Source organism: Streptomyces sp. CLCI03, assembly GCF_053615355.1.
Map to the genome: position 1 here is coordinate 3,036,984 of NZ_CM132132.1, position 110,927 is coordinate 3,147,910.

Sequence of the window (110,927 nt, forward strand, 5' to 3'; positions counted from 1 at the left end):
TGCTCGCCCTGGGCGCCTGGTGCATTTTCCGGCCCGGACAGCCGGCACGCGTCCTCCCGGACCTGCGCACGGCCGAGGGGCGGCTGTTCTTCGCGGTCTGAGGTGCCCTGCCGCTGCCGGCCTGCGGGCAGTCCCCTTCCACACCGACTCCCACGCCTGCCCGCACCCAAGATCGGGCAGGTGCGCGAAGACGGTTCCCCACTCGGCGTGCACGGCACGGAACGCCATCGGCCCCCCTCTGAACAGACATCCCTGCTCAGAGTGTTGCGACTGCCACTGACAGTCGATACCCCCGAGTTCGGACCAGCGGCCGGAAGTCGCTCGCACCTTCACCCCGGATCGGAGGATGGCCATGGCCGCGCCCCCGTTGGGTCCATTGGGTCCAACGGGCCCAACCGGGAGGGTGGCCGCGTCGTAGCCGTACGGGGCGCGGCCCCATCCTTCCCAGTCCAGGATGTGCGGGCCGCGGGTGACGTCGCCGTGGTGGAGGTCGCCGTGGGCGGTGGACCGGGTGACGTCGTCGACCTGGTGGCCGGTGAATTCCGGGATGACGCGGCGCAGGTACTCCTCGCGTACGGCCTCGCGGTCCCCCGGTGGCGGGACCTCGGCGAGGGCGTCCAGGGCGGCCTTCATCTCCTTCCACCACGTGTCGGGCAGGCCGGGGTCCTCGTCGAGGACGGGGCGCAGGGAGATCATCGGGGCGGGGGCGAGGGCGTACAGCTCGGCCCGGTAGGCGTAGCCCTCGGTGGTCCAGGCCCGGATGCGGAGCAGGTCGGGGCGCGGCACCGAGGTGGGGAGGGTGCGGGAGGTGTCAGCGCGGCCGCCCTGCACGAGCTCATCGGAAGGTGATGAGCTGAGAAGAACCGAGGAAGCCCCGGACCACACCCGGTCCGGGGCTTCCCGCTGTTCGTGGAAGCTCTTCCGCCTCGCGCGTCGCCCGCTTCCTGGTTCGGTCGGACGTCTGTGGCTGCTGCCCGCCACGAGCCGGGCCGTTCCCGCAGGCCGCCTCAGCGGTGCGGGCCCCGCCAGGTGAGGGGCCGGGAGGTCAGAGCCAGCCCTTGGCTCGGGCTGTGCTTGCCGCTTCGGCTCGGTTGCGGGCCGCCAGTTTCCGGATCGCCGTCGAGAGGTAGTTGCGGACCGTGCCCTGGGACAGGTGCAGCCGCGCCGCGAGTTCCGCGTTGGTCGCGCCGTTCTCCGCCTCCCGCAGGACCTCCCGTTCCCGGTCCGTCAGCGGGTTCGCGCCCTCCGCGAGGGCCGCCGCGGCCAGCGTCGGGTCGATGACGCGCTCCCCTTGGAGGACCTTGCGTACGGCCGCCGCCAGCTGCGCGGCCGGGGCGTCCTTGACCAGGAAGGCGGAGGCGCCCGCCTCCATCGCGCCGCGGAGGTAGCCGGGGCGGCCGAAGGTGGTCAGGATGACGATCCGCAGGGCGGGGAGCTCGGCGTGCAGGGCTGGACTTGCCGGCGCCGTTGGGGCCGAGGAGCGCGACGGTCTCGCCCGGGTGGAGCGCGAGGGAGAGGCCGTCGACCGCCCGGACCGGGCCGTAGCCCTTGGTCACGTTCTCGAAGCTGACCACGCTGTCGGTGGTGGGCTTCGCGGTGCGTGTCGCGGTGGTCGTCGTCATGCCTGAAGATTCGCCCGTACGGGGTCTCGCGCGGCAGTGTCGGGCGTCGTGTGTGCCGCATGACGGATGTCATGCGGCGGACATGACGGTGCCCCCGCCCTGGTGCGGGCGGGGGCACCGTTTCTGCCGTGCGCCCTAGTTGGGGTTGGTGTCGACGACGGCGGTTCGTTCGGCCGTGGTCTTGCCGCGCAGGGCCTTGCCGAGGGGGCCGGCGATGTCCTGCGGGGTGACGGCGGTCTTCTCGCCGTTGCCGCGGGTGATCAGGATCCCGTCGAAGGTGTTCCCGTAGGTCGCCTTGAGCGCCTCCAGGTCGAACTTCTCGACCAGGCGGCCGTCGACGGGCTGCATGCTCAGGATCTTGGGCAGGGACCTGGCGCCGAAGGCGATGGACTTGGTGCCGACCTTGACGGTGGCGTTCGCGGACATCGCGGGCTCCGCGAACTCCTTCATGGCCCGGTCCAGTTCGGGCTGGCCGATGGCCGGCGCCTTGGTGGTGGTCGGCAGTTCGGCCACGGCCGCCTTGCCGGTGGCGACCTGGTCCTTGAAGGCCTTGGCCACCAGCTGCACGGAGGCGTCCACGTCGAGGGTGGTGCCGGGGGTGCCGGGGACGGCGACGGCCTTGCCCGTGTCGAACTTGATGGTGCCCTCGGTGGCGGTGCCTGAGGTGCCGGCGAGCTCCTGGAGCGCGACCTGGAGCTTCTCCTCGTCGATCGGCATCACCGGGTCGGCGACGCGCTCGTTGCCGAGGAGCGAGCCGATGACCGTGATCGGGTTGTAGTCGCTGCCGGCCGCGTTGCGGACGGTGGTCTGGGCGTCGAGGGTGAGGCCGGCCTTCTCGGGCTTCAGCTCGACGGGCTTGCCGCCGACGGTGAGCTGGATCGGGGCGGTGGCGCGGGTACCGAAGGCCGTCTGGAGCTTGGAGACGGCCTCGTCGCGGCTGCCGCTGATGTCGACGCTGAGGACGGTGGTGCCCTTGGGGACGTCGGAGTGGTTCAGGAGCAGCCCGGCGCCGTAGGCCACGCCGATGAGGGCGATGACGCCACCGCCGAGCAGGACCAGCTTGGAGCGGCCCTTCTTGGCGGGCTTGTCGGTGGCCTTCGGCTGGGTGGCCGCGGGGCGGGGGGCGGCCGGGGCGGGGGCCGGTACCGGCGTGGGCAGCGGTCCGTCCAGGTCGGGGCCGGGCCACTGCGGGACCTCGTCGAAGGCGGCCGCGCCGGCCGGACCGCCGACGGGGCCGGTGCCGAAGCCGGGGCCGCCGGTGGGTCCGGCGGGGCCGCCGCCGTAGGCCGGGAACGCCTCGGTGACGGGGCCGGCGTCGGCCTGGTCGTCCCCGTACGCGGGGAAGCCCTGGGTCGTCCCGACTCCCGGGCCGCCGGGCATCGGGGCGCCGGGGCCGGGCGGGAAGCCCTGGCCGTAGTCCGCCACGGGCGGCGGCGGGGTGCGCGGCGGCGCGAAGGCGGCGTCCGGTCCGGGTCCGGGCGGGCCCTGGGTGCGCTGCGGCGGGGCGAAGCCCGCGCCCGGCATGGCCGGCGGCGTGGGGGCCGGGGTCGGCGTCGGGGACGGCGTCCGGGTGGGCAACGGCCGCTGCGGGGGCCGCGGGGCGGCGCCGGCCGGCGGCATCTGCGCCGGGGCGGGTGCGGGTGCCGGGGCCTGCGCGGCCGGCTTGCGGGGGGCGAACCAGTTGCTGGTCGGCTCCTCGGGTTCGGCCGCCGGGGCGGGCCCGGGCGCCTGGGCGGGGTCCGGCTCCGGCGCGGCCTCGATGCGGGTCGGCTGCGGTCCGCGCCGCTGCGCGAGCGGCGGCTGGGCCTGCTCGGACGTGGGCTCCGGAGCGGTCTGCTCGCCGGCACCGGCCGAACCGGAGGTGGTGCCCATCGCCTTGCGCACGACCACCGGTGGGATCGGCCGCGAACCCGGGATGTTGATCCGGATCCGGGTCGTCAGGGTGGTCTCGGTCTTGGGCCCGTCGGAGTCGGGCGTGGACGGCTTCGAGGTCACAGAGTTCTCCTCCGGAGCGGTCGCCGCAGCGTCCGTGGACGGGTACTGGCCGGTTCCGTACGGCGGTGTCCCCGAGGGGTAGGCGGCTCCACCGTGCCCCTTGGGCCCGGAGGACGAACTGTCGGTTTCACGACTCAAGGCAGGTTCTCCCGGTTGGCTCCGCCGCCCGTCATTCCGTGCGCGGGCAGCTCGGCGGCCCGTCCACCATACTGGCCGCCGCCCGCACGCAACTGACTGGTGGGAATCAGGGGTTCCTGATAGGGCCGGTCAAACCCCTCTGAAGCGCCCGGCGAGCACCCGCGCGCGTGGTCCGACGGGCCTCCCTACGAGGTCCGACACCACGTCACTTGGCAGACCGAGCGGCCGAAACCGGCCGATCCAGCGAACCGCGCATCGTGGCACACATCACAGCGAGAACGGTTCCACCCAAAAGGTAGACGTACACGCCGATTCCGGACGAACCGAGGAGGAAGTCCCCCTCGGGGCGCGGAAGGCTGAGCATCACGTAGGAGAGGAACCAGCCGGCCGCGGCACCGCCGACCCCGTAGCCGGTCCCGAGGGCGATCCGGCCGCCGAGGAACAGTCCGAGGACGGCCAGCAGGGCGAGCAGCAGACCGCCGGGGAACCAGAGGTCGATCACCAGCCAGCCGGCCGCGCCGGTCAGCGCGCCCGCGACCAGCATGCCGAGGCAGCCGGCGATCCGTCCGGCCGTCGCCGCTCCGCTCACGCCTCCACCCCCGCGAAGAGGTCGTGTTCGCGTTCGCCCGCCGGGGCGCCCGGCCGGCCCGCGACGAGTTCGTAGTACTCGCGGGTGAACAGCGGCTGCGCCAGGTCGTTGGAGAGGGCGAAGACGGTCCCGTCCACGGCGATCTGGGTGGCGTGGGCCCGCATGGCGGCCGCCTTCGCCGCCACGAAGGTGTCCTTGGCCTCGATCTCGGTGGTGATCCGTTCGTCGGCGACGACCCCCGGCACGTCCCCGGGTGAGGCCACCGCGGGGAAGGGCACCCCGCCCCCGGCGGCGCGCAGCCGGGCGAAGCCCTCCTCGACCACCGAGCGCGGGACGCGGTTCCAGTAGATCTTCCCGACCGTGTGGGGCGCGCCGAGGTCGCGCCGGTACGCGGTCTCCCCGGCCAGTTCGGCGGCGCGCATGGCGACCCGGTGGGCCTGGATGTGGTCGGGGTGGCCGTATCCGCCGTCCGGGTCGTAGGTGACGAGCACCTGCGGGCGCAGCTCCCGGATCACCTCCACGAGGTACGCGGCGGCCTCGTCCACGTCGGCGGACCAGAAGGCCTCCGCGCGGTGGTTCTGCGGGGCGCCCATCATCCCGGAGTCCCGGAAGCGGCCGGGGCCGCCGAGGAAGCGGTGGTCGTGGACGCCCAGTTCGGCCATGGCCGCGGCGAGCTCGCCGACGCGGTGGGCGCCGAGGGTGTCGTCGCGGTCGGCCGCCAGGTGGGCGAGCCCGGGCGGGATGACCTCACCCTCCTCGCCCAGGGTGCAGGTCACCAACGCGACGTGGGCGCCCTCGGCCGCGTACTTGGCCATGGTGACGCCGTTGTTGATCGACTCGTCGTCGGGGTGCGCGTGCACGAGGAGCAGACGACGGGCGGGAAGACCGTTCATGGGGCCCAGCCTACGAGGCCCGAGCTAGAACTTGAGGCCACTGATCATGCTCGCCACGTTCGAGGTGAGCTGGCTGAGCGTCGGGGCGATGGTGGAACTCGCCAGGTAGAAGCCGAGCAGTACGCAGACCACCGCATGTCCCGCCTTCAGGCCCGCCCTTCGGACCAGCAGGAAGACGATGATCGCCAGCAGCACCACGGCGGAGATCGAGAGTGCCACGGCGTTTCACCTCCACGTCGAGCGGACATCGGTACGCGCATTCGTGCTCGGCAGGAGTCATACCCACCGTGCGCTACGGATCATAACTATCCGTACCAGCGCATCGATCGAAATCCGGCAGCACGAGGGGCGCATGCCGCGCATGAGTGGGGGCACGGGGAGGCCGGCCGGCGAGGCCGTACGCCTCCCCGACCGGCTGTCGGCACCCGCACGGCCGCACGGCATCCAGGTTGCATGCCCCAGATCTCGGGGCAGAAACGGTCAAGTTGCCCCCACGTAAACGGAGTTGTCGGGGGTGTCCACCCTTCCCCACCCGTCGCACAGCGGTGGCCGGAAATCATCGGTATGCGGCTACTCCTTCCCCGGTGGATCCGCCGGTGGCAGGGGTGGCGGCGAGGGCGGGGGCGGCTGGTCCGACGGCGGGACCACCTGCTTCTCGGCCGCGAAGTGGCAGGCCGACGGGTGCGCCGCCGGGCCCGAGGGGAAGACCTGCGGGACCGCGAGCAGCGGGACCTCCGCCGTGCAGCGGGGCTCGGCCTTCCAGCAGCGGGTGCGGAAGGGGCAGCCCGAGGGCGGGTTGGCCGGGGAGGGCACGTCACCGGTGAGGATGATCCGCTCGCGGTGCGCGCGGGCCTCCGGGTCCGGTACCGGGACGGCCGAGAGCAGCGCCTGGGTGTACGGGTGGGTCGGGTGGTCGTAGATCTGGCTGTCGGTGCCGATCTCGACGATCCGGCCCAGGTACATGACGCCGACCCGGTCGGAGATGTGCCGGACGATCGAGAGGTCGTGCGCGATGAAGACGTAGGACAGGTCGAAGTCGCTCTGCAGCCGGTCCAGCAGGTTGATCACCTGGGCCTGGACGGAGACGTCCAGGGCCGAGACGGGCTCGTCGGCGACGATGATCTCGGGTTGCAGGGCGAGGCCGCGGGCGATGCCGATGCGCTGGCGCTGGCCGCCGGAGAACTGGTGCGGGTACCGGTTGATGTACTCCGGGTTCAGACCGACGACGTCGAGGAGTTCCTGGACCTTCTGCCGGCGGTTGCCCTTGGGGGCCACCTCGGGGTGGATCTCGTAGGGCTCCCCGATGATGTCGCCGACCGTCATGCGCGGGTTCAACGACGTGTACGGGTCCTGGAAGACCATCTGGATGTTGCGGCGCACGGCCTTCAGGGCGCGGCCGGACAGCTTGGTGATGTCCTCGCCCTTGTACGAGATCGCGCCCGCCGTCGGCCGCTCCAGGTTGACCAGCATCTTGGCCACGGTGGACTTCCCGCAGCCGGACTCGCCGACGATGCCGAGCGTCTCCCCGGCGCGCAGGTCGAAGGAGACCCCGTCGACGGCCTTGACCGCGCCGACCTGCTTGCGGAAGACGATGCCCCGGGTCAGCGGGTAGTGCTTGACCAGATCCTTCACCTCCAGCAGGGACTCAGCCATGGAGGCACTCCTTCCAGAAGTGGCAGGCGCTGGTCCGCTCCACCGGCGACTCGGTCACCCGGTACAGCGGCGGGACGTCGGTGCGGCACACCGACTGCGCCATCGGGCAGCGCGGGTTGAAGGCGCAACCGGGCGGGATGGCCACCAGGTTGGGCGGCAGTCCCTTGATGGCGTACAGCTCCTGGCCCTTCTGGTCCAGGCGCGGGATGGAGTCCAGCAGGCCGCGCGTGTACGGGTGCGCGGGCGCCTTGTAGATCTCGTGGACCGGGGCCGCCTCGACGATCCGGCCCGCGTACATGACCGCGATCTTGTCGGCGACGTCGGCGACCACGCCCAGGTCGTGGGTGATCAGGATGAGGCCCATGTTCAGCTCGCGCTGCAGCTCGGCCAGCAGGTCCATCACCTGGGCCTGGACGGTGACGTCCAGGGCCGTGGTCGGCTCGTCCGCGATGATCAGCGAGGGCTCCAGGGCCAGCGCCATCGCGATCATGATGCGCTGGCGCATGCCGCCGGAGAACTGGTGCGGGTAGTCACCCACCCGTTCCTTCGCCGCCGGGATCTTCACCCGGTCCATCAGCTCGACGGCCTTGCCCTTGGCGTCCTTGCGGGACATCCCGCGGTGCACCTCGTACATCTCGCCGAGCTGCGCGCCCACGCTCAGGACGGGGTTCAGGGAGGAGAGCGCGTCCTGGAAGATCATGGCCATCTCGGCCCCGCGGATCTTGCGGCGCTCCTCCTCCTTCATCGTGAGGAGGTCCTTGCCCTTGAAGAGGATCTCGCCGCCCGCGATGCGGCCCGGCGGCATGTCGAGGATGCCCATCACGGCCTGGGCGGTGACGGACTTGCCGGAGCCCGACTCGCCGAGCACGGCCAGCGTCTCGCCCTCGGCCACCGAGTAGTTGACGCCGTTGACGGCTTTGGCGACTCCGTCGCGCGTCTTGAATTCCACGTGCAGGTCGCGGACTTCGAGCAGCATGTGCGGGGCTCCTCAGCGCAGCTTGGGGTCGAGGGCGTCGCGCACCGCGTCGCCGAGCATGATGAAGGCGAGCACGGTCAGGCTCAGCGCGCCGGCCGGCCAGAGCAGCATGTGCGGGGCGTTGCGGATCTGCGAGGCCGCGTTGGAGATGTCGATGCCCCAGGAGACGGTGGGCGGGCGCAGGCCGACGCCGAGGAAGGACAGGGTGGCCTCCAGCGCGATGTACGTACCGAGGGCGATGGTGGCGACGACGATGACCGGGGCGATGGCATTGGGCGCCACGTGCCGCAGCATCATCCGGCCGTTGCCGGCGCCGAGGGCCCGGGCCGCCTGGACGTAGTCGTTCTGTTTGGCGGTGATGACGGAGCCGCGGCCGATGCGGGCGATCTGCGGCCAGCCGAGGAGCACGATGAAGCCGACCACCGGCCACACGGTGGTGCTGGTGACCACGGACAGGAAGACCAGGCCGCCGAGGACGACGGGGATGCCGAAGAAGATGTCGGCGACCCGGGAGAGCAGCGCGTCGCCCCAGCCGCCGAAGAACCCGGCGAGCCCGCCGAGCAGCGAGCCGAGCAGGGCCGCGCCCAGGGTGGCGCAGACGCCCACGGTGATGGAGGCGCGGGCCCCGTAGACGGTACGGGTGTACACGTCGCAGCCCTGGGTGTCGTAGCCGAAGGGGTGGCCCGGGGAGGAGCCCTGCTGCGACTTGGACAGGTCGCACTGCAGCGGGTCGCCGCTCGCGATGAGCTGCGGCCAGATCGAGATGATCACGAGGAAGAGGATCATCAGCGAGGAGATGACGAAGACGGGGTTGCGGCGCAGCTGGTGCCAGGCGTCGGACCACAGGGAGCGGGGCTTCTGGCCGGGGCCGGTCCCGCCCCGTGGGCCGGTCTTCTCGATGCCCTCGACGCTCTCGGCCTGCTCCAGGGCCAGATCCATGGGTCCGCCCAGGCCGGTCGGGGAGACCGCCTCGCGCGGGCGGGGCCCGACGGGATCGTAGCCGCCGGGCCCTTCGGGACGCTCGGGGTCAGGCATACCGGATCCTCGGGTCCAGGACCGCGTAGAGCAGGTCGACGAGCAGGTTCGCCAGCAGGAAGACGATGACGAGGATGGTCACGAAGCCGACCACCGTCGGGGAGTTGTTGCGCAGGATGCCCTGGTAGAGCTGGTATCCGACGCCGTGGATGTTGAAGATCCGCTCGGTGACGATGGCGCCGCCCATCAGGGCGCCGATGTCGGTGCCGATGAAGGTGATGACGGGGATGAGGGAGTTGCGCAGCAGGTGGCGGGTGACGACCCGGTGGCGCGGGAGCCCCTTGGCGACGGCGGTGCGCACGTAGTCGGCCTTGACGTTCTCGGCGATGGAGGTGCGCGAGAGCCGGGTGACGTAGGCGAGGGAGACCAGCGCGAGCACGATGCCGGGCAGGATCAGCTCGTTGAGCGGCGCGTCCGGGGAGACGGTGGGCCGCACCCAGCCCCATTTGACGCCGAAGAGGTACTGGAGCAGATAGCCCGTCACGAAGGTCGGCACGGAGATGACGACGAGGGTGAGCACGAGCACGGTGGTGTCGACGGACTTGCCGCGGCGCAGGCCGCTGATCACGCCGAGGGTGATGCCGATGACGATCTCGAAGAAGATCGCGACCAGGGTCAGGCGCAGGGTGACGGGGAAGGCCGAGGCCATCAGCTCGGTGACCGGCTGGCCGTTGAAGGCCGTGCCGAAGTCCCCTTTGAAGATCTGGCCCATGTAGTGGACGTACTGCTCCCACAGGGGGCGGTCGAGGTAGAGGTCCTTGCGGATGCGCGCGGCGGTGGCGGGGTCGGGCGCCTTGTCGCCGAAGAGGGCCGCGACCGGGTCACCGAGCGCGTACACCATGAAGAAGATCAGGAACGTGCTGCCGATGAACACCGGGATCATCTGGAGCAGCCGCCGGATCACATAACGTCCCATGGACTGCTCCAGGATCGATCCGAAAGGCGGGTCAGCCGACCTTGATCTGGTCGTACACCGGGACGCTGAACTGGTTGAGCGCCACGTCCGAGAGCCGCTCGGCGTAGCCGGCGCTGCCGTTCTGGTACCAGAGCGGGATGGCCGGCATCTGCGCGGCGAGGATCTTCTCGGATTCCTGGAACTTCGCGACGGCCTTGGCCTGGTCGCTCTCCTGGTTGGCCTCGTCGACGAGCTTGTCGAAGTCCGCGTTGCTGAACTTCCCGTAGTTGGAGGAGGCCCCGGTGTAGTAGAGGGGCTGGAGGAAGTTCTGGATCAGGGGGTAGTCGGCCTGCCAGCCGGAGCGGAAGGGACCGGTCAGCTTGAAACCGCTCTGCTGGTTGCGGAAGTCCGCGAAGGTGCCGATCGGGTTGACCGTGCAGACCGGGCCCTCGCCCAGCGCGTTGTTGATGCTGTTGCAGACGGCGTCCATCCAGTCGCGGTGCGAGCCGGTGTCCACGTTGGAGGTCAGCGTGACCTTGCCGCCGGGGAGCCCGCCGGCGTCCGTGATGAGCTTCTTGGCCGCGGCCGGGTCGTAGACGCAGGCGTCGCCGCAGACCGTGGAGGAGAAGCCGCCCTTCTCGCCGAGGGCCGGGGAGGTCCAGTCCTTGGCCGGGGTGCGGGTCTCGCGGAAGATCTGCTTGGTGATCTCGTCGCGGTTGATGGCTCGGGAGATGCCGATCCGGACGTTCTCCATGCCCTCCTTGCTCCACTGCGGGTCGTACAGCGGGAAGGTGAGGGTCTGGATGATGAGGGCGGGCTGGTTGATGTACCGGTCGCCGAGGTCGTTCTTGACGTTCTTCAGCTGCTGCGCCGGGATGTCGTCGACGAGGTCGAGGTTGCCGGAGATCAGGTCGGTGTAGGCGGTGTTGTTGTCGGTGTAGACCTTCAGGTCCACGCCGCCGTTCTGCGCCTTGTCCGGGCCGGGGTAGGTGTCCCACTTGCGCAGCTTCATGCCGGTGCCCTTGGTGTACGAGTCCACCGTGTACGGGCCGTTGCCGATCGGCTTGTCCAGCCAGCCGGCGTGGTCGGTGAAGAAGGCCTTGGGCAGGGGGGAGAAGGCCTGGTAGCCGAGGGTCTCGGGCCAGGTGGAGAACTTGTTCTTCAGGGCGACGGTGAAGGTCTTGTCGTTCTTGACGACCAGTCCGGACATCGTCTTGGCCTTGGGCTCGCCGGAGGTCGGGTGGACGTCCGCGTACCCGACGATGTCGGAGAAGAACGGCGAGTTGTTCTGCTTGTTGCGCACGTCGGCGCCGTAGTTCCAGGCGTCGACGAAGGACTGCGCGGTGACCGGCTCGTCGTTGCTGAACTTCCAGCCGTCCTTCAGCGTGATGGTGAAGTTCTGACTGTCCGTCGTCTCGATCTTCTCGGCGACCATGTCGAGGGCCTCGCCCGTCTTCGGGTCGTAGCGCTTGAGACCCCGGAAGAGCATGTCGAGGACCTTGCCGCCCTGCACCTCGTTGGTGTTGGCCGGCTCCAGCGGATTCTGCGGGTCACCCCATGAGGAGCTGATGATGCCCGCCTCGCCGCCTCCGCCGCTGTCGCTACCGCCGCCGCAGGCCGTCGCCGCGAGGGCGACGGCCACCGCACATGCGGCCCACTTGGCGTGGGTGGCTCCGCGCATGGAGTGCCTCCTAGGGATCCCAAGACTCGCTTAGGGGCCAATGTCACCCTATGTGGGGTCCTGCACACTCCTGGTTGGACCGATTGCACCCGCGCGTCTCGCCCCTGTCACCCCTGGGGGTGCAAGGAAAGCTCCCACGAGTCGACCGCGTAGTGCAGGCCCATGCCGTGCGCCTCGTACAGCGCGAGCGCGCCGGTCTCGTTGTGGGTGTCCACTCCGAGGCCCACGGAGTCCCGGCCGCGCTCCGCATGAACGGCGAAGCAGTGGCGCAGCAGGAAACCGCCGATGCCTCGGCCGCGTACCTCCTCGATCACGCCGATGTGGCTGACCCAGGCCATGCTCGTGCGGTCGTCCCGGGTGAGCAGGACGGCCGCGTCGCCGTGGCCGGGCAGGCTCGCGATCCACACCAGGGACCAGTCGATCTTGCGGCCGTCCATGTGGTCGAGCCACGTCTCGTACGGGCGGTCCACATGGCCGAAGTGCGCGGCGAAGGTGCGCTCGATCAGCGCATGGGCGCGGCGGCGGTCGGCCTCGTCGTCGGCGCAGTGCCGCAGGGTGAGTCCGGCCGGCGGGGTGGGCGCCGGGTCGGCGGCCGGGGACAGGGAGCGGGTCATCACCTGGTAGCGGCGGATGGTGCGGTAGCCGCGCCCGGAGAGGAGGGAGAGGTCGAGGGTGGGCTTCACGTTGAGCTGGAGCCGCAGCACGCCCTGACCTCCGGTCAGCTCCCGGGCCCGGGCCTCCATGCGCTCCAGCAGCAGGAGGGCGGCATCGCGACGGCCGGGCAGCACGTAGTGGTCCGCGTCGACGCGGCCCGGGCCGGAGTCCGCCCACACGAGGGCGTAGGCGACGAGGCTCCCGTCCTCGAAGGCGAGCCAGGAGTCGGTGGCCAGGTCCACGTCGGGGGCGTTGAGGTCCGACTCGACGGTGCCCAGGTCGGTCTCCGGGCGGCCGATCTCGATCACGTCGACGGCATTGAGCAGGGCGCAGATGTCGGAGGCGTCCCCGGGCCCGGCGGGCCGTACGGTGAGGGTCATTCCGTCACTGTCCGGGGCGGGCTCCCGGGGACGCAACCCGTTTCGCCGGGCCCGCGCCCCGGCCGTTTCGGACGAACGCGTCGATCAGACGGCCAGGATGGCCTTCTCCTCGGCGAAGTGGCACGCGGACTCGTGCGCGGCCAGGGTGTTCACGCCCTTGAAGCGCTCCGGGATCGCCAGCAGCGGCTCCTCGGTGGAGCACTTGTCCTGGGCCTTCCAGCAGCGGGTGCGGAAGCGGCAGCCCGACGGCGGGTTGGCCGGGGACGGGACGTCACCGGTGAGGATGATCCGCTCGCGGCCCTCGCGCGCGTCCGGGTCCGGGACCGGGACGGCGGACAGCAGCGCCTGGGTGTACGGGTGGGTCGGGTGCTCGTAGATCTGGGCGTCGGTGCCGATCTCGGCCATCTTGCCCAGGTACATGACGCCCACGCGGTCCGAGATGTGCCGGACGATCGAGAGGTCGTGCGCGATGAAGAGGTAGGAGAGGTTGAACTCGTCCTGCAGCTTCTCCATCAGGTTGATGACCTGGGCCTGCACCGACACGTCGAGCGCGGAGACCGGCTCGTCGCAGATGATGATCTCCGGCTGCAGGGCGAGGCCGCGGGCGATGCCGATGCGCTGGCGCTGGCCGCCGGAGAACTGGTGCGGGTACCGGTTGATGTACTCCGGGTTCAGGCCCACGACGTCCAGGAGCTCCTGGACCTTGCGGCGCCGGTCGCCCTTCGGGGCCACCTCGGGGTGGATCTCGAAGGTCTCCCCGATGATGTCGCCGACCGTCATGCGCGGGTTCAACGACGTGTACGGGTCCTGGAAGACCATCTGGATGTTGCGGCGCACGGCCTTCAGGGCGCGGCCGGACAGCTTGGTGATGTCCTGGCCCTTGTAGAAGACCTCGCCCGCGGTGGCCCGCTCCAGGTTCATCAGGAGCTTGGCGACCGTGGACTTGCCACAGCCGGACTCGCCGACGATGCCGAGGGTCTCGCCGTGGTAGAGGTCGAAGGAGACCCCGTCGACGGCCTTGACCGCGCCGACCTGCTTCTTGAACAGGATGCCCTGGGTCAGCGGGAAGTGCTTGACCAGGTTACGGACCTGGAGGATCGGCTCGCGCTCGGTGGCGTTCTTGGTGAGCTCAGCCATGGATCTGGTCCTTCCAGAAGTGGCACGCGCTGCCGCGGCCGGGCAGTTCGGTGCCGTCCTGCTCGGTGACCGGGTGCAGCACCGGGATCTCGGTGCGGCAGATGTCCTGCGCCTTGGGGCAACGGGGGCTGAAGGCGCAACCCGTCGGAATGCGCAGCAGGTTGGGCGGCAGACCCTTGATCGCGTAGAGCTCCTGGCCCTTCTGGTCCAGGCGCGGGATCGAGTCGAGCAGGCCACGGGTGTACGGGTGGGACGGGCGCTTGTAGATCTCGTGGACCGGAGCGGTCTCGACGATCCGGCCCGCGTACATGACCGCGATCTTGTCCGCGACGTCGGCGACGACACCGAGGTCGTGGGTGATCAGGATCAGGCCCATGTTCATCTCGCGCTGGAGCTCCGCGAGCAGGTCCATGACCTGCGCCTGGACCGTCACGTCGAGGGCCGTGGTCGGCTCGTCGGCGATGATCAGGTCCGGCTCCAGGGCCAGCGCCATCGCGATCATGATGCGCTGGCGCATACCGCCGGAGAACTGGTGCGGGTAGTCACCCACGCGCGCCTTCGCGGCGGGGATCTTCACGCGGTCCATGAGCTCGATGGCCTTGAGCTTCGCGTCCTTCTTGGACGCGCCCCGGTGGACCCGGAACATCTCGCCGAGCTGGTCGCCCACCGAGTAGACCGGGTTCAGGGAGGACAGCGCGTCCTGGAAGATCATCGCCATCTTGTCGCCGCGGAGCTTGCGGCGCTCCTCGTCGGACATCTTGAGGATGTCCTTGCCGTGGAAGCGCACCTCGCCGCCGGACACGCGTCCGGGCGGGCTGTCGAGGATGCCCATGATCGCCTGAGCGGTGACGGACTTGCCGGAGCCGGACTCGCCGAGCACGGCGAGGGTCTCGCCGGCGCTGACGCTGTAGCTCACGCCGTTGACGGCCTTGGCGACCCCGTCACGGGTCTTGAACTCGACCTGGAGGTTGTCCACCTCCAGCAGCGGCACGGCGGATCCGCCGCCCGTCTCCGCAACGCTGAGAATCTCCGACGTGGTCACGCCGCCACCTTCGTCCTGCTTGCTGATGTTGTCTCGGGGCATCGGGCGGCCCTACCGGAGCTTCGGGTCGAGCGCGTCACGCAGGCCGTCGCCGACGAAGGCGAAGCCGAGCACGGTGACGACGACGAAGAGGCTGGGGAAGTACCACAGGTAGTCGCTGACGCCGATGAAGCCCTGGCCGGCCGCGAGCATGTTGCCCCACTCGGGGACGTCGACGGGGACGCCGGCGCCGAGGAAGGAGAGCGCCGCGACGCCGACGATCGTGGTGCCGACGTTGAAGGTCGCGTAGACCAGCACGGCGGTCAGCGAGTTGGGCAGGATGTGCGTGCGGACGATGCGCCAGCCGCTCGCGCCCAGTGCCTTGGCCGCGTGGACGTAGTCCATCTCACGCACGGACAGGATCGAGCTGCGCAGGAGCCTGGCCACGGTGGCCCACGAGAAGATCGCGAGCGAGATGATCACCGGGGTGATGCCACGGCCGGTGACCAGGATGATGACGATGGCACCGATCATCAGCGGGAACGCGAGGAAGACGTCCGCGACGCGCATGACGAGGGTGTCGGCGAAGCCGGGGAAGTAACCGGCGATGGCGCCGAGGATGACACCGATCAGCACCGCGAAGAAGATCGAGGCGAGACCGACGAACATGGCCACACGGGTACCGGCTATGAGACGCGAGAACATGTCGCGGCCCAGGGCGTCGGTACCCATCCAGTGGGTGCCGTTGGGCGCGGCCAGGGTGTTCTCCAGGTCCTGCGCACCGGGGTCGAACGGGGCGAGCATGTTCCCGAAGATGGCGGTCAGGAACAGCAGGGTGATGATCACGAGGCCGACGACGGCCAGCTTGTTCTGAACGAAGCGGTGGCGGATCTCGCCCCACTGGGTCAGTTGCTTGGGTGCGGGTTCGGCCTTGGCCGAAGCGGACGACACGGGGTTCTCGTCCCCGATCGCCGGGCTCGTTGCGAGCTCAGACATGAGGAAATCCTCCTTGGGGGCGGTCAGCTGAGGCGGATACGCGGGTCGAGGGCCGCGTACAGCAGGTCCACGATGAGGCTGAGGACGACGAAGATGGCGACGCTGTACGTCACGACGCCGACCACGATCGGGTTGTTCTGCTGCTGAATCGCCTGAACCAGTGCCAGACCGACACCGTCCCAGTTGAAGATCGCCTCAGTGATGAGCGCACCACCGAGGAGTCCGCCGAACGAGATGCCCAGGTAGGTGACCACGGGAATGGACGAGTTGCGGAGCACGTGCTTGAACAGCACGCGCCGGCGCGGAAGTCCCTTGGCCACGGCCGTCTTCACATAGTCCGCGCGCAGCACCTCGAGCATCGTGCCGCGGGTGAGGCGGGCCACGAAGGCGATGTCGGTGATGGCGAGGGTGACCGCGGGAAGGATCATGCCTTCGAGCTGATCACCGCTCATCGGTGGGAACCAGCCGAGTTCGACGGCAAAGTACTTCTTGAGCAGCATGCCGATGACGAAGGTTGGGAAACCGACCGCCATGGTCGTGAAAAACGTCGTGGTCATGTCCAGCATGCTGTATCTGTAGAGCGCGGAGATGATGCCCACGCCCATGCCGAACGCCGTGACGAGAACGATGGCCAGCAGGGCCAGCTTCGCGGTGTTCTGCAGCTTCGGGCCGAGGATCTCGGAAACCTCGCGCCGCTGGATGAAGTCCTCACCGAGGTCTCCGGTCGCGACCTTCGCGACGTAGTTCACGTACTGCTCGGGCAGCGACTTGTCGAGCCCGTAACGCTCCTTGAGTTCCGCGACCACTGCAGGGTCACGTGCCTTGTCGCTGCCCGCGATCGAACCCACGGGGTCACCGGGGAGAACGAACAGACACGCGAACAGAACCATGGTCGCGCCGATGAGGACTATGACCATCTGCCCGAGGCGACGGGCGACGTACCTTCCCATGTTTGTGCCTCTCTACCTGGCCGCTTCTGGGAGCAGCGGCCTCCGGCCCAAGGAACGGGCCGGCTCTCGGCCTGCGGGGATTGCCCGCGGATGTGAGGGGTGCCGAAGTGAAAACGGCCTGCCGAGCGAGGCCGCGGCCCACCGGTCACCCGGGGGCCGCGGCACGTTCGCTCCTGACGGATATACCGTCCGAACCGATTACTTCTTGAGCGAGATCTTCTCGAGGATCGGGTCCTCGTTGAAGTTGATGTCGTCCAGACCGTTGAACTTGTCCGTCGCCATCAGGCGGAACTGGGAACGGTTGAAGGTCGGGATGAGGGCCATGTCTTCCATGGCCATCTTCTCGGCCTGCTTGTACATCGCGGTGCGAGCGGCCTCGTCCTTGGTGGCGCGGGCCGTGTCGATCAGCTTGTCGAACTCGGGGTTGTTGTAACGGACGCGGTTGTCACCGACCACGTTGCCCTCGGCGTCCTTGTTCATCGACGTCGAGTGCAGCAGCGGGAACAGGAAGTTCTCCGGGGTCGGGTAGTCCGCGCCCCACGCGAAGCGGTAGATACCGGTGGCAGCGGTGCTCTGCTGCTCCTTGAGCATGCCCGGGAAGTCCTTGCCGTCCAGCTTGACCTTGACGCCGAGAACGTCCTCGAGCTGCTTCGCGATGGCCTGGACCCACTCTTCGTGGCCCGCACCGGTGTTGAAGCTGAACTTGATCTCGGTACCCGGCTTCAGGCCGCCCTTCTCGGCGTGCTCCTTGGCCTTGGCGACGTCCTGCTTGATGCAGGAGGTGCACAGGTCCTTCTGGTACGCCTTCGGGAACGACGGCGGCACGATGGTCGTCGACGGGGTCTGGAAGCCCTGGAAGACACCCTTGGCGATGGCCTGACGGTCGATCGCGTAGGAGATCGCCAGACGGGCGTCCTTGTTGTTCGTCGGACCGTTGTCACCGATCGGCAGAACGAAGTTCATGCCGCTGGTGTCCTTGGCGAACCACTTGTTCTGCGGCTTGTACTTCGCCTCGGCCGTCTTCAGCATCGGCGTCGGGATGTGCGCGTAGTCGAAGGTGCCGGCCTGGAAGCCGTCGTACTCGAGCTGCTGCGCGGTCTTGTCGTTGAGGAGGGTGACCTGGACCTTGCCCAGGGACGCCTTCTGCAGACCGTAGCTGTCGTTACGGACGAGGTTGATCGCCTTGTTGTGCTCCCACGTGCCGTCCATCTTGAACGGACCGTTACCGACGGGGGCCTCGCCGAACGCCTTGTCCTCTTCGCCGACCTTGGCGACCTTCGGGACCGGGCTGTAGGCGTTGTGCGCCGTCTTCAGGACGAACTCGCAGTCCGCCTTGGCCAGGTCGACCTTGATGGTGGTCGGGTCCGGCGTGGTGACACCGGAGAAGGTCTTGGCGGAGCCGTCCTGCAGCTGCTCGTAACCCTTGATGCCGGCGAAGTGGTACGCCACGTCGGACGCGGCGGCCTTGTGCGCGGCACGGGCCCAACCACGGGCGAACGACTCGGCGTCGACGACCTCGCCGTTGGAGAACTTGGTGTCGGGCTTGACCTTGAACGTCCAGGACGTGCAAGCCTCGTCCGAGGTCGCCGACTCGGCGAGCATGGGCTCGGCCATGCCGTCCGGCGTGTTCCCGTACAGGCCGGTGAACAGGGCGTTGGCAAGCAGGACACCGGTGGACTCGTGGGCACGCCCCGGGTCGATGGTGTCGGGCTCGGTGCTACCGAGCCGGAACACGCCACCGTCGGCGCTGCCCTTGTCCTTGCTGTCACCGTCACCGCCGCCACAGGCGGTAGCGGCCAGGGCGACGACAACCGCGCCCACGACCCACTTGGCGCTCTTGGCACCGCGCATGGGTTTCCTCCTCATGAGTCCACTGATCGACTTGAGGGGCAAAAAAACCTCGCCGACACCCCTGACGGCGAGCAATTTTCCTGCCCATAGTGTGCTCGTGAGTCGGCGCGATCCCCACATCGCGTGACCCATTGACCCGAGCTCAATGGAGCCATCCTCAGGGACTGCCAGGCCGTAAACCACACTTAAGTGGTCTCGTTTTCACAACATCGATCCGCGTCAGAAACCCGAAATCCGGACAAACGGATAGGAGACAGACACGTGCGAAACGGACGGTTAGCTCATCTTCCGGAGTGTCACGGTCGGTATGCGGACACCTGAACGCAAAAATCCGCTTGACAGAAGCGAACAGCCCCTCTCCTCACGGACTCCGTGAGGAGAGGGGCTGCTGCACTACCAGGGCCCTGCGGCCGGCTTCACCGGCCGTTGCCACCGCCCGAGCAAATCCGGGCGAACAGCCTTACGACTGTTGTTACTTGGCGGACTTGGCGCGCGACGCGGTGCGCGAGCGGTCCTTCTGGTCCAGGACGACCTTGCGGATGCGGACGGCCTCCGGGGTCACCTCGACGCACTCGTCGTCGCGGCAGAACTCCAGGGACTGCTCCAGGGAGAGCTTGCGGGGCGGCACCACGTTCTCGGTGTTGTCCGCGGAAGCCGCACGCATGTTGGTGAGCTTCTTCTCCTTGGTGATGTTCACGTCCATGTCGTCGGAGCGCGAGTTCTCGCCGACGATCATGCCCTCGTACACCTCGGTGCCGGGCTCGGTGAACAGGACACCGCGCTCCTGCAGGTTGATCATCGCGAACGGCGTCACGGAACCGGCGCGGTCGGCGACCAGGGAGCCGTTGTTACGGGTCACCAGCTGGCCGAACCACGGCTCGTGGCCCTCGTGGATCGAGTGGGCGATACCGGTACCGCGGGTGTTCGTCAGGAACTCCGTACGGAAGCCGATGAGGCCGCGCGACGGGACGACGAACTCCATGCGGACCCAACCGGAGCCGTGGTTCGACATGTTGTCCATGCGGCCCTTGCGGACGCCCATGAGCTGCGTGACCGCGCCCATGTGCTCCTCGGGGACGTCGACCGTCATGCGCTCGACCGGCTCGTGCACCTTGCCGTCGATCTCCTGCGTGACGACCTGGGGCTTGCCGATGGTCAGCTCGAAGCCCTCGCGGCGCATCTGCTCGACCAGGATGGCGAGCGCGAGCTCACCACGACCCTGGACCTCCCAGGCGTCGGGACGCTCGGTGTCGAGGACGCGGAGCGAGACGTTACCGATCAGCTCGCGGTCCAGACGGTCCTTCACCTGGCGCGCGGTGACCTTGCGGTCCTTGACCGCGGACTTGGCGTCCGCGCCCTTGCCGCTGCCGCCACGGCCGACCATCGGGGAGGTGTTCGTACCGATGGTCATGGAGATCGCCGGCTCGTCGACCGAGATCAGCGGCAGGGCGATCGGGTTCTCCGTGTCGGCCAGGGTCTCGCCGATCATGATGTCGGGGATACCGGCGACCGCGCAGATGTCGCCCGGGCCCGCCACCTCGGCCGGCTTGCGGGTGAGCGCCTCGGTCATCATCAGCTCGGTGATGCGGACGTTCGACTGGCTGCCGTCACGCTTGATCCACGTGACCGTCTGGCCCTTGCGCAGCTCGCCCTGCTCGACGCGCAGGAGCGCGATGCGACCGAGGAAGTTGTCGGCGTCCAGGTTGGTGACGTGGGCCTGGAGGGGGGCCTCCTCGTCGTACGTCGGGGCCGGGACGTGCTCCAGGATCGTGGAGAAGAACGGCTCCAGGCTGTCGCTGTCCGCGGGGACGGTGCCGTCCTCGGGCTTGGTCAGCGAGGCGATGCCGTCACGGCCGCACGCGTAGACGATCGGGAACTCGATCTGCTCCTCGGTGGCGTCCAGGTCCAGGAACAGGTCGTAGGTGTCGTTGACGACCTCGTCGATCCGGGAGTCCGGGCGGTCCGTCTTGTTGATGCAGAGGATGACCGGCATGTTCGCCTGCAGGGCCTTGCGCAGGACGAAGCGGGTCTGGGGCAGCGGACCCTCGGAGGCGTCCACCAGCAGAACGACGGCGTCCACCATCGACAGACCGCGCTCGACCTCACCACCGAAGTCGGCGTGGCCGGGGGTGTCGATGATGTTGATCGTGATCGGGGCCCCGCCGTCCTTGGGGTGATACTTCACCGCCGTGTTCTTGGCGAGGATCGTGATGCCCTTCTCACGCTCCAGGTCGTTCGAGTCCATCATGCGGTCGTCGAGCTGCTGGTGGGCGGCGAAGGCACCGGCCTGCTTGAGCATGGCATCGACGATGGTCGTCTTGCCATGGTCGACGTGGGCGACGATGGCGACGTTACGGATGTCGTGGCGCGTGGGCACTTCGGCGCTTCTCCCGGGATCGTGGATGGCGTCGCGTACGGTCCGGCACGCGCGCCTCGGCCGGGCGAAAACCTGCCACGGCCTTACCCCATGGTACGTCGAATGGCGGGAACCGCCTGCCGGGGGGTCTGTCAAGGGGCCGGATGCATGAGTGCGGCCGAGGGGTACGTGGGGTGCCCCGACCACCGTTCCGGCCGGTATTCACGCGGGTCAACGGGTATGCACGACCTTGCCCGCCGGGGGATCCGGCGGGCAAGGGACTTGAGTCACATCTGAGCTTGTGACCCTGCGGTCAACCGGACAGGCACCCCTTTGTCATCACTTCTTCTCCCCCGCTACTTCTTCTTGTCCTTGGCGGTGGGTGCCTTCTTCCAGCCGATGTCCTGGTAGCGGGGGGCACCGAGGCCGAAGGCGCCCGCGTTGGCCAGGCCCGGCTTGACCGCCACCAGCTCGGGGCGCTGGAAGAGGGGGATGGAGCCGGCCGCGGCCCAGATCCGGGCGTCGGCCTTGCGCATCAGCTCACGGGACTGCTCCTCGTCCAGCTCGGCGACCGCCTGGTCGAAGAGCTGGTCGATGTGGTCGGTGCCGACCCGCGTGTAGTTCTGTTCGACGAGGAGCGATCCGTCCGCGGCCGGCTCCGGCTTGGCGAAGATGGGTCGGGCGTCGGTGGCCGGGTAGGCCGTCGCGGGCCAGGAGTACAGGGCCAGGTCGTACTGCCCGGAGGCGATGTGGTCCTTGAAGAAGCTGTCGTCGGCCACCTTGATCGTCTCGGTGTTCACGCCGACCTTGCGGAGCATCCCGGCGATCCGCTCGCCGACCGTGCGCAGGGACTCCGAGCCGGGGCCCGCCGGGAGGACGAAGCGCAGCGAGAGCGCCTTGCCGTCCTTGGCGAGCATGGAGCCCGAGGTGCGGACGGGCTGCTTGGCCGGTGCCGGGGCCGGGGAGGCCTCGGCCGGGTCGGCCTCGTCGCGGGCCGGGACGCCCTTCGCGTCGTCGGTGGTCTCCGCCCGGGCGGCCCGGGCGACCCGGGCCGCCTGCGCGAGCAGGGACGCCTCCTGCTGGGCGCCGAAGGGGGCGGGGGCGAGCACCGGGGACGGCCCGTCCTGGGCGCCTTCCGGGGCGGTGTCGCTCTCGGCCCGGTCCTCGGTCGCCGAGCGGGGGTCGCCGTTGGCACCGTCGTCCTGGCCCACGATGTAGAGCCCGTCGTTGCCGGTGCCCGGGCCCGAGGGGGTCTTCGAGTCGTCCTGCTGCTCGCTCTCCGGGCCGGCGGCCTTCGCGCCCGCCGGTTCGGTGATCTTGCCGCCCTTGCGCCAGCCCGCGTCCGCGAACAGGGCCTGGGCGGCCTGGGTGTCCTGGCCGCCGAGCGCGTCGCTGTTGTCGGCGTACGCCCGCTGCCCGGACAGGGCCAGGTGGCTGCCGACCGGCTTCGCGGGCAGGCCGAGCGGCTTCAGTACGACCTCGGCCAGCGCTTGGCGGTCCAGGGCCCGGGCCACCGCCCGGCGCACCCGCTCGTCCCCGAGCGGGCCGGAGGCCCCGTTCATGGCGAGCTGGGTGTAGGCCGGCTCCAGGGACTTGCGCACGGTGAAGGCCTTCAGGGCCGTCTGCTCCTCGGCGTACCGCTTGACCGAGTCGAGGTGCTTCTGGCGGCTCTCCGTCTCCGCCGCGGCCTTCTCCTCGTCCGCCCCGAAGGCGGTCGCCCACGACAGGGTGGCGTCCGCCGGGGTCAGCGCGGCGCCGGGGCCGTGGGCCGGCGCGCCGCCCGCGCCCGGGCCGTTCTTGCCGGCCGCGTCGCGGCGGGCCAGTGCGATCCGGTCGGCCCCGGCCCGGTCGATCTCCGCCAGATCGAGCTTGCCGGCGGCCAGGGCCGCCGGGCGCTCGGCCCGCGGCACCGCCGTCAGGACCAGCGTGTCCAGCTTGGCCGGGCGGCCCCACCAGCGCGCGTTGCGGGTCAGGGCGGCGGTACCGGTCTTCTTGTCGATCGCACCCAGCCCGAAGGGCCCGGCGGTGATCTTCAGCGCGCCGCGTGCGCCCTCGTTGAAGGCGTCCGGGGTGCCGGTGACCTGCTTGGGGTAGAGCGGGGTGAAGAGCGAGCGCCAGTCGGCGTACGGCTTGTTGAAGGTGACCCTGACCTCCAGGTCGGTCTTGCCCTTCTCGATCTTCTCGATGCGGTCGTAGCCGGCGTTGCGCGCCGTCCAGTACGCGGAGTCCTTGCCGTTCAGGGCCCGCCACTGCGCCACGAAGTCGGCGGCGCCGATCTCGCGCCCGTCGCTCCACACCGCCTTCTGGTTCAGCTTGTACTGGACGACCTGCTTCGGCTCCCGCTCGATGACCTCGGCCTTCTCCAGGTAGTCCGGGTTGACCACCGGCCGGCCCTTGGCGTCCAGCACGAAGAGCTGGGGCAGCACGGCGCCGGCGATCCTGTTGGTGGTGGCGTCCGCGTCGGCCTGGAAGGTGTTGAGGGTGTCCGGCAGGGCGTCCACCGCCCAGCGCAGCACACCCCCGTCCGCGACCCTGTCGCGGGTGGTCGTCGCGATGTCCTGTCCTGCGGCGGCCTGACCGCCCTCGTCGTCACCCGCGCCGCAGCCCGTGAGCAGCGGCAGTGCGAGGACTCCCGAGGTCAGGAGCGCCAAGGACCTGCGCCTTCTCTGGGACATGGGTGGTACCTCCGGGGCGGGGCGTGGGGGAAGCATGATCACGTTCGGCGGTATATGGAGCTGATCACACCGGTTGCCGGAACCCACTGAAATAGACGCTCCGCCGCACCCCTCGCAGCCGCCTCTCGCCACGCCGCGAACCCCACCCGTGCGGACCAATCCCGCTTGCGCGGCGAGAGGCGTTCCCCCGGGAGAGGGATGAGAATGGGGGTCAGGGAGGGGCGCACGGTTCACGCCTGCGCGCCCGCAATCGCTGCACGTCCCTTCACACGGGGGACGGGAAGCGCGACACTCGCAGGCGCACATGAGCGTTGCCACCGCACCTGGCGGAAGTGAGGGCAAATCATGTCCCTGCAAGACGATCTGAGTGCCGTACGGCGCAACCTGGACGAGCTGACGCGCAAGGTCGAGCGGCTGGAACAGCAGGCCGCACGGCAGAAGCCGTCGACGACGGCCGCCGGTCCGGACCCGTCCCGGATGGTGACGGTCCCGGACACCCCGTACGACAGCTCCCTGTGGACGGACTCCGACGACGAGGGCCTGGGCGCCCGCGACCGCCGCGCCCCCTGAGGCAGCCCGTCACGGAGCCGCATCCACCCACGCCCCGTCCGGCCCGGCCGTCCACGGCCGGGCCGGACGGGGCACCCCTCATCACTCCACCCGGAGTCTTCTTTGGCCACAGGCACGGAACGACCCCAGCAGCGGCCCGGCGGCGTCCACGACGCCTCACGGGCCGCGATCGCGGCCCGGCACCTGCGGACCGACCGGTGGTGGCTGGCCCCCGCCGGCACCGCGGCCGGGCTGTTCGCCTTCATCGTCTACTCGACCTGGCGGGCCTTCGCGAACGCCGACTACTACGCGGCCCCGTACGTCTCCCCCTTCTACTCCCCGTGTCTCGCGGAGAACTGCGTCCCGATGAAGGGCGGACCCAACTGGGAGATCTTCGGCAGTTGGTGGGGCCTCTCCCCCGCCCTGCTGATCCTGATCTTCCCGCTCGGCTTCCGGCTGACCTGCTACTACTACCGCAAGGCCTACTACCGGGGGTTCTGGGCCTCACCGCCCGCCTGCGCCGTCGCCGAACCGCACGCGAGGTACACCGGCGAGACCCGATTCCCGCTGATCCTGCAGAACGCGCACCGGTACTTCTTCTACGCGGCGATCCCGGTCGCGGGCATCCTCACCTACGACACGGTGCTGACCTTCCGCGACCAGGACTACGCCTGGGGCCACATGGGCCTCGGAACCCTGCTGTTCCTGGTCAACATCACCCTGATCTGGGCCTACACCCTGTCCTGCCACTCCTGTCGGCACATCATGGGCGGCCGGCTCAAGCACTTCTCCAAGCATCCGGTGCGCTACCGGCTCTGGGGCTGGGTCAGCCGGCTCAACGCCCGCCACATGCAGCTGGCGTGGGCCTCCCTGATCAGCGTGGCCCTGTGCGACTTCTACGTGTACCTGCTGGCGAGCGGCGCCTTCACCGATCCGAGGTTCTTCTGACATGGCTCAAGTGGAACGGCAGCAGTGGGACGTGGTCGTGGTCGGCGCGGGCGGCGCCGGACTGCGCGCCGCGATCGAGGCCCGCGAGCGCGGCGCCCGTACGGCCGTGATCTGCAAGTCCCTGTTCGGCAAGGCCCATACGGTGATGGCGGAGGGCGGGATCGCCGCCTCGATGGGCAACGTCAACGAGGGCGACAACTGGCAGGTGCACTTCCGCGACACCATGCGCGGGGGCAAGTTCCTCAACCAGTGGCGGATGGCGGAGCTCCATGCCAAGGAGGCCCCGGACCGGGTCTGGGAGCTGGAGACCTGGGGCGCGCTCTTCGACCGCACGCCCGACGGGAAGATCTCCCAGCGCAACTTCGGCGGGCACGAGTATCCGCGCCTCGCGCACGTCGGCGACCGCACCGGCCTGGAGCTGATCCGCACCCTCCAGCAGAAGATCGTCCAGCTCCAGCAGGAGGACTTCAAGGAGTACGGGGACCACGAGGCCCGGCTCAAGGTCTTCCAGGAGTGCACGGTCACCCGGGTGTTGAAGGACCGCGGCGGTCCGACGGACGGAGCGAGGGTCTCGGGGACCTTCTGCTACGAGCGCGAGACCGGCCGCTTCTTCGTGCTGGAGGCCCCGGCGGTCGTCCTCGCCACGGGCGGGATCGGCAAGTCCTTCAAGACCACCTCCAACTCCTGGGAGTACACGGGCGACGGCCACGCGCTGGCCCTGCTCGCGGGCGCGCCCCTGCTCAACATGGAGTTCGTGCAGTTCCACCCGACCGGCATGGTCTGGCCGCCGTCGGTCAAGGGCATCCTCGTCACCGAGTCCGTACGCGGTGACGGCGGGGTGCTGCGCAACTCCGAGGGCAAGCGGTTCATGTTCGACTACGTCCCCGACGTCTTCAAGGAGAAGTACGCCGAGTCGGAGGCGGAGGGCGACCGCTGGTACGAGGATCCGGACAACAACCGGCGCCCGCCCGAGCTTCTGCCGCGCGACGAGGTGGCGCGGGCGATCAACTCCGAGGTGAAGGCGGGCCGCGGCTCACCGCACGGCGGGGTCTTCCTCGACGTGTCCACCCGGATGCCGGCCGAGCGGATCAAACGGCGGCTCCCGTCGATGTACCACCAGTTCAAGGAGCTGGCGGACGTGGACATCACGGCGGAGCCGATGGAGGTGGGCCCGACCTGCCACTACGTGATGGGCGGGATCGCGGTGGACTCGGAGTCCGCCGCCACCGTCGGGGTGCCGGGGCTGTTCGCGGCCGGGGAGGTCGCGGGCGGGATGCACGGCTCGAACCGGCTCGGCGGGAACTCGCTCTCCGACCTGCTGGTCTTCGGGCGGCGGGCGGGACTGCACGCGGCCGGGTACGCCACGTCGGTGCCGCGTCCGAGCGTCGCCCAGGCGGAGATCGACGCGGCGGCGGACGAGGCGCTGGCCCCCTTCCACGCCGCCGAGGGCGCGGAGAACCCGTACACGCTCCACCAGGAACTGCAGACGACCATGAACGACCTGGTCGGGATCATCCGGCGCGAGGGCGAGATGGCCGAGGCCCTGGAGAAGCTCGCGACCCTGCGCGTACGGGCCTCCCGGGCCGGCGTCGAGGGGCACCGGCAGTTCAACCCGGGCTGGCACCTCGCGCTGGACCTGCGGAACATGCTGCTGGTCAGCGAGTGCGTGGCCCGAGCGGCCCTGGAGCGCACCGAGAGCCGGGGCGGGCACACCCGCGAGGACTGCCCGTCGATGGAGCGCGCCTGGCGCCCGGTGAACCTGCTGTGCAGGCCGGTGGATCCGGCGCCGAAGGACCCGGCGGCCGACCGGATCACCCTGGTCCGCACCCGCACGGAGCCCATCCGCCCCGACCTGCTCGCGCTCTTCGAGAAGGAAGAGCTGGCCAAGTACCTCGCCGAAGAGGAGCTGTACGGATGAGTACGTACGACGCGAGCTTCCGGATCTGGCGGGGCGACGCGGAGGGCGGGGAACTGCGGGACTTCACCGTCGAGGTGCACGACGGGGAGGTGGTCCTGGACATCGTCCACCGGCTCCAGGCCACCCAGGCCTCGGACCTGGCGGTGCGCTGGAACTGCAAGGCCGGCAAGTGCGGCTCGTGCAGTGCGGAGGTCAACGGCCGGCCGCGGTTGATGTGCATGACGCGCATGTCGACCTTCGAGCGGTCCGAGACGATCACGGTCACCCCGCTGCGCGCCTTCCCGGTCGTCCGCGACCTGGTGACGGACGTGTCCTTCAACTACGCCAAGGCGCGGGAGGTGCCGGCCTTCGTTCCGCCGGAGGGGGTGGCGCCGGGCGAGTACCGGATGCAGCAGGTCGACGTGGAGCGCTCGCAGGAGTTCCGCAAGTGCATCGAGTGCTTCCTGTGCCAGGACACCTGCCATGTGGTGCGTGACCACGAGGAGAACAAGGGTGCCTTCGCCGGTCCGCGGTTCCTGATGCGGGTGGCGGAGCTGGACATGCACCCGCTGGACGCGGCGGCGGAGGCGGGCCTGGACCGCAAGCGCACCGCGCAGGAGGAGCACGGGCTCGGCTACTGCAACATCACCAAGTGCTGTACGGAGGTCTGCCCGGAGGGCATCAAGATCACCGACAACGCGCTGATCCCGCTGAAGGAGCGGGCGGTGGACCGTAAGTACGACCCCCTGGTCTGGCTGGGGAACAAGATCGGACGCCGGTCGGCCAGGCCCTAGGGCCCGTCCTTCGGGTCGGGCCGTCCTGCCGTCCGCGCCCCCGGCGATCGTGCCGCCGGGGGCGCGGGTGGCCGGGCCGGCGGGGTCAGCGTCCGGAGTGGTCGATGACGTTGCCGTTGGAGCAGTTGTTCGCGTGGAGCCCCACCCAGTCACCGAGGACCGGGACCACGGCCACCTCTTGGAGGCAGACGGCGGCCGCCGTGAAGTTCCAGTTGTTGGCCGCGTTCACCCCGCCGCCGAAATTGCTGTCGTTGTCGGCGTGGGCGGGCGTGGCGAGGGCGAGCGCGGCCACGGTGAGCGCGGCGGCCGAAACGATCTTCTTCATGGGCTGCCAACGAGCCGTCGGCGGGCCGGTCACGGACGATGACTCCGAATGCGGGGCCGCGAAAGCCCCCATACCCTCCCAATTGTGATTCCGCCGAGAAGCAGGCCGCGCCGCAGGATGTTCGTACGGGCCGGGCTCGCCCTGGCGGCCGGACTGCTCGCGGTCGGCGGCTGGAGCGCGGCCGGGGCGGCGCCCGCGTGGGCCGAGGATCCCGTCACCCTGTCCCAGCAGGGGCAGATCACCGACCGCGTGGGGGCGCTGGGCGACCGGCAGGCGTCCGTCACCGCGGCGCTCGACAAGCTGTACGCCGACCGGAGGATCCAGCTCTTCGTCGCCTACGTACGGGACTTCTCCGGGCGCTCCCCCCAGAGCTGGGCCGACGCCACCGCCCAGCGCAACGGCCTCGGCCAGAACGACGTCCTGCTGGCCGTGGCGACCGGGGCCCGCCAGTACGCCTATTCGGCCGATGTCGACTCCGGTTTCACCGAGCAACAACTGGCCGACGTCGCGCGGACCGCCATCGAGCCCGCCCTGAGGCAGAACGACTGGGCGGGTGCCGCCATCGGCGCGGCCAACGGCTACAACGCCGTCCTCGGCGGTCAGCCGATCCCCGCGCCCACCATCACCCCCGGACCGGCGAATCCCGGCGGCAAGGCGGACGGCGAGAGCGGGGCCGGGGACTTCGTGCTCCCGGTGGTCGCCGTCGGCGCGGCCGGGGCGCTCGCGGCGTACACGTACACCCGCCGCAAGCGCAAGGACGCCGCCGGTGGCGGGCGCGGTACGACGACCGGGCCGGGCTGGCCCGAAGGGGCGCCGGACCGGCTCCCGCTCCCGGAGCTGGACTCCCGGGCCAAGGCCCTGCTGGTGGAGACCGACGACGCGGTCCGCACGAGCACCGAGGAACTCGGTTTCGCCTCCGCCCAGTTCGGCGAAGAGGCGGCCCGCCCCTTCGTCGCGGCCGTGGAGTACGCCAAGAACGAGCTGACGCACGCCTTCCGGCTGCGTCAGCAGCTCGACGACGCCTACCCGGAGGACGACGCGACCCGGCGTCGGATGCTCGACGAGATCGTCGCCCGGTGCGCCGAGGCGAACCGGCGGCTGGACGCCGAGTCGGCGGACTTCGACCGGCTGCGGGACCTGGAGAAGAACGCCCCGCAGGCGTTGGCGAGCGTGGAACAGGAGTATCTGGAGCTGACGGGGCGCGCGAGCACCGCCGAGGCGACCCTGACCGCGCTGACCCGGCGGTACGCGGACTCGGCGTCCGCGCCCGTGGCCTCCAACGCCGAACAGGCCAAGGACCGGCTGCTGTTCGCGGCGACCAACCTGGGCCTGGCCCACGCGGCCCTCGACGCGGGCGAGAAGGGCCCGGGGGCCGTGCACGTACGGGCCGCCGAGGGCGCGGTGGACCAGGCGGCGACCCTGGTGGACGCGGTCGAGCGGCGGGCGCAGGAGCTGGCGGAGGCGGCCGGGAAGCTGCCGGGCGCGCTGACCGAGACGGACACCGACCTCGCGGACGCGCGCGGGCTGCTCACCGGAACGGCGGAGGGCACCTCGACGGCGGACCTGCGCGGACGGATCGGCCGGGCCGAGGCCGTACTGGCCGACGTACGGCGGGAGGAGGCGGCCGGCCGGTACGACCCGATCGACGCCCTGCGCCGGATCGAGGAGGCCGACGCGGCCCTCGACGAGGCCCTGGCCGGGGCGCGGGAGCGGGAGTCGGGACGGCAGCGTGCGGTGGCCCTGCTCGACCAGGCCATGCTCGCGGCGCGCAGCGCGATCGGCGCGGCGACGGACTACATCACCACCACCCGGGGTGCGGTGGGCAGCCAGGCCCGGACCCGGCTGGCGGAGGCGGGCCGGCACCTGGAACGGGCGGTGGCCCTGACCGAGGCCGACCCGGCGGGGGCGCTCGCGGAGACCCAGCGCGCGGACGCGCTGGCACGGGAGGCGCAGCAGCTGGCGGAGCAGGACGTCCGCGCGTACCAGGACCCGTACGCGGGCCGGCGGCACGGCGGCGGCCAGGGCGGTGCCGTACTGGGCGGGATCATCCTCGGCGAGATCCTGCGGGGCGGCCGGGGCGGCGGGGGCTTCGGCGGCGGCTTCGGGGGCGGGGGCGGAGGTTTCGGCGGCGGGGGCGGCAGCGGTCCCGGCTCCTTCGGCGGCGGCGGAACCCGTGGCCGCATGGGCGGCGGCGGCCGCTTCTGAACTGCACACACATCGGCCCTGACCAGGAGAGACCCACCATGAGCAAGCAGACCATCCTCGGCCGTGTCACCCAGCTCGCCAAGGCCAACATCAACGCGCTGCTGGACCAGGCGGAGGACCCGCAGAAGATGCTGGACCAGCTGATCCGGGACTACACGAACAACATCTCGGAGGCGGAACAGGCGGTCGCGACGACGATCGGCAACCTGCGGATGATGGAGGCGGACCACACGGAGGACGTGGACGCGGCCGCCGAGTGGGGCGGCAAGGCCCTGGCGGCGAGCAGGAAGGCGGACGAGCTGCGGGCGGCGGGCTCGGCGGCGGACGCCGACACGTTCGACAACCTCGCGAAGGTGGCACTGGGCCGGCAGATCCAGTCCGAGAAGGAGGCGAAGACGGCGGAGCCGACGATCGCCGCGCAGACGGAGGTCGTCGACAAGCTCAGGTCGGGTCTGGACGCGATGCGGAACAAGCTGACGGAGCTGCAGGGCAAGCGCGACGAGCTGGTGGCCCGGGCCAGGACGGCCCAGGCCCAGAACACCATGCTGGACGCGGTGAAGAACATCGACGTCATGGACCCGACGAGCGACCTGGCCCGCTTCGAGGAGAAGGTGCGGCGGGAGGAGGCGATGGCGCTCGGCAAGCAGGAACTGGCGGCATCCTCCCTGGACGCCCAGTTCGAGGCCCTGGACGACCTCGGCAAGTCCTCGGAGATCGAGGCCCGCCTCGCCGCCCTGAAGTCCGGCAAGGCCGCCTAGGCGGCCCAGGGCCCCGGGTCGCGAGGCCGCCCGGCCGGGGCAGGGGCCGACACGTGCTGTCGGCCCCTGCCCCGGCCGGGCGGGAGGTGATCAGCCGTACATGCTCAGGAGCTGCTCCGCCGAGAGTTCGGCGACGGCCTCCGACGCCGCTCCGGGCAGCGGGAGTTCGAACCAGACCGTCTTGCCGCGGTGGGTGCGGCGCGTGCCCCAGCCCGCCGACAGCAGGCCGACCAACTGGAGGCCGCGGCCGCCCTCGTCGGTGTCGCGGGCGCGGCGGCGGCGGGGCTGGACCAGGTTCGCGTCCCAGACCTCGCAGACCAGCGTGCGGTCCAGCAGGAGGCGCAGCCGGATCTCGCCCTCCCCGTACCGCAGGGCGTTGGTGACCAGCTCACTGACCAGGAGTTCGGTCGTGTCCAGCAGGCCCTCCAGGCCCCAGGCCGGGAGCTTGGCCCGGGCCAGTTCCCGGGCTCGGCCCACCGAGCGCGCCTCGCGCGGCAGTTGCCAGTCGCCGACCGCGTCCACCGGCAGGCCCTGCACCCGGGCCATGAGCAGGGCGATGTCGTCCTCGCCGTGCCGGGTGTCGAGGGTGTTCAGCACGTGGTCGCAGACGTCCTCCAGCGGCCGGACCGGATCCGCGAGGGCCGCGCGCAGTCCGCGCAGCCCCTCCTCCAGGGGATGGTCGCGGGATTCCACGAGCCCGTCCGTGTAGAGCGCCAGCAGAGCCCCCTCCGGCAGGTCGACCTCGACCTCCTCGAAGGGTTCGCCGCCCACGCCCAGCGGCATCCCGGGCGGTACCTCCAGGAGCAGTGCGGGCCGCGGGACGCCCGCCTCGTCCGGGGGTTCGACCAGCACGGGCGGCATGTGGCCCGCGTTGGCGATGGTGCAGCGCCGCGTCACCGGGTCGTAGACCGCGTAGACGCAGGTGGCGAGGTACACCTCGGAGCGGTCCGCGTCCCGCGAGTGCAGGGCCGCCCGGGAGGCCTGCTGGGAACCGCCGGGGGCGCCGAGGCCCCGGGCGATCTCGTCGAGCGCGGTCAGCACCTCCGCCGGTTCGAGGTCCAGCAGCGCGAGTGTGCGTACGGCGGTGCGCAGTTCGCCCATGGCGACGGCGGCCCGTAGGCCACGGCCCATGACGTCGCCGACGACCAGCGCGGTGCGGTGCCCGGGCAGCTCGATGACGTCGAACCAGTCGCCGCCGACCTCGGTGGCCGCGTTGCCGGGCAGGTACCGGCAGGCGATGTCGAGGCCGGCCGCCTCCGGGTCGCCGGGGGGCAGCAGGCTGCGTTGCAGGATCAGCGCCCGCTCGTGCTCGCGGCGGTAGAGCCGTGCGTTGTCGATGCACACGGCGGCCCGTGCGGCCAGTTCCACGGCCACCGCCCGGTCCCGTTCGCCGAAGGGTTCGCTGCCCTTGGTGCGGGAGAACTGGGCGAGTCCGACGACCGTGTCGTGGGCGACCATCGGCACGACCAGCGTGGACTGGACGAGGTCCTCCGGTCCGCCGCCCTCGATCAGCCGGGTCCGTGCCGTACGCAGGGCCAGCGCGCCCGGCGAGGCGGCCGGGTAGCGGTGGATGTCGCCCACGGAGACCGGCGCGCCGGCGCCCGTCAGAGGGGCGTCCGAGACGGCGGAGGCGAAAGCCACCCGGCGCAGGGCGGCCGAGGGCGTCCGGGCCGGGCCTTGGCCGGGCAGGCTGGGCACGCCCGGGCCCTGGGGTCGGGCGGGTCGGTCGTCGTCGCCGAGGAGCAGCCCCTGGTAGAGGTCGACGGCGGCCAGGTCGCAGAAGCCGGGGACGGTGACGTCGAGGAGTTCGCGTGCGGTGGTCTCCAGGTCGAGGGAGTTCCCGATGCGGTGCCCGGCCTCGTTGAGGAGGGCGAGGTTGCGCCGGACCCCGGCGGCCTCGCGGGCGGCGAGGTGGCGGCGGGTGACGTCGGTGCCGATGCCGGCGACGCCGATGGGGCGGCCGCTGCCGCCGTGTACGCGGTAGAGGTTGATGGACCAGTGGCGGTTCTCCCGGCTGCCGGGCGTGGCCCCCGTGATCCGCAGGTCGGTGACCGAGTCGCCGGTGTCCAGCACCCGGCGCAGGGCTTCGGACATCCGGTCGGCCTCGTGCGCGGGCAGGTAGTCGTGCACGGTCCGGCCGCGGTGCTCCTCGGCGGCGCCTCCGAAGACGGTGGCGAAGCGGCGGTTGGCCCGCTGCACGGTGAGGTCCGTACCGAAGAGCAGGAAGCCGAAGGGAGATTGGCCGAATATCGCTTGTGAGGCCGCCAGGTCGGATTCGATCCGGCGCAGCGCGCGTACGTCGACGACGACACACAGCGCGGCCCGTTCGGCGGTCTCCGTCTGGGTGGGCATCACATAGATCTCGGCCACGCCGTGCGCGCCGTTCCCGCCCGGGATCCGGAAGGGGATCAGGCCGGTCCACTCCTTGCCGTCGAGGATCTCGGCGACCTTGCGGTGCGCGTCGGGACGCAGCTCGGGCGGCATGAAGGCGTCGACCGGGTCGCGTCCCACGGCCTGGGAGGCGCTCAGCCCGAACAGTTCCTCGGCGCGCAGGCTCCACTGGTCGATGAACCCGTCGGGTCCGATCGAGAAGGAGGCGACCTTTATGTAGTCATATATCGAGCCAGGCGGACTGCTGTGCCACAGGGCGTCGTGCCATGTCTCTCGCGGCACGTCGGTCTGATGTGCCTGCGCAGGTATCTCGCTCACGCGACCGTCCCCTCCAGCTCACCGCAACCGGACCGGCCATGACCGAAGTATTCAGCACCACGGCCCCGGACGGCACGGCGTTCACGATCACAGCACGGTCTCGATGATTTCGAGCCATGTCGCGCGATCTCCTCCAAGATCTTCCCCCGACTGTCGTCGGGATGCGTTCCCCAGAGGTCACACGCCACCGTTCACCTTGTTACTCACCAGGAAGAGCCAACTCGAACCACACAGTCTTGCCCGATTTCCCGTGCCGGGTCCCCCAGCGCTGCGAGGAGACGGCGACCAGGTGCAGGCCACGGCCCCCCTCGTCGTCGTGGTTCGCGACCCGCTCACGTGGCGGATCCGGAAGCGGATCGGAAACCTCCACGAGCAGGGCGGGGCCGGCCGCGGGGCTGTCGGCGGCCGGATTGCGCCGTTCCAGGCGGACGCCGATGGGGCCGGAGGCGTACCGCAGGGAATTGGTGACGAGCTCGCTGACCAGCAGGACGGTCACATCACCGACGGCTTCCAGGCCCCAGTCGTGCAAGGTGCCTCGGACGGCGTGGCGGGCGGTACGGACGGCACCGGGCTCGGCGGGGAAAGCCCACTCGGCGCACTCACCGTCTGTGTCGATCACGCCGATCACTTCCCGGGCCAGCAGCGACCCCAGTCCGGTTCGTCGGGGACGAAAGGGGGACGAGATAGGGATTAATAGCGACATACCCGATATTCGGGGCGTCGTACCACTCGATCCCCCACCCACCGGCGCACTGTGGCGCAGACGGCCTAGACCGGGAGCGTCACGCGCCCCCGTCGCCGTCCTGGCGCAGCCGGCGCCCGGCCTCGGCGACCGCGGGCCGGTCCTGGTCCAGCCAGTCCACCGACTCCAGCTCCTCCGGCCCGAGCCAGCGCAGCTCGTCGTGGTCCTCCAACGGGGCGGGCACTCCGGACAGCAGCCGGGCCGTCCACACGTGCAGGACGAGGCCGGGCCGCAGCGGCCACTCCCCCGGGATCCGCTCCAGCGGCTCGGCCTCGACGCCGAGCTCCTCGCGCAGTTCGCGCACCAGCGCGTCGGGGACGGACTCGCCCGGTTCGGCCTTGCCGCCCGGCAGCTCCCAGCGTCCGGCGAGTTCGGGCGGTGCGCTGCGGCGGGCGGCCAGCAGGCGCCCCTCATGACAAAGGGCTCCGCCCACGACCACTCGTACCGTCATGGGCGGAGCCTATGTCAGCGTCGCGGGGCGCTGCGACGCTCAGTTCATCGTGGCGGTCTGACCGATCCGCTCGACCCAGTAGAGCTGCTTGTGTCCTCGGTCCTCGAGGCTGTCGGCGACCTTCTGGGCCTCGGCCCGGGTGGCGTACCTGCCCACCCGGTAGCGGTTGCCGTTGTCGTCCTCGCGTATGACCAGCCACGGAAGCAGGGCACCGCTGTCGTTCATTGCGTTTCACCCTCCGCCGACGTACGTGTCCGGGAAACCGCATTGCGCATATGCCCGAGCTTACGCCCGACCTTTACGGAGCGGATACGGTTTTTCACGAAGAGATACCTCACAGGCGTACGCATCCGGCCATGCGTACGAGTGGGCCGTGCGCGCCGGTTCGAACGGGGCGCACCGGCGGCCGGAGCGGGATCGCCGCGCCACCGGGCGAGAGGCATCCGCGCAGGTGGCGCGGGGGAAGCGGCGGGGCATCCGGAGCGGTCCCGGCCGCGGCGCACGGGAAGGGGGTCCCGGCATCCGGACCGAACGGTCCGAGGACGCCCGGGGCCGCGAGGGCGCGGGCGACCACCATCGCGCCGAAACCCGCCGGGTCGCCGGTGCCCGGTCGGGCGTGCGTGAACCCCCGGGCGGCGCCAGGGGGTTGATGTCGCGCAGAAGGGAACGGAGGGGAACGGAGGGGAACGGAGGGGAGCAGAAGGAGGCGGCTACCTCACCGGGAGGTGGTACGCCAGGCGGTAGCGGTCCGCCGGGACCACCACGTCGGCGGTCTCCACGGCCCGGCCGGAGGCGTAGTAGGTGCGGCCGATCACCAGCACCACATGCCCCGGCACCCCACCGAGGAGCAGGATCTCCTCCGCCAGACCGGGCCGTGCGCCGACCTCCTCGACGACGTTGTCCACGACGACGTCGATCGCGGCCATCCGGTCGACCACCCCGGAGCCGCCCAGCGGTCCTTCCTCGGGCAGCATCACGGGGGTCCGGCCGGTCACGGACAGCGGCTCCCAGGAGGTCGACAGCATCATCGCCTCCCCCGCGTCGCGGAAGACGTACCGCGTCCGCATCACGCGCTCGCCCGGTTCGATGCCGAGCCGCTTCGCGATCTCGGCGGGCGCGGCCGCCTGCTCGCTGCTCGACTCCCATGTGCCGCGCGCGCCCGCGTCGGCCTGTTCCTGGCGGAACGGCGTCGAGGCGCCGCCCGTGCGGTAGCCGGCGCGCGCCACCCGCCGCGGGACCGGCTGTTCCCGTACGTACGTGCCGGATCCGGACCGGCCCTCGACCAGACCCTCCGCCATGAGGACCTTGCGCGCCTCCAGGGCCACGGTGTCGGAGACCCCGTACTCCTCGCGGATGCGTGCCTGAGAGGGAAGCCGGGCGTGCGGGGGCAGAGAACCGTCGACGATCTTCCGTCGCAGATCCCCGGCCACGCGCAGATAGGCCGGCTGCTCACCGAAAGTCACTGGCCACTCCCATCAGGTTGACAGACAGCTACACCCTGGCAACCGACGGTTGAAGACCGCAAGCAAGGGCCAGAGTTTCACTCGAAGTGATGAAGCCAGGTCCTCAAACCCGTGACCCTGCGTCACCCCGAAGTCGTCACACCGACTCGGACGAGGGCCCCCCGTCCTCCAGGTCGTACCCGTCCTCCATGTCGTCCTCGATCTCCTGCAGCCACTGCGGAATCACCGTCGAAAGCCCGTACGCACCGCGCAGCGCCTGTGCCGTCTCCAAGGACATGGCGAGCTCCGCCCCGCGCCACAGCCGGTTGAAATCCTCCGGCGTCCTGGCCTGCGACGCGCGCTGCCACTGCGCGCGCGCCGCCTCGATCTCCTTCAGCTGCGCCGCCACGGCCTTCTCCGTCCCCGGCCGGGCCGCGTCCCCCTGGAGGAGCTTCGCCTCGGCACCCAGCGCCGTGTTCACCTCACGTGCCCACGCCTGGTACTCCTCCAGCACGTCCTCCACGTCGCTGTCGGGAGGTCGGCTCATGACGAACTCGACGGAGTTGGCGGCCTGCAGGAAGGCCGCCTGCTCGGGCCTGAGCATCGGCGCGTCCTTGCGCAGGCTGCCCCGCCACTCCTCCTCGGTCGTCCCGATCACGCAGACCAGCGTCCGGTTCCCCTGGCGCCAGGACGCGCGGGAGGGCGCGTAGTAGAACATCTCCGCGTACTCGGGCAGTGCCCACGTGTCCATCGCGTACGCGTCCTGGGCCTTCCAGCACGTGTCCTCGGCCGCGCGGTCGGCCGCCCGGGACTCGGGGTCGTCCGGCACCTCCAGCACCTGGGCGGCGGTGACCTCGCCGTGGTGCACCCGTGCGCAGTCGATCCGGTACGTCACGGGCCGCTCGTCGATCAGGTCCCCGCCGGGAACGTTGAAGCAGTCGCCCGCCCGCAGGTCGTCGAGGTCCGTGAGCTCGCCCTCGACGTCGCTGTACTCGCGCAGCGAGTCGAACCGCTCGTCGACGGAGTTCAGGAGCCGCTGGCCGGCGAACACCAACGCGCCGGTCATCAGCACGGACACCACCAGGCCCACGATCGCCAGGATCTTGCCCCGGTCGCCCCGCTTCGCGATCTGCACGAGGGCCGCGATGCCGAAGGCCACGCCCAGCGGCGGGAAGCACAGCAGCCCGGACAACAGCGAGGCGAGTGCGAATCCGTTGAGCGCTGGCGGCTGCTGTCCGTAACCGGGCGGCGGGGCCCACCACAGGGGCGGCGGGGGCCCGGAGGGGCCCGATCCGGGAGGAGGACTCGGCGGGTTGCTCACGGGGGTGGACTCCATCGCAGGGCGGCATCGCGGGGCGCCGCGCCGCAGCGGGCGCGAACGAATGCGCGAAATAGTACGCAGCTCAGGCGCCCGGCGGATCGGTCGCCCCCGCCGTCACGCACAGCCCGGTCGGCGCCCACCGCTCCCGCGCCCCGGTGCGTGACAGCACCCCGCCGACGATCATCGACGCGTAACATCCGTGCCGTACACCGGCCATGACCGAGCGAAGGTGTTCCACCCATGACGCACGCACTCCCCGGCTACATCTGTTCCGAGGACGGCACCCGCGCGGACGTCCGGACCGCCCCGTGGGCGTGCCCGGTCTGCGGCGGACCGTGGGACCTCGATTTCACCCCGGACCCGACCGCGGCCCTGGACCCGGCCGCGGGGCCGAACTCGCTGTGGCGGTACGGGTCCGTGCTGCCGCTGCCCGGGGCGTTCTCCGTGTCGCTGGCCGAGGGGCACACGCCACTGATCCCGCTGGCGGAGCGGATCCACGCCAAACTCGACTTCCTGATGCCCTCGCTGTCCTTCAAGGACCGGGGCGCGGTGATGCTCGTGGAGCTCGCCCGGCGGCTCGCGCCGCAGCGGGTCGTGGCGGACAGCAGCGGCAACGCCGGTACGGCGGTGGCCGCGTACTGCGCGCGCGCCGGGCTCGACTGCGAGATCTACGTCCCCGAGGGCACGTCGGAGAAGAAGACGGCCCGGATGCGGGCCCACGGCGCCGTCGTCCGGGTGGTCCCCGGCGGCCGGGAGGACGCCGCGCAGGCCGCCCGGGCGGCGGCGGACGCACCCGGCGTCTTCTACGCGAGCCACGTGTTCAACCCGTACTTCCTGCACGGGACCAAGACGTACGTGTACGAGGTGTGGGAGGAGTTGGGCGGCCGGCTCCCGGAGGCGCTGGTGGTCCCCGTGGGCAACGGCACCCTGCTGCTCGGGGCCGCCCTGGCCGTGGAGGAGCTGGCCCGGCGCGGGGTCCGGCCGCCGGCCCTGATCGCGGTCCAGGCGGAGGCGGTGGCCCCGCTGGCGCGGGCCTTCGCGGCGGGCGCGGAGGAGGCCGCTCCGGTGGAACAGCGGCCGACCCTGGCCGAGGGGATCGCGATCCCGGCGCCGCCGCGCGCCCGCCAGATCCTGGCGGCGGTCCGCAAGTCCGGCGGCACCGTCCTGACCGTCCCGGACGACCGGCTGCGCGAGGCCCAGCGGGACCTGGCCCGCCGCGGCCTGTCCGTGGAGGCGACGGCCGCCGCCTGCTGGGCCGCGGTGGGCCCCGCGGCTCCCGGGGATCCCTTGCAGGGCCGCACCGCCGTGCTCCCCCTGTGCGGCGCGGGGAAGTAGAGGGCGGCCCACCTGCGCCCCGCGCCGGCGTCCGCGCCCCGCACCGCCCCACGTCCATGTCGGAATTCCGCGAGCCCGGACGCGCCCGGTCTGATGAACTGGCCCCATGACCACCCATGTTGATCTCGCCGCCCGGGCCAAGGCGTTCACGGCCCTGCACACCCCGGCCGCCCCGCTCGCCCTCGCCAACGCCTGGGACGTGGCAAGCGCCCGCATCGTCGAAGCCGCCGGCGCCCCCGCCGTCGCCACCACCAGCGCCGGCGTGGCCTGGTCCCTCGGGTCCCCCGACGGCGACGCGCTCGCGCGGGACCGGGCCCTCGACCTCGTCGCCCGCGTGGTCGACGCCGTCTCCGTGCCCGTCACCGCCGACATCGAGGGCGGCTTCGGCGCCGACCCGGCCGCCGTGGGCGAGACCGTCACCGGGGTCCTCGCCGCCGGGGCGGTCGGCATCAACATCGAGGACGGCCACCGCGACCCCGCCGAGCAGGTCGAGCGCCTGGCCGCGGCCCGCGCCGCGGCCGACGCCGCCGGGGTCCCGCTCTACATCAACGCCCGCGTCGACACCTACCTCCGGGGCTTCGGCGAGGACGCCACCCGCCTGGACGACACCCTGGCCCGCGCCGCCGCGTACCTGCGGGCCGGAGCCACCGGCGTCTTCGTGCCGGGCGTCCTGGACCCGACCACCGTCGCCGAGCTGGCCAAGGGCATCGACGCGCCCCTCAACATCCTGCTCGGCCCGGACGCCCCGACCGTGGCCGCCTTCGGCGCCCTCGGCGTCTCCCGCGTCAGCCTCGGCTCCTGGGTGGCCGAAGCCGCGTACGCCCTGGTGCGCCGCGCCACCGAGGAGCTGCTCTCGGAGGGCACCTACGGGGCGCTCGCGCACTCCCTGCCCTACGGCGAGCTGAACGACCTGCTCAAGGGCTGAGAAATCCGGAAGCGTGCATGGGCCAACGACCTTAGGATCCGGGCATGAGCACCTCAACTCCGGTCGACGGCAAGGCCGCCGGGTCCGCCACCGGCCCGCTCGGCGGGATCTCGGGGGCGGTCTGGGCCGCCCTCGCCCTCGTCTACGTGGTCTGGGGCTCGACCTACCTCGGCATCCGGATCGTCGTCGAGACCATGCCGCCCTTCCTCTCCGCCGGAGCCCGGTTCATCACCGCCGGTCTGCTGCTGGCCGGGGTCGTCGCCTGCCGGTACGGCACGGCCGCGCTGCGGGCCACCCGCGCGCAGGTCGGCTCGTCGGTCCTGGTCGGCCTGCTGCTGATCCTCGGCGGGAACGGCGGTGTGGTCCTCGCCGAGACCTCGGTGCCCTCGGGCCTCGCCGCGCTGCTGGTCGCGGCGGTGCCGATGTGGGTGGTGGTGCTCCGGGCGAGCACCGGGGACCGGCCGCCGCGGCGCACCCTGATCGGGGTGCTGGTGGGTCTCGCCGGGCTCGCGGTGCTGACCAGTCCCGGGCTCAGCGGCGCGGTGCGGCTGTCGGGGGTGCTGCTGGTCGTGGCGGCCTCGGTCCTGTGGTCGCTGGGATCGTTCACGGCGCCCCGGCTGTCGCTGCCGGCCAACCCCTTCACGGGCAGCGCCTACCAGATGTTCGCGGGCGGGATCGCCGCCGTGGTCGTCGGCCTGCTGCGCGGCGAGCACCGCGGTCTGGACCCGGCGGCGTTCTCCACCGCCTCCTGGGTGGCTCTGGGCTATCTGACGGTCGTCGGCTCGCTGGTCGGCTTCACGGCGTACGTGTGGCTGCTCCAGGCCGCTCCGCTGTCGCTGGTGTCCACGTACGCGTACGTCAATCCGGTGGTGGCCGTGGCGCTCGGCACGCTGATCCTCGACGAGGCGCTGACCTGGCCGATCGTGGTCGGCGGTGCGATCGTCGTCGCGGCGGTGGGTGTGATCGTCGGTACCGAGCGGAAGAAGTAGCGGAAGAGGACGCGGCGGCGGCGCGGGTGCGCGCTCAGCCCCGCGCGGCCTGTTCGTACAGGGCTTTGGCGTGCTCGTCGAAGAGCGCGGCCGTGGAGTCCACGTCCGTGTCGCCGCCGCTCAGCACCCCGATCAGGTGCCCGGCCCGGTCCGGGCCGCCCCGGTCGGCGATCCAGGGGCTGCCGCTGGTCCCCGTCCAGAACCCGGCGCAGCTCATGTAGAGCATGTCGGGGTCGTCCTCGTCGTGGTGGGTCTGGGTGGTGCAGGAGACGGGCTTGTTCTCGGGGTTGTGCTCGGACTCCGGGTAGCCGACGACGGTCACGTCCCGCTCGTACCCCGAGGTCCACTCGGGCTTCGGTGCCTCGGCGCCGCCACCGACCGCGTCCTGGACGCTGCGCCCGTCCTCGTCCGGCTCGATGGTGAGGAAGGCGAAATCGGCGGTGTCCTCGCCCCATTTCGTCCAGCGGTCGTCCACGTGGATCGACCTGACCTTCCACACGCCCAGCGGCTGGGTGCCGGCGCCCTCGCCGGAGAAGGCCGGGGCGAAGGAGAGCTCGCCGATGGCCAGGCCGTCGTGGGCCACCTCGCCCGGTTGTCCGTCCTCGCCCGCGGGGGCCACGCAGTGGGCTGCGGTGGCGACGACGTTGCCCTCGGGGCTGTCGACGACGCTCGCCGTGCACCAGTGCTCGCCGCCCGCCATGAGGACGCCGACGGTGGGGAAGGGGAGCACCGGCCGCTCGCCGGGCACCTTGAGGAACGCGACGGCGAACACCGCCACGATCCCCGCCGCGGCGGCCGCCGACGCCCCCTTCACCACCGTGCTCATCGCACGACGGGAGCGGGTGTCGGTGCCTTCATCACCTTGCTGATCCACTCCAGGGAGCCCTCCCTCATACCGCGCACGTACGACTTCCCGTTGTGCTCACCATCCTGGATCACCTGGAGCGAAGTGTGCACGGGGCCCTTGCCGAAGTCGTTCATGAACTTCTCCGCCTTGTCGCGACCGCTCTCCTTGGTGCCGATCTGGAAGTTGATGTAGACGTCCGGTCCGCCCGCGGCGATCAGCCGCGCGGCGAGCTTCTCCGGGTTGTCGGCGTCCATGGCCTGCTGGTTCCCCTGCCACAGCGGGGAGTCGGGGACGATGTCGACCCCGCTCGCGATGGCCGCCTTGAACCGGTCGGGGTGCTTGAGGACGTGCTTGAAGGCACCGAACCCGCCCGCGGAGGAGCCCATGAAGGCCCAGCCGTCGCGGGACGTGAAGGTCCGGAAATTGGCCTTCGTGAAATCCGGGATGTCTTCGACCATCCAGGTGCCCATCTTGGGCCGGCCGGGGATGTCCGAGGCGTCGAAGTGGTGCTTGGTGTCGGCGTTGTGCACCGGCATGATCAGGATGAAGGGCAGGCTGGTGCCGGCCTTGGCCCCGTCGCTCACGGCCTGCTGGAGGCCGAGGCCGGGACCCGTACCCCAGTAGTTGGTGGGGTAGCCGCGGCCGCCGGGCAGGGAGATCAGGACCGGGAAGCCGCTCTTGGCGTACCTCGGGTCGTCGTACTCCTTGGGTACCCACACCCACACGTCACCCGTGAAGCCGGACTTCTTGCCGGTGAGGGTGGTGCGGCCGATCTGGGTGCCGTCCGGCAGCCGGGAGGTGCGGACGAACGAGGCCTTCGGCCCGGTCGGCATCTGCACCTCCGGCGGCACGTCGGCGACCGCTCCGGCCTTCTCCTGGACCTTGCCGAAGGCGACCGGATCCCCTATGTCCGAGAAGAGGCCGTACCGGTACGCCGCCGTTCCGGCCCCGACGAGGGTGAGCGCGAGCCCACCGCTGATCAGAATCATGCGCAGTCGATGGGGGCGACGGCCGCCCTCGGTCACAGGGCCGCCGTCGCCTTGCTGGTCTTGCTGCACGGTTGTTGTCCCGTTCCTTCTCCGGCGCCCACGCGGGGCGCGGGTCGGACCGATCGGTCCCCCTTACACCCTTTACAGAGGTATGAACGACGGGATGGGTTGCCTGGGACGGGAGTGACGTGGCGAGCGCCACGCGGGCGGCCGGGACGGGCCGCCTGGAGGGGCCTCCGGGCCGGTCAGCCGACCTCGGGCTTCGGCCCCTTCAGGACCTTGCTGACCCACTCCAGGGAGCCTTCCTTCATGCCCCGGACGTAGTGCCAGCCGTTGTGCTCACCGTTCTGGATGTCGCGGATGGTCGTCTTGACCGGTCCCTTGCCGTACTGCTGCTGGAACTTCGTCATCCGGTCCTTCCCGCTCTCCTTGGTGCCGATCTGGAAGTTGATGTAGACCTCGGGACCCTTGGAGTCGATCAGCTTCTGGGCGAGCTTCTCCGGGTTGTTCGCGTCCATCTCCGCCTGGTGGCCCTTCCACAGCGGGGAGTCCGGAACGATCTCGCCGCCGCTGGCGATCACGGCCTTGAACCGGTCCGGGTGCTGCAGAACGGTCTTCATGCCGACGAAGGCGCCGGAGGAGGAGCCCATGAAGGCCCAGCCGTCACGGGACTTGTAGGTACGGAAGTTGGCCTTGACGAAGTCCGGGACGTCCTCGGCGATCCACGTGCCCATCTTGGCCTGGCCGGGGATGTCGGAGCCGTCGTAGTAGTACTTGGCGTCCGGGTTGAGCACCGGCATGATCACGACGAACGGCAGGCTGGTGCCGGCCTTGACGCCGTCGCTGACGGCCTTCTGCAGGCCGAGGCTGCGGTCGGCCCAGTAGTTGTCCGGGAAGCCGTTGCCGCCGGGGAGCGCGATGAGGACCGGGAAGCCGCTCTTCGCGTACTTCGGGTCGTCGTACTCCTTGGGCGCCCACACCCATACGTCGCCCTCGAAGCCGGACTTCGCGCCGGCGAGGCGGGTCTTGGCGATGATCGTGCCGTCGTCGAGCTTGGTGGTCTGCTTGAAGCCCGATCTGGGACCGGTCGGCAGAGCCACGTCCGGGTCACCGGAGGGGGTGGCGGCGGTCGCCGGGGCGCTCGGGTCCGCCTTGCCGGTGGCCGGGGGCGGGGTGTTCTTCCCGAAGCTCACCTCCTCGCCGTTGCCGGAGAACAGGTCGAGCTTCCAGGAGGCGAACCCGCCGCCGCCGAGCAGCAGCGCGAGGGCGACGCCCGCGCCGATCCACACGCGGCGCCGGGAGCGCTTCGGCTCCGGTATCCGGGCGGCGGCGGACCGCTCGCCGTCGGGCTGCCGGTAGGGGTACTGCGGCGGGCCCGGGTCCCCGGGGAAGTCCTGGTGGCCCTGGTACTGCTCCTGGGGCGGGTACCCCTGGTACGACGGCTGCTCATCAGGCCGCGGGCGCTGCGGGTACTGGTGCACGGACTTCGCTCCGAACGGTCATGACTGCCCCCCGAGGGCAGAACGGCTGTACTTCCCCTGGAGGCGATCCGGCCCGACCGACAGGACACCCCCTGGTTCTGATGTACGAAACCGTCACGTAGTTCCACGAGCGAGCGAAGTCACGCCGGGCGCCCCCGACCGGCCGGCCGCCTCGGCGCTGGGCGTCGAGCACCTCCGCGCACCGCCCGAGCAGCTGGATCAGCAGCTCCCGTTCCTCGCCGGTGAACGCGGCGGCGAGCGCCGACGCCGGCACGGACGGCCGTGTCGCACCTGTTTGGCGCTGCGGTCAACAGCCTTCCGTCGGGCCGATCTTGGCGTTCCGGCGGGCCCGCATGTCGACGTAGATGTACGGCAGTCCGGGCAGCAGCAGGAGCGGCGCGATCCACAGCGGGAGCGTGAACAGCACCTTCTCGCCGGCCAGCCACTTCACGAGGATCAGCACGGGCAGACCGACGACGAGGGAGAGCAGCCACTGGTGGCGCATGCGCAGGGTGCCCCGGCGCAGCTCCCAGGCGACGGTGACCGCGCCGATGGCCGTCCAGAAGGCGAGGTGGTCGGCCCGTACGTCCAGCGCGGTGGTCCGGCGGATCAGGAACGTGAGGAGCGGAAGCATTCCGAGGATGAAGCAGGCCATGGCCGTCGTGCGCAGGGCCCGGTGGGTGAAGGGGGCGCGTTCGCGCGCCCAGGCCGCGGCGAAGGCCCGTACGTCCGGGCCGACGACGTCCTGCGCGGTGCGCCCGGCGGCCTCCGCGTCCTCCAGGTGCGCGGAGAGCTCGTCGAGCATCTCCCGCATGTCCGCCTCGGCGACGCCGCGGTACCCCCAGTTGCTGCGGCAGGCCGCGAGTATCTGCTCGTTCGTCATGGTGTGTCTTCCCCCGTGGATGGCGTACCGGCGCGCAGGATCCGATCGACGGGCCCGACGAAGGACTGCCAGCCGGCCCGCCCCGCGGTCAGCTCGGCACGCCCGGCCTCGGTCGGTCGGTAGTACTTGCGCGGGGCGCCGCCGCTGGGGGACGGGGCACGGTAGGAGGAGATGAGCCCCGCCCGTTCCATCCGCGCGAGCAGCGGATAGATGCTGCCGTCACTGACGAGGTCGAGCCCACCCTCGGCGAGCGCCTGGGCGAACTCGAAGCCGTATCTGGGTCGTTCGGCGATCAGGGACAGGAGGCAGAGGTCGAGCACTCCGCGCAGGAGCTGGCTGCGCCGTTGGTCGGCGGTCGCGGTCGGCTCCATTGTCATGCGGTACAAGATAGTCACCTACTACCTTGCGCCGCAAGACAGTTGCGTCTCGCGCGGCAGCAGCAGCGGGGTGGCCAGGAGGAGGACTCCGGCGGCCGCGATCGCGGTGCGGGGGCCGGTGACGACGGCCAGCACGCCCCACCCGGCGGTCAGGACCGCGATGGTGATGCTGCTGCTGATCGCCCAGGCGGCCTGGGTGCGGGCGAGCCGGTCGGGGTCGACACGGGTGAGCCGGTAGGTGGCGAGCACCGGGTTGAACAGGCCGCAGCAGGCCACCAGACCGAACTGCACGGCGATGACGAGCGCCATCCCGGGGACGCCGGGCGGGACGAACGCCAGCCCGAGCGGCCAGCACGCGCGCAGCGCTCCGGCGGTGCGGAGCACCCGGTGCCGCCCGTACCGGGCCACGAACCGGGGTGCGAGGCGTGAGCCGACGAGGCCGCCGACACAGGGGAGCGCGAAGACGAGACCGTACTGCCACGGCGCGAACCCGAGACCGCGCAGCAGGAGCAGCGCGAGCAGCGGCTCGGAGGCCATGATCAGGCCGTTGACGACGATCGCGTTGAGGAACAGCGGGCGCAGCACGGGGTGGCGAAGGATGTGGCGCCACCCTTCGAGCAGATCGCCCGCGCGCAGCCGCGGCGCCCCGGCCACCCGTACCGGCTTCGGTTCCGTGCCGCCGACGGACCGGATGCCCAGCGCCGAGAGCAGGTAGCCGACCGCGTCGGCGACCACGGTCACCACCGGGCCGAACATCCCGATCAGAGCCCCGCCGAGCGGTGGTCCGACCATGGTCGCGGTCCATGTGGTCGATTCGAACCGGCTGTTCGCGACGAGCAGGTCGGCGGCCGGCACGAGCGTCTTCAGATACGCGCCGGCGGCCGCCTTGAAGGCGATGTCGGCCACGGCGACGACCACCGACACGAGCAGGAGCTGGGCGAAGCCGAGCCACCCGAACGCGAACGCGACGGGGACGCTGATCAGCGCGGCGAACCGGGTCAGGTCCGCCCCCACCATGACCGGCCGCTTGCGGCGCGGCTCCACCCAGGGACCGAGCGGCACCGCCAGTACGGCCCCCAGCACCCGCCCCGCCGCGGCCAGCGCCGCCACCTGGGCCGGCCCGGAGTCCAGTACGAGGATCGCCATCAGAGGGAAGGCGCCGAACCCGAGCGAGGTGCCGAACGCGCTGACGGCGTACGCGGCCCACAGCCGCCCGAAGCGTCGCCCGAGCCCCCGCGCCGGGCGCTCACCGCATTCCGCGGCCGCCTCCGTCAAGGCCGCCCCGAGCCCGCGGCCTCGTACGGCCCTGCACCCCGGGCGACCGCCTCCCGCTGCCTGTGCCCCATCCGGCCCCGGCCCCTCTCTCCGTGTCCCCGCATACTGCCACCGCGACCCCGGTGGCAGCGCCGCGAGGACCGGACCCCGACCGGGTCGATCCCGCGCCGACCTGCGCGTTCACGGGTGCGGCGGTCGGCTCGCCCCATGACCGGCCCCTGCCGAGTCCGCCGAACAGAAGCCCATCCGGCACGGTGACGACGAAGGGGTCGGACTCGACAGAGTCCGACCCCTTCTGAGCTGCGCGTTCGACTCAACACGCTAACGTGAAGTAGGCGAGCGACTACACGTTGAAGCGGAATGTCTGCGGGCCGATCCTGACCTGCGGCGGAGCCGCACGCGTCGCCCTGACCAGGCATTTCCCCGTTGGTGTGCGTTGGGTCCCGACGGTCGCTTACGGGTGTCCTGCGGACTGTCTGCGGACTGGCTACGGGGTCTCGACGGAGTCGAGGTGCCTGCGCAGTTCCGCGGCCATGTCTTCGTCGCCGCCCTCGGCCGGCAGCGGCCACGGGTCCTGCTCGCCGTTCGCCACAGCGAGGCTGCTCGCGAACCGGACGAGGTGAGGTGCAGGCACGGAAGGAGTCCCGGAGCCACCGCGCAACGTGGGCTCGGAAATGTCTCCACCAGAGCCCTCTCCAGGGACTCTGCCGTAGCGCGCCAGACTCAGCACCGTGAAGCGTCGCGGTCTCCTCGCCCCGCTGGACCGCGCACCGGCGCCCTTCAGGCGGGCCGAACGGCTGATGGATGATCAGATGCCCCAGCGCCATCCCAGCACGGGAAACAGCAGGGGCCAACAGCTTCCCTCTTCACCTGAATGCCCCTGCCGCGTTGCCCCCCATCCGCCCCGGTCATCGCATGGAGAGGGAGCACGAGCCCGCGCGGGGCCACCGGAAGGCAGGAAGGGCGCTATGTACGTTCGCAGCATCTATGCAACGGGTGATCCGGCCGAGCTCGACGGGGTCGCCGAGGCGCTCCGGACCGACGGGCGTGCGCTGCTGTCGGCGCAACCGGGCTTTCGCGGGATGGGGCTGTTCGCCGACCGCGAGCTCGGCAAGCTCCTGGTGGGATCGTGGTGGGAGGACGAGGCCTCCCGACAGGCCAGCTACGAGAACCTGAGCAAGCGGCGGGCCGAGATGATGGCGCCCTTCGCGCAGACCGTGACGGTCGACAACTGGGAAGCGGCGGTCGCCCGGCGCGCAGAGGAACTCGCGCCGGGCGCGGGGTTCCGGCTGGTCCACATGGACGTCGAGCCGGCCGACATCGACCTGCTGGTGGACACGTTCCGCGACACCTCACTGCCCAGGGTCCAGAAGGTTCCCGGACTGGCCGGCATCTCCCTGCTCATCGATCGCGACCGCGGCAGAGCCGCCGTCGGCGCGCTCTACGCCGACCGCGACGCACTCGTGGCATCCCGTGGCGCCGTCGCGGCGGTCCGCGGAGAGGCCACGGCGAAGGCTCGCGCAACCATCCGCAGCCTCGAGGAATTCGAGGTGGTCCTCGCCACGGCGGTACCCCACGCCTGACCCTGCCTCCGGTTCCGCGATCGCGAGTCAGCACCAAGTCGCCATGAGCATGCAGAAGGGGTCGAACTCGACGAGTCCGGCCCCTTCTGACGTGCATGCTTGCGAAATTAGTCCATCGGCCGGGGGCGTGGCTCGTACGCGGGGGCCCCTGCACGCCGCAGGGCCGCGGGATCTCGTCCCCGGAATCAGCCACCCAATCGGCGGCTCATCCCAACGGGTGCACGCAACCCACGTTGTGTACACATGGCACACTCGGTACCCTTGAGGCATGACTCAGCCGCTGCCCATAGAGTCCATCCGCGACGTACGCGCTCACTTGGCCGAAGTCGTCGAACGGGCCGACCGCGACGACGTGCCCACTGTCATCACCCGCCGCGGCAAGCAGGTCGCCGCCGTGGTGTCGATCGAGGTGCTGCGCAAGTACCAGGAGTGGGAAGAGCGCGAGATCAACCGCATCATCGACGAGCGCATGGCGAGCCCGGCCGCCGGCGTCCCGATCGAGGACGTGATGAGGGAGACACTGGCACGCAGTGAGTGACTACCGCACGGTGTTCCGGCCCGAGGCCCAGGCCGAGCTGCGCAAGATCCCGCGTGACATGGCGCTTCGCATCCTGGCCAAACTGACAGAGCTGGAGAGCGACCCCTTCGGCTTCAACACCACGGCACTCGTATCCCAGCCTGAGCGCCGCCGCCTCCGGGTCGGCGACTACCGTGTCGTGTACACGATCGACAACGGGGAGCTGGTGGTGTGGGTCGTACACGTCGGACACCGCTCCACGGTCTACGACACGTAGCTGCTCCAAGTTCTGCGGACTGCTGCGGACAGCAGAAGGGCCTGACCTGCATCCTCGCAGGTCAGGCCGCATCTGGATACGCGATCAGACGTTGAAGCGGAACTCGACCACGTCGCCGTCCTGCATGACGTAGTCCTTGCCCTCCATGCGGGCCTTGCCCTTGGCGCGGGCTTCGGCGACCGAGCCGCAGGCGACCAGGTCCGCGAAGGAGATGACCTCGGCCTTGATGAAGCCGCGCTGGAAGTCCGTGTGGATCACGCCGGCCGCCTCGGGGGCCGTGGCGCCCTTCTTGATGGTCCAGGCGCGGGTTTCCTTCGGGCCGGCCGTCAGGTAGGTCTGCAGGCCCAGGGTGTCGAAGCCGACGCGGCCGAGGGTGGCGAGGCCCGGCTCCTCCTGGCCGACCGACTGGAGGAGCTCAAGGGCCTCCTCGTCGTCCAGCTCGGAGAGGTCCTGCTCCAGCTTGGCGTTCAGGAAGATCGCCTCGGCCGGGGCGACCAGCGCCGACTGCTCCGCCTTGAAGGCGTCGTCCGTCAGCTCGTCCTCGTCCACGTTGAAGACGTAGAGGAAGGGCTTCGTGGTGAGCAGGTGGAGCTCGTGGAGCAGGTCGCCCTGCTCCGTGCCCTTGGTGATGCCCTTGGAGAAGAGGGTGTCGCCCGCTTCGAGGATCTTCTTGGCCTCGACGACGGCCGCGAGGACCGCGACCTTCTCCTTCTGGAGGCGGGACTCCTTCGTCAGGCGCGGCTCGGCCTTCTCGATGGACTGCAGGTCGGCGAGGATCAGCTCGGTGTTGATCGTCTCGATGTCGTCCTTCGGCGAGACCTTGCCGTCGACGTGGACGACGTTCTCGTCCTTGAAGGCGCGGATGACCTGGCAGATGGCGTCCGACTCGCGGATGTTCGCCAGGAACTTGTTGCCCAGGCCCTCACCCTCCGAGGCGCCGCGCACGATGCCCGCGATGTCGACGAAGTCGACGGTCGCCGGCAGGACGCGCTGCGATCCGAAGATGCCCGCGAGGACGGCCAGGCGCGGGTCCGGGACGCCGACGACGCCGACGTTCGGCTCGATCGTGGCGAACGGGTAGTTGGCCGCCAGCACGTCGTTCTTGGTCAGGGCGTTGAAAAGGGTCGACTTGCCGACATTCGGCAGGCCGACGATTCCGATCGTGAGCGACACGTTGGCGACTTCCCGTAGCTGGAGGGGGCGGCGGCCCAGGAGTGGGCCACCGGACAGTTTACTTTCCGATGAGTGGCGGTGGATGTACGCGTGTCCGGGGCCCGATCCGACCCGCTCCCCGCCTACTTTGGTGCCGTGGAGCAATACAGCACGCGATCGGCCCCTCACCGGCAGCGACCGCCCGCCCAGCGCCAGGCGCCCCGGTCCACCGCGGTGCCCGCCCAGGCCGGTGCCGGTCCGCGGCGGTCCGCGCTGGCGCGGCGGATGCCCCGGCCCCGGTTGACCGGGCTCGGCGGCGGGCTGTTCGCGTGTGCCGCCATGGTGCTGGTGGGCGGGATCTGCTGGCTGCTCTTCGGCTCCTCGCTCTTCGTCTACGGGCTGCTCTTCCTGCCCGTCGCCGCCGCCACCGCGCTCTGGGTACGGCCCGCCGACCTGATCACCGCGCCGATCGGCGTGCCCATCGCCTTCGCCGCCGGAGTGTGGCCCATCTCGGGCGGCTCCGGCGGCATCGGCGGGCATCTGATGGGGCTGGTCTCCGCGCTGTCCCTGCACGCCGGCTGGCTGTACGCCGGGACGCTGGTCGCCGCGCTCATCGCCGTCGTACGCAAGGCCGTACTGATCGGCAGGCGGCGGATGCCCCGGCGCATCGCCCGGTGAGCGCTCCCGCCGCTACTTCTTCGCCGCCTTCGCCGCCTTCGCGGCCGTCGTCGCCGTCGTCGCCTTGGCGGCCATCGCCGCTCCCACGATGCCCGCGTTGTTCTGCAGCTTCGCCGGGACGATCTCGGCCCGCACGCCCTCGATCAGCGGCAGGAACTTCTCCGGCTTGCGGCTGACGCCCCCGCCGATGATGAAGAGGTCGGGCGAGAACAGCATCTCCACGTGCTGGAGGTACTTCTGCACGCGGTGCGCCCAGCGCTCCCACGTGAGGTCGTGGTCCTCCTTGGCCTTCACCGATGCCCGCGTCTCCGCGTCGTGACCCTTCAGTTCCAGGTGACCGAGCTCCGAGTTCGCCACCAGGTGCCCGTCCGTGAACAGGGCGCTCCCGATGCCCGTCCCCAGGGTGAGCAGGAGGACGGTGCCGTCCCGCCCGCGCCCGGCGCCGTACGTCATCTCGGCGACGCCCGCCGCGTCCGCGTCGTTCAGGACGGTGACCGGCAGGCCGCCCAGCTCGCCGGAGATCAGCGCCGCCGCGTCGACGCCGATCCAGGACTTGTCCATGTTGGCCGCCGAACGGATGACGCCGCTCGTGACCACGCCCGGGAAGGTGACGCCGAGGGGCCCGCCCCAGTCGAAGTTGCGCACCACCTCGCCGACGCATCCGGCCACCCCCTCGGGGGTGGCCGGATGTGGTGTCAGTACTTTGTGGCGCTCCTGAGCCAGGTCGCCGCGCTCCAGGTCCACGGGAGCGCCCTTGATCCCGGTTCCGCCGATGTCCACGCCGAAGATCTGCATGGACATACCGTACGAAACGAGTTACTTGTCGGCGACCAGGTCGGCAGCCTCGGCGCGCAGGTCGCGGCGGAGTTCCTTCGGAAGCGAGAAGACGATGGACTCCTCGGCGGTCTTGACGATCTCCACGTCCGCGTAACCGCGCACCGTGAGCCACTCCAGGACCTCCTCGACCAGGACCTCCGGCACCGAGGCGCCCGAGGTGAGGCCGACGGTGGTGACGCCCTCCAGCCAGGCCTCGTCGATCTCGCTCGCGAAGTCGACCAGGTACGCGGCCTTGGCGCCGGCGTCCAGGGCGACCTCGACGAGCCGGATCGAGTTCGAGGAGTTCTTCGAGCCGACCACGATGACCAGGTCGGAGTCGGCGCCCATCACCTTGACGGCCGCCTGCCGGTTCGAGGTGGCGTAGCAGATGTCGTCGCTCGGCGGCGAGACGAGCAGCGGGAACTTCGTCTTCAGCGCGTCGACCGTCTCCATCGTCTCGTCGACCGAGAGGGTGGTCTGGGAGAGCCAGACGACCTTGGACTCGTCGCGGACGGTGACCTTCTCCACGTCGTGCGGGCCGTCGACGATGGTGATGTGGTCGGGGGCCTCGCCGGAGGTACCGATGACCTCCTCGTGGCCCTCGTGGCCGATGAGGAGGATGTCGAAGTCCTCGTTCGCGTACCGGATGGCTTCCTTGTGGACCTTGGTGACCAGCGGGCAGGTCGCGTCGATCGTCGCGAGCTTGCCGCGCGCCGCCTCCTCGTGCACCACCGGCGCCACACCGTGCGCGGAGAACATCACGATGGAGCCCTCGGGCACCTCCTCCGTCCGCTCGACGAAGATGGCGCCCTTCTTCTCCAGGGTCTGGACGACGTACTTGTTGTGCACGATCTCGTGGCGGACGTAGACCGGCGCACCGTACTGCTCAAGGGCTTTCTCGACGGCGATCACGGCTCGGTCCACGCCCGCGCAGTAGCCGCGGGGCGCGGCGAGCAGGACACGGCGGGAAGCGGGAGCGGGGGCGGGAGCAGTCATGTGCTCCATCGTACGGGGGTCTCCAGGAGGCCGGGCGTCGGCCGTACGGCACACACTTGCCCGAGAGCCCGCCCCTATCCCCCGGAGGACGGATGGCTTCCGTTACGGATTCCAGTGCGGCGGCGCCCTCGGCGCTGCGGCGGAGCCTCGGCTTCCGGGATCTGGTCGTCTACGGCCTGCTGTTCATCGCCCCGATGGCCCCCGTCGGGGTGTTCGGGGCGCTCGACGCCACCTCCCACGGCGCCGTGGCCCTCGTCTACCTCTGCGCGACCGTGGCGATGGCCTTCACGGCCTTCTCCTACGCTCAGATGGTGCGGGTCGCCCCGCAGGCCGGCTCGGTCTTCACGTACGCCCGAAAGGGTCTCGGCGAGGGCCCGGGGTTGATCGCCGGGTGGATGGCGATGCTCGACTACCTGCTGATCCCTGCGGTCGCCTACCTCTTCTCGGGAATCGCGATGAACGCCCTGGTCCCGGAGGTCTCGCGGTGGGTGTGGACGGCCCTGGCCGTCGTGGTGACCACCGCGCTCAACCTGTGGGGCGTCCGGGCGGCCGCACGTGTGGGTTTCGCCGTGCTGGCCATGGAGATCGTGGTCCTGCTCGTCTTCGTGGTGGCGGCGGTGACCGTACTGGTCCAGGGCGGGGCGCGACGCGGCTGGCTGTCCCCGCTGACCGGCGACGGTTCGCTCGGCTTCAGTACGGCGGCGGTGCTGGGCGCGGTGTCGATCGCGGTCCTGTCCTACCTCGGCTTCGACGCCATCGCCTCCTTCGCCGAGGAGGTGACGGGCGGTTCGGAGCGGGTGGCGCGGGCGGTGCTGTCCTGTCTGGCGCTGGCCGGGGTGCTGTTCATCGTCCAGAGCTATCTCGCGGCGCTGCTCATGCCGGTGTCCTCGGCGGAGCTGGCGGCGGAGCCGGCGCTGCAGGGCCCGGCCTTCTACGACGCGGTGGAGTCCGCGGTCGGCTCCTGGCTGCACGATCTGGTGGCGGTCAGCAAGGCGATCGGGGCGGCCTTCGCGGCGCTGGCCGGGCAGGCGGCGGCCGGGCGGCTGGTCTTCGCGATGGCCCGGGAGCGGCGGCTGCCCCGGGTGCTCGCCCGGACCTCGGACGGGACCCCGCGGCCCGCCCTGCTGGTGGCGGCCACCATCACGCTGGTCGCGGCCGTGTGGGCGGCCCGGCGCGACGACGGGCTCGACCAGCTGGTGTCGGTGGTGGACGTCGGGGCGCTGGTGGCCTTCACGCTGCTGCACGCCTCGGTGGTGGGCTGGTTCGTGGTCAAGCGGCGCGAGGGTCCGCCGAACTGGTGGAAGCACCTGGTGATGCCGGTGCTCGGCGCGGCGGTGACCGTCGCGGTGATCTTCGAGGCCTCGTGGACGGCGCAGCTGGTGGGGGCGGTGTGGCTGGCGGTGGGCCTGGCCGTGTTGTTCGTCCAGCGCGGCCGCCGCGAGCTGCCCGGCGACACCGGCGCCGGGGCCTGACGCACTGTCGGCGGCGCCGGATAGCCTGCGTGCATGGGTCTGAATACGTCGGCCGAGGCGCCGCTGCCGGTAGGCCAGGTGTCCCGGCTCATCGGGGGCTGGATCGAGCGGCTCGGCCAGGTGTGGGTGGAGGGGCAGATCACGCAGCTCTCGCGGCGGCCGGGAGCGGGGGTGGTCTTCCTGACGCTGCGCGACCCCTCGCACGACATCTCGGTCAGCGTGACCTGCTTCCGCCAGGTCTTCGACGAGGTCGCCGACGTGGTCTCCGAGGGCGCCCGGGTGGTGCTGCTGGCCAAGCCCGAGTGGTACGCCCCGCGCGGGCAGCTGTCCCTGCGGGCCACGGAGATACGGCCGGTCGGCATCGGGGAGCTCCTCGCCCGGCTGGAGCGCCTCAAGCGGTCCCTGGCCTCCGAGGGGCTCTTCGCACTGGACCGTAAGAAGCCGCTGCCCTTCCTGCCGCAGCTGATCGGGCTGGTGGTCGGGCGGGCCTCGGCGGCCGAGCGCGATGTCCTGGAGAACGCCCGGCGCCGCTGGCCGGCGGTCCGCTTCGAGGTGCGCAACGTCGCCGTCCAGGGGGTGCACGCGGTGCCCCAGGTGGTCCAGGCCGTCAAGGAGCTCGACGCCCTGGACGAGGTCGACGTGATCATCGTGGCACGTGGTGGGGGCAGCGTGGAGGACCTGCTGCCGTTCTCCGACGAGGAGGTGGTCCGGGCGGTCGCCGCGGCCCGCACCCCGGTGGTCTCGGCGATCGGCCACGAGCCGGACTCCCCGCTGCTGGACCTGGTCGCGGACGTCCGGGCCTCCACGCCCACGGACGCGGCGAAGAAGGTGGTGCCGGACGTCGGTGAGGAGTTGGAGCGCGTGCGCCAGCTGCAGGCGCGGGGGCTGCGCGCGGTGAGCGGGCTGCTCGACCGGGAGGAACGGGGCCTCGCGCACGCCCTGGCCCGGCCCGTCTTCGTCCACCCCCAGCGGATGGTGGAGATCCGCGAGGACGAGCTGGACGCCCTGCTGGCCCGGGCCCGGCGCACCCTGGGGCACCTCTTGGACCGGGCCGACTCGGAACTCGCGCACACCCTCGCCCGGGTGGTGGCGCTGTCCCCGGCGGCGACCCTGGAGCGGGGGTACGCCGTGCTGCAGCGGGCCGACGGCCATGTGGTGCGTTCGCCGCAGGAGGTGGCTCCGCACGATGTGCTGCGCGCGCGGGTGGCGGAGGGCACGTTCTGCGTGGAGGTCTCCCCGGCGGACCCGCCGGCCGCTTCGGAATAGCGACACACGGCCGCAATCACGTGGTCGCACGACACACAGAGGATGGATACGGGAATGACAGAGGCCGGAACGGCGCTGGGGTACGAGCAGGCCCGCGACGAGCTCATCGAGGTCGTCCGCAAGCTGGAGGCCGGGGGGACCTCGCTGGAGGACTCGCTCGCGCTCTGGGAGCGCGGCGAGGAGCTGGCGAAGGTGTGCCGGCACTGGCTGGAGGGGGCTCGGGCCCGGCTGGACTCGGCGCTCGCGGCACGCGAGCCGGCCGAGGAGGAGTGACCGGGAAGGGGTGACCGGGGCGGGGTGACCCGACCCGGGAGGAGGGGTCGAGGAGCGACCCGAGAAGTGATCCCGATCACCGCCAGGCCGATTTAGTTGAAAATTCATCTATCTCTGCCGTAGAGTCTGGGACATCGCTTCACCTCCGTATGGAAGAAGGCTTTCCGCATGTCTCTCGTTCTTGACTCCGCCGCGCAGGACCTGCTGTTCCGCGAGGCCCGCACGGCCAACGCGTTCACCGACGAGCCGGTCACCGAGGAGCAGGTCCAGGCGATATACGACCTGGTGAAGTTCGGTCCCACCGCCTTCAACCAGACCCCGCTGCGCATCACCCTGGTCCGCTCCCCCGAGGCCCGCGAGCGCCTCGTGCAGCACATGGCCAAGGGCAACGACGCCAAGACCGCCACCGCCCCGCTGGTCGCGATCCTCTCCGCGGACAACGAGTTCCACGAGGAGCTTCCGCAGCTGCTCCCGCACTTCCCGCAGGCCAAGGACGCGTTCTTCTCCGAGCGCCCGGTCCGCGAGCAGTCCGCGCTGCTGAACTCCGCGCTGCAGGCCGCGTACTTCATCATCGGTATCCGTGCCGCCGGCCTGGCCGCGGGCCCGATGACCGGTGCCGACTTCGCCGGCATCCAGAAGGAGTTCCTGGACGCCGACCACACCCCGCTCATGGTCATCAACATCGGCAAGCCGGCCGCCGAGGGTGCCTGGTTCGACCGCTCCCCGCGCCTGGGCTTCGACGAGGTCATCACGACCGTCTGATCGGCTCCGCCGCAGCAGCACACGCAGAAGGGCCGTGCGCCCCGGATCCCGGGGCGCACGGCCCTTCTCGCGTACACGTTCCCCGCGGGTGCGCGGGGCGCGTGCGGGGCGGGCCGGGCGCATCAGGTGCGACTCACCCCCCGCGCGCCCGGCCCGCGGCGCTCGCGCTACTTGCCCTGCTTGAACTCCAGCGCCGCCGCCAGCGCGCCGAGCTGGTCGAAGGAGGCCGTGCCGGTCACCACCGTGACGTAGCCCTGCTCCTGCCGCACGAGGGCGTCGTACTTCTCGCCGTCCCAGCGCTCCCAGGTCAGGTCGCCGACCTGCTGCGTCTGCCCGGTGGCCGTCGCGTGCTGGGTGACCTTGGCGAGGTACTTGGCCGAGGTGTCCGTGGACTGCTCCACCGCCACGTACTGCTGCTCCGGGTCGAGGAAGCCCAGGTGCCAGGCGTTGGCGTTCTTGCGCTCGTACGTCACCGAGGTCGCCCGCCACTGCTCCTGGAGCCCCACGGGGGCCGCCACCGGATACGGGGCCGCGCGCCGGGCCGTCAGGGTCTCCACCCGGTAGTCGACCGCGCGCGTCGGGTCGGCCTTCTCGTCATGCGGGACGAAGAGGTAGATCCCGGCGACGACGATGCCGATCACCCCCAGCGACCGGACCATGTCCCAGACCGTCTGCTTGCCTTTCATACCTGCCACGCGACCCATCGTCCCGCATCGCGGGGCGGCGATCACCGCCGGGGTCGCGGTGCGGCGCGTGTCGGCGGACCCTGGAGAGTCCTGGAGAAGTCCTGGAGAAGTCCTGGCCGGGATCCGGAGGAGTCCCGGAGGCGATCCGGACGGCCCGGGAGGGCCGCAAGACGTCCGCTCAGGACAATCGGCTGACCGATATGCCGCTCATACGTGACCCGCCCTGCTCAATATGTCGACGTACCGATAGAGTTCCAGCACCCTCACTTCCCGGCCGTCGCCGTACAGAAAGGTGCGCTCCGATGACCGAGCACAACCTGCCGCCCCAGCTCGAAGTCTCTCCGGAGGCCCCCGACCGCAACCTCGCACTGGAACTCGTACGGGTCACCGAGGCCGCCGCCATGGCCGCGGGCCGGTGGGTCGGACGCGGCGACAAGATCGGCGCGGACGGTGCCGCGGTCAACGCGATGCGCACCCTGATCTCCACCGTCTCGATGAACGGCGTCGTCGTCATCGGCGAGGGGGAGAAGGACGAGGCCCCCATGCTCTTCAACGGCGAGCGGGTCGGCGACGGCACGGGCGCCGAGGTCGACATCGCCGTGGACCCCATCGACGGCACCACCCTGAACGCCAAGGGCATGCCGAACGCCATCGCCGTCCTGGCGGCCGCCGACCGCGGCACCATGTTCGACCCGTCCGCGGTGTTCTACATGGAGAAGCTGGTCACCGGTCCCGAGGCCGCCGACTTCGTCGACATCAACGCTCCCGTCTCGGTGAACATCCGCCGGGTCGCCAAGGCCAAGAACATGGCCGTCGAGGACGTCACCGTGGTCATCCTGGACCGCCCCCGCCACGAGGGCATCGTCAAGGAGATCCGCGAGACCGGCGCCCGGATCAAGTTCATCTCCGACGGCGACGTCGCCGGCTCGGTCATGGCCGTTCGCGAGGGCACCGGCGTCGACCTGCTCCTGGGCATCGGCGGCACCCCCGAGGGCATCATCTCGGCGTGCGCCATAAAGTGCCTCGGCGGCACCATCCAGGGCAAGCTCTGGCCGAAGGACGAGGCCGAGCGTCAGCGCGCGCTCGACGCCGGTCACGACCTGGACCGCGTCCTGACCACGAACGACCTGGTGTCCGGCGAGAACGTCTTCTTCGTCGCCACCGGCATCACCGACGGTGAGCTGCTGCGCGGTGTCCACTACCGCTCGGAGACCGCGACGACGTCGTCGCTGGTCATGCGCTCGAAGTCGGGCACGATCCGGCAGATCGACTCCACGCACCGCCTGTCGAAGCTGCGCGCGTACAGCGCGATCGACTTCGACCGCGCGCACTAGTCACGGCGTGAGGAAACGAGAGGGGCGGTCACCGCGTGCGGCGGGACCGCCCCTCTCGTCACATCCACGTATGTCCGGTGTCGGGGTCCGGCCTCGACCGCCGGCCGCGATCCCCGGCGCCCCGGCGCCCCGACGGTCCGCCACGGGCGGCGGCCCGGGACCGGTTCAGCCCGCCGCGGCGATCGGCCCGGCCCCCGGGGCCTGGCGCAGCTCGGCGGCCCTGCGCCGCATCCGCGCCAGCACCACCCGGCGCTCGGCGGCCGTGAGCCCGCCCCACACCCCGTACGGCTCGGGCTGGAGCAGCGCGTGCTCCCGGCAGGCGACCATCACGGGGCAGCGGGCACAGACGCGCTTGGCGGCCTCCTCGCGGGAGAGCCGGGCCGCGGTCGGCTCCTTGGACGGCGCGAAGAAGAGCCCCGCCTCGTCCCGGCGGCACACCGCCTCCGCGTGCCATGGGCCGTCCTCCGCCCTCGCCGGCACCCGCGGCTTCGGCACGGCCGCCGCGCGCCCCGGAAAACTCTGGACGGCGGCTACCTGCAAGGACTGATGCGGCGGAAGCGGCACGGTCTACTCCTGACGACGTATACGTGAGCGAGAGACGACGCACCTGTCCCTACCCGCTGTACGCGCCCCTATGCACCGCGCGCCACGGGCCGCCGGGGGTTCGTCCGAAACGAGACCCCGCCGGACGGGCCGTCACACCGCGGGCGCGGCCCATCCGGGATCCCGCCCGAGGAAGGCCAGCAGGCGCGCCGCCGCACCGTCGCCCGCGCCGGGCGCGAGGGGAACGACCGGGCCGTACGCGAAGCCGCGCAGGGGCTCGGCGAGGGCGTCGGCGGCCGGGCGCAGGGCGGCGGCCAGCGCGTCGGTCAGGCCGGGCGGGCGGCCCGTGGCGACGGCGATGTCCCAGGCGTGCACGGCGGCGTCGAGGGCGGCCGCGCCGACGGCCGTCTCGGCCGGCACGGAGAAGGGCGGCAGCGGCACGGCCACCTCGCCTTCGCCCGGGGCGACCCCGGCGAAGGCCTCGGCCGCGGCCGCGAGCGCAGGTTCCAGCAGGTCCGCCGGGGGGCCGGCCAGGGTGCCGGAGGGTGCGAAGGGGTCCTCGGCGGGGCCGGGCCCACCGGTGAGGCGGGCGGCGTAGGCGAGCTGGTCGCCCGCGGCGTGCTGGAGGACCTGGGTGACGTTCCACTGCGTGCAGGGGGTCGGGCGGTCCCAGCCGTCGGCGGGTACCCCCGCGACGGCCTCGCGCAGGGTCGCGTACGCCTGGTCGAGCAGTTCCCACTTGGTTGTCGTCATGGCCTGGACCCTAGAACGCGTCCCGCCCGCCCGCGGCCGAATTTCGTTGCGACCGGGGCGTGTTGGGCTGTCGTGACCAGTGCGGTCGCAGCCGGTTTCAGCCTTCCGTGCGCTTGCGCAGCTTGCGGGCCAGGTCCACCAGGCGGGCGCCGAGCTTGGGCCGCGCCTCGATGTTGCCGAGCAGGGCGAAGCCCCGGACGATCACCACCGGTGCCTGCGGGTCGGTCTCACCGCGGCCCTCGCCGCGCACCTCGAAGTTGCCGAGGACCCCGCTGCCGTAACCGCGCAGGGTGACGTTCTCCGGGACCAGGACCTCGACGTTGCCGAGGACGCAGGTCACGTTGATCTCGGTGACCTGCTGCTCGAAGACCGCTTCGGTGAGATCGATGGTGATGTCGCCCATGACCGAGACGGCCCGCGTGTGCGGGCCCGGCCGCCAACGGCCCTTGCGGGCGGAGCTGCTGCACACGGCCACTATGGTCTCGGCGGGGCCGCCCGGGGTGGTGGAGGGGGTCGCGTACGCGGGCGAGGCATGGACGCCGCCGGGCGCGGGCAGATCCCGTACGAGCACTTCCAGCTCGCCGACGGTCTTGACCGCGTAGAGCGTGTCCAGGCGGTCGGAATGTTCCTCGGCCGTCAGCCGGCCCTCGGCGAGCGCGTCGCCGAGGATCTGCGCGATCCGGTCCCGGTCCGCGTCGGAGGCGCGCAGCTCGGCGGGGCCGGCGGGGGCGGGGGCGGCGGGGTGCTTTTCCAGGTCCACGACGCCCAGCATAGCCAGACACGATAGATCGCGATACTGCCGAGTGAGCCTTACCTCACAGACACGCCCCCGGGAAGAGGTCCTACGCTGGACAACCGCGCTGCCAATTGGTCGCCAGCGCCGTCTGCCGAGTGAGGAATGACTGCCGTCATGCCAGAGTTTGCGTACACCGACCTGCTGCCCCTGGGCGAGGACACCACCCCGTACCGGCTGGTGACCGCCGAGGGCGTGTCCACCTTCGAGGCGGACGGCCGTACGTTCCTCAAGGTGGAGCCGGAGGCGCTGCGCAAGCTCGCCGAAGAGGCCATCCACGACATCCAGCACTTCCTGCGCCCCGCGCACCTCGCGCAGCTGCGCCGGATCATCGACGACCCCGAGGCCTCCTCGAACGACAAGTTCGTGGCGCTCGACCTCCTCAAGAACGCGAACATCGCGGCGGCCGGCGTCCTGCCGATGTGCCAGGACACGGGCACGGCGATCGTCATGGGCAAGCGCGGCCAGAACGTGCTGACCGAGGGCGGGGACGAGGCGGCGCTCTCGCGCGGCATCTACGACGCCTACACGCGGCTGAACCTGCGCTACTCGCAGATGGCCCCGATCACCATGTGGGAGGAGAAGAACACCGGCTCGAACCTGCCCGCGCAGATCGAGCTGTACGCGACCGACGGCGGCGCGTACAAGTTCCTCTTCATGGCCAAGGGTGGCGGCTCGGCCAACAAGTCCTTCCTCTACCAGGAGACGAAGGCGGTCCTCAACGAGGCCTCCATGATGAAGTTCCTGGAGGAGAAGATCCGCTCGCTCGGTACGGCGGCCTGCCCGCCCTACCACCTGGCGATCGTGGTCGGCGGTACCTCCGCCGAGCACGCGCTGAAGACCGCCAAGTACGCCTCGGCGCACTACCTGGACGAGCTGCCCCGTGAGGGCTCCCCGCTGGGTCACGGCTTCCGCGACGAGGCCCTGGAGCAGCAGGTCTTCGAGCTGACGCAGAAGATCGGCATCGGCGCGCAGTTCGGCGGCAAGTACTTCTGCCACGACGTCCGCGTCGTGCGCCTGCCCCGGCACGGCGCCTCCCTGCCGGTCGCCATCGCCGTGTCCTGCTCGGCGGACCGCCAGGCCACCGCGAAGATCACCGCCGAGGGCGTCTTCCTGGAACAGCTGGAGACGGACCCGGCGCGCTTCCTGCCGGACACCACGGACGAGCACCTGAGCGAGGCCTCGGACGTCGTCTCCATCGACCTGAACCAGCCGATGGACGACATCCTGGCGACGCTCACCAAGCACCCGGTGAAGACCCGGCTGTCGCTGACCGGCCCGCTGGTCGTGGCGCGCGACATCGCGCACGCGAAGATCAAGGAGCTGCTGGACTCGGGCGCGCCGATGCCGCAGTACCTGAAGGACCACCCGGTCTACTACGCCGGCCCCGCGAAGACCCCCGAGGGCTACGCGTCGGGCTCCTTCGGCCCGACCACGGCCGGCCGCATGGACTCCTACGTCGAGCAGTTCCAGGCGGCGGGCGGCTCCAAGGTCATGCTGGCCAAGGGCAACCGCTCGCAGCAGGTGACGGACGCGTGCGGGACGCACGGCGGCTTCTACCTGGGCTCGATCGGCGGCCCGGCGGCGCGCCTGGCGCAGGACTGCATCAAGAAGGTCGAGGTCCTGGAGTACGAGGAGCTCGGCATGGAGGCGGTCTGGAAGATCGAGGTGGAGGACTTCCCGGCCTTCATCGTGGTAGACGACAAGGGCAACGACTTCTTCACTTCGCGTGAACCCGAGCAGCCGACGTTCACCAGCATCCCGGTACGCGGCCCGGGTCTGTAGCGCGAGGGCCTGAGGGCCTCTCCCCCGTTCGGGGGAGAGGCCCTCAGGCATGTCCGCCCATCGGCAGATGGCAGGCCGGCGAGCTCCCGGCGAGGCTGTTCCCGTACCCAAACAGCCCTTGGAACACCGGAGTTCGCCATGAAGAACCGCAAGCGCGCCCTCATCCTCGCCGGAACCGCCGCCGCACTCGCGGCCACCCTGATCGCGGCGGCCCCCGCCCCGGCCGCGCCGGCCGCCCCGAAGCTCGCCTCCGTGCACGGGGGCGGCGCGATCTTCTTCCTCTACTCCGCGAAGGACGACATCCGCTTCAGCGTCGACGCCGAGTCGACCCCGTGGACCAGGCCGTTCCCGGCCCCGGGAGGCGACAAGGGCCTGCCGACGGACGCACGCGGCAGGGTGACCATCTCCCACCGCTACACGGAGACCGGCTTCACGGCCACGGCCGAGGCGGAGGTGGACTGCCTGGTCACGGGTGGCAGGACCGCCACCCTCACCGCCGTGGTCAAGACCTCGAACGTCGCCGGCTGGGACGGCAAGCGGATCGGCATCAGCGTCCAGGAGGGCCGGCGCGGCGAGCCGGACCGCGTCGGGTTCTCCTGGGGCGTGGCCAACGTCGACGTGAGGCCGGACGGCACGGTCGCCGAGGGCACGGTGGGCAGCTGCATGGCCCCGGCCCCCTTCACCGAGGTCACCAAGGGCGGCTTCAAGGTCACCCCGGCACCGTTGTCCCCGCAGCCGAAGCCGTAGTCACGGCGTCGGAAGCGACAGGTACCGGGCCTCGACGGGGGTGGCCCGGTATCCCGTCCTCCGCGCGGCGGCCACCTCGGCGATGCTCAGCCCGTACACCCGGCGCAGCAGCGCCACCGGCACCCCGTCGGGCCCGCCGACCGGCAGGTGGACCGTGCCCTCCCGGGCCACGATCCGCTCACGGATCCACGGCGGCGGTACGCCCCGGCCGTCGTCGCAGGCGTAGACCTCGTACCGCGGACAGTGCCCGTACCCCTCCCAGAACAGCTCGCCGTCCCGGATCGACTGCCATTCCTCTTGGACGTAGTCCTCGCACGGCTCGCAGTGCGAGGTCAGGTACATCTGCTGTTCGGCCATCCGGGCAGGATGCGGTACCGGGGCGTTCCCCGCATCCGGATAACGTCTGTTCCATGAACCGGCAGTCCACCCTCCCCGCCACCGACCGCGCCGTCCGGGTCGTCGCCCACCGCGGGGCCTCCGACGAGCACCCCGAGCACACCCTCGCCGCCTACCGGCAGGCCATCGCCGACGGGGCCGACGCGCTCGAATGCGACGTACGGCTCACCGCCGACCACAAGCTGGTGTGCGTGCACGACCGGCGGGTGGAGCGGACCTCCGACGGGCGCGGGGTGGTCTCCGAGATGACCTACGAGCAGCTGTCCGCTCTCGACTTCGGCGGCTGGAAGGGCGAGGAGCACCGGGGAGCTCAGGTGCTGCTCTTCGAGGACCTGCTGAAGGAGGCGCTGGCCGCGGACCGGCCCGTCGGACTGGCCGTGGAGACCAAGCACCCCACCCGTACCGGCGGCCGTCTGGAGGTCGAGCTCGTACGGGTCCTGAAGGACCACGGGCTGGCAGACGGCCGGGCGGGCCTGGTCGAGGTGATGAGCTTCTCGCGCAACGCCCTGATCAGGCTGAACCGGCTTGCGCCCGGCCTGCCCGCCGTCTACCTGATCGAGCGGCGGCTGCGGCCGCTCCGGCCTCCGTTCGCGGGGCATGCCGGCCCGGGCATCGACCTCGTACGCCGGGACCCGGGCCTGGTGGCCCGGCTGAAGGCGAAGGGGCTGTCGGTGCGGGTGTGGACGGTGGACGAGCCGCGGGACGTGGAACTGTGCCTGCGGCTCGGCGTGGACACGATCATCACCAACCGGCCCCGGCAGGTCCGGGAGCAGCTGGAGGGCCGCTGAGCGCGCGGCGCGTCGGCGGGACCGCTCGGGCCCGCCCGTCATGGAAACACCCGGCCGGGGTGCGCCGGCCGGGCGTGGGGGGTCTTCGGGGGCGGGGGCGGTTGTTACGCGAAGCGCTGTTCGGCGGACCCGTTGCAGGTCTGCAGGCGCAGCGGCTCGTGGGCGGCGGCCACCGTCAGGCACATGTTCGGGGCGGCGGCGGGGCGCAGGGTGGCGCCGTCGCGGACGAACTGCTGGTTCGCGCCGCCGTGGCAGTTCCAGATGATCAGGCCGGTGCCGGAGCCGTAGCGGGAGCCGGGGGCGTCGAGGCAGCGGTCCTGGGTCAGTTCGATGTGGAGGGACCTGCGGGTGCTGTCGTACCACCAGCCCTGGTTGCGGCCGCCGTGGCAGTCCCATCCGACGATCTTGGTCTCGTTCGCGCTGGAGCCGCCGAAGGAGTCGAGGCAGTTGCCGGTCGCCTCGTTCTTCAGGGGCTTGTACTTGTCGTCCCAGGCCCCGGCCTGGAGTACGGGGGTGCCGGTGCTCGCGGGGTCGGCGCAGGAGGCCTCGCGCAGGCCCGAGTTGTAGAGCTGGGTCAGGCAGGACGCGAAGGCGCCGTGGCCGCGGTAGTTGGGGTGGAAGGACTGGCGGGCGGTGTTCTCGTCCCAGGGGAAGTGGTCCCCCAGGTCCAGGTAGAGGCCGCGGGCCCAGGCGTCCTCCATGCAGACCTCGTGGCCGTGGAAGAGCCGCGAGTTGTCGAGGTAGATCGCGCCGGAGGCGAGGGCCGCCGCGCGCATGCCCTTCTCGAAGGTGGGCACCGCGTAGTTGCGGCCCCAGGTGGCGTCGGAGTCGTAGCCGGCGCAGCCGCCGGGGAGCTTGCCGGGGAAGTTCGGGTTGTCGTAGAAGTCGGGGCCGATGGGGCTGGGGTAGCCCATCACGACGAGCTTGTAGTCGGAGTCGGCGTAACCGGCCTCGCGCATCACCGTCTTGAGGTCGGCGACCGTGGCCTCCACCTTGGGCTTCAGGCCGTCGACGCGCGCCTGCCAGCCGGGCCCGTACTTGGGCTCGCAGGTCCCCTGGCTGAGGACCCAGCGGGTCACGCAGTCGGTCATGACCGGACCGAACTGGAGGTCGTCGTTGGCGCCGGCGACCAGCAGCACCATCTTGATCTTCGTGTTGCGCGCCTTGATCGCCAGGTTGTCGCTCTGCACCAGCTCGTCGGCGTACTGCTTGCTGCCGCCGATCCTGATGTTGCCGGTGTAGCCGCCGGAGCAGGCGACGTTGAAGGTCAGGTCGGCCGGTATGCCGGTGCGGTGGATCGCCGAGTCCGGCGAACGGTGGCACTGGTTGTTCGGCGTGTTGGTCGCGGGGTCGTAGGTGCCGACGCCCTCGCCCGAAATCTCGCTGTCGCCCAGCGAGATCAGGCCTGTTCTCCGTTCGTTCAGCGGGCGGACGGCCGGGTCGCCGTAGATCTTGGTGGCCTCCGCGGCGCGGACGGCCTCCAGCTCGGGCGACAGCGGCACGGCGACGGCCCCGGAGGTGGGTGCCGCCTGGGCCATGGGGGTGATGGCGGTGACACCTCCCAGGGCGGCCGCGATCGCCGCGACGGCGGCGAAGGTAGATCTGAGCATGGGTCTCGTACGGACACGTGCCATGGAACGCCTCCCCGGATCTGGGTGTTACCCCCGGTATTTACTGGCCGGTAGGGGAGTTGGGAACACTCCGAACAAGACAATTGCTCAACTTTTTGAGGAGGCCATGAACATGACGGATGACCAGCAGGCCGAGACGTTCCGGATCGAGCACGACTCCATGGGCGACGTACGGGTGCCACGGCACGCCAAATGGCGCGCCCAGACCCAGCGCGCGGTGGAGAACTTCCCCATCTCCGGACAGCGGTTGGAGCGCGCCCACATCGAGGCACTCGCCCGGATCAAGGCCGCCGCCGCGGTGGTGAACGCGAAGCTCGGCGTGGTGGACCAGGACGTCGCCGACGCCATCCGCTCCGCCGCCGCCGAGGTCGCGGACGGCCGCTGGGACGACCACTTCCCCGTGGACGTCTTCCAGACCGGCTCGGGCACCTCGTCCAACATGAACACCAACGAGGTGATCGCCACCCTCGCCACCGAGCGCCTGGGCCGTGAGGTGCACCCCAACGACCACGTCAACGCCTCGCAGAGCTCCAACGACGTGTTCCCGTCGTCCATCCACATCGCCGCGACCGCCGCCGTGACCGGCGAGCTGATCCCGGCCCTGGAACACCTGGCGGCGGCCCTGGAGCTCAAGGCCGCCGAGTTCGCGCAGGTCGTCAAGGCCGGGCGCACCCACCTGATGGACGCCACCCCGGTCACCCTCGGCCAGGAGTTCGGCGGGTACGCCGCCCAGATCCGCTACGGCGTCGAGCGCCTACGGGCGGCCCTGCCGCGGCTGGCCGAGTTGCCGCTGGGCGGGACCGCGGTGGGCACCGGAATCAACACCCCGCCCGGGTTCTCCGCCGCGGTGATCGCCGAGGTCGCCGACGCGACCGGACTGCCGCTGACCGAGGCCCGCGACCACTTCGAGGCACAGGGGGCCCGGGACGCCCTCGTGGAAACCTCCGGAATGCTGCGCACGGTCGCCGTGTCCCTCACCAAGATCTCCAACGACCTTCGCTGGATGGCTTCGGGACCGCGCACCGGTTTGGCCGAAATCAATCTGCCGGATCTTCAGCCGGGCTCCTCCATCATGCCCGGGAAGGTCAATCCGGTGGTCCCCGAGGCCGTCCTGATGGTCGCCGCTCAGGTCATGGGGAACGACGCGACCGTCGCCGTGGCGGGCGCGGCCGGCAACTTCGAGCTCAATGTGATGCTCCCCGTGATGGCCAGGAACCTCCTCGAATCGATCCGGCTGCTCGGCAGCGCGAGCCGCCTGCTGGCCGACCGCACGATCGACGGAATCACCGCGAACGAAGCGCGGGCCAGGGAATACGCCGAGTCCTCGCCCTCCGTGGTCACCCCGCTCAACCGTTACATCGGTTACGAGGAGGCCGCCAAGGTCGCCAAGCGGTCCCTCGCCGAGCGCAGGACGATCAGGGAGGTGGTCCTGGAGTCCGGTTACGTGGAGCGCGGCGCCCTGACCCTGGAACAGCTCGACGAGGCCCTCGACGTGCTGCGCATGACGCATCCCTGACCGTCCCACCATCCCCTCGGGCGGGGGTCGGATCCGGTCGATTCTCCTCACCGAACCCGCCGGTGACCTGCGCCGCAGCGGGCGCGGCGACCCCCGCCCTAAGATCTGCGCATGACAGGTACTTTCAAGCCCGGGACCTCCGCGGCGCGGAGCGCGCCGCGGAGCCCCGCGCAGGGCCCGCGCTGGGCGCCCGGGGAGCAGATCCTGTGGCGCTACCGCGACCACGCCCCGGGGCTGAAGGGCCCGGTCCACATCTGCCGCCCGGTGACCGTCGTCCAGGACACGGACGAGCTGCTGGCGGTGTGGATGGCCCCCGGCACCGAATGCGTCAAGCCGGTGCTCGCCGACGGCACCTCCGTCCACGAGGAACCGCTCGCCACCCGCTACACGGCGCCGCGGACCACCGTACGGTCGCGCTGGTTCGGCGCCGGTGTCCTGAAACTGGCCCGGCCCGGGGACCCCTGGTCGGTGTGGCTGTTCTGGGGTCACGGCTGGGAGTTCAAGAACTGGTACGTGAACCTGGAGGAGCCGCGTTCGCGCTGGGCCGGCGGAGTGGACTCCGTGGACCACTTCCTGGACATCGCCGTCCACCCGGACCGCAGTTGGAAGTGGCTGGACGAGGACGAGTTCGCACAGGCGCAGCGGTGCGGCCTGATGGACCGTGAGCAGGCCGATCGGGTACGGGAGGCCGGTCGCGCGGCCGTCGAGGTGATCGAGGAGTGGGGCGTCCCGTTCTCCGGCGGCTGGGAGGACTGGCGGCCGGATCCGGCCTGGACGATTCCGGCGCTTCCGCACGACTGGGACGGCACCCCGGCGCATATGACCTCATGAGACCCTTGATGCGCCCCCAGGGTGCAAACGTAGGATCGTCCTCCGAGAGATCACGCGCGCGGAACGGTGCGGTCGCCGCATCCTTGTGCAAGTGTCCCTCATCACAAGGGATGTGACCGGAAGTCAAACGCACGACGAGAGACGGCGAGGGGGCGGGGGTCCGTCAGGGGCACCTCCCGACCGGAGGTCGGGAGAGAAGTTTGGGGCAGGAACCTCGGGGTGATGGTGCCCGGGCCGCTGAGCGGGTATACCGCGACTGACCGAGTTGAGTGCAGCGCACATCGAGCGCAAACGGACGGAAATCCACGCGTGACGGAGTACCCCACCTCCCAGGAGGGCCCGCAGCCCGTCGCCTCCGGCGGAGGTACGGACGAGGCCGGCCACGGCAAGGCGCCCATCGCCGCCACCGAGGCCGTACGCACGCATGCGCCGGGCACGGGCGCGGAGCCGGGCGGCAGCGCCGCCGCGGCCTCCGACACGCGTGCGGCCCGCTCGGCGGCCGGTCTCCCCCGGCCCCGCGGCGCCGCGGCCGGGGACGTTCCGGCCGGCGCGGACTGCCCCCAGGGCCAGGCGCAGGCGCAGGGACAGCCGCAGGACCCGGGCCACGACAACGCCCGCCCGCGCGACGGGGCGACCCACGGTGACGCCGGGGCGGTCGTCGGTCCCGGTGGCGCCGGCCGGCACGGTGGCGGCGGGACCGGAACACCGGGCGCGGTCACCGGAGAGGCGACCGCCGCGCGCCGTGAGGGGGACCGGCTGCGCTTCGTCGGCGCCGCCACCCGGCGGATCGCCCGCGGCATCGACCTCGACGAGATCGTGCTGGGCCTGTGCCGGGCCACCGTGCCGACCTTCTCGGACGCCATCCTCGTGTACCTGCGCGATCCGCTCCCGGTCGGCGACGAGCGGCCCGTCGGCCCGGTCGTTTTAAGGCTGCGACGCACCGATCGGCTCCGGCCGATCGACGACCTGACGGACTTGAGCAGCACGATCGGCGCGGGGATGGACCTCGCCGGGGCCGCGGGGGCCACCGGCGAGCTCGACTTCAGCCAGTTGCCGCTGGTCGGCCCGCAGGGTGACCTGCCCGCGGCGGAGCTGTGCGAGATCCGGCCCGGCGGCGCGCTCGCCGAGGTGCTGCGCGGCGTACGGCCCGTCTTCGCGTCCTCCGTCGCCGCCCGGGCCGCGCTGCCCGAGCTGCTCGGCGAGGACCACCCGCTGCCGCGCGGCAACCGGGCCGTCCTCGCGCCGCTGCGCGGCCGCCGCCGGGTGATCGGCGCCGCCGTCTTCCTGCGCAGCCCCGAGCGGCCCGCCTTCGAGCCGAACGACCTGCTGGTCGCCGCCCAGCTGGCCACCCACACCGCGCTCGGCATCGACAAGGCGGTCCTGTACGGCCGTGAGGCGTACATCGCCGACGAGCTGCAGCGCACCATGCTGCCCGACAGCCTGCCGCAGCCCACCGGGGTGCGGCTCGCCTCCCGCTATCTGCCCGCCGCCGAGACGGCACGGGTCGGCGGCGACTGGTACGACGCCATACCGCTGCCCGGCAGCCGCGTCGCGCTCGTCGTCGGCGACGTCATGGGCCACTCCATGACCTCCGCCGCGATCATGGGCCAGCTCCGCACCACCGCGCAGACCCTCGCCCAGCTGGACCTGCCGCCCGCCGAGGTCCTGCACCACCTGGACGAGCAGGCGCAGCGCCTGGGCTCCGACCGCATGGCCACCTGCCTGTACGCCGTCTACGATCCCGTCGCGCACCGGATCACCATCGCCAACGCGGGCCACCCGCCGCCCGTCCTGCTGCACCTGGGCGGCCGCGCCGAGGTGCTCCGCGTGCCTCCCGGCGCCCCCATCGGCGTCGGCGGCGTGGATTTCGAGGCCGTGGAGCTGGACGCTCCCGCCGGTGGCACCCTGCTGCTCTACACCGACGGCCTGGTGGAGTCGCGGCTGCGGGACGTGTGGACCGGCATCGAGCAGCTCCGCGAGCGGCTGGCGACCACCGCCCAGCTGACCGGCCTGGACCACCCGCCGCCGCTGGAGGCGCTCTGCGACGACGTGCTGGACATGCTCGGCCCCGGTGACCGGGACGACGACATCGCGCTGCTCGCGGCCCGGTTCGACGGGATCGCGCCCAGCGACGTCGCGTACTGGTTCCTGGACCCGGAGGAGACCGCCCCGGGCCGGGCCCGCCGGTTCGCCCGGCGCGCCCTGACCCGGTGGGGCCTGGAGGAGCTGAGCGACTCGCTGGAGCTGCTGGTCAGCGAGGTGGTCACCAATGCCGTGCGGTACGCGGAGCGGCCCGTGACCCTGCGCCTGCTGCGGACGGACGTACTGCGCTGCGAGGTCGGCGACGACTCGCCGCAGCTGCCGCGCCAGCGTCGGGCGCGGGACACCGACGAGGGCGGTCGCGGCCTGTTCCTGGTCAACCGGATGGCCCGCCGTTGGGGTGCGACACGGCTCAGCAGCGGAAAGGTCGTCTGGTTCGAGCTGTCGCTGCCCGCGCAGCCCGAACGGCGCTGATCGCGCGACGTACGAAAGACCGCCGCCCCGCAGCCTTCGAAGGCTGCGGGGCGGCGGTCTTTCGTACGTCGGTACTGCCTAGTGCTCGGGCAGCAGCGGCGGGTCCGGCGGCTTGGGACCGTTGGTCTTGGTCGCCGTGGGCGTCGGGGTCGGCGTCGGGGTCGGCGACGGCGACGTCTTGGTCGTGGTGGGCGTCGGGGTCGGCGTCGGGGACGCCGGCGGGCTGCTGCTGGCCGCGGGGGCGCTGGAGGACGGCGACGGCGACGGCGTCGGCGAGGTGCTGCGGGACGGCGTCTGTACGGCGCCCATCTCCGCCTCGCTCAGCTGGAACTTGCCCGCGGTGCCTCCCTTGAGGGCGGCGAGCGTGTACGCCTTCCAGATCGAGGCGGGGAAGCTGGAGCCGCCGAGTCGGCCCAGGCCGGCCGTACCGGTCAGGGTGACCTGCTTGGCGGTGACGGGCTCCTCACCGAAGATCGCGACGACGGTGACCAGCTCCGGGGTGAACCCGGAGAACCAGCCGGAGACGTTGTTCTCGGTGGTACCGGTCTTGCCGGCGGCCTCGTAGGCGCTGCTGCGGACCTTGTTGCCGGAGCCGCCGTCGTCGTTGACGACGCCCGTGAGCACCTTGGTGACGGTGTCGGCGGTCTGGCGGCTGATGGCCTGGGACCCGATGGGCTGGGCCGGCACGACCTCGCGGTCCTTGTGCTCGGCCTTCTTGACGATGGTCGGCGTGACCTTCTTGCCGTGGTTGTCGAAGGTGGCGTAGACGCCCGCCATCTCCACGGTGTTGGCGCTCATGGTGCCGAGCGACATGGCCGGCTTGTCCTCGGGCCAGCCCTCACGGTCCTTCATGCCGAGGGCCAGGGCCGTCTTCTTCACGTTGCGCGGCTCGACGTCCACGATCATCTGCGCGTAGACGGAGTTGACCGAGAAGTTGGTCGCCTCCTGGACCGTCATCATCGGGGTGCCGAAGTTGCGGTCCTCCTGGTTCTGCGGGGCGAACGGGATGTCGCTGCCGACGACCGGGCGCTTGCTGGTGCCGTCGTAGAGCGCGTTCGGCGTGATCGGCTTGCCGTCCTGGGTCTTCGCGCCGTTCTCCAGCGCGGAGGCCAGCACGATCGGCTTGAAGGTCGAGCCCGGCTGGTAGTCCTTGCGCAGGGCGTTGCTGGACCAGTGGTCCTTCAGGCTCGTACCGCCGTACATCGCGACGATCGCGCCGGTCTTCGGGTCCACGGAGGTGGCACCGGCCTGCACGCTCTGGTCCTGGGGCTTGCCCTTGGTGTCCTTGCGGTCGAGCTTGGACTCCAGCTCGTCCTGGACGGCCTTCTCCAGGGCTTCCTGCTTCTTCGGGTCGATGTTCAGCGTGAAGGTCCAGCCACCGGCGTCGATCAGCTTCCGCTCGACGCCCTGGGCGTTGAGCTCGGCCTCGGCCGCCTGGACCAGGTAGCCCTTCTGGCCGTCCATGCCGGCCGGCGGCTGCGGCGGGAGCGGGTCGACGAACTTCAGCGTCTGGCGCTTGGCCTCGTCCAGCTTGCCGTTCTCGACCATGTTCACGAAGGTGGCGTTGTAGCGGATCGTGATCCGCTTCTTGGTCTCCTCGCTCGCGGTCGACCAGTCGTACTGGCTGGGGGCCTGGACGAGGGTGGCGAGGTAGGCGCCCTGCTCCAGCGTCAACTGGCCCGCGTCGACGCCGTAATAGGCCTGGGCGGCCGCCTGGATGCCGTACGCGCCGCGTCCGAAGTAGCTGGTGTTCAGATAGCCCGCGAGGATCTCGGGCTTCTCCTTGCTCTGGTCGACCTTGAGGGAGATCACCAGCTCCTTGAGCTTGCGGGTGACCGTCTGATCCTGGGTCAGGTAGTAGTTCTTGACGTACTGCTGGGTGATCGTGGAGCCACCGGCCTTGCCGCGCCCGGTGGCCGTGTTCCACAGGCCACGGGCCAGTCCCTTGAAGTCCACGCCCTGGTCGCTGCGGAAGGACTTGTTCTCGATCGCGATGAACGCCTCCTGCACGTCCATCGGGATCTTGTCGATCGGCAGGATCTCGCGGTTGACCTTGCCCTTGCTGGCCATGATCGTGCCGTCTGCGTACTTGTAGACGTTGCTCTGCTGGAGCGCCTGGTTGTTCGGGTCCGGCTCTTCGACGTAGAAGTACAGGCCGACCAGTGCGGCCATGCCGAGCAGTATCAGCCCGAAGAACGTGCCCAGGATCTTCTTCCAGGTGAAGAAGCGACGTATACCCGTGCGTCTACCGGTACTTCCGCTTCCCTCGGTGCCCTGCGCGCGTCCGCTCGGCGCACGCCGCGCACCGCGCTGCTGCTGCGCCTTACGCACTTCTGCTCGGCCCATCGCTCCCGCTCCGCTCGATTACCCCCCCGACGTCAGCTCAGAAAGCTAACACCGCAGGCTGTGATAAAAGTTGGCCAACCATGACCAATTACGGTCATTTCGGACGTGAGAATCAGCACCCACATCAATGGAACCGACGCCCACCTAAGCCGAAGGGTTGCCGTAGCGCAAAAAAGTGATATCACTTTGCTAGACGGTCCGATCGACCGCGAGCTGAGAAACGGGGCAAACCATGACGAACGAAAACGCCACCCCAGACGGAGTACGGGAGTTCACCGCGCGCAGTGTCGGCGGCGGACTGGCCCTGCTGCTCGGACTGCTGGGTCTGCTGACGGGCGCCGGCCTGATCGTGGCCGGCGCGGTGCTCGCCGCCGTCGCGGCCAAGGTGACCCTGATAGCCCTCGGCGTACTCCTGTGCCTCGCCTCCGTGTTCGCCATGAGCGGGCTGAACACGGTGGCGCCGGGCGAGGCCCGGGTGGTCCAGCTGTTCGGCCGCTACAAGGGCACCATCCGCGCCGACGGACTGCGCTGGGTGAACCCGCTGACCTCTCGCGAGAAGATCTCCACCCGGGTGCGCAACCACGAGACGGCCGTCCTGAAGGTCAACGACGCCTACGGCAACCCGATCGAGCTGGCGGCGGTCGTGGTGTGGCGGGTCGAGGACACCGCCCGGGCCACCTTCGAGGTCGAGGACTTCACGGAGTTCGTCGAGACCCAGACCGAGGCGGCGGTCCGGCACATCGCCATCGAATACCCCTACGACGCGCACGAGGAAGGCGGCCTGTCGCTGCGCGGCAACGCCGAGGAGATCACCGAGAAGCTGGCGGTCGAACTGCGCGACCGCGTCGACGCGGCCGGTGTGCACATCATCGAGTCCCGCTTCACGCACCTCGCGTACGCTCCGGAGATCGCCTCCGCGATGCTCCAGCGCCAGCAGGCGGGCGCGGTCGTGGCGGCCCGCAAGCAGATCGTGGAGGGCGCGGTGGGCATGGTCGAGCTGGCACTGACCCGACTGGCGGAGCAGGACATCGTGGACCTGGACCCGGAGCGCAAGGCGGCCATGGTCTCGAACCTGATGGTCGTCCTGTGCGGCGACCGCGCCGCCCAGCCGGTGGTCAACACGGGAACCCTCTACCAGTGACCCCCGGCGGCGAGGAGAAACCGGCGGGCCGGCAGGCGCGCAAGCAGGTACTGCTGCGGCTCGACCCGCAGGTGTACGACGCGCTGGCCCGCTGGGCGGGCGAGGAACTGCGCAGCGCCAACGCGCAGATCGAGTTCCTGCTCCGCCGGGCCCTCGCCGAGGCCGGCCGCCTCCCGTCGGCCCCCGGCCCCATCCCCACGCCGGGGACGCCCCCCGAAGCCCACGGACTGACCCAGGTCGCCCGGTGGGGCCGCGCACCCGGCCCCACCGGGCGTCGCCGTGTCCCGGGGCCCGGCCCCGACCGAGGCCCCGCGTACCCCGCCACCGACCTCGCCCGACCCCCGATCCGCCCACGATCCACCCCCGCCCCCCTCTATACACTCCGCGTATACACACGGTGTAGAGTCGCGGCCATGTCCATCGGTCACACCCTCCTCGGCCTCCTGGAGGCCGGCCCGCGCCACGGCTACGACCTCAAGCGCGCCTTCGACGAGAAGTTCGGCCACGACCGCCCCCTCGCCTACGGGCAGGTCTACTCGACCATGTCCCGCCTCCTGAAGAACGGCCTCGTCGAGGTCGACGGGATAGAGAGCGGCGGCGGCCCCGACCGCAAGCGGTACGCCATCACCGACGCCGGCATCACCGACGTCGAGGCCTGGCTCTCCCAGCCCGAGAAGCCCGAGCCGTACCTCCACTCGACCCTCTACACGAAGGTCGTCCTCGCCCTGCTCACCGGCCGCCGCGCCGACGAACTGCTGGACACCCAGCGCGCCGAGCACCTGCGCCTCATGCGCATCCTCACCCAGCGCAAGCGCAAGGGGGACATCGCCGACCAGCTCGTGTGCGACCACGCCCTCTTCCACCTGGAGGCGGATCTGCGGTGGCTGGAGCTCACCGCGGCCCGCCTCGGCCAGCTCGCCCAGGAGGTAGGCCGATGACCCCGGCCGGCTCGCTGCTCGCCGCCACGGACCTGCGCAAGGCGTACGGGTCCACCACCGCGCTCGACGGCGCCGAGTTCTCCATCCACGCCGGCGAGGTCGTCGCCGTCATGGGCCCCTCCGGCTCCGGCAAGTCGACCCTGTTGCACTGCCTCGCCGGCATCGTCCCGCCCGACTCCGGCTCGATCACCTACGCGGGCCGCGAGCTCACCACGATGAGCGACGCCGAGCGCAGCGAGCTGCGGCGCACCGAGTTCGGGTTCGTCTTCCAGTTCGGCCAACTCGTACCGGAGTTGACCTGCGTGGAGAACGTCGCGCTCCCGCTGCGCCTGACCGGTGTCAAGCGCAAGGACGCCGAACGCACCGCCCTGCGGTGGATGGAGCAGCTCCAGGTGGAGGACCTCGGCGCCAAGCGGCCCGGCGAGATATCCGGCGGCCAGGGGCAGCGCGTGGCCGTCGCCCGCGCCCTCGTGACCGGCCCCCGGGTGATCTTCGCCGACGAGCCCACCGGAGCCCTCGACTCCCTCAACGGCGAACTCGTCATGCAGTTGCTCACCGAGGCCGCCCGGTCGGCGAACGCCGCCGTCGTGCTCGTGACGCACGAGACGCGCGTGGCCGCCTACTCCGACCGCGAGATCGTCGTACGCGACGGCAGGTCCCGCGACATGGAGCGCATCGTATGAGCCGACTCCAGGTCTGGACCCGCGATCTCGGCATGGGCGCCCGCTTCGCCTTCGGCGGCGGCCGCGAAGGGTGGATCCGCACGCTGTTCACCGGTGTCGGCGTCGGTCTCGGCGTCGCCCTGCTGCTGATCAGCACCGCCATCCCCGGCGCCCTCGCCCAACGCTACGAACGCGGCGACGCACGCTCGACGATGAGCTCCGAGACCGCCGACGCCCCCGGCCCCGACACCCTGTTGATCACGCGCGTCAACCAGACGTACCGCGACAAGGACATCGAGGGGCACATGCTGCGGGCCGAGGGCCCCCGAGCCCCGCTGCCGCCCGGTCTGAAGCGGATCCCGGGCCAGGGCGAGATGGCCGTCTCCCCCGCCCTGGACGAGATGCTGAAGTCCTCCGACGGCGCGCTGCTGCGCGAGCGGCTGGACGCCCGGATCAGCGAGATCATCGGTGACCCCGGTCTGGTCGGCCCCGGCGAGCTGTTCTTCTACCTGGGCAGCGACACGCTGGAGAAGCGCGGCCCCGAGGACTACCGCGTCGAGCGCGTCACCACCTTCGGCTACGACGCGGACCGCGAGGGCCTGGACCCCGTGCTCACGCTGATGGTCGTCCTGACGTTCGTCGCGCTGCTGATGCCCGTCGCCGTGTTCATCGCCACCGCCGTGCGTTTCGGCGGGGACCGGCGCGATCGGCGCCTGGCGGCGCTGCGGCTGGTCGGCGCCGACGCCCGGATGGTGCGCCGGATCGCGGCCGGCGAGGCGCTGGCCGGCTCGCTGGTCGGGCTGGTGCTGGGCAGCGGCTTCTTCGCCGTCGGCCGTTCCCTCGTCGGCAGCGTCAGCCTCCGGCAGCGCAGCGTCTTCCCCGCCGACCTCGACCCGGCGCTCTGGCTCGCGGTCCTGGTCGCCCTCGCGGTGCCCGCGGCGGCGGTGGCCGTGACCCTGTTCGCGCTGCGCGGTGTGGTCATCGAGCCGCTGGGCGTCGTCCGCACGGCCAAGCCCTCCCGGCGCCGCGTCTGGTGGCGGCTGCTGCTCCCGCTGATCGGGCTCGGCCTGCTCGTGCCCCTGGGCGGCCGCGGGAACGACCACGGCAGGTTCAACCAGTGGCAGGTCGGCGGCGGTGTGGTGCTGCTGCTGGTCGGGGTCACCGTGCTGCTCCCCTGGCTGCTGGAACGGTTCGTCGGGACGATGTCCGGCGGCCCTGTCTCCTGGCAGCTGGCCGTGCGCCGGCTCCAGGTCAACAGCGGCTCCGCCGCCCGCCTCGTCAACGGCATAGCCGTGGCCGTCGCGGGCGCCATCGCCCTGCAGATGCTCTTCGCGGGCGTCGAGGGCGACTACGTCAAGCCGACCGGCCAGGACCCCGCCAGGGCCGCCGTCCGGGTCATGGTGCGCCAGGATTCGACGGCGCGAGGGGACGACCTCGCCCGGCGGATCTCCGCCGAGCAGGGTGTCACCCGTACCGTCTCGCTGACCTCCGTGCAGGCCTCCCACCAGGTGCCCGCGACGGACAGGACGATCGAGCTGACCATCGGCACCTGCGACGCGCTCGGCGAGGTCGCCGTCCTCGACTCCTGCGCGGAGGGAGACGCCTTCGTCCTGACCGGCGCCGCCCCCACCCAGGAGGCACGGGGCATCTACGGGGCCACGGCGAAGCCCGGCGACGAGCTGTTCGTCGGCGACGTCCGCCAGTACGGGGCCGAGGAGGGCACCTCGTCCGCTCCGGTGAAGTGGACCCTCCCGGCGGCCGCCCGTACGGTGGCCGGCCGACCGGATCCCGGCGGGGAGCTGCGCACCGGCCTGCTGGTCACCCCGTCGGCCGCGCCGAAGGAACTCGGCGACTTCCAGAACCCGATGATCTACGTCCAGGTCGACGAGTCCGGGCCGGACGCCCTGGACCGGGCGCGCAACGCCGTCTTCAAGGCGGACCCACTCCTCACGGCGATGCGGCTGCAGGACACCCAGGAGGCCGCCGGCTTCTCCTCGATCCGCACGGGCCTGTTCTTCGGCGCCACCGCCGTACTGGTCCTGATCGGCGGCAGCCTGCTCGTCTCCCAGCTGGAGCAGTTGCGCGAGCGCCGGCGGCTGCTGTCCTCCCTGGTCGCCTTCGGCACCAAGCGCTCGACCCTGGGCCTGTCGGTGCTGTGGCAGACGGCCGTGCCGATCGCGCTCGGCCTGGTGCTGGCGGCAGGGGTCGGCGTGGCGCTGGGCGCCGTCCTGATGGGCATGGCCGCCCAGCCGGTCCGCGTCGACTGGGCGTCGGTGCTCGGGATGACGGCCGCCGGGGCGGGTGTGGTGGTCGTGGTGACCCTGCTCAGCCTGCCGCCGCTGCTGCGGCTGATGCGCCCGGACGGCCTCCGTACGGAGTGACCTCGGCGCCCTCCTGAACCCCGTACGCCCGTTCCCGGGACGGCCCCCGACCTTCCCCCTAGTCGGTGGGCCAGACCGGGAGCGGGCGCACGGCTTCGCGCAGCGCGGCGGCGATCGCCTTGAACTCCTCCTGGCGGGCGGTCCCGGTCCGCATGGCCAGGGCGATCCGCCGGGAGGGCGCGGGTTCGGCGAAGTATCCGGTGGACAGGTACTCGTTGCGGGCGGTCTCCAGGCGCAGCGCGGTGCGCGGCAACAGCGTCACCCCCAGTCCCCCGGCGACCAGTTGTACGAGGGTGGACAGCCCGGCGGCGGTCGTGGTGACGTCCGCGCCGGTCGTGCGACCCGCTTCCCGGCAGATGTCGAGGGCCTGGTCGCGCAGGCAGTGCCCCTCGTCGAGCAGCAGCAGCTGCAGTCCGCGCAGTTCCTCCAACGGGATGTCCCGGCGCCCGGCCAGCGCGTGCTCCCGGGGGGCGAGCAGGACGAAGTCCTCGTCGAAGACGGGTAGTTCGCTCACCCCGGGCACTCCGAGCGGGACCGCCAGGAGGAGCAGGTCCAGGCGTCCGCCGGCCAGCCCCTCCAGCAGCGAGGCGGTCTGCTCCTCGTGCACCTGGAGGTCCATCCGCGGGTAGCGCCGGTGGAAGAGCCCGAGCACGGTCGGCAGCAGGTACGGGGCCACCGTGGGGATCACCCCGAGGCGCAGCACCCCGGTGAAGGGCGCCCGCACGGCCTCGGCCTCCTCCAGCAGCCCGCCCATGGCGGCGAGGACCACCTGGGCCCGCGCCGCGATCCGCTCGCCCGCCGGGGAGAGCAGCACCTTGCGGGTGGTGCGCTCCAGCAGTTGCACGCCGAGGGCTTCCTCCAGCGCGGAGACGGCTCCGGAGAGCGCGGGCTGGCTCATCCCGATGGCCGCGGCGGCGTCCCGGAAGTGCAGGTGCTCGGCGACGGCCGCGAAGGCGCGTAGTTGCGCGAGCGTCGGTTGCTTCGTTCCCCTACTACTGACAGCCACTGATAGGTACCTCCGATCACCCGACACAAGAGTAGCTATTTCTGTAATCAATGCAGGTGTGTCAGCATGTGAGATACGTCCAACCCCACCGGAAAACCCCCAAAAGGGTTATTTTCCACTGCATAAGGAGAGCGCGTGCTCACTGTTGGTGACAAGTTCCCCACCTTCGACCTGACCGCCTGTGTCTCGCTCGAAGCCGGAGCCGAGTTCGCGCAGATCGACCACAAGACCCACGAGGGCAAGTGGAAGGTCGTCTTCGCGTGGCCGCTGGACTTCACCTTCGTGTGCCCGACCGAGATCGCCGCCTTCGGCAAGCTGAACGACGAGTTCGCCGACCGCGACGCGCAGATCCTCGGCTTCTCCCTCGACTCCGAGTACGTGCACCACGCCTGGCGCAAGGACCACGCCGACCTGCGTGACCTGCCCTTCCCGATGATGTCCGACATCAAGCGCGAGCTGTCGACCGAGCTGGGCATCCTCGGCGAGGACGGCCTGCCGATGCGCGCCGTCTTCATCGTGGACCCGAACAACGAGATCCAGTTCTCGATGGTGACCGCCGGTTCCGTGGGCCGTAACCCCAAGGAGGTCCTGCGGGTCCTCGACGCCCTGCAGACCGACGAGCTGTGCCCGTGCAACTGGAACAAGGGTGACAGCACCATCGACGCCGGCGCGCTGCTGGCCGGTGAGTGACGGATGTCCCTCGACTCCCTGAAGTCGGCCATACCGGACTTCGCCAAGGACCTGAAGCTGAACCTCGGTTCGGTCATCGGCAACAGCGACCTCCCGCAGCAGCAACTGTGGGGCACCGTCCTGTCCTGCGCGATCGCCGCCCGTTCGCCGCTCGTCCTGCGCGAGCTGGAGCCCGAGGCGAAGGCGAACCTCTCGCCGGAGGCGTACACCGCCGCCAAGTCCGCCGCGGCGATCATGGCGATGAACAACGTCTTCTACCGCACCCGGCACCTGCTCTCCGACCCGGAGTACGGCACGCTGCGCGCGGGCCTGCGGATGAACGTCATCGGCAACCCGGGCGTGGAGAAGGTCGACTTCGAGCTGTGGTCGCTCGCGGTCTCCGCGATCAACGGCTGCGGCCAGTGCCTGGACTCGCACGAGCAGGTCCTGCGCAAGGCGGGCGTCGACCGCGAGACGATCCAGGAGGCCTTCAAGATCGCCTCCGTGATCCAGGCCGTCGCCGTCACCCTCGCCGCCGAGGCCGCCCTCGCCGCCGAGTAACGGCACCCCGTACGAGGACGCAGGGCCCCGCGACCGGACACGGTCGCGGGGCCCTGCGTCGTCAGCTCGTGCGCAGGGCGGTCATCAGCGCCCGCACGTCCTCGACGGCCGCGGCCACCAGGGCATCCCGGTCCGGGCGCGGCAGGGAATCCGCCGGGAGGTCGGGGCCGTCCTCGCCCATCGACTCGTAGGCCGACACGTCGATCGTGAACACCGCGCCGCCGTCACGGACCCGCAGCCGCAAGCCGGTCCCGGTCTCTTCCCCGGGGCTGGTGACGAGGGCCTCCTCCCCGAGGCCGGGCACCGACTCCCACGCGCCGCCGCTGGGTGCGAACCACCGGCTGACGGGGGTGTCGAGCGCGAACTCGGCGGCCGGATCGGTCTTCTTGTGCAGTTCGACCAGAGCCGTCGTCTCGACGCTCCTGCTGGAGTCCGGCCGGCCGCTCCTGCGGGAGCACCTCGCCCAGTCCAGTGCCGGATGCCGGCTGCCTTCCTCCGACGCGGCGTTCGGGAGGCCGCCCAGCAGTCCGTCCAGGGCCGGGGCCTTGTACTGGCCGCAGAGGTCGTCCGTGACCCGGTAGCGGATCTCCGGCTCGGCCGTCCGGTCCCCGAAGGCGTACAGCCCGCCCGCCCACAGCGCGGAGGTGACCACCACCGCCGCCGCCACCCACCGCCACGGGCGGGCCGGCGCCCGGACCGGTAACCGTCCGGGCTCACCTGCCACGACCTCGGCCGGGGTCGAGGCCGCGGGCCCCCACTCCCCGTCGAGCTCGGGTTCCCCGATCATGTACGCCCCCCCTGGATGTCGAGTACTGCCGCCGTCGAGCCGGTCAGGTCGTGCTGTGGCCCTCGCCCTCGGGAGCCACGCTCAACGCCGTGGAACCGTGCGGGCCCGGGCCGATCATTCCGGATCCGAGGTGGTGCTGCTCCCGCGAGTACGCCTTCAGATAGCCCACCACCGTGTTGGTGACGGCCACCAGAGGCACCGCGACGACCGCCCCGCCGATGCCCGCGATCATGCCGCCGGCGGCCACCGAGAGCACCACCGCGAGCGGGTGCACCCGTACGGCCCGGCCGAGGATGAAGGGTTGGAGCACGTGGCCCTCGATCTGCTGCACCGCCAGCACCACCAGCAGCACCATCAGGGCGGTGAACACGCCCTGGGTCACGAGCGCCACGACCACCGCGAGGGCTCCCGACACCACGGCGCCGACCAGCGGGATGAAGGCGAACAGGAAGATGAAGACGGCCAGCGGCACCGCCATCGGCACGTCCAGGAAGTAGATGCCGAGGCCGATGAAGATGGCGTCGATGAGGGCGACGATGACCGTGCCGCGCACATAGGCGGTCAGCGTGCGCCAGGCGCGCGGACCGGCACCGGCGACACCGGCGCGGGCGGCGGACGGGACCAGGCCCAGCGCCCAGTTCCAGATGCGCTTGCCGTCGTAGAGCAGGAAGAGCGTGGAGAACATCGCGAGCAGAATGCCCGTCAGGACCTCGACGAGCACCGTCACGCCCTGCAGTCCGGCGGAGGTGATCTGCTCGGTGTTGGTGCCGATGGTCTCGCTGAGATTCTTCGCGATGTCGTTGATCTGCTTCTCGGTCACGTGGAACGGACTGTCCAGTGCCCAGAGCTTGAGCTCGTTGATGCCGTCGCGGACCCGGTCGGAGAGGTCGTCGAGGTTCTCCATCACCTGCCAGACCACGAACCAACCGACGAGCCCGATGACCACGAAGCCGAGGATCGCCGTGACGGCCGTGGCCAGACCACGCGGCAGACCCAGTCTGCGCAGCCGGACCACGAAGGGCTGGAGCATCGCGGTGACGAGCATGGCGGCGGCGAAGGCGAGGACGACCAGGCGGACTTCGCTGATCACCTTCATCAGCACCCAGAGCATCCCGGCGAGCAGCAGCAGCCGCCAGCTGGCCTCGGCGGCGACGCGCATCCCCCAGGGGACGACGCTCGCCGGGTCGGGGCGCACGGGCGCGGCCGGGGCGGCGAGGTGGGGCGCGGGGACCACGGGCGGGTAGGCGGGCGGCGCGGGAACGACTCCGACCGCCGCGGCGGCACCCGCTTCGGCGGCCCCGGCCTCCGGCGCCCGCCCGGAACCGGCGGGGTGCGGCAGGTCGCCGCTGGTCTCGGCCTCGACCTCGGCACGCCGCTCGTTGAGCCGCGCCTCCATCCGGTTCAGTTCGTTCCCGAGCCGGCCGAGCCAGCCTTCCCTCTTCGCCATGTCGCTTTCCTTCCCCCGCCCCCGGTCTACGGGCTCACCTCGAAGACCGTACACGCGAGGAGCCCCGCACCGTAGGACGGTGCGGGGCTCCCCCGGGTCGATCGGTGCCGGGCCGCTCGCGGCGGCCCGGGCTCCTAGTACCAGCCGTTGGCCTGGTGGAAGCTCCAGGCGCTGCAGGGGCTGCCGTAGCGGTCTTCCATGTAGTTCAGACCCCACTTGATCTGCGTGGCGGGGTTCGTGCGCCAGTCCGCACCGGCCGAGGCCATCTTCGAACCGGGCAGCGCCTGGACCAGACCGTAGGCTCCCGAGGAGGAGTTGACGGCCTTGTAGTTCCAGGTGGATTCCTGGTTGATGATGTTCGAGAAGCACTGGAACTGGCCGGCGGGGACCATCTGCTGAGCGATGGCCTTGACCTGAGCGACCGTGTAGGAGCTCTGGGGGGCGAAGTCGCCGGCGTCGCGAGCGGCGGAGCGGCTGGCGACCTGCTCCTTCTCCTCGCGTTCCTTCTTGAGCTTCGCCTCGGCCTCGGCCTTCTCCTTCTCGGCCTCCGCCTTCTTGGACTTGGCGTCCTCGGCGGCCTGGACGCGCGCGGCCTCCTCGGCGGAACGCTTGGCGTCGGCATCGGCGGCGTGGGCGATGGCATCGGCCTGCTGCGTCAGGGACGCGCTCTGGACCTGTGCCTGGTCGCCGACCGGGATTTCGGCGAGGAGCGTCGCGCCGGACGCGGTCGTCTCGAGATCGTTCGTGGGGTCGCCGGTGGCAACGCCTACGACTGCGCCGACGGTGGTGACCGCGGTGGCCGAAGCCACGGCGAACCCCCGGACCGAGATCCGGCTCACACGGTGTCCTTCCAGCAGCGTCCGCAGTGACCGCGCGGGCGCAAAAGTGCCCTCGACTCTGGCCTCCGTGGTTCTACGGTCACTGGAGGCGCGGGCCCGTGGGCAACCCCCTTGCGGGGACTGCCGCGTGTAGCTCCGGGCGGCATACGGCGAACGGCTGTGGAGTTGTGGTGCTGCGCGTACCTCACGGGAGATACAGGTGTGCCGTATGCGGGGCCTGACGGAAACCAGACTCTGCCGGAACGCCACACCGCAAGGCAATTCTCCACTGCGTGTGAAAGATCACACCTGGCATGTCGCCATCGATTCGAGCAAAGACCTGTGCAGCACGACGCCGCCCGGCTAGGCTCTGGGGCCTTTGCCGGGCGGCGCCAACTCACCTTCCCGCTATGGGGTTTTTGACCGATACGACCCTCAGAGGTTCTCCAGCATCTCGGTGACCAGTGCGGCGATCGGGGAGCGCTCCGAGCGCGTCAGCGTGATGTGGGCGAAGAGCGGGTGGCCCTTCAACTTCTCGACCACGGCGACCACTCCGTCGTACCGACCGACCCGAAGGTTGTCCCGCTGGGCGACATCGTGGGTCAGAACGACCCGCGAATTGGCCCCGATTCGGGACAGAACGGTCAGCAGGACATTGCGCTCCAGCGACTGCGCCTCGTCCACGATCACGAAGGCGTCGTGCAGCGAGCGGCCTCGGATGTGCGTGAGCGGCAGGACCTCCAGCATCCCGCGGTTCAGCACCTCCTCGATGACCTCGCGCCCGGCGACCGCCGAGAGGGTGTCGAAGACCGCCTGCGCCCAGGGGCTCATCTTCTCGGAGGCGTCCCCCGGCAGATAGCCGAGGTCCTGACCGCCCACCGCGTACAGCGGCCGGAAGACCATCACCTTCTGGTGCTGCCTGCGCTCCAGGACCGCTTCCAGCCCCGCGCAGAGCGCCAGCGCCGACTTTCCGGTGCCGGCCCGGCCGCCCATCGAGATGATCCCGATCTCGGGGTCGAGGAGGAGGTCGAGCGCGATGCGCTGCTCGGCGCTGCGGCCGTGCAGCCCGAAGGCCTCCCGGTCACCGCGTACGAGCTTCACGTTGCCGTCCGCCGTGACCCGGCCGAGGGCCTTGCCTCGCTCGGACTGCAGGACCAGTCCGGTGTGCACGGGCAGTTCCGCGGCCTCCGGCACGTAGAGGCGGTCCTCCGAGTAGAGGAGGTCCACCTGTTCCCCGGAGAGGGCGAGATCGCTCATGCCCGTCCAGCCGGCGTCGGTGATCGCGAGTTCCGCGCGGTACTCCTCGGCGATCAGCCCCACGGAGGAGGCCTTGATGCGCAGCGGGAGATCCTTCGAGACCACCGTGACGTCGTAGCCCTCGGCCTGGAGGTTGCGGGCGACCGCGAGGATCCGCGAGTCGTTGTCCCCCAACCTGAAGCCGGCGGGCAGGACGCTCGTGTCGGAGTGGTTGAGCTCGACGCGCAGGGTGCCGCCCAGATCGCCCAGCGGGATGGGGGCGTCCAGGCGACCGTTGCGAACCCGGAAGTCGTCGAGCAGGCGCAGGGCCTGGCGCGCGAAGTAGCCGAGTTCGGGATGGTGCCTCTTTGCCTCCAGCTCGGTGATCACCACGATCGGGAGCACGACCTCGTGCTCGTCGAAGCGGGAGATCGCGTTGGGGTCTGCCAGCAGGACGCTGGTGTCGAGGACGTAGGTCCGCCTGTCTTGCAGGCGGCTCTTTGTGCTGGTCACCACGGAAGGACGTACCCCCTCGGAAGAGGTCGGGCCATGAAGACCGGACCGGTCATCGGCACCCATGCCAGGGCCGATTTCCGGCCCTCCACTCCGTCCGTGCGAACCGCACGTGCGTCCTGGTGCAAAGGGCCTCCCGGGCGGACGACCCCATGTCGTCCGCTGAGACTCGACACCCGTGGATCGGGCATCGACCTGAAAGGGATATTCCCCGAACAAGCCAGGCCATGCCATGGCATATGACGGACGCTCGGTGAATCCCTGGTGAAGGCTTCGAGGGGAGGGGGTGCCGGGACCGAGGGGGCGGGAAACCCCCTCCGTGGAATCAGGTGCCGTAGCGCCGGTGGCGGGCCGCGTAGTCGCGCAGGGCCCGCAGGAAGTCGACCTTGCGGAAGGCCGGCCAGAAGACTTCGCAGAAGTAGTACTCGCTGTGCGCGCTCTGCCACAGCATGAATCCGGACAGCCGCTGCTCGCCGCTGGTGCGGATGACGAGGTCCGGGTCCGGCTGGCCGCGCGTGTAGAGGTGCTCGGCGATGTGGTCGATGTCGAGGATCTCGGCGAGCTCCTCGAAGGAGGTGCCCTTGCGCGCGTGCTCCAGCAGCAGCGAGCGGACCGCGTCGGCGATCTCCTGGCGGCCGCCGTAGCCGACGGCGACGTTGACGAGTATCCCGTCGACGTCGTGGGTGGCCTGCTCGGCCTCCTTGAGGACGTTCTGCGTCCGGGCGGGCAGGATGTCGAGGTTGCCGACGTGGTGGACCCGCCAGCGGCCGTCCGCGGCCAGGCCCCGGACGGTGTTCTCGATGATGTTGAGCAGCGGGCGGAGCTCGACCTCCGGCCGGTCCAGGTTGTCCGTGGAGAGCATCCACAGGGTGACGACCTCGACGTCCGTCTCGGTGCACCAGCCCAGCATCTCGGAGATCTTGTCGGCGCCGGCCTGGTGGCCCTGCTCCGTCGTCCCTCCGGACGCCTTCGCCCAGCGGCGGTTCCCGTCCAGGATGACGCCGATGTGCTTGGGCGCCGCGTCATGGTCGAGGCGGCCTTCCACCCGGCGTGCGTAAAGCCTGTACACCAGGTCGCGCAGCTTCACGATCTTCCAGCCCCTCCGTGCCTTGCCCCCGTGCGAAATGCGGTCCCACCCCCGAGTCCGCCACATTACTGCGCGCCGGGATGGGGTACCCAACTCGGTCTGTCACAACTCCGTGATAGGGAGGACAACGTGACTGATACCAATCCCTATCGGGCAGAGCCCTCGCGCTACGACTCCATGGAGTACCGCCGCACCGGCCACAGCGGCCTCAAGCTCCCCGCAATCTCCCTCGGCCTCTGGCACAACTTCGGTGACGACCGGTCCCTGGAGTCCCAGCGGGCGATCCTCCGTCGGGCCTTCGACCTCGGCATCACCCACTTCGACCTGGCGAACAACTACGGTCCGCCGCCCGGCTCGGCCGAGCTGAACTTCGGCAAGATCTTTTCGCAGGACTTCGCGGCCTACCGCGACGAGCTGATCCTTTCGACCAAGGCCGGCTACCTGATGCACCCCGGGCCGTACGGCGAGTGGGGCAGCCGCAAGTACCTGCTCAGCTCGCTCGACGCCTCGCTGAAGCGGATGGGCGTGGACTACGTCGACATCTTCTACTCGCACCGCTTCGACCCGGAGACCCCGCTGGAGGAGACCATGGGCGCCCTCGCGTCCGCGGTCCAGCAGGGCAAGGCCCTGTACGTGGGCGTCTCCTCCTACACGGCGGAGCAGACGGCCGAGGCCGTCCGGATCCTGCGCGGAATGGGCGTGCGCCCGCTCATCCACCAGCCGTCCTACTCCATGATCAACCGCTGGACGGAGGAGGACGGGCTGCTGGACACCCTGGAGGACGCCGGCATGGGCTGCATCTCCTTCGCGCCGCTCGCCCAGGGCATGCTGACCGGCAAGTACCTGAAGGGCATCCCGGCGGACTCACGCGCCGCGCAGGGCAAGTCCCTGAACCCGGATCTGCTCTCGGACGAGGTGCTCCGCCGGCTGACCGGTCTGAACGAGATCGCGGCCCGCCGCGGGCAGTCGCTCGCCCAGCTGGCGCTCAAGTGGGTGCTCCGCGACGACCGGATGACCTCGGCCCTGATCGGCGCGTCGAGCGTGCCGCAGCTGGAGGAGAACGTGGCCGCGCTGGCGTCCGCGCCGCTCACCGAGGCCGAGTTGAAGGAGATCGACGCCCTCGCCGTCTCCACCCCCGGCACCAACATCTGGGCCCAACGGGGCTGACCTGCGCGTTCGTCACGCAGCACGGTCGAAATGCCGGAAAACGAAAAACGGGCCGGTCCGTGGGGGGGATACGGACCGGCCCGAGGGGGGGGTTCCACCATAACCCTTCGTAAAGCATGCTGCGTGCATCGGCGCAGAATGATTACGCTCCGAAACCGCCCAGCAGCACTCCGGTGAGCGCTCCGGCCGCCATGAAGGGGCCGAACGCGTACCCCTGATTCCGCTCGTCGGGCCTGCGCAGGAGCACGTACAGGCCGTACAGGGCCCCGTAGAGCAGGCCGAGGAAGGCCCCCGCGGACCATACCCCCCACCCGTACCACCCAAGAGCGACCCCCAGCGAGAGCGCCAGCTTGACGTCGCCGAAGCCCATGCCGGCGGGGTTGATCAGATGGAGCATCAGGTACGCGGCTCCCAGCGCGCCGCCGCCCAGCAGCGCGAGCCGCCAGGACCCGGCGGAGCCGGGCGCGAGGGCGGCCGCACCGAGCAACGCGGCGACCGCGGCGGCGAGCGGCAGGGTCAGTACGTCGGGCAGCCGGTGCACGGCGCGGTCGACGAGGGCGAGCAGGACCAGCAGCGGGGCGAGGCCCACGTAGGCCACCAGCTCGGGGCGCGCGCCGACGGCCGCGGCGAGCCCGGCGCAGACCGCGGCGGTGAGCGCGGCCAGGGGTGCGGCCCGCCGCCCGTAGGCGTGCGGGGGCGCGGGCGCCACCGCCGAGGGCCGGCAGCGGGCCGGTCCGAGCCAGCCCCCCAGCCGGCCGGGCAGCCGGTGTCCCTGCGGGCAGCGGCCCTGCCAGGGGTCCCCCGGCTCGACGGAGAGGCGGTAGGCGGGGCGCGGCAGCAGGAGCCCGGCGGCCACGCCGTACCCGGCGGCGAGAACGATCACGAGCACACCCGTCATCCGGCGAAGGTAGAACACCCCCTAAGGTGGCCGCCATGGCGCACTGGCAAGACGGCCGGGCCGTGCTGCGGGTCGGCGCGGACCCTACGGAGATCCCGCTGGAGGTCGCCGCCTCGTACGGGGCGCGGACCCGCGGGCTGCTCGGGCGGGACGGGATCGACGGCGCGATGCTGTTGACCCCCGCGGCGAGCGTGCACACCTTCCGGATGCGGTTCGCGATCGATGTGGCGTACCTCGACCGCGCGTTCGGGGTGCTCGCGGTGGTCACCATGGCGCCGGGCCGGCTCGGACTGCCGCGGCTGCGCTCCCGGCACGTCCTGGAGTCGGCGGCCGGTGCCATGGCGGGCTGGGGACTGCGGGCGGGGATCACCATCGCGGTGGACACGGCCGGGCGTCTCGCCCCGTAAGGGGCGCGTCGCCGGCCACGCCGGTCCGACCGGCAAGACACCCGCTAGGCGAGGCCCCTCGCTGGCAGTAGGTTGGGGCGGTTGAGCTGGGGCATCAGGGGAGCGGCATGACGGAGAACGCGCGGATCAAGGCGCTGGAGCAGATCATGCCGGCGACGCACGGCGCCGACGAGGACATCGACTGGCCGGCGGTGGAGGCCGTCTGGGGGACCCGGTTCCCGGCCGATTTCGTCGCGTTCATGGGCCGCTTCGGCGCGGGTTCCATCAACGGCGAGGCCAGCATCCTGCTGCCGCTGCCCAAGCCCGGACTCCAGTGGGACCCGGCCGGGATGGCCGAGGAGACCGGCAACGCGCGGCAGGCCTGGGAGGCGGAGGGCGGCCGCGCCGCCTTCGACGTGGACCCGGAGTCGATCATCGCCTGGGGCGTCACCGGCGGGTCGGACATCCTGTGCTGGCTCACCTCGGACCCCGACCCGGACCGGTGGCCGGTCCTGGTCTGCGGGCGGCACACCGCCGACTCCTTCGCGGTGTATCCGTACGGCATGGCGGAGTTCCTCTACCGGCTGTGCTCCGACGAGTTCGACGTGAGCCCCGTCAGCATCACCTTCTGGGACGGCGGCCACCTCAGCTTCGTGCACTGGCGCAAGGCCCAGCGGCGCTGGCAGGAGGGCCGCAACCCGGAGACGGGCGAGCCCGATCCGTATGCGGGCGAGTTCGCCGACTAGGGCCTGCCTTTCGGATCAGGCCGGCGGCAGGTGGTGGGGTCCGAGCGACAGCAGCGGCACGCTGCCGCCGTCGAAGTACCACAGGGCACTCGTGTACCAGAGGACCACCACCACGACCACCAGCGCGCCCCCGGCCAGGGGCAGGGCCCAGCCCGGCAGGCGCCGGCTCCGCACCAGCAGGACCTTGGCGGCGAACGCCCCGTAGAAGAAGCAGCCCGCGATCGAGTGCACCGCCGCGCGCGAGCCGCTCAACTGGACGCCGTACGCCCGGACGCAGTGCACCGTGATCGGGACGGTGAGGGCGAACAGGACCACACCGACGATCCGGTGGGTGATCGGCACCGGCCCCGGCATCCGACGCACCCCGGGCAGCCGGCCGTACATCCACAGGGCCAACAGCAGTTGGAGAGCGGCCAACACCAGGACCCCGGTCGCGAGCTGCGCCTTCAGACGCACGGCGGCGGTGTCCGTCAGGCCGAACAGTGTCGCGGTGTAGTCCGGGGTGTTCACCCGGCCGACGAGGAAGACGGCGGCGAAGACCACGGCGGCGGCCACGAAGGCCAGCGCGAGGGCGAGTCCGGCTTCCGGGCGGCGTGGAGCGGGCCGGGTGTGCGACATGGTGCTCCTCGTCTCGCCACGCCGTGGGTCGGCGGTCCGCCTTCCCTTGTACTCGGCCGGCGCGGCCGACGGCGGCCGACGCGGCCGTGGCGATCCCGACGCGGACCCCGACGGGCGCGCGGAGCCCGTTCCGGGACCGGAACGGGCTTTTCGGCATGTCTACGCGCGTCCACTATTCGGATCACATATCGGAAAACACCATGAGGAAAAGCCCGGCTTGGAGCATTGAACACAAGTGGGGCCCCAATGGAATCAACCACCCCTCCCTCAGGAGAGAATTCCGGCCAACGGGCCATCGAGGGACACCTCCGTCCGGAGCAACTCATAAGTAATAACAGGATCCAAAAGAAAATCAGGGGAATACACCCGTGCGACGAAGAATTTCCGGCGCGACCGCCACCACGGCCGCGCTCGGTCTGTTGATACCGCTGGCCGGATGTGGTGGATCCGGCGACGATGCAGGTGACGCCACCACACTGCATCTGGTCGCCGCCGAATACGGCGACGGCCCGGCCACCAGTTCCAAGCCTTACTGGGAGAAGACGGCGAAGGATTTCAACGAGGCGCACCCCGGAATCAAGCTCGACGTCAAGCTCCTGCCGTGGGCCGACATCGACCGTGAGGTCTCCCGCATGGTCAAGGCCGACAAGGCCCCGGATGTGGCCCTGATGGGGTCCTACTCGGACTTCGCGGCCCAGGGGAAGCTGTATCCCGCGGACGAACTCCTCTCGGTCACCGCCGAGGCGAATTTCCTCCAGCCGCTCGCCGACGCCGGCTCCGTCGGCAACACCCTCTACGGCCTGCCCTTCGTGGCGAGCAGCCGGCTCCTCTTCTACAATGAGGCGCTCTTCACCAAGGCGGGCATCAAGGAGCCCCCGAAGACCTGGGGCGACCTCAAGGCCGACGCCAAGGTGCTCAAGGACAAGGGCGTGAAGTACCCCTACGCCCTGCCGCTCGGCCCGGAGGAGGCGCACGCCGAGGCGCTGATCTGGGAGCTGAGCAACGGCGGTGGCTACGCGGACAGCGCCGGCAACTACAGCCTGGCCTCGGAGCAGAACATCGAGACCTGGGACTGGGTCAAGCGCGAGATGGTCGCGCCCGGACTCACCGGCCCGACCCCGCCGTCGGAGCTGAACCGCGCCGACGCCTTCGCCGCCTTCCTGCGCGGCGAGGTCGGCATGGTCAACGGCTATCCCTCGCTCGCCCACGAGGCGCGCACCAAGGGCATCAGCGTCTCGACCACGTCCATGCCCGTCTCGGACAACCTCGGCACCGGGGTGCCGCCGCCCACCGTCGGTGTCGCCGACTGGATGATGGCCTTCAAGCAGAACGGCAAGCGCGCGGAGATCGGCAAGTTCCTGGAGTTCATCTACCAGGACAAGAACCTGTCGGACTTCGCCGACCGCTACCACCTGCTGCCGTCCACCGTCACCGCCTCGCGCACCCCGGCCGGCGGCGGCCTGGACAAGAACGACACGCAGTTCCTCAACGCGCTGCGCGGCGCCCAGCTCTACCCGGTCAACGACCCGGCCTGGCTGACGGTCAGCGACACCATCAAGCGCAACATCGGACGCGCGGTGGAACCGACCGGCAACCCGAAGGGTGTCCTGGAAGGCATCGCCCAGCAGGCCGCCCAGGCCTCCAAGAAGCACTGAGAATTTCCTCGACACGGGACTTCCGACCCATGCCGCCGACCACCCCGTGCGGCATCATGGCCACTACGGCACTTGATCCAAGGCCTCGGCCCAGTCGCCCGACGAGCACCCACAAGGTGCACGGGGCGGCCGGCCTCCACCCGGACCCCGCGGCCCTCAGCCCTGCGGCCCGTGGTTCGAGGCGAAGGCCGTCCGGTACTGCTCGCAGCTGGAGTTCCAGCGCAGCGTGCCCCCCAGCGTTCCGTAACCCGAGCGGGTGACCGACCACTCCACCGTGTACTCCCCGGTGTCGCAGGCGATCCGCTTGCCGCCCGCGATCTTCTCGCGCCCGGTCGGCGGCTTCCCCGCCAACTCCTTGCGCACTTCCCCGACCTTGACCCGGTGCGCGTCACGCAGCACCGCGTGCACGACGATCGGGTGCGTGCCCTCCTTGACCGTCACGGCCTTCTTCACCACCGTCGAGTCCGACACCGACCAGGCGAACTCGTACGAGGGCAGCCAGGCCAGGGTCTTGGGGTCGCCGGAGCGTCGCTCGTAGTCCGGCGCGGCCGCGGGCCCCGGGCGGGTGACGGTCTTGTACTGGACTCCCGGGTGGAAGCGGAGCTGCCCCTCCACCTTGTGCATCTCGTCCTTGGTCCACATCGACTTCATGGACTTCTCGCCGCCGGCCGGGTCCTGGAGGTACGCCCCGCCCTCCGCGGCGGTGGCGGCCTGGCCCAGGAGGGGCGCGAGGGCGGCGGAGGCGGTGGCGAGGGCGAGAGCGGCGATGCGGGTGCGCTTCATGCCCGGACCAACGGAGCCCCGTGGCGGGCCGGAACGACGGCGGGCGCGCTTTCACCCGTACGGGAGCGCCCGGTGCCCCGGGCCCGGCCACGAGGATCGCGTACGGCCGCCACGCGCCGCCGCGGGTCCGGTCAGGCCTGGCCGGTCTCGAAGCGGCTGATCCGGCCGCCGCCGGGGGCGATGACGAAGCGCCAGGTGGTGCGCATCTCGCCCCAGGTGTCGTTGCGGTAGTTGACCAGCAGGGTACGGCCGCCGTCGGACTCGGACTGGACGTCCATGTGGCCGCCGGATTCGAAGATCTCCCGGTCGATCCAGTCGTGCAGATCGCGGTCGGAGCCGTCGTCGGACATGGTCGCGTCGGCGGTCAGGACCGCGAGGAAGGCGTCCTTGTCGTGCGCGTTGACGGCGGTGACGAGGGCGCCGACCACCGGGTCGGACAGTTTGGCGGGGGCGATGGCCACGGGAGCCTCCTGGTCGGGCGTACGTGCGTACGTGTGTACGTGCCCGACCAGGGAACAACGCGGGCGGGTCCGCGTCGTCGACCGTCACCCGTTCGCCCGGCGGACGGCGTGTCAGGGGCCGTCAGTGCGCGTCGGAGGCGGTCCCGGCGTCGGAGGCCCCGGGAGCCTCGGGGGGCTCGGGAGCGGTGCGGACGGGGAAGCCGGTGGGCCGGCCCTGCTCCTTCAGCCAGGTGAGCACCTGGTCGAGGGCGTCGACGGTCTGGGCGCGGTTGCCGCCTCCGTCGTGGAAGAGCACGGTCGGGCCGTTGCCGATCTCGCGCTTGACGGCGTTCACGATGGCGGCCGTGCCCGGCTTGTCGAAGTCCTTGGTGTCGACGTTCCAGCCGAGCGGCCGCATGCCGTGCGCGGCGGCGATGCGCCGGCTGTCGGGGGTGAAGGCGCCGCCGGGGGCCCGGTAGTACTCGACCTTCGCGCCGCCGCCCGCGGCTTCCTCGATCAGCTTCTTCGCCTCCAGGATCTGCGCCTCCTGGTAGGCGACGGGCTTCTTGTCCATGGCCGTGTCGTGGTTCATGGTGTGGTCGCAGAGCCGGTGTCCGGCCGCGACCACCTTCTTGACCAGGTCGGGATGGGCCTTGGCCTGCGGTCCGACCATGCAGAAGGTCGCCTTGACCTCGTGCCGCCGAAGGACGTCCAGCACCTTCGGGGTCCAGCGGGGGTCGGGACCGTCGTCGATGGTGATGTTGACGGCGTCGCCGCCGCTCTCGGACGCGTGGGCTATGCCCTCGGGTATCTTCCCGGGCTGCTGCCCGGGCCGACCGTCGTCGCCGCCGCCCGGCCGGGCCACGTTCTGCTGGGAGGCAGCGCTTCCGCCAGGTCCGACCAGGACGGCCACACCCCACGCGGTCGCCGCCACGGCGGTGGCCGAGGCCACGACGACGGCACCGGCCCGGACGCCCTTCTTGTTCGCACGCGCCAAGAAACTCATGAACTGTCCTCCCCAACCGCTTTGCGAGCGTTCTGTGGATCAGGACGTTCATCGCAGGCGAGGAGTTCCAGCCGAATAGCCCATAAATTCGGCGCTATGGGACTGTTGGGACCGATGGGACTTTAGTCCTCCAGGGAGTTGCCTACCTGCCCACGCGAACACGCCCGAAACAGGCATACCTTCCGGCGCGGCGCGACCCGGATCCCAAGTCGACCGCGATGAGCGGAGGTTCACCGGTCGACACCCGATCAGAATGAAGCCATGGACTCGTCCCAGGACTCGACGCATGACGGATCCGACTGGCCCGTGGACAAGCTGACCACGCTGCGCCTCGGTCGGAAACTGGTGACGGAGGTCCCGGCGTCCCGTCCGGGCCGCCGCGCCTTCGTGGACATCACCCCGGTCCGCGACCGGTCCGACGACCGGGCGCGGGACGAGGGTTGGGTGCGCCAGGACAAGGGCCGCCGCTTCCACCTCCGGCACCGGGAGTACGACGGCCACCGCCTCGACGGCTTCGACTACGACATCGGCGCGGTCCTCGTCGCGTCCGCGGACGCGGCGGACGAGGCCGCCCTGCGCGCCGCGCTCACCGCATGGGGCCTGCGCCCCGACAGCTTCGCGCACCCCTGGCAGACCGACGACCCGGTCCAGGGCCTGTACGCCCGCCCGGACGTGCCGGAAGGCGGCACCACCGGTCGTCCCGGTGGTGCCGCCTTCCTGGTGGTGCGAGCGCCGGTGCGGGCGCGGTGCGTGTCCGGTCAGTGCGCGAGCGACTCCTGCGCCGCCGGGGCCGCCTTGCCGCCGTCCGCGGAGCCGGCCGGGGCAGCCGGTCCCGCCCCGCGGAGCGGGACCTCCTTGACGAACCAGGCCGCCGCGAAGCCCAGTACGGCGATGGCCGCGCCGAGCAGGAACGCCGAGTGCGTACCGGCGGCCACCGCGTGCTGGTAGGCGTCGCGTACCGCTTCGGGCAGCTTCGCCAGGCTCGCGGCGTCCAGCTGGGCGGAGCCCGCGGCGTCGGCCGCCTCCGGGCCCAGGCGCTCGGACATGGTGTCCGTGACCCGGGCGGTGAAGAGGGAGCCCATCAGGGCCACGCCGAAGGAGCCGCCGAGCGTACGGAAGAGGGTCGCCGAGGAGGAGGCGACGCCCATGTCCTTCATCTCGACGCTGTTCTGCGCGACCAGCATGGTGATCTGCATCAGGAAGCCGAGACCGGCGCCGAGGACGGCCATGTAGAGGCCCGACACGAGGCGGGTGGTGCCGGTGTCCATGGTCGCGAGCAGGAACATCCCGACGACCATGAGCGCGCCACCGGCGATCGGGAACATCTTGTACTTGCCGCTGCTGGTGGTGACACGGCCCGCGATCAGCGAGACGACCATCATCGACAGCAGCATGGGCAGGAGCAGCAGGCCCGAGTTGGTGGCGGAGGCGCCCTGCACCGACTGCTGGAACAGCGGGAGGTAGAGCACGCCGCCGAACATCGCGAAGCCGACGAGGAACCCGATCACCGACATCAGGGTGAAGTTGCGGCTGCGGAAGATGTGCAGCGGCATGACCGGCTCGGCGGCCTTGGTCTCCGCGTAGAGGAACGCGGCGGTCGACAGGACGCCGACGGCGATGAGGCCGAGGATCTCGACGGAGCCCCACGCGTACTCGTTGCCGCCCCAGGTCGTCACGAGGACGGTGGAGGTGATGGCGATGGTCAGCAGCGCGGCGCCGAGGTAGTCGATCTTGCCCTGCGCCCGCTTCTTGGGCAGGTGCAGCACGGCGGTGACCATGGCCAGCGCGACCACGCCGAGCGGCAGGTTGATGTAGAAGGACCAGCGCCAGCCCCAGTGGTCGGTGATGGTGCCGCCGACCAGCGGGCCGCCGATCATGGCGAGGGCCATCACGCCGGCCATCATGCCCTGGTACTTGCCGCGCTCACGGGGCGGGATCAGGTCGCCGATGATCGCCATGACGCCGACCATCAGACCACCGGCGCCGAGGCCCTGGACCGCACGGAAGCCGATCAGCTGGATCATGTCCTGGGCCATGCCGCTGAGCGCGGAGCCGATCAGGAAGATGACGATCGAGGTGAGGAAGGAGCCCTTCCGCCCGTACATGTCGCCGAGCTTGCCCCAGATGGGGGTGGAGGCCGCGGTGGCCAGCGTGTAGGCGGTGACCACCCACGAGAGGTGCTCCAGGCCGCCGAGCTCGCCGACGATCGTCGGCATCGCGGTGCCGATGATCATGTTGTCGAGCATCGCCAGCAGCATCGCGATCATGAGCGCCATGAGGACGACGCGTACGCTGCGCGGCTTCACCTCCTCCGAGGTTCCCGCAGGCTTGACTGTGTCCACCATGTCCACTCCCCTGTGCCCTACTTCTCGCACTACGTCCCGCACCGGCACTTACTTGCCGCCCGGCTAGTTCACTACAATGGGGACGGTAGACCCGCAACTAGCCGGGCGTCAAGTAAGTAATTGGGGAGAGCCATGTCCAGCAGCAGTCCGCAGCGACGCCGTGGCGACACGCGTCAGCGCATCCAGGACGTCGCACTGGAGCTCTTCGCCGAGCAGGGGTACGAGAAGACGTCGCTGCGCGAGATCGCGGAGCGGCTGGAGGTCACGAAGGCGGCGCTGTACTACCACTTCAAGACCAAGGAAGACATCATCATCAGCATCTTCGAGGACCTGACCCGGCCCATCGACGAGCTGATCACCTGGGCGGAGGGCCAGCCGCGCACGCTGGAGACCAAGCGCGAGGTGCTGCGCCGCTACAGCGAGGCGATGGCGGGCGGCGCCGTGCTGTACCGCTTCATGCAGGAGAACCAGGCGACGACGCGCGAGCTCAGCATCGGCGAGACGGTGAAGAAGCGGCTCTTCACCCTGGTGGAACTGCTCCGCACGCAGGACGGCCCGCTGACGGACCAGGTCCGCTGCGTCAGCGCGCTCTTCACCCTGCACGCCGGGATGATGTTCCTCCAGCATGTGGAGGGGAACCCCGAGGAGACCCGCCTGGCGGCCTTGGAGGTCGCCACGGACCTCATCACCCAGGCCCACCACGAGCAGCCCTGACCCATCGACCCGGTCCGCACGCCGAACGAAGGGCGTCGGGCGGAGGGGGGCGGATGGAGGGGGCCCGGGTGGAGGGGGCCCGGATGAAGGGGGCCGGGCAGAGCGGGCCGGACTCAGACCAGCCGGCGGTCCTCGGCGGTGATCGGGACGTCGTTGACGCTCGCCTCGCGGCGCCTCATCAGGCCGTTGCCGTCGAACTCCCACTGCTCGTTGCCGTGGCTGCGCCACCACTGACCGGTGGCGTCGTGCCACTCGTACTCGAAGCGGACGGAGATGCGGTTGCCCGTGAACGCCCACAGCTCCTTGCGGAGTCGGTAGTCGAGCTCGCGCTCCCACTTGTCGGCCAGGAACGCGCGGATCTCGGCGCGGCCGGTGAGGAAGCGGTCGCGGTTCCGCCAGACCGAGTCCTCGGTGTAGGCGAGGGCGACGCGCTCGGGATCGCGGCTGTTCCAGGCGTCCTCGGCGGCCTGGACCTTGATGCGCGCCGACTCCTCGGTGAAGGGCGGTAGGGGCGGTCGTACGGCGGGGGCGTCGGTCATGACGGTCACCTCTCGACATGGAGAACGATCGTTCTCGATGAGAGGGACGATAGAGAACGAGCGTTCTCCGCGCAAGGTCGATCTGGACTACGCTGCCCGCATGGACGACGAAGAGGCCCGCACCCGACTCCTGGACGCGGCGGAGGAGCTGTTCTACCGGCACGGCATCCAGGCCGTCGGCATGGACCGGATCCGCACCGCGTCCGGAGTCCCCCTCAAGCGCCTGTACCGGCTCTTCCCGGCGAAGGAATCCCTGGTCACCGCCTACCTGGAACGCCGCGACCGACGCTGGCTGACCTCCCTGCGCGCGGCCGCCCTGGCCCCGGCGGAGCCGCGGGCGCGGGTGCTCGCGGTCTTCGACTGGCTGGCGGACTGGTTCACCGAGCCCGACTTCCGGGGCTGCGCGTTCCTCAACGCTTACGGAGAGCTGGGCGCGGCGGCCCCGGACGTCGTCCGCGTCCACAAGGCGGAGCTCCGCACCCTGCTGGCCGAACTGACCCCTGACGCCGACCCGGCCCTCGCCGACCGGCTCCTGATCCTGACCGAGGGGGCCACGACGGTCGCCACCCTCACCCCCGGCCCGGAGCCGGCTCGCTGCGCCCGCGAGATCGCCGAACTCCTCCTGATGGAGTGACGCAGGTCACATTCATTCGCTTCGGTCGGCTGTCACATCCGGGCCGCGATTTCCGTCAGAGCTGTGTAACCGTCGGCACGGCAAGGAGATCACCATGGAAGCCCGTCTCAACTTCTTCGGCAACGCGGTCGCGAACAAGTTCGGCCGGTACATCAACTCCGCGGGCAAGGTCATCTCGGACTCGACCCTGCCGCACGCCACACAGGAGCTGGTGAAGCTCAGGGCCAGCCAGATCAACGGGTGCGGATTCTGCACCGACATGCACTTCAAGGACGCCTCGCACGCCGGGGAGGACCCGATCCGGCTCAACCTGGTCGCGGCGTGGCGCGAGGCGAAGGTGTTCACCGACGCCGAGCGGGCGGCCCTGGAGCTGACCGAGCAGGGCACGCGCATCGCCGACGCGGCCGGCGGCGTCACGGACGAGGCCTGGGCGGAGGCCGCCAAGCACTACGACGAGGACCAGCTGGCCGCACTGGTGTCGCTGATCGCCCTGATCAACGCCTACAACCGGATGAACGTGATCGTCCAGCAGCCGGCGGGCGACTACCAGCCGGGCCAGTTCGGCTGAGCGGGGGCACGGATCCGGCCCCGACAGGGGAGGGGCCGGATCCCTCGCGCCCCGGAACACTCCCGATCATGGAGGGAGTCCGCACACCCCGGGGGAACCGATGACCGCACGCACACTCGCCCGCCTGACCTTCGCGAACCCCGCTTCGCTGATCTACCTGGGCCTCGTAGGCGCCGCCGTGGTCTACGCGTCGGCCGTCACACTGTTCGCCCCGGACCCCGGTTTCGTCTGGGTGCTGCCCGCCCTGTGCGCGTTCCCGCTGTTCCTCTTCGTGACGCTGATCCACGGCGCGACCCTCGGCGACGGCCGGCCGGCGACGTGGCTGTTCATCACCGAGCTCGTCCTGTGCGTACTGATCCAGTCGCTCGTCCTCGGCACGATCGTGGAAGCCTCCCGCGGCCGCCTCCGGGGGCGGCCACGAACCGGCTGAGCACCCACGCCCGGCTCCGTTGGCCGCGACAACAGCGCCCCCTTCAAGGGAGTTGATGGGACGAACGACTGTGCCGGCTGTAACTCGTTGTTACAGTGAACGCTTCTGTGCTGCACATTAGGGGCCGATCTGTGACGCTCGGCAAGGAACGGGCGGCCACAAGGACTTCGACGGAGGTCTCGTCGCACGACACGGCGCCGGCGCAGGACGATGTGGTCGGTCGGGGTTCAGGGGGAACGGTCTGATGGCTTGGGACGAGTGGGACAGCGCGAAAGCGGACGTGGCTGCCCAGCAACAGGTGTCCATGCGGCTCAACCAAGCGCCCGGCGGGCCCGGTTCGGGCGGACAGGCCGATCTCGTCGTGCACCAGGACGACCTGGGCGGGGTGGGCCACGAGGCGTTCGGCCTGCACGGCCGGTTGGCGAAGCAGGCGGACATCGCGGGAGCCGGTGCCAACGGCGCGGGGGCCGGGTCGACAATGCAAGCCGCCGCCGCTTTGAAGTCCAGCGGCTTCGAGCTGGGGGCTGAGCTGACAACGGCGGTATCGGTGTGGACCTCGCAGGTCAAGTCGGTGCTGCAAGCTTGCGCCCATATCTCGAACCACCTGGACTTCTCGAAGAAGGCGCACGCCCAGGACGATGCGGCGATCGCGGCATCGCTGCGGAACCGGGACGGCTCAGCAGTGCCTGTTTCGCGCATAGCCGAGTACTTCAAGTAGGGAACAGGTATGAACTACGCCCAACTGATGGAAGTGGACCTCGCCAAGCTCGGTACCGCGGTCACCGACTGGAAGAAGATGTCCGGAGACCTTCAGCAGCTCGGCGGGGAGGCGCGTGACGGGCTGAAGAAGAAGGCGGACAGCGCCCGCTGGGAGGGCGCCAACGCCGCTGTCACCCGCGGTTTCGTCGACAAGACCGTGAAGGAGTTCGGTGACCTCGGCGTCGAGGCGAAAAGCATCTGCGCCGTACTCGATGACGCGCACGCCGAGCTGAAGAACCTGCAACAGCGGGCCAAGGACCTCACCGCCTCCGCCAACGACGAAGGCCTCACCGTATCCGGCGGCCAGGGCGGCGCCGTGGTGATCTCCGAGGCCCTGGTGTGCGAGGTCGAGCGCGGCCAGCGCAAGATCGACCTGATGCGGTGGTACGCGGATACCCTCACCGACATCGTCACGCACGCCACCGAGGTCGACGCCTCGGCCGTACGGGCGCTGCGCGCCGTCCACGGCAACGACCCGAACCAGCCAGGCCACGCCGTGTACACCTCACTCGACCAGGACATGCTGCCGCGGGCCTTGAAGCTGGCCGCCTTGGGCGAAGACGCCAACGACAGGCAGCAGAAGGAACTTCGGCGGTTGTGGCAGTCGCTGGGCCCCGAGGCGCGGGGACAGATGTGGCAGAGCCACAAGGATGACCTCTTGGCGGCCGGGCTGCTGACGCCGCAGGTCAAGCGAGTGGCGGCGGACGACGGAGCGGGACGCTACAACGTCGTGTCGCCGGGAGCGGCTGACTACTGGAACGAGGTCGTGGCCCGCGGGATCTCCAACAGTGGAGACTTCATGGGCAAAACGGATGCCGCCCGCCACATGGACCACTACCTGAACGGGAGTGGAAAGACCCTCGACCTGGATGTCGACAGGATGCTGAACGACGACCAGAACCTACGGGACGTGACGGCGGGCGTGCGCGCCGATGAGGAAGGCGAGTGGCGCCGCCAAGCGCTGGAGGCCTTCGAGAGGTCCGGCGGCAAGCCCGTCGCCATCCCCGTGGAAACCTCCGGCCAGGGATACCAGCACGTCGACGGCGGGAACCGGAACTGGTACCTCGCGGTGGGCAGCGCCATGACGAACACCACCGGGGTGGTGACGGCGGTCCCCGGCCCGGACGGGCAGCCGCAGGTCAGCATCGACTACCAGGTCAACGTGTGGGACCGCTACAACTGGGATGCGGTCAAGGCCACCCCCATCGGCCCCACCACGGTGACGGACGCAGACATGGCTCGCTTCCACAGCACCGGGCAGGCCAGGGAATTCGACATGAGGGGAAGCAGCTCGGTGCAACGGCACGACCTGAGCTCGGACAGCGCGTGGCCCGATCCCATGGAGACCGGGCGCGAGGGAACGCGCAAGGACATCGGTCGCAACACGGCCGCCCGGTGACCGGCAACCGACGACCGGCACGGTCGGTCCTCCTGTGCGCCTCCCTCACGGTGCTCGTGGGGCTCGGCGCCGGCTGCACTGGAACGACGGACGCCGTGGACGGCGGCAGCAGGAGCAGCAGCCGCACGCCGGAGCGCCCGCAGCCGGAATGGGTCGAGGGAACCACGGTCGAGGGCGTCGTACAGCGGCTGCGCCTCCAGTTGCCGACGACGGCGAGCGACGCCCAGGCCGCTCAGCAACGACACTTCCAGAACGACGGCCTGCTCCTCGCCTTCACCGTGCCCACCGGCGACGTGGACGCCTTCCTGACCCGGCTGAAGCCGGAGCAGCCGGTGCAGCCCAGGAAGACGCCGTTCGCCGGAGAGTCCGAACCGGGCTTCACGCAGCTCGGCCTCCCCGAGCCCGACTCCCTGCCGGACATCCGCAAAGCCCAGGTCTGCGCCCCTTGCAAGGACGGCGTCGACCAACTCCACGTCGCGGTGACGCGGCTCGACGACCAGAAGAGCCGCGTCTACGTCAAGGGCGTCGACTGAGGAGAGCGTGGCCTCGCGGCACGACGCAAGCACCTCCGGACGCGAGTGCCGGCCCGGCGCAAGCCGTACGCCCAGGCTCGGTCCCCCTAGCCACCACCTGCGCCACGCGGGAAGGTGATCTCGACGCGCCGGTTCTTCTTACGGCCTTCCTCGGTGCTGTTGTCGGCGATCGGGTAGTCCTCGCTGTAGCCGCGCACGTCGAAGACGACGTTCGGATCGGTGACGGTCTTCGCCAACTCGCCCTGCACGGCATCAGCACGCTGCTTGGACAGCTCCTTACCGTGCTCGTAGCTCCCCTGGTCGTCGGTGAACCCGAACACCCGGATGCGGGTCGCCTTCGACTGATTGATCTCGTTGGCGATGGCTTGGATCCGCGCGGCCGCCTGCGCGTTGAACACAGCGCTGTCCTCGGGGAACAACACCTCGGACTGGAGCGCCATCATGACGGTCTGATTGGTCTCCTGCCGCCGCTGCTCCCCACCGAGGTCTTCGACGACTTCAGCGATGTCGAGCACCTTGACGGGTGCGAGCGTCCCGCCTTGCGGAATCTTGAGCCCGGGCGAGTTCGAGTCGATCGCCACGGGCGTGGAGGCAGAAGGCTCCGTACCAGGAGGCACGGACGGCTTCACGTCGTCGGCGTGGGCGGTGGTCGCTCCAACGAGGTGCGCCCCGGCGATAACAAGTGCAGACACTATGGCAGTTGCGGCTGCTTGCTGTCGTGTGGTCATGAGGTCACCCAGAAATCTTTACAGTGGCCGTGGCGAAGGTCGGAAGACTGAACTCCACCTCGCTGGTAGAAGTCGGCGGGGCTGGGAACTGAGCGAAGAAGGGGACCACTTGGCCGGGGTCGACACTCGACACGCCAGTCGTGCACAAACACCTGGATTCCGTGTCACGAAGCACGTAATAGCGCTTCTTACCGACCTTGTCGACCAGCGTTGCACCGGCGACCGACTCCCCAGTCCCCTTGAGTTCGATCCCGCGCCAGGCAACGGTGTCCTTGTAGGACTGGCTACCCGTGTTCTTGATCTGCCCCGATACGGTAAGGAAGCCACCCGGATCTCGTCGTACCGAGTTGATCACCAGATTCATGCCAGCCTGTCCGTTCAGAGTGGCGATGACTTCGGTCGACTCCGAGCCTTGGCTGGCGCTCGGCGCAGGGTCCTGAGATCCCGCTTTCTGAGGCTGCGACGCCGAGGACTGCCGACCGCTCGGCTTGTTGCCGTCGCCATCGCCACCACACCCGGCCAGCGCAAGAGCCATGACCGCCGTACCCGCAACGACCAGTCCCCCACGGACCTTCACCATGCGCCGAATGCTCATCTACGAACGCTTCCTTGTCTCTGAATTCCTGTTAGTCGACGAGTCGAACGCTGAACAGCTTTCTGGTCAAAGCGCTGAGCGATCCGGGCGCCAGCGGATCCAGTTTGACCAGCTCCCCGCCGCAGCTGAAGCTCACCATTGACGGAGTCGGCGTAGGAGTAGGGGATGGCGAACTGGCCCCCGATGAAGTGGTAGGTGTTGGGCTCGGCGCGGAAACAGTGCCGAGATGGCATTTCGGTTCGATCAACGCGGTGGCTGTCGCGGTTCCGTGCATGCTTCCGGTCTCAGGAACCACCGACTCACCCACCGTTCTCTCGGTCTTCACCGTGATCGTGAATCGGGGTGGAGCAGGCTCACATGCCGTTGCCTCTGCATCGTTCTTCGCAGCGAATGCTTCTGCCGCCGCGCAGGCTTCACCGACCTTGAACAGCCCCCCATCGACGATCCTGCTCCAGTCAGCAGCCTTCACCGAGGTGAGGTCGAGGCCCAGCAGCACCGTGTCCCTGGCCTCACGCCCAGCAGCCAGGGCGGCAGCATCCGCGGCGCCTTGCGCATCACTACGGGTGACCGACGCCTGGCCGATGGCGAAAAGGGCGAGCGCGGCAAAGAGCAAGCCCGCGACCATCACCACGTAGACAGGAAAAGCCTGCCCTTGGTCACGCGCCCCCCTCCTACGGAGATCCACTAGCCGGCTTTGATGTTCGTAACCGCTTCCTTGATCCGCTTGGTGATCTCCGAGCCGATCCCGGAACCGACGATCGCTCCGACGATGACGACCACCACCAGGATGATGCCCAGGTATTCGAATGCGGTCTGGCCGCGGTCGAGGTTCGCGTGGCGCTTGCCGAGCCTCGTCACGGCCGTGTCCGCCCAGCCGTTCACCCTGATCCGTGCCTCCACGGCGGCCTTCAGCAGCGTGTTCTGTGACATGGGGGTTCCCTCCCGGGCCGGTACCGGTTTCGATCTCCGGACGGTACGGCGAGTCACCAGTCGTCACCAAGGGTCCCGGGGCCCAATTACGGACCCACTGCGCACTCTGTCTACCCATGACCGGTCACTCCTGGACGGGCGGTTCCCAGCCAGCGGGCTATCGCCTCGCTGCGAGTGGCGCTCTGGAGCTTCGCGAAGATGCGGTTGATGTGGTTCTTCACCGTCTTCTCGCTGATGAAGCAGGCGGCTGCGATCTGCTGATTGCTCATCCCGGACGCGATCAGATCCATGATCTCCACCTCCCGGGAACTCAGCCCGAAGACAACAGAGTTGTGCATCCGCTCAGAAGACTGTGCCACAACTCGTTGCGGATGCGAAGAGGACCGGAGTTCCGTGAGGAGCGCGCTCGCAGCCGTCGGGGTGAAGTGGGGACGGCCCAGCGGGGCATCCCTTACCGCCCGGAGCAGGTCGTCCGTCGTGAACTCACCGTGCACGAGGTAACCGCCGGCACCCAACAGCAGTGCCTCGCAGATGATTTCGGCTTCCCTGCTGTACGTCAGCATCAGTACGGGGGCCAGCTGTACCAGGTGCGGCAGTGCCGAGATTCCGTCCACGCCCGGCATCCGGACGTCCAGCAGGATCACGTCCGGGGCGTGCCGGCGGGTCAGGCTCAGTGCTTCGCGCCCGTCCGCCGCCTGGGCGATGACGTCGAGGTCCTCGGCCGTACGAAGCAGGGCCGCCAGGCCTGCCCTGATGACCGGGTTGCCGTCCGCGATGAGCACGCTCAGCCGTGCCATCGCTCAGCCACCCCCGAAGAGCGCGCCGAAGTCTACGTTCGCGCCGTAGACGAAGCCGCAGACCAGCAGGATCAGCGTGCCGGGCAGCATGAACATGGTCACGGCGAACGTCGCCTTCGGGACGGCCCGGGCCGCGCGGCGGCGGGCGTTCTGGGCATCCGTACGGCGCATGTCCTCGGCGATCGCGATCAGCGTCTCCACGATCGGAGAGCCGAGCTCCTCACCCTGCTGGAGGGCCGTCACGAACTGCGCGACCTGTTCGCTGTCGTTGCGGCGCCGCAGCTCGTCGAAGGCCTGACGGCGGCTGACGCCCATGTTCATCTGCTGCAGCGTGATGCGGATCTCGTCGGCCCAGGGGCCTTCGTACTTGTCCGCCACCCGCTCCAGCGCCTGCCTGAAGCCCAGCCCGGCGCTGACGACGACCGCGAGCACGTCCAGGAAGTCCGGCAAGGTCCGCTCGATGTGGTCGCGGCGGACCCGGATCGCCGACCACAGGCCGGCCTCGATCCAGAACAGCCCGAAGGCCACCATCAGCAGAGCTGCGACCAGCTGCCCGTTGATCAGCATCGAGAAGGCACCGAGCGCGCCCAGGGCCCCGTACACCGCCCGTCGTGCCGCGTACCGGTCGATCGTCAGACCGGCCGGGTTGCCCGCCATGTCGATCTGGCGGCGCTTGCGGGCCACCCGCGCCGGCCCCATCAGGCGCAGCACGGCCGGGGCCCAGCGGATGCCCATCCGGTCCACCAGGGATCCGACCGCCGTCGTACGGGTGGCTCCGACCTCCAGGGCGAGCGCGAGGTCCGTGGGCAGCTTCACGTCCGCGCGGTACAGGCGGATGCCGTGGAACGCGCCAAGGACCGACAGAGCCACGGCCAGTGCGAGAAGGAGTCCGATCATCCTCCTGTCCGCCCCCTCACACGTCGATCTTCGACAGGCGGCGGATGAGGACGAAGCCCAGGGCGAAGAGGCCGAGGGCTACCAGCACGGCCGTCTGGCCGATGAACGCGCCCGTCATCCTGTCCAGCGCGCCCGGCATCATCAGGTCGACCAGCAGCAGCGAGCCGAGGCCGATGGACGGCACGAGGTAGGCCGTCACCGTCACCTGGGACAGCTGGGTGCGGATCTCGCGACGGGTCTCCTTGCGCTGCTCCAGCGTCACCGTCAGATTGCGCAGGCTGTCCACGATCGCGCCGCCCGCCCGGGCCGACAGGACCAGGGTGGAGACCAGGACGACGAGTTCCCGGGACGGGAGGCGTTCGGTGAGTTCACCCAGGGATTCGTCGATGGAGTGGCCCACGGCGAGGCGATTCGCGACGCGTGCCAGTTCCTCACCCGCCGGGGCCTCCAGCTCCTCGGCCGCGATCCCGATCGCCGTACGCAGGGCCAGGCCGGCCTGGGTGGCGTTGGCGAGGATGCGAGCCAGGTCGGGGAGCTGGTTGATGAAGCGCTCCGTACGCCGCGCACGCTGCCAGTTGAGGAAGGCGTTCGCCGCCCAGACGCCGATCGCACCTGCCACCGGGCCGAAGAACGGCGCGAGGAGGGAGGACGCGATGAGCCACACTCCCGCGATCGACCCCAGCATGTAGACGAAGAACTCGCCGGGGGTGAGGTCCAGGCCGGTGGTCGCGAGCTTCAGCTCGATGCGGCGGCCGAGCTTCGTCTTGCGCAGCCGCCGGTCGACGGTCCGGAAACGGCGCCTCCGTCCCAAGGGCTCCGGCATGCCGCTCGCCGAGAGCCGTTCGATCAGCGCGGCCCGCTGGGCGCGCCCGGCGAGGTACGCCTGGAGTCCGGCGACGACGAGTACGCAGGCGAGCAGCGTGGCGCCGAGGGTGGTGAGGATGAGTGGGTTCACAGGGCGGTCCGGGTGATGCGGGCGGTCAGGGGGTCTTCCGGCGCGACGCCGAAGGCCTGCGGGATGGGCTGGTTGTTCATGTAGAGGCGTTCCGCGATCCGGCGCGGCAGCGGGTAGTACTCGAAGTAGCCGTGCACCCGTCCGTCCGCGCCCATCGGCTGCGCCCCGAACCGGCACACCGTGGTGATCCGGAAGGGTTCACGGCCGTGCGATTCCAGGGCGGAGATCTCGGTGATGCGGCGCGAGCCGTCGCCGAAGCGGGTGAGCTGGACGATGACGTTCACCGCACTGTTGATCTGGTCCTGCAGCGCCTCGAACGGGATCTCGACATCCGACATGGAGGCGAGGGTCTGCAGGCGCATCAGCGCTTCGGAGGAGCTGTTGGCGTGGACGGTGGCCAGGGAGCCGTCGTGGCCGGTGGACATCGCCTGGAGCATGTCGAGCGTCTCACCGCCGCGGACCTCGCCGACGATGATGCGGTCGGGGCGCATACGCAGGGAGTTGCGTACGAGGTCGCGGATGGTGATCTGCCCCTTGCCCTCCACGTTCGGCGGGCGGGATTCGAGGCGGATGACGTGCGCCTGCTGGAGCTGGAGTTCGGCCGAGTCCTCGATGGTGATGATGCGTTCGCCCTCCGGGATCAGACCGGAGAGAGCGTTCAGGAGAGTGGTCTTGCCGGTGCCGGTGGCCCCGGAGACGATCACGTTCATCTTCGCCGCGACCAGGCCCGAAAGGAGCAGGAGCATCTGCTCGTCGAGCGAGCCGAGGGCGATCATCTCGTGCAGGGTGAAGGCGCGCGGGAAGCGGCGGATCGTGAGGGTGGCGCCGGTCAGGGAGAGCGGCGGGATGATGACGTTGACGCGCTCGCCGCTGGGCAGGCGTGCGTCGACCATCGGATTGGCTTCGTCCACGCGCCGGTTGACGGTGGAGACGATGCGCTCGATGGTCTGCATCAGCTGCTCGTGCGAGGCGAAGCGGATGGGAAGCTGTTCGACCCGGCCGGCGCGCTCCACGTAGATGTGGTCGGGGCCGTTGACCATGATCTCGGAGATCGAGGCGTCTTCGAGGAGAGGTTCGAGGACGCCGAGGCCGAGGGCCTCGTCGACCACGCGGCGGATCAGCTGGGCGCGCTCGACCGTGGAGAGGACGGGACCCTCGCGGCTGATGATGTGGCCGAGTACGCGTTCCAGGCGCGCCCGGCGCTCGGCGGGCGCGAGCGCGGACATCTCGGCGAGGTCGATCTCCTCCAGCAGCTTCGCGCGGTAGGAGGAGACCAGCCGGCCGTCCTCGCGCGAGTTGTGGTGTTCGTCCGGTGTGTTGACCCGGGAACGCAGGCTCATGGTCCGGTCACCTTCGGGTCGTCGTTGGGCATGGTGGCGGTCGCCTTCGCCGGGTCAGGGTTCAGCCCGGGGATGATCGAGTTGATCTGGATGGTGGCGACGGCGGTGACGGCGTCCTCCGTCGTGCTCACCTCGACGAAAACTCCGAGGCCTTCCCTGACGGCCGCCGCGCCCGCCGCCACGCCACGGCCCGGGTGCTGGGCCTCCACCCGTGCCGCCGTGCGCGCCGCCGTGTCCGCCTGCTCGTGGACGTACGCCACCCACCCGAGCTGGATCCCGCAGAGCGCGACGAACAGCAGGATGGGCACGAAGCCGATGTATTCGAGGGCCACTTGACCCCGGTCGGAGCGGAAGCGTCGCTTCATGTCACTTGGCCTCCTTCTCCAACGCCGCGCCGCCGGTACCTTCGATCCGGTCGAAGCTGAGGCCCGGGAAGAGGATCGGAACGCCCAGACTGACCTTCGCCCGGTAGATGTCCCCGGACGTGCCGCAATCCACCTCCAGGTCCCACGCCTCCCCGATGTGCTCCTTCGCGGCCGCGGCGCACGCCGCGCCCCCCTTCACCGCCCCCGCCCGCGCCGCCTCGTCCGCCGCGTTGCCCGCCAGGGAGAAGGCGTAGCCGATCAGTACGCACTCCCACACCGCCGCCACCAGCAGCAGGATCAGCGGCACCGTGCCCACGAACTCGATCGCCACCTGGCCCCGGTCCCCGCGCCCCGGTCTGCGGGCCGGCATCCGTCAGCCCTCCCGGCCGCGGCGCAGGCGGGCCACCGGGCCCGAGGCGCGGACCGCCAGCGAGGCGCCCGGGGCGGTGGTGGAGGCTGTTGTCGGGGTGGGGGCCGGGGTCGAGAGGAGGCCGAGTTCGCCGGCCAGGGTCCACAGGGCCGCTTTGACCGTCGAGCGGTTGTCGAGGTCCTGGACGCGGCCCGCGTCGACCACGGCCTGGAGTTCCTTGAAGGCGGCCGGGACCGGGGTGCGGGTGGCGCGGGTCTTGGTGATCTTCTCGATCAGGGCGGGCTGGATCTCGGTGTGCTTGCTCCAGCGGTTCACGACCATCGCCGTGTCCTCCGCCTTGCGCACCTGGAGCCGTTCCCACATCCGGACCATCCGCTTCGCCGCCCGGACCGCGACCACGTCCGGGGTGGTGACCAGCACCGCCACGTCCGCCATCTCCACGGCCGCCGCGTTGGCCCCGGTGACCTGGGTCCCGCAGTCGACGACGACGAGTTCGTAGCGGCTGCGCAGGGCTCCGACGATGTGCCGGGCGGCCCGGTCGTCGACCTCCTCGCCCCGCTCCCCGTCCGCCGGGGCCAGCAGCAGCGCCAGGCCCGAGGCGTCGTCGTAGACGGCGTCCTGGAGGACCCGCGGGGAGATGTCCTGGATCCCTGCGAGGTCGGCGACCGAGCGGCGGAACTGCACGTCGAGGTACGAACCCACGTCGCCCGCCTGCAGGTCCAGGTCGACCAGTGCGGTACGCCGCCCCGAGGCGGCCGCGGCCAGCGCGAACTGCACGGCGGTGAAGGTGGTGCCCACGCCGCCCTTGGCTCCGGTGACGGTGACGACCCGCCCGCCCGGACCGGTGAAGACGTCGGCGGCGGCGCCCCCGCCCAGGTGCCGGCGTACGCCCACGGACCACTGGGCGGCGGCCTGCACGCGGGCGGCGAGTTCCTCGTAGGAGAGCGGGAGTCCGATCAGGCCGCGGGCGCCCGAGTCCATGGCGGCGGAGAAGAGTCCGGGGCCGGCGTCCGAGGAGACCAGGACGACGCCCACCGCCGGGAAGCGCAGGGCGACCTCCCGGATGAGTTCCAGGGCGGGGACCGGGCCGATCCGCTCGTGGACGAGGACGACCTCGGGGAGTTCGTCGATGGACTCGGCAGCGAGGCGGGCGAGGGTGTCCAGGAGCGTGGTCGCGTCCGGGACGGGGGCGGCCGGCTCGGCGGCCGGGAGCTGGCTGAGCAGGGTCACGATGGCGCGCGCGGCGTCCGGGTCGCCGACCGCGGGGAGGATTCGGGTGGTCATCCGGGCCTCACCTGTCCCCGTCGAGGGTGTACGTGCGGTCGCCCGGGGCGGGCGCCGAATCGGTGCCGGGGGCCACCAGGGCCAGGCGTACGTGTTCCGCGAAGGACTCGGCGTACGCGACGCGCTGGGTGTCCTTGGTGCTCAGGGCGAAGGTGATCGGAACGGCCTCGGCCGGGCCCTTGCGGTCGCTGTCCTTGTCCAGGGCGGTGAGTTTGCCGACGCCCAGGACCCGGGCGTTGGCGACGATGATCACCGACCGCGAGGGGTCGGTGTCCTTGGCGCCCTTGAAGGTGGCGAGGATGTTGACCTTGGCGCCGGAGGTGATCTTGCCGGCCACGCCCGTGGCCGCGTCGATCATGATGGCGATCTCCTGCTCACCGGGCTGCAGCTGCGGCCGGTCGACGAACATGTCCGCCTGGAGCAGCGAGCCCTTCTTCAGCGTGGTGAGCGCGATCTTGTCCTTGAGCGCGCCGAGGTCGGAGACGGCGGTGTCGGAGAGCCACCGCTCGGGGATCCGGACCTCCTCGAACTGCCCGGCCGACAGCGGGCTGTACGGGGCTATGTCGCCCTTGGCCCGGTAGGCGACGACCTCGGCGCCGACCTTGG

General features: G+C 70.6%; 108 protein-coding genes and 2 pseudogenes (2 of these 110 cut by a window edge). 41 read left to right on the forward strand and 69 right to left on the reverse strand.

Features of this window, described 5'->3' with window-relative positions; all coding sequences use genetic code 11:
* The 20 genes and pseudogenes from ACWG52_RS13715 to ACWG52_RS13810 form a co-directional block, all read right to left on the reverse strand.
* On the reverse strand, positions 1–831 hold the 5' portion of the coding sequence (locus tag ACWG52_RS13715) for a hypothetical protein (RefSeq protein WP_453128812.1). It extends 6 nt beyond the left edge of the window; 831 of the gene's 837 nt are visible here — the first part of the coding sequence; its start codon is at positions 829–831; its stop codon lies off the left edge, out of view.
* 214 nt (positions 832–1,045) lie between these two features.
* Positions 1,046–1,459 (reverse strand): annotated as a pseudogene (locus tag ACWG52_RS13720) (response regulator transcription factor); the annotation flags it as partial.
* Positions 1,449–1,622, reverse strand: a pseudogene (locus ACWG52_RS13725) (ATP-binding cassette domain-containing protein); the annotation flags it as partial. The pseudogenes ACWG52_RS13725 and ACWG52_RS13720, both read right to left, overlap by 11 nt.
* 135 nt (positions 1,623–1,757) lie before the next feature.
* Positions 1,758–3,755, reverse strand: a complete 1,998-nt coding sequence (locus ACWG52_RS13730; RefSeq protein WP_453128814.1) for a peptidoglycan binding domain-containing protein — start codon at positions 3,753–3,755, stop codon at positions 1,758–1,760.
* Positions 3,756–3,960: 205 nt separating this feature from the next.
* Complete coding sequence (locus ACWG52_RS13735) at positions 3,961–4,344, reverse strand: DUF6113 family protein (protein ID WP_389806047.1); 384 nt, start codon at positions 4,342–4,344, stop codon at positions 3,961–3,963.
* Positions 4,341–5,237 carry an N-acetyl-1-D-myo-inositol-2-amino-2-deoxy-alpha-D-glucopyranoside deacetylase gene (mshB, locus tag ACWG52_RS13740; protein ID WP_390166200.1) on the reverse strand — a complete coding sequence of 299 codons (897 nt, stop codon included), beginning with the start codon at positions 5,235–5,237 and terminating at the stop codon, positions 4,341–4,343. Before mshB ends, ACWG52_RS13735 begins: the two co-directional genes overlap by 4 nt.
* Positions 5,238–5,261: 24 nt before the next feature.
* Positions 5,262–5,456 (reverse strand): hypothetical protein, encoded by a 195-nt coding sequence (locus ACWG52_RS13745; RefSeq protein ID WP_030012369.1) that lies wholly within the window; start codon positions 5,454–5,456, stop codon positions 5,262–5,264.
* Between the two features lie 351 nt (positions 5,457–5,807).
* Positions 5,808–6,890, reverse strand: a complete 1,083-nt coding sequence (locus ACWG52_RS13750; protein WP_390137839.1) for an ABC transporter ATP-binding protein — start codon at positions 6,888–6,890, stop codon at positions 5,808–5,810.
* Entirely contained in the window at positions 6,883–7,866 is a 984-nt protein-coding gene (locus ACWG52_RS13755) for an ABC transporter ATP-binding protein (protein WP_390166198.1), read from the reverse strand. Before ACWG52_RS13755 ends, ACWG52_RS13750 begins: the two co-directional genes overlap by 8 nt.
* A 12-nt stretch (positions 7,867–7,878) precedes the next feature.
* Positions 7,879–8,901, reverse strand: a complete 1,023-nt coding sequence (locus ACWG52_RS13760) for an ABC transporter permease (RefSeq protein WP_033218507.1) — start codon at positions 8,899–8,901, stop codon at positions 7,879–7,881.
* Positions 8,894–9,817, reverse strand: a complete 924-nt coding sequence (locus ACWG52_RS13765; protein ID WP_389806054.1) for an ABC transporter permease — start codon at positions 9,815–9,817, stop codon at positions 8,894–8,896. Before ACWG52_RS13765 ends, ACWG52_RS13760 begins: the two co-directional genes overlap by 8 nt.
* 31 nt (positions 9,818–9,848) lie before the next feature.
* A complete protein-coding gene (locus ACWG52_RS13770; RefSeq protein ID WP_389806056.1) occupies positions 9,849–11,477 on the reverse strand; it encodes a peptide ABC transporter substrate-binding protein in 1,629 nt (542 codons plus the stop codon).
* 107 nt (positions 11,478–11,584) lie between these two features.
* The gene (locus ACWG52_RS13775; RefSeq protein ID WP_390166196.1) at positions 11,585–12,511 is read right to left on the reverse strand and encodes a GNAT family N-acetyltransferase; all 927 of its coding nucleotides are present in this window, start codon (positions 12,509–12,511) and stop codon (positions 11,585–11,587) included.
* Between the two features lie 84 nt (positions 12,512–12,595).
* On the reverse strand, positions 12,596–13,648 hold the full coding sequence (locus ACWG52_RS13780) for an ABC transporter ATP-binding protein (protein WP_389806060.1): 1,053 nt from the start codon (positions 13,646–13,648) through the stop codon (positions 12,596–12,598).
* The gene (locus ACWG52_RS13785; RefSeq protein ID WP_078851001.1) at positions 13,641–14,732 is read right to left on the reverse strand and encodes an ABC transporter ATP-binding protein; all 1,092 of its coding nucleotides are present in this window, start codon (positions 14,730–14,732) and stop codon (positions 13,641–13,643) included. Before ACWG52_RS13785 ends, ACWG52_RS13780 begins: the two co-directional genes overlap by 8 nt.
* Before the next feature lie 9 nt (positions 14,733–14,741).
* Positions 14,742–15,665, reverse strand: coding sequence for an ABC transporter permease (locus ACWG52_RS13790; RefSeq protein WP_389806062.1), 924 nt, complete (start codon positions 15,663–15,665; stop codon positions 14,742–14,744).
* Positions 15,666–15,688: 23 nt separating this feature from the next.
* Positions 15,689–16,582, reverse strand: a complete 894-nt coding sequence (locus tag ACWG52_RS13795) for an ABC transporter permease (RefSeq protein ID WP_389806064.1) — start codon at positions 16,580–16,582, stop codon at positions 15,689–15,691.
* Positions 16,583–16,813: 231 nt separating this feature from the next.
* Positions 16,814–18,466: a peptide ABC transporter substrate-binding protein gene (locus tag ACWG52_RS13800; RefSeq protein WP_453128818.1), complete on the reverse strand. Its 1,653-nt coding sequence runs from the start codon at positions 18,464–18,466 to the stop codon at positions 16,814–16,816.
* A gap of 472 nt (positions 18,467–18,938) precedes the next feature.
* Positions 18,939–20,843 carry a translational GTPase TypA gene (gene typA, locus ACWG52_RS13805; protein ID WP_389806067.1) on the reverse strand — a complete coding sequence of 635 codons (1,905 nt, stop codon included), beginning with the start codon at positions 20,841–20,843 and terminating at the stop codon, positions 18,939–18,941.
* Positions 20,844–21,178: 335 nt separating this feature from the next.
* Complete coding sequence (locus ACWG52_RS13810; RefSeq protein WP_453128819.1) at positions 21,179–23,497, reverse strand: ABC transporter family substrate-binding protein; 2,319 nt, start codon at positions 23,495–23,497, stop codon at positions 21,179–21,181.
* Positions 23,498–23,842: 345 nt separating this feature from the next.
* Here ACWG52_RS13810 and ACWG52_RS13815 point away from each other — a divergent pair, with 345 nt between their 5' ends.
* The 4 genes from ACWG52_RS13815 (at position 23,843) to ACWG52_RS13830 (ending at position 27,685) form a co-directional block, all read left to right on the forward strand.
* Positions 23,843–24,067 carry a hypothetical protein gene (locus ACWG52_RS13815; protein WP_030385851.1) on the forward strand — a complete coding sequence of 75 codons (225 nt, stop codon included), beginning with the start codon at positions 23,843–23,845 and terminating at the stop codon, positions 24,065–24,067.
* Between the two features lie 102 nt (positions 24,068–24,169).
* Positions 24,170–24,994, forward strand: a complete 825-nt coding sequence (locus ACWG52_RS13820) for a hypothetical protein (protein ID WP_390137834.1) — start codon at positions 24,170–24,172, stop codon at positions 24,992–24,994.
* A gap of 1 nt (position 24,995) precedes the next feature.
* The gene (locus ACWG52_RS13825) at positions 24,996–26,912 is read left to right on the forward strand and encodes a fumarate reductase/succinate dehydrogenase flavoprotein subunit (RefSeq protein WP_389806073.1); all 1,917 of its coding nucleotides are present in this window, start codon (positions 24,996–24,998) and stop codon (positions 26,910–26,912) included.
* Positions 26,909–27,685 carry a succinate dehydrogenase/fumarate reductase iron-sulfur subunit gene (locus ACWG52_RS13830; RefSeq protein ID WP_389806074.1) on the forward strand — a complete coding sequence of 259 codons (777 nt, stop codon included), beginning with the start codon at positions 26,909–26,911 and terminating at the stop codon, positions 27,683–27,685. Before ACWG52_RS13825 ends, ACWG52_RS13830 begins: the two co-directional genes overlap by 4 nt.
* Positions 27,686–27,770: 85 nt before the next feature.
* On the opposite strand, the gene ACWG52_RS13835 is transcribed toward ACWG52_RS13830, so the two are convergent.
* Positions 27,771–28,010: a hypothetical protein gene (locus ACWG52_RS13835; protein WP_453128822.1), complete on the reverse strand. Its 240-nt coding sequence runs from the start codon at positions 28,008–28,010 to the stop codon at positions 27,771–27,773.
* Between the two features lie 117 nt (positions 28,011–28,127).
* On the opposite strand from ACWG52_RS13835, the gene ACWG52_RS13840 reads away from it, so the two are divergent.
* Together ACWG52_RS13840 and ACWG52_RS13845 are read left to right on the forward strand one after the other, a co-directional pair.
* Positions 28,128–30,215, forward strand: coding sequence for a TPM domain-containing protein (locus ACWG52_RS13840; RefSeq protein WP_389806149.1), 2,088 nt, complete (start codon positions 28,128–28,130; stop codon positions 30,213–30,215).
* A 38-nt stretch (positions 30,216–30,253) separates the two neighbouring features.
* Positions 30,254–30,973 carry a PspA/IM30 family protein gene (locus ACWG52_RS13845; protein WP_389806078.1) on the forward strand — a complete coding sequence of 240 codons (720 nt, stop codon included), beginning with the start codon at positions 30,254–30,256 and terminating at the stop codon, positions 30,971–30,973.
* A 90-nt stretch (positions 30,974–31,063) separates the two neighbouring features.
* Here ACWG52_RS13845 and ACWG52_RS13850 read toward each other — a convergent pair whose 3' ends face one another.
* From ACWG52_RS13850 to ACWG52_RS13875, 6 genes are all read right to left on the reverse strand, one after another.
* On the reverse strand, positions 31,064–33,673 hold the full coding sequence (locus ACWG52_RS13850; RefSeq protein WP_208869330.1) for a SpoIIE family protein phosphatase: 2,610 nt from the start codon (positions 33,671–33,673) through the stop codon (positions 31,064–31,066).
* A 208-nt stretch (positions 33,674–33,881) separates the two neighbouring features.
* Positions 33,882–34,310 (reverse strand): ATP-binding protein, encoded by a 429-nt coding sequence (locus ACWG52_RS13855; protein WP_266353192.1) that lies wholly within the window; start codon positions 34,308–34,310, stop codon positions 33,882–33,884.
* Positions 34,311–34,464: 154 nt separating this feature from the next.
* Complete coding sequence (locus ACWG52_RS13860) at positions 34,465–34,875, reverse strand: (deoxy)nucleoside triphosphate pyrophosphohydrolase (RefSeq protein ID WP_373040898.1); 411 nt, start codon at positions 34,873–34,875, stop codon at positions 34,465–34,467.
* 39 nt (positions 34,876–34,914) lie between these two features.
* Positions 34,915–35,100: an SPOR domain-containing protein gene (locus tag ACWG52_RS13865; RefSeq protein ID WP_030012541.1), complete on the reverse strand. Its 186-nt coding sequence runs from the start codon at positions 35,098–35,100 to the stop codon at positions 34,915–34,917.
* 485 nt (positions 35,101–35,585) lie between these two features.
* Positions 35,586–36,338: a GntR family transcriptional regulator gene (locus ACWG52_RS13870; RefSeq protein WP_033218471.1), complete on the reverse strand. Its 753-nt coding sequence runs from the start codon at positions 36,336–36,338 to the stop codon at positions 35,586–35,588.
* 136 nt (positions 36,339–36,474) lie between these two features.
* Positions 36,475–37,638 (reverse strand): DUF4190 domain-containing protein, encoded by a 1,164-nt coding sequence (locus tag ACWG52_RS13875; RefSeq protein WP_453128826.1) that lies wholly within the window; start codon positions 37,636–37,638, stop codon positions 36,475–36,477.
* 240 nt (positions 37,639–37,878) lie between these two features.
* On the opposite strand from ACWG52_RS13875, the gene ACWG52_RS13880 reads away from it, so the two are divergent.
* The 3 genes from ACWG52_RS13880 to ACWG52_RS13890 all read left to right on the forward strand — a co-directional run bounded on the left by ACWG52_RS13880 (position 37,879) and on the right by ACWG52_RS13890 (position 40,887).
* On the forward strand, positions 37,879–38,973 hold the full coding sequence (locus tag ACWG52_RS13880; protein WP_390140589.1) for a pyridoxal-phosphate dependent enzyme: 1,095 nt from the start codon (positions 37,879–37,881) through the stop codon (positions 38,971–38,973).
* Positions 38,974–39,079: 106 nt separating this feature from the next.
* Positions 39,080–39,898, forward strand: coding sequence for an isocitrate lyase/PEP mutase family protein (locus tag ACWG52_RS13885; protein WP_389806083.1), 819 nt, complete (start codon positions 39,080–39,082; stop codon positions 39,896–39,898).
* Positions 39,899–39,942: 44 nt separating this feature from the next.
* Positions 39,943–40,887 (forward strand): EamA family transporter, encoded by a 945-nt coding sequence (locus ACWG52_RS13890; RefSeq protein ID WP_389806085.1) that lies wholly within the window; start codon positions 39,943–39,945, stop codon positions 40,885–40,887.
* Between the two features lie 34 nt (positions 40,888–40,921).
* Here the strand turns inward: ACWG52_RS13890 and ACWG52_RS13895 are convergent, their stop codons facing one another.
* The 7 genes from ACWG52_RS13895 to ACWG52_RS13925 all read right to left on the reverse strand — a co-directional run bounded on the left by ACWG52_RS13895 (position 40,922) and on the right by ACWG52_RS13925 (position 47,373).
* Positions 40,922–41,713, reverse strand: coding sequence for a trypsin-like serine peptidase (locus ACWG52_RS13895; protein WP_389806087.1), 792 nt, complete (start codon positions 41,711–41,713; stop codon positions 40,922–40,924).
* Positions 41,710–42,723 carry an alpha/beta hydrolase gene (locus ACWG52_RS13900; RefSeq protein WP_389806089.1) on the reverse strand — a complete coding sequence of 338 codons (1,014 nt, stop codon included), beginning with the start codon at positions 42,721–42,723 and terminating at the stop codon, positions 41,710–41,712. The genes ACWG52_RS13895 and ACWG52_RS13900 overlap by 4 nt, the downstream gene beginning before the upstream one ends.
* A gap of 245 nt (positions 42,724–42,968) precedes the next feature.
* Positions 42,969–44,042, reverse strand: a complete 1,074-nt coding sequence (locus ACWG52_RS13905) for an alpha/beta hydrolase (protein ID WP_389806151.1) — start codon at positions 44,040–44,042, stop codon at positions 42,969–42,971.
* A gap of 469 nt (positions 44,043–44,511) precedes the next feature.
* On the reverse strand, positions 44,512–45,087 hold the full coding sequence (locus ACWG52_RS13910) for a hypothetical protein (protein WP_390166193.1): 576 nt from the start codon (positions 45,085–45,087) through the stop codon (positions 44,512–44,514).
* Positions 45,084–45,464 (reverse strand): PadR family transcriptional regulator, encoded by a 381-nt coding sequence (locus ACWG52_RS13915; protein WP_389806092.1) that lies wholly within the window; start codon positions 45,462–45,464, stop codon positions 45,084–45,086. Before ACWG52_RS13915 ends, ACWG52_RS13910 begins: the two co-directional genes overlap by 4 nt.
* 21 nt (positions 45,465–45,485) lie before the next feature.
* A complete protein-coding gene (locus ACWG52_RS13920) occupies positions 45,486–46,739 on the reverse strand; it encodes an MFS transporter (protein WP_390166191.1) in 1,254 nt (417 codons plus the stop codon).
* Positions 46,740–47,226: 487 nt separating this feature from the next.
* The gene (locus ACWG52_RS13925) at positions 47,227–47,373 is read right to left on the reverse strand and encodes a hypothetical protein (protein WP_389806096.1); all 147 of its coding nucleotides are present in this window, start codon (positions 47,371–47,373) and stop codon (positions 47,227–47,229) included.
* A gap of 334 nt (positions 47,374–47,707) precedes the next feature.
* On the opposite strand from ACWG52_RS13925, the gene ACWG52_RS13930 reads away from it, so the two are divergent.
* From ACWG52_RS13930 to ACWG52_RS13940, 3 genes are all read left to right on the forward strand, one after another.
* Positions 47,708–48,322, forward strand: a complete 615-nt coding sequence (locus tag ACWG52_RS13930) for an antibiotic biosynthesis monooxygenase (protein ID WP_389806097.1) — start codon at positions 47,708–47,710, stop codon at positions 48,320–48,322.
* Positions 48,323–48,590: 268 nt separating this feature from the next.
* Positions 48,591–48,860 carry a type II toxin-antitoxin system Phd/YefM family antitoxin gene (locus ACWG52_RS13935; RefSeq protein WP_060180502.1) on the forward strand — a complete coding sequence of 90 codons (270 nt, stop codon included), beginning with the start codon at positions 48,591–48,593 and terminating at the stop codon, positions 48,858–48,860.
* On the forward strand, positions 48,853–49,116 hold the full coding sequence (locus tag ACWG52_RS13940; protein ID WP_030207783.1) for a type II toxin-antitoxin system RelE family toxin: 264 nt from the start codon (positions 48,853–48,855) through the stop codon (positions 49,114–49,116). The genes ACWG52_RS13935 and ACWG52_RS13940 overlap by 8 nt, the downstream gene beginning before the upstream one ends.
* A gap of 84 nt (positions 49,117–49,200) precedes the next feature.
* Here ACWG52_RS13940 and ychF read toward each other — a convergent pair whose 3' ends face one another.
* On the reverse strand, positions 49,201–50,289 hold the full coding sequence (gene ychF, locus ACWG52_RS13945) for a redox-regulated ATPase YchF (protein WP_030712027.1): 1,089 nt from the start codon (positions 50,287–50,289) through the stop codon (positions 49,201–49,203).
* Positions 50,290–50,424: 135 nt separating this feature from the next.
* On the opposite strand from ychF, the gene ACWG52_RS13950 reads away from it, so the two are divergent.
* Complete coding sequence (locus tag ACWG52_RS13950) at positions 50,425–50,946, forward strand: DUF6542 domain-containing protein (protein WP_389806101.1); 522 nt, start codon at positions 50,425–50,427, stop codon at positions 50,944–50,946.
* A 12-nt stretch (positions 50,947–50,958) separates the two neighbouring features.
* Here ACWG52_RS13950 and ppgK read toward each other — a convergent pair whose 3' ends face one another.
* Complete coding sequence (ppgK, locus tag ACWG52_RS13955) at positions 50,959–51,741, reverse strand: polyphosphate--glucose phosphotransferase (RefSeq protein ID WP_389806103.1); 783 nt, start codon at positions 51,739–51,741, stop codon at positions 50,959–50,961.
* Positions 51,742–51,762: 21 nt separating this feature from the next.
* A complete protein-coding gene (locus ACWG52_RS13960) occupies positions 51,763–52,767 on the reverse strand; it encodes a 4-hydroxy-3-methylbut-2-enyl diphosphate reductase (protein ID WP_453128834.1) in 1,005 nt (334 codons plus the stop codon).
* A gap of 83 nt (positions 52,768–52,850) precedes the next feature.
* Between ACWG52_RS13960 and ACWG52_RS13965 the strand changes: the two genes are divergently transcribed.
* From ACWG52_RS13965 to ACWG52_RS13980, 4 genes are all read left to right on the forward strand, one after another.
* The gene (locus ACWG52_RS13965) at positions 52,851–54,230 is read left to right on the forward strand and encodes an APC family permease (protein WP_389806105.1); all 1,380 of its coding nucleotides are present in this window, start codon (positions 52,851–52,853) and stop codon (positions 54,228–54,230) included.
* 33 nt (positions 54,231–54,263) lie between these two features.
* Positions 54,264–55,496: an exodeoxyribonuclease VII large subunit gene (xseA, locus tag ACWG52_RS13970; RefSeq protein WP_389806107.1), complete on the forward strand. Its 1,233-nt coding sequence runs from the start codon at positions 54,264–54,266 to the stop codon at positions 55,494–55,496.
* 54 nt (positions 55,497–55,550) lie between these two features.
* A complete protein-coding gene (locus ACWG52_RS13975) occupies positions 55,551–55,769 on the forward strand; it encodes an exodeoxyribonuclease VII small subunit (protein ID WP_030385819.1) in 219 nt (72 codons plus the stop codon).
* 168 nt (positions 55,770–55,937) lie between these two features.
* Positions 55,938–56,531 carry a malonic semialdehyde reductase gene (locus ACWG52_RS13980; RefSeq protein WP_389806110.1) on the forward strand — a complete coding sequence of 198 codons (594 nt, stop codon included), beginning with the start codon at positions 55,938–55,940 and terminating at the stop codon, positions 56,529–56,531.
* A 167-nt stretch (positions 56,532–56,698) separates the two neighbouring features.
* On the opposite strand, the gene ACWG52_RS13985 is transcribed toward ACWG52_RS13980, so the two are convergent.
* Entirely contained in the window at positions 56,699–57,217 is a 519-nt protein-coding gene (locus ACWG52_RS13985; protein WP_390140601.1) for a DUF4245 domain-containing protein, read from the reverse strand.
* Between the two features lie 302 nt (positions 57,218–57,519).
* Here ACWG52_RS13985 and glpX point away from each other — a divergent pair, with 302 nt between their 5' ends.
* Positions 57,520–58,551, forward strand: coding sequence for a class II fructose-bisphosphatase (glpX, locus tag ACWG52_RS13990; protein WP_030712049.1), 1,032 nt, complete (start codon positions 57,520–57,522; stop codon positions 58,549–58,551).
* A 165-nt stretch (positions 58,552–58,716) separates the two neighbouring features.
* Here the strand turns inward: glpX and ACWG52_RS13995 are convergent, their stop codons facing one another.
* The 3 genes from ACWG52_RS13995 to ACWG52_RS14005 all read right to left on the reverse strand — a co-directional run bounded on the left by ACWG52_RS13995 (position 58,717) and on the right by ACWG52_RS14005 (position 60,607).
* Positions 58,717–59,115, reverse strand: a complete 399-nt coding sequence (locus tag ACWG52_RS13995) for a WhiB family transcriptional regulator (protein WP_389807414.1) — start codon at positions 59,113–59,115, stop codon at positions 58,717–58,719.
* A 132-nt stretch (positions 59,116–59,247) separates the two neighbouring features.
* On the reverse strand, positions 59,248–59,847 hold the full coding sequence (locus tag ACWG52_RS14000) for a TIGR03086 family metal-binding protein (protein WP_389807415.1): 600 nt from the start codon (positions 59,845–59,847) through the stop codon (positions 59,248–59,250).
* Positions 59,848–59,944: 97 nt separating this feature from the next.
* Positions 59,945–60,607, reverse strand: coding sequence for a DUF1707 SHOCT-like domain-containing protein (locus tag ACWG52_RS14005; protein ID WP_389807417.1), 663 nt, complete (start codon positions 60,605–60,607; stop codon positions 59,945–59,947).
* 150 nt (positions 60,608–60,757) lie between these two features.
* Here ACWG52_RS14005 and ACWG52_RS14010 point away from each other — a divergent pair, with 150 nt between their 5' ends.
* Positions 60,758–62,425, forward strand: coding sequence for a fumarate hydratase (locus ACWG52_RS14010; RefSeq protein ID WP_390166183.1), 1,668 nt, complete (start codon positions 60,758–60,760; stop codon positions 62,423–62,425).
* A 138-nt stretch (positions 62,426–62,563) separates the two neighbouring features.
* Positions 62,564–63,172 carry a hypothetical protein gene (locus ACWG52_RS14015; RefSeq protein WP_389807420.1) on the forward strand — a complete coding sequence of 203 codons (609 nt, stop codon included), beginning with the start codon at positions 62,564–62,566 and terminating at the stop codon, positions 63,170–63,172.
* On the opposite strand, the gene ACWG52_RS14020 is transcribed toward ACWG52_RS14015, so the two are convergent.
* On the reverse strand, positions 63,173–63,529 hold the full coding sequence (locus ACWG52_RS14020) for a hypothetical protein (protein WP_453128837.1): 357 nt from the start codon (positions 63,527–63,529) through the stop codon (positions 63,173–63,175).
* A 53-nt stretch (positions 63,530–63,582) separates the two neighbouring features.
* Here ACWG52_RS14020 and ACWG52_RS14025 point away from each other — a divergent pair, with 53 nt between their 5' ends.
* Positions 63,583–64,356 carry a glycerophosphodiester phosphodiesterase gene (locus ACWG52_RS14025; protein WP_389807422.1) on the forward strand — a complete coding sequence of 258 codons (774 nt, stop codon included), beginning with the start codon at positions 63,583–63,585 and terminating at the stop codon, positions 64,354–64,356.
* A 104-nt stretch (positions 64,357–64,460) separates the two neighbouring features.
* Here ACWG52_RS14025 and ACWG52_RS14030 read toward each other — a convergent pair whose 3' ends face one another.
* Positions 64,461–65,966, reverse strand: coding sequence for a ricin-type beta-trefoil lectin domain protein (locus ACWG52_RS14030; protein ID WP_390140577.1), 1,506 nt, complete (start codon positions 65,964–65,966; stop codon positions 64,461–64,463).
* Between the two features lie 133 nt (positions 65,967–66,099).
* Between ACWG52_RS14030 and ACWG52_RS14035 the strand changes: the two genes are divergently transcribed.
* The 3 genes from ACWG52_RS14035 (at position 66,100) to ACWG52_RS14045 (ending at position 70,848) form a co-directional block, all read left to right on the forward strand.
* Positions 66,100–67,503, forward strand: a complete 1,404-nt coding sequence (locus tag ACWG52_RS14035; protein WP_389807424.1) for a class II fumarate hydratase — start codon at positions 66,100–66,102, stop codon at positions 67,501–67,503.
* Between the two features lie 111 nt (positions 67,504–67,614).
* Positions 67,615–68,334: a cytidylyl-2-hydroxypropylphosphonate hydrolase gene (gene fomD / locus ACWG52_RS14040; protein ID WP_389807426.1), complete on the forward strand. Its 720-nt coding sequence runs from the start codon at positions 67,615–67,617 to the stop codon at positions 68,332–68,334.
* Between the two features lie 309 nt (positions 68,335–68,643).
* Complete coding sequence (locus tag ACWG52_RS14045; protein ID WP_389807427.1) at positions 68,644–70,848, forward strand: SpoIIE family protein phosphatase; 2,205 nt, start codon at positions 68,644–68,646, stop codon at positions 70,846–70,848.
* A gap of 78 nt (positions 70,849–70,926) precedes the next feature.
* On the opposite strand, the gene ACWG52_RS14050 is transcribed toward ACWG52_RS14045, so the two are convergent.
* Complete coding sequence (locus ACWG52_RS14050; protein ID WP_389807429.1) at positions 70,927–73,194, reverse strand: transglycosylase domain-containing protein; 2,268 nt, start codon at positions 73,192–73,194, stop codon at positions 70,927–70,929.
* 232 nt (positions 73,195–73,426) lie between these two features.
* Here ACWG52_RS14050 and ACWG52_RS14055 point away from each other — a divergent pair, with 232 nt between their 5' ends.
* From ACWG52_RS14055 to ACWG52_RS14070, 4 genes are all read left to right on the forward strand, one after another.
* Positions 73,427–74,335: an SPFH domain-containing protein gene (locus ACWG52_RS14055; protein WP_389807431.1), complete on the forward strand. Its 909-nt coding sequence runs from the start codon at positions 73,427–73,429 to the stop codon at positions 74,333–74,335.
* A 413-nt stretch (positions 74,336–74,748) separates the two neighbouring features.
* Positions 74,749–75,273 (forward strand): PadR family transcriptional regulator, encoded by a 525-nt coding sequence (locus tag ACWG52_RS14060; protein WP_389807434.1) that lies wholly within the window; start codon positions 74,749–74,751, stop codon positions 75,271–75,273.
* Positions 75,270–75,956, forward strand: a complete 687-nt coding sequence (locus tag ACWG52_RS14065) for an ABC transporter ATP-binding protein (RefSeq protein ID WP_375945495.1) — start codon at positions 75,270–75,272, stop codon at positions 75,954–75,956. The genes ACWG52_RS14060 and ACWG52_RS14065 overlap by 4 nt, the downstream gene beginning before the upstream one ends.
* Entirely contained in the window at positions 75,953–78,316 is a 2,364-nt protein-coding gene (locus tag ACWG52_RS14070) for an ABC transporter permease (RefSeq protein ID WP_453128842.1), read from the forward strand. Before ACWG52_RS14065 ends, ACWG52_RS14070 begins: the two co-directional genes overlap by 4 nt.
* Positions 78,317–78,374: 58 nt before the next feature.
* Here the strand turns inward: ACWG52_RS14070 and ACWG52_RS14075 are convergent, their stop codons facing one another.
* Positions 78,375–79,322: a hydrogen peroxide-inducible genes activator gene (locus tag ACWG52_RS14075; RefSeq protein WP_389807438.1), complete on the reverse strand. Its 948-nt coding sequence runs from the start codon at positions 79,320–79,322 to the stop codon at positions 78,375–78,377.
* Positions 79,323–79,457: 135 nt separating this feature from the next.
* Here ACWG52_RS14075 and ACWG52_RS14080 point away from each other — a divergent pair, with 135 nt between their 5' ends.
* Positions 79,458–80,012, forward strand: a complete 555-nt coding sequence (locus tag ACWG52_RS14080) for a peroxiredoxin (RefSeq protein WP_030712101.1) — start codon at positions 79,458–79,460, stop codon at positions 80,010–80,012.
* A 3-nt stretch (positions 80,013–80,015) separates the two neighbouring features.
* The gene (locus ACWG52_RS14085; protein ID WP_453128845.1) at positions 80,016–80,552 is read left to right on the forward strand and encodes an alkyl hydroperoxide reductase; all 537 of its coding nucleotides are present in this window, start codon (positions 80,016–80,018) and stop codon (positions 80,550–80,552) included.
* A gap of 61 nt (positions 80,553–80,613) precedes the next feature.
* Here ACWG52_RS14085 and ACWG52_RS14090 read toward each other — a convergent pair whose 3' ends face one another.
* From ACWG52_RS14090 to ACWG52_RS14110, 5 genes are all read right to left on the reverse strand, one after another.
* The gene (locus tag ACWG52_RS14090) at positions 80,614–81,339 is read right to left on the reverse strand and encodes a hypothetical protein (RefSeq protein ID WP_390166177.1); all 726 of its coding nucleotides are present in this window, start codon (positions 81,337–81,339) and stop codon (positions 80,614–80,616) included.
* A gap of 43 nt (positions 81,340–81,382) precedes the next feature.
* Positions 81,383–82,786 carry an AI-2E family transporter gene (locus ACWG52_RS14095; protein WP_389807441.1) on the reverse strand — a complete coding sequence of 468 codons (1,404 nt, stop codon included), beginning with the start codon at positions 82,784–82,786 and terminating at the stop codon, positions 81,383–81,385.
* Between the two features lie 134 nt (positions 82,787–82,920).
* Entirely contained in the window at positions 82,921–83,625 is a 705-nt protein-coding gene (locus ACWG52_RS14100) for an aggregation-promoting factor C-terminal-like domain-containing protein (RefSeq protein ID WP_389807443.1), read from the reverse strand.
* 414 nt (positions 83,626–84,039) lie between these two features.
* Positions 84,040–85,356 (reverse strand): PhoH family protein, encoded by a 1,317-nt coding sequence (locus ACWG52_RS14105; protein ID WP_030712123.1) that lies wholly within the window; start codon positions 85,354–85,356, stop codon positions 84,040–84,042.
* Positions 85,357–85,678: 322 nt separating this feature from the next.
* On the reverse strand, positions 85,679–86,440 hold the full coding sequence (locus tag ACWG52_RS14110; RefSeq protein ID WP_030011184.1) for an isoprenyl transferase: 762 nt from the start codon (positions 86,438–86,440) through the stop codon (positions 85,679–85,681).
* A gap of 129 nt (positions 86,441–86,569) precedes the next feature.
* Here ACWG52_RS14110 and mgrA point away from each other — a divergent pair, with 129 nt between their 5' ends.
* Positions 86,570–87,607 (forward strand): L-glyceraldehyde 3-phosphate reductase, encoded by a 1,038-nt coding sequence (gene mgrA, locus ACWG52_RS14115; RefSeq protein WP_453128848.1) that lies wholly within the window; start codon positions 86,570–86,572, stop codon positions 87,605–87,607.
* 142 nt (positions 87,608–87,749) lie between these two features.
* On the opposite strand, the gene ACWG52_RS14120 is transcribed toward mgrA, so the two are convergent.
* The gene (locus ACWG52_RS14120; protein ID WP_389807446.1) at positions 87,750–88,505 is read right to left on the reverse strand and encodes a prepilin peptidase; all 756 of its coding nucleotides are present in this window, start codon (positions 88,503–88,505) and stop codon (positions 87,750–87,752) included.
* Between the two features lie 35 nt (positions 88,506–88,540).
* Here ACWG52_RS14120 and ACWG52_RS14125 point away from each other — a divergent pair, with 35 nt between their 5' ends.
* Entirely contained in the window at positions 88,541–88,912 is a 372-nt protein-coding gene (locus tag ACWG52_RS14125) for a DUF192 domain-containing protein (RefSeq protein ID WP_389807447.1), read from the forward strand.
* Positions 88,913–89,019: 107 nt separating this feature from the next.
* Positions 89,020–89,637 (forward strand): SMI1/KNR4 family protein, encoded by a 618-nt coding sequence (locus tag ACWG52_RS14130; protein WP_389807449.1) that lies wholly within the window; start codon positions 89,020–89,022, stop codon positions 89,635–89,637.
* Between the two features lie 15 nt (positions 89,638–89,652).
* On the opposite strand, the gene ACWG52_RS14135 is transcribed toward ACWG52_RS14130, so the two are convergent.
* Complete coding sequence (locus tag ACWG52_RS14135; RefSeq protein WP_389807451.1) at positions 89,653–90,255, reverse strand: DUF6529 family protein; 603 nt, start codon at positions 90,253–90,255, stop codon at positions 89,653–89,655.
* Positions 90,256–90,623: 368 nt separating this feature from the next.
* On the opposite strand from ACWG52_RS14135, the gene ACWG52_RS14140 reads away from it, so the two are divergent.
* On the forward strand, positions 90,624–91,910 hold the full coding sequence (locus ACWG52_RS14140) for an ABC transporter substrate-binding protein (protein ID WP_389807453.1): 1,287 nt from the start codon (positions 90,624–90,626) through the stop codon (positions 91,908–91,910).
* Between the two features lie 156 nt (positions 91,911–92,066).
* Here the strand turns inward: ACWG52_RS14140 and ACWG52_RS14145 are convergent, their stop codons facing one another.
* The 4 genes from ACWG52_RS14145 to ACWG52_RS14160 form a co-directional block, all read right to left on the reverse strand.
* Positions 92,067–92,693: a hypothetical protein gene (locus ACWG52_RS14145; protein WP_389807455.1), complete on the reverse strand. Its 627-nt coding sequence runs from the start codon at positions 92,691–92,693 to the stop codon at positions 92,067–92,069.
* Positions 92,694–92,824: 131 nt separating this feature from the next.
* Positions 92,825–93,154, reverse strand: coding sequence for a hypothetical protein (locus ACWG52_RS14150; RefSeq protein ID WP_033218364.1), 330 nt, complete (start codon positions 93,152–93,154; stop codon positions 92,825–92,827).
* Between the two features lie 121 nt (positions 93,155–93,275).
* Positions 93,276–94,139 (reverse strand): polysaccharide deacetylase family protein, encoded by an 864-nt coding sequence (locus ACWG52_RS14155; RefSeq protein ID WP_453128852.1) that lies wholly within the window; start codon positions 94,137–94,139, stop codon positions 93,276–93,278.
* Positions 94,140–94,897: 758 nt separating this feature from the next.
* The gene (locus tag ACWG52_RS14160; RefSeq protein ID WP_389807459.1) at positions 94,898–96,484 is read right to left on the reverse strand and encodes an MDR family MFS transporter; all 1,587 of its coding nucleotides are present in this window, start codon (positions 96,482–96,484) and stop codon (positions 94,898–94,900) included.
* A 132-nt stretch (positions 96,485–96,616) separates the two neighbouring features.
* Between ACWG52_RS14160 and ACWG52_RS14165 the strand changes: the two genes are divergently transcribed.
* Positions 96,617–97,198 carry a TetR/AcrR family transcriptional regulator gene (locus ACWG52_RS14165; RefSeq protein WP_161296406.1) on the forward strand — a complete coding sequence of 194 codons (582 nt, stop codon included), beginning with the start codon at positions 96,617–96,619 and terminating at the stop codon, positions 97,196–97,198.
* A 113-nt stretch (positions 97,199–97,311) separates the two neighbouring features.
* Here the strand turns inward: ACWG52_RS14165 and ACWG52_RS14170 are convergent, their stop codons facing one another.
* Positions 97,312–97,737 carry a nuclear transport factor 2 family protein gene (locus tag ACWG52_RS14170; protein ID WP_389807461.1) on the reverse strand — a complete coding sequence of 142 codons (426 nt, stop codon included), beginning with the start codon at positions 97,735–97,737 and terminating at the stop codon, positions 97,312–97,314.
* A gap of 100 nt (positions 97,738–97,837) precedes the next feature.
* On the opposite strand from ACWG52_RS14170, the gene ACWG52_RS14175 reads away from it, so the two are divergent.
* The 6 genes from ACWG52_RS14175 to ACWG52_RS14200 all read left to right on the forward strand — a co-directional run bounded on the left by ACWG52_RS14175 (position 97,838) and on the right by ACWG52_RS14200 (position 102,060).
* The gene (locus ACWG52_RS14175) at positions 97,838–98,371 is read left to right on the forward strand and encodes a TetR/AcrR family transcriptional regulator (protein ID WP_389807463.1); all 534 of its coding nucleotides are present in this window, start codon (positions 97,838–97,840) and stop codon (positions 98,369–98,371) included.
* 94 nt (positions 98,372–98,465) lie between these two features.
* Positions 98,466–98,939, forward strand: coding sequence for a carboxymuconolactone decarboxylase family protein (locus ACWG52_RS14180; protein ID WP_389807465.1), 474 nt, complete (start codon positions 98,466–98,468; stop codon positions 98,937–98,939).
* A gap of 100 nt (positions 98,940–99,039) precedes the next feature.
* A complete protein-coding gene (locus ACWG52_RS14185; protein WP_453128855.1) occupies positions 99,040–99,369 on the forward strand; it encodes an SCO4225 family membrane protein in 330 nt (109 codons plus the stop codon).
* Positions 99,370–99,613: 244 nt separating this feature from the next.
* Complete coding sequence (locus ACWG52_RS14190) at positions 99,614–100,087, forward strand: hypothetical protein (RefSeq protein ID WP_390140551.1); 474 nt, start codon at positions 99,614–99,616, stop codon at positions 100,085–100,087.
* Between the two features lie 9 nt (positions 100,088–100,096).
* Positions 100,097–101,527 carry a hypothetical protein gene (locus tag ACWG52_RS14195; RefSeq protein WP_453128856.1) on the forward strand — a complete coding sequence of 477 codons (1,431 nt, stop codon included), beginning with the start codon at positions 100,097–100,099 and terminating at the stop codon, positions 101,525–101,527.
* On the forward strand, positions 101,524–102,060 hold the full coding sequence (locus tag ACWG52_RS14200; RefSeq protein ID WP_390140547.1) for a hypothetical protein: 537 nt from the start codon (positions 101,524–101,526) through the stop codon (positions 102,058–102,060). Before ACWG52_RS14195 ends, ACWG52_RS14200 begins: the two co-directional genes overlap by 4 nt.
* A gap of 86 nt (positions 102,061–102,146) precedes the next feature.
* Here ACWG52_RS14200 and ACWG52_RS14205 read toward each other — a convergent pair whose 3' ends face one another.
* The 12 genes from ACWG52_RS14205 to cpaB all read right to left on the reverse strand — a co-directional run.
* Positions 102,147–102,641: an OmpA family protein gene (locus ACWG52_RS14205; RefSeq protein WP_453128858.1), complete on the reverse strand. Its 495-nt coding sequence runs from the start codon at positions 102,639–102,641 to the stop codon at positions 102,147–102,149.
* Positions 102,642–102,792: 151 nt separating this feature from the next.
* Positions 102,793–103,383, reverse strand: coding sequence for a hypothetical protein (locus ACWG52_RS14210; RefSeq protein ID WP_453128860.1), 591 nt, complete (start codon positions 103,381–103,383; stop codon positions 102,793–102,795).
* A gap of 31 nt (positions 103,384–103,414) precedes the next feature.
* On the reverse strand, positions 103,415–104,068 hold the full coding sequence (locus ACWG52_RS14215; protein WP_453128862.1) for a pilus assembly protein TadG-related protein: 654 nt from the start codon (positions 104,066–104,068) through the stop codon (positions 103,415–103,417).
* Positions 104,068–104,313 carry a hypothetical protein gene (locus ACWG52_RS14220; protein WP_453128863.1) on the reverse strand — a complete coding sequence of 82 codons (246 nt, stop codon included), beginning with the start codon at positions 104,311–104,313 and terminating at the stop codon, positions 104,068–104,070. Before ACWG52_RS14220 ends, ACWG52_RS14215 begins: the two co-directional genes overlap by 1 nt.
* 110 nt (positions 104,314–104,423) lie before the next feature.
* Positions 104,424–105,110, reverse strand: a complete 687-nt coding sequence (locus tag ACWG52_RS14225; RefSeq protein WP_390166160.1) for a response regulator — start codon at positions 105,108–105,110, stop codon at positions 104,424–104,426.
* A gap of 3 nt (positions 105,111–105,113) precedes the next feature.
* On the reverse strand, positions 105,114–106,004 hold the full coding sequence (locus tag ACWG52_RS14230) for a DUF5936 domain-containing protein (RefSeq protein ID WP_266353438.1): 891 nt from the start codon (positions 106,002–106,004) through the stop codon (positions 105,114–105,116).
* 19 nt (positions 106,005–106,023) lie between these two features.
* Positions 106,024–106,962 carry a type II secretion system F family protein gene (locus tag ACWG52_RS14235; protein ID WP_453128865.1) on the reverse strand — a complete coding sequence of 313 codons (939 nt, stop codon included), beginning with the start codon at positions 106,960–106,962 and terminating at the stop codon, positions 106,024–106,026.
* The gene (locus tag ACWG52_RS14240; protein WP_371593348.1) at positions 106,959–108,302 is read right to left on the reverse strand and encodes a CpaF family protein; all 1,344 of its coding nucleotides are present in this window, start codon (positions 108,300–108,302) and stop codon (positions 106,959–106,961) included. Before ACWG52_RS14240 ends, ACWG52_RS14235 begins: the two co-directional genes overlap by 4 nt.
* Entirely contained in the window at positions 108,299–108,667 is a 369-nt protein-coding gene (locus tag ACWG52_RS14245; protein ID WP_390140537.1) for a TadE/TadG family type IV pilus assembly protein, read from the reverse strand. Before ACWG52_RS14245 ends, ACWG52_RS14240 begins: the two co-directional genes overlap by 4 nt.
* A 1-nt stretch (position 108,668) precedes the next feature.
* Complete coding sequence (locus tag ACWG52_RS14250) at positions 108,669–109,037, reverse strand: TadE/TadG family type IV pilus assembly protein (protein ID WP_390140535.1); 369 nt, start codon at positions 109,035–109,037, stop codon at positions 108,669–108,671.
* A 3-nt stretch (positions 109,038–109,040) separates the two neighbouring features.
* Positions 109,041–110,321, reverse strand: coding sequence for an AAA family ATPase (locus tag ACWG52_RS14255; protein ID WP_390140533.1), 1,281 nt, complete (start codon positions 110,319–110,321; stop codon positions 109,041–109,043).
* 7 nt (positions 110,322–110,328) lie between these two features.
* A protein-coding gene (gene cpaB / locus ACWG52_RS14260; RefSeq protein WP_033218340.1) for a Flp pilus assembly protein CpaB crosses the window boundary here: on the reverse strand, positions 110,329–110,927 show its 3' portion. It continues 103 nt past the right edge of the window; the window shows 599 of its 702 coding nt (coding positions 104–702); its start codon lies beyond the right edge, outside the window; the stop codon is at positions 110,329–110,331.

What these genes read in the sequence shown, in the direction of transcription:
- mshB (WP_390166200.1), bottom strand. Translation starts at nt 5,237, where the DNA reads ATGAACGGTCTTCCCGCCCGTCGTCTGCTCCTCGTGCACGCGCACCCC.
- ACWG52_RS13750 (WP_390137839.1), bottom strand. Translation starts at nt 6,890, where the DNA reads ATGGCTGAGTCCCTGCTGGAGGTGAAGGATCTGGTCAAGCACTACCCG.
- ACWG52_RS13755 (WP_390166198.1), bottom strand. Translation starts at nt 7,866, where the DNA reads ATGCTGCTCGAAGTCCGCGACCTGCACGTGGAATTCAAGACGCGCGAC.
- ACWG52_RS13760 (WP_033218507.1), bottom strand. Translation starts at nt 8,901, where the DNA reads ATGCCTGACCCCGAGCGTCCCGAAGGGCCCGGCGGCTACGATCCCGTC.
- ACWG52_RS13765 (WP_389806054.1), bottom strand. Translation starts at nt 9,817, where the DNA reads ATGGGACGTTATGTGATCCGGCGGCTGCTCCAGATGATCCCGGTGTTC.
- ACWG52_RS13770 (WP_389806056.1), bottom strand. Translation starts at nt 11,477, where the DNA reads ATGCGCGGAGCCACCCACGCCAAGTGGGCCGCATGTGCGGTGGCCGTC.
- ACWG52_RS13775 (WP_390166196.1), bottom strand. Translation starts at nt 12,511, where the DNA reads ATGACCCTCACCGTACGGCCCGCCGGGCCCGGGGACGCCTCCGACATC.
- ACWG52_RS13780 (WP_389806060.1), bottom strand. Translation starts at nt 13,648, where the DNA reads ATGGCTGAGCTCACCAAGAACGCCACCGAGCGCGAGCCGATCCTCCAG.
- ACWG52_RS13785 (WP_078851001.1), bottom strand. Translation starts at nt 14,732, where the DNA reads ATGCCCCGAGACAACATCAGCAAGCAGGACGAAGGTGGCGGCGTGACC.
- ACWG52_RS13790 (WP_389806062.1), bottom strand. Translation starts at nt 15,665, where the DNA reads ATGTCTGAGCTCGCAACGAGCCCGGCGATCGGGGACGAGAACCCCGTG.
- ACWG52_RS13795 (WP_389806064.1), bottom strand. Translation starts at nt 16,582, where the DNA reads ATGGTCATAGTCCTCATCGGCGCGACCATGGTTCTGTTCGCGTGTCTG.
- ACWG52_RS13800 (WP_453128818.1), bottom strand. Translation starts at nt 18,466, where the DNA reads ATGCGCGGTGCCAAGAGCGCCAAGTGGGTCGTGGGCGCGGTTGTCGTC.
- ACWG52_RS13810 (WP_453128819.1), bottom strand. Translation starts at nt 23,497, where the DNA reads ATGTCCCAGAGAAGGCGCAGGTCCTTGGCGCTCCTGACCTCGGGAGTC.
- ACWG52_RS13815 (WP_030385851.1), top strand. Translation starts at nt 23,843, where the DNA reads ATGTCCCTGCAAGACGATCTGAGTGCCGTACGGCGCAACCTGGACGAG.
- ACWG52_RS13825 (WP_389806073.1), top strand. Translation starts at nt 24,996, where the DNA reads ATGGCTCAAGTGGAACGGCAGCAGTGGGACGTGGTCGTGGTCGGCGCG.
- ACWG52_RS13830 (WP_389806074.1), top strand. Translation starts at nt 26,909, where the DNA reads ATGAGTACGTACGACGCGAGCTTCCGGATCTGGCGGGGCGACGCGGAG.
- ACWG52_RS13835 (WP_453128822.1), bottom strand. Translation starts at nt 28,010, where the DNA reads ATGAAGAAGATCGTTTCGGCCGCCGCGCTCACCGTGGCCGCGCTCGCC.
- ACWG52_RS13840 (WP_389806149.1), top strand. Translation starts at nt 28,128, where the DNA reads ATGTTCGTACGGGCCGGGCTCGCCCTGGCGGCCGGACTGCTCGCGGTC.
- ACWG52_RS13845 (WP_389806078.1), top strand. Translation starts at nt 30,254, where the DNA reads ATGAGCAAGCAGACCATCCTCGGCCGTGTCACCCAGCTCGCCAAGGCC.
- ACWG52_RS13860 (WP_373040898.1), bottom strand. Translation starts at nt 34,875, where the DNA reads ATGACGGTACGAGTGGTCGTGGGCGGAGCCCTTTGTCATGAGGGGCGC.
- ACWG52_RS13865 (WP_030012541.1), bottom strand. Translation starts at nt 35,100, where the DNA reads ATGAACGACAGCGGTGCCCTGCTTCCGTGGCTGGTCATACGCGAGGAC.
- ACWG52_RS13880 (WP_390140589.1), top strand. Translation starts at nt 37,879, where the DNA reads ATGACGCACGCACTCCCCGGCTACATCTGTTCCGAGGACGGCACCCGC.
- ACWG52_RS13885 (WP_389806083.1), top strand. Translation starts at nt 39,080, where the DNA reads ATGACCACCCATGTTGATCTCGCCGCCCGGGCCAAGGCGTTCACGGCC.
- ACWG52_RS13890 (WP_389806085.1), top strand. Translation starts at nt 39,943, where the DNA reads ATGAGCACCTCAACTCCGGTCGACGGCAAGGCCGCCGGGTCCGCCACC.
- ACWG52_RS13895 (WP_389806087.1), bottom strand. Translation starts at nt 41,713, where the DNA reads ATGAGCACGGTGGTGAAGGGGGCGTCGGCGGCCGCCGCGGCGGGGATC.
- ACWG52_RS13900 (WP_389806089.1), bottom strand. Translation starts at nt 42,723, where the DNA reads ATGATTCTGATCAGCGGTGGGCTCGCGCTCACCCTCGTCGGGGCCGGA.
- ACWG52_RS13910 (WP_390166193.1), bottom strand. Translation starts at nt 45,087, where the DNA reads ATGACGAACGAGCAGATACTCGCGGCCTGCCGCAGCAACTGGGGGTAC.
- ACWG52_RS13915 (WP_389806092.1), bottom strand. Translation starts at nt 45,464, where the DNA reads ATGACAATGGAGCCGACCGCGACCGCCGACCAACGGCGCAGCCAGCTC.
- ACWG52_RS13930 (WP_389806097.1), top strand. Translation starts at nt 47,708, where the DNA reads ATGTACGTTCGCAGCATCTATGCAACGGGTGATCCGGCCGAGCTCGAC.
- ACWG52_RS13935 (WP_060180502.1), top strand. Translation starts at nt 48,591, where the DNA reads ATGACTCAGCCGCTGCCCATAGAGTCCATCCGCGACGTACGCGCTCAC.
- ppgK (WP_389806103.1), bottom strand. Translation starts at nt 51,741, where the DNA reads ATGCAGATCTTCGGCGTGGACATCGGCGGAACCGGGATCAAGGGCGCT.
- ACWG52_RS13960 (WP_453128834.1), bottom strand. Translation starts at nt 52,767, where the DNA reads ATGGAGCACATGACTGCTCCCGCCCCCGCTCCCGCTTCCCGCCGTGTC.
- ACWG52_RS13965 (WP_389806105.1), top strand. Translation starts at nt 52,851, where the DNA reads ATGGCTTCCGTTACGGATTCCAGTGCGGCGGCGCCCTCGGCGCTGCGG.
- xseA (WP_389806107.1), top strand. Translation starts at nt 54,264, where the DNA reads ATGGGTCTGAATACGTCGGCCGAGGCGCCGCTGCCGGTAGGCCAGGTG.
- ACWG52_RS13975 (WP_030385819.1), top strand. Translation starts at nt 55,551, where the DNA reads ATGACAGAGGCCGGAACGGCGCTGGGGTACGAGCAGGCCCGCGACGAG.
- ACWG52_RS13980 (WP_389806110.1), top strand. Translation starts at nt 55,938, where the DNA reads ATGTCTCTCGTTCTTGACTCCGCCGCGCAGGACCTGCTGTTCCGCGAG.
- ACWG52_RS13985 (WP_390140601.1), bottom strand. Translation starts at nt 57,217, where the DNA reads ATGAAAGGCAAGCAGACGGTCTGGGACATGGTCCGGTCGCTGGGGGTG.
- glpX (WP_030712049.1), top strand. Translation starts at nt 57,520, where the DNA reads ATGACCGAGCACAACCTGCCGCCCCAGCTCGAAGTCTCTCCGGAGGCC.
- ACWG52_RS14000 (WP_389807415.1), bottom strand. Translation starts at nt 59,847, where the DNA reads ATGACGACAACCAAGTGGGAACTGCTCGACCAGGCGTACGCGACCCTG.
- ACWG52_RS14010 (WP_390166183.1), top strand. Translation starts at nt 60,758, where the DNA reads ATGCCAGAGTTTGCGTACACCGACCTGCTGCCCCTGGGCGAGGACACC.
- ACWG52_RS14015 (WP_389807420.1), top strand. Translation starts at nt 62,564, where the DNA reads ATGAAGAACCGCAAGCGCGCCCTCATCCTCGCCGGAACCGCCGCCGCA.
- ACWG52_RS14020 (WP_453128837.1), bottom strand. Translation starts at nt 63,529, where the DNA reads ATGGCCGAACAGCAGATGTACCTGACCTCGCACTGCGAGCCGTGCGAG.
- ACWG52_RS14025 (WP_389807422.1), top strand. Translation starts at nt 63,583, where the DNA reads ATGAACCGGCAGTCCACCCTCCCCGCCACCGACCGCGCCGTCCGGGTC.
- ACWG52_RS14030 (WP_390140577.1), bottom strand. Translation starts at nt 65,966, where the DNA reads ATGCTCAGATCTACCTTCGCCGCCGTCGCGGCGATCGCGGCCGCCCTG.
- ACWG52_RS14035 (WP_389807424.1), top strand. Translation starts at nt 66,100, where the DNA reads ATGACGGATGACCAGCAGGCCGAGACGTTCCGGATCGAGCACGACTCC.
- fomD (WP_389807426.1), top strand. Translation starts at nt 67,615, where the DNA reads ATGACAGGTACTTTCAAGCCCGGGACCTCCGCGGCGCGGAGCGCGCCG.
- ACWG52_RS14050 (WP_389807429.1), bottom strand. Translation starts at nt 73,194, where the DNA reads ATGGGCCGAGCAGAAGTGCGTAAGGCGCAGCAGCAGCGCGGTGCGCGG.
- ACWG52_RS14055 (WP_389807431.1), top strand. Translation starts at nt 73,427, where the DNA reads ATGACGAACGAAAACGCCACCCCAGACGGAGTACGGGAGTTCACCGCG.
- ACWG52_RS14060 (WP_389807434.1), top strand. Translation starts at nt 74,749, where the DNA reads ATGTCCATCGGTCACACCCTCCTCGGCCTCCTGGAGGCCGGCCCGCGC.
- ACWG52_RS14065 (WP_375945495.1), top strand. Translation starts at nt 75,270, where the DNA reads ATGACCCCGGCCGGCTCGCTGCTCGCCGCCACGGACCTGCGCAAGGCG.
- ACWG52_RS14070 (WP_453128842.1), top strand. Translation starts at nt 75,953, where the DNA reads ATGAGCCGACTCCAGGTCTGGACCCGCGATCTCGGCATGGGCGCCCGC.
- ACWG52_RS14085 (WP_453128845.1), top strand. Translation starts at nt 80,016, where the DNA reads ATGTCCCTCGACTCCCTGAAGTCGGCCATACCGGACTTCGCCAAGGAC.
- ACWG52_RS14090 (WP_390166177.1), bottom strand. Translation starts at nt 81,339, where the DNA reads ATGATCGGGGAACCCGAGCTCGACGGGGAGTGGGGGCCCGCGGCCTCG.
- ACWG52_RS14095 (WP_389807441.1), bottom strand. Translation starts at nt 82,786, where the DNA reads ATGGCGAAGAGGGAAGGCTGGCTCGGCCGGCTCGGGAACGAACTGAAC.
- ACWG52_RS14120 (WP_389807446.1), bottom strand. Translation starts at nt 88,505, where the DNA reads ATGACGGGTGTGCTCGTGATCGTTCTCGCCGCCGGGTACGGCGTGGCC.
- ACWG52_RS14125 (WP_389807447.1), top strand. Translation starts at nt 88,541, where the DNA reads ATGGCGCACTGGCAAGACGGCCGGGCCGTGCTGCGGGTCGGCGCGGAC.
- ACWG52_RS14130 (WP_389807449.1), top strand. Translation starts at nt 89,020, where the DNA reads ATGACGGAGAACGCGCGGATCAAGGCGCTGGAGCAGATCATGCCGGCG.
- ACWG52_RS14135 (WP_389807451.1), bottom strand. Translation starts at nt 90,255, where the DNA reads ATGTCGCACACCCGGCCCGCTCCACGCCGCCCGGAAGCCGGACTCGCC.
- ACWG52_RS14145 (WP_389807455.1), bottom strand. Translation starts at nt 92,693, where the DNA reads ATGAAGCGCACCCGCATCGCCGCTCTCGCCCTCGCCACCGCCTCCGCC.
- ACWG52_RS14155 (WP_453128852.1), bottom strand. Translation starts at nt 94,139, where the DNA reads ATGAGTTTCTTGGCGCGTGCGAACAAGAAGGGCGTCCGGGCCGGTGCC.
- ACWG52_RS14160 (WP_389807459.1), bottom strand. Translation starts at nt 96,484, where the DNA reads ATGGTGGACACAGTCAAGCCTGCGGGAACCTCGGAGGAGGTGAAGCCG.
- ACWG52_RS14165 (WP_161296406.1), top strand. Translation starts at nt 96,617, where the DNA reads ATGTCCAGCAGCAGTCCGCAGCGACGCCGTGGCGACACGCGTCAGCGC.
- ACWG52_RS14170 (WP_389807461.1), bottom strand. Translation starts at nt 97,737, where the DNA reads ATGACCGACGCCCCCGCCGTACGACCGCCCCTACCGCCCTTCACCGAG.
- ACWG52_RS14175 (WP_389807463.1), top strand. Translation starts at nt 97,838, where the DNA reads ATGGACGACGAAGAGGCCCGCACCCGACTCCTGGACGCGGCGGAGGAG.
- ACWG52_RS14180 (WP_389807465.1), top strand. Translation starts at nt 98,466, where the DNA reads ATGGAAGCCCGTCTCAACTTCTTCGGCAACGCGGTCGCGAACAAGTTC.
- ACWG52_RS14185 (WP_453128855.1), top strand. Translation starts at nt 99,040, where the DNA reads ATGACCGCACGCACACTCGCCCGCCTGACCTTCGCGAACCCCGCTTCG.
- ACWG52_RS14190 (WP_390140551.1), top strand. Translation starts at nt 99,614, where the DNA reads ATGGCTTGGGACGAGTGGGACAGCGCGAAAGCGGACGTGGCTGCCCAG.
- ACWG52_RS14195 (WP_453128856.1), top strand. Translation starts at nt 100,097, where the DNA reads ATGAACTACGCCCAACTGATGGAAGTGGACCTCGCCAAGCTCGGTACC.
- ACWG52_RS14210 (WP_453128860.1), bottom strand. Translation starts at nt 103,383, where the DNA reads ATGAGCATTCGGCGCATGGTGAAGGTCCGTGGGGGACTGGTCGTTGCG.
- ACWG52_RS14220 (WP_453128863.1), bottom strand. Translation starts at nt 104,313, where the DNA reads ATGTCACAGAACACGCTGCTGAAGGCCGCCGTGGAGGCACGGATCAGG.
- ACWG52_RS14225 (WP_390166160.1), bottom strand. Translation starts at nt 105,110, where the DNA reads ATGGCACGGCTGAGCGTGCTCATCGCGGACGGCAACCCGGTCATCAGG.
- ACWG52_RS14240 (WP_371593348.1), bottom strand. Translation starts at nt 108,302, where the DNA reads ATGAGCCTGCGTTCCCGGGTCAACACACCGGACGAACACCACAACTCG.
- ACWG52_RS14245 (WP_390140537.1), bottom strand. Translation starts at nt 108,667, where the DNA reads ATGAAGCGACGCTTCCGCTCCGACCGGGGTCAAGTGGCCCTCGAATAC.
- ACWG52_RS14250 (WP_390140535.1), bottom strand. Translation starts at nt 109,037, where the DNA reads ATGCCGGCCCGCAGACCGGGGCGCGGGGACCGGGGCCAGGTGGCGATC.
- ACWG52_RS14255 (WP_390140533.1), bottom strand. Translation starts at nt 110,321, where the DNA reads ATGACCACCCGAATCCTCCCCGCGGTCGGCGACCCGGACGCCGCGCGC.